At 68.9% G+C, this 112,155-nt stretch carries 105 protein-coding genes, 1 tRNA gene, 3 pseudogenes, 1 CRISPR repeat array and 1 riboswitch (1 of these 111 only partly in view); of the genes and pseudogenes, 41 read left to right on the forward strand and 68 right to left on the reverse strand.

Annotated elements, in window-relative coordinates; genetic code table 11:
• Window positions 1–262, reverse strand: a pseudogene (locus ACFQRI_RS17665) (phosphotransferase); the annotation flags it as partial.
• 4 nt (window positions 263–266) lie between these two features.
• On the opposite strand from ACFQRI_RS17665, the gene ACFQRI_RS17670 reads away from it, so the two are divergent.
• Complete coding sequence (locus ACFQRI_RS17670; protein WP_380669935.1) at window positions 267–593, forward strand: MarR family winged helix-turn-helix transcriptional regulator; 327 nt, start codon at window positions 267–269, stop codon at window positions 591–593.
• A 46-nt stretch (window positions 594–639) separates the two neighbouring features.
• Here ACFQRI_RS17670 and ACFQRI_RS17675 read toward each other — a convergent pair whose 3' ends face one another.
• A complete protein-coding gene (locus ACFQRI_RS17675) occupies window positions 640–999 on the reverse strand; it encodes a MerR family transcriptional regulator (RefSeq protein ID WP_380669937.1) in 360 nt (119 codons plus the stop codon).
• 112 nt (window positions 1,000–1,111) lie between these two features.
• Between ACFQRI_RS17675 and ACFQRI_RS17680 the strand changes: the two genes are divergently transcribed.
• The 4 genes from ACFQRI_RS17680 (at window position 1,112) to ACFQRI_RS17695 (ending at window position 3,004) form a co-directional block, all read left to right on the forward strand.
• Entirely contained in the window at window positions 1,112–1,708 is a 597-nt protein-coding gene (locus tag ACFQRI_RS17680) for a DsbA family oxidoreductase (RefSeq protein ID WP_380669939.1), read from the forward strand.
• Complete coding sequence (locus ACFQRI_RS17685) at window positions 1,705–2,184, forward strand: deaminase (RefSeq protein ID WP_380669941.1); 480 nt, start codon at window positions 1,705–1,707, stop codon at window positions 2,182–2,184. Before ACFQRI_RS17680 ends, ACFQRI_RS17685 begins: the two co-directional genes overlap by 4 nt.
• A gap of 23 nt (window positions 2,185–2,207) precedes the next feature.
• Window positions 2,208–2,528: a DMT family transporter gene (locus ACFQRI_RS17690; RefSeq protein ID WP_380669943.1), complete on the forward strand. Its 321-nt coding sequence runs from the start codon at window positions 2,208–2,210 to the stop codon at window positions 2,526–2,528.
• A gap of 65 nt (window positions 2,529–2,593) precedes the next feature.
• Complete coding sequence (locus ACFQRI_RS17695; protein ID WP_380669945.1) at window positions 2,594–3,004, forward strand: DMT family transporter; 411 nt, start codon at window positions 2,594–2,596, stop codon at window positions 3,002–3,004.
• 223 nt (window positions 3,005–3,227) lie between these two features.
• Here ACFQRI_RS17695 and ilvD read toward each other — a convergent pair whose 3' ends face one another.
• A complete protein-coding gene (gene ilvD, locus ACFQRI_RS17700) occupies window positions 3,228–4,901 on the reverse strand; it encodes a dihydroxy-acid dehydratase (RefSeq protein ID WP_380669947.1) in 1,674 nt (557 codons plus the stop codon).
• A 230-nt stretch (window positions 4,902–5,131) separates the two neighbouring features.
• Between ilvD and ACFQRI_RS17705 the strand changes: the two are divergent.
• Together ACFQRI_RS17705 and ACFQRI_RS17710 are read left to right on the forward strand one after the other, a co-directional pair.
• Window positions 5,132–5,248: pseudogene (locus ACFQRI_RS17705) on the forward strand (thioredoxin-disulfide reductase); the annotation flags it as partial.
• Between the two features lie 86 nt (window positions 5,249–5,334).
• Complete coding sequence (locus ACFQRI_RS17710) at window positions 5,335–5,496, forward strand: hypothetical protein (RefSeq protein WP_380669949.1); 162 nt, start codon at window positions 5,335–5,337, stop codon at window positions 5,494–5,496.
• Between the two features lie 1,184 nt (window positions 5,497–6,680).
• Here ACFQRI_RS17710 and ACFQRI_RS17715 read toward each other — a convergent pair.
• The 10 genes from ACFQRI_RS17715 to ACFQRI_RS17760 all read right to left on the reverse strand — a co-directional run bounded on the left by ACFQRI_RS17715 (window position 6,681) and on the right by ACFQRI_RS17760 (window position 19,487).
• Window positions 6,681–8,420, reverse strand: a complete 1,740-nt coding sequence (locus ACFQRI_RS17715; RefSeq protein ID WP_380669951.1) for a DEAD/DEAH box helicase family protein — start codon at window positions 8,418–8,420, stop codon at window positions 6,681–6,683.
• Window positions 8,421–8,446: 26 nt separating this feature from the next.
• Entirely contained in the window at window positions 8,447–9,187 is a 741-nt protein-coding gene (locus ACFQRI_RS17720; protein ID WP_380669953.1) for a hypothetical protein, read from the reverse strand.
• A gap of 33 nt (window positions 9,188–9,220) precedes the next feature.
• Window positions 9,221–9,505, reverse strand: a complete 285-nt coding sequence (gene cas2, locus ACFQRI_RS17725) for a CRISPR-associated endonuclease Cas2 (RefSeq protein ID WP_380670307.1) — start codon at window positions 9,503–9,505, stop codon at window positions 9,221–9,223.
• A 5-nt stretch (window positions 9,506–9,510) separates the two neighbouring features.
• Window positions 9,511–11,160: a CRISPR-associated endonuclease Cas4g/Cas1g gene (gene cas4g/cas1g, locus ACFQRI_RS17730; RefSeq protein WP_380669955.1), complete on the reverse strand. Its 1,650-nt coding sequence runs from the start codon at window positions 11,158–11,160 to the stop codon at window positions 9,511–9,513.
• A 475-nt stretch (window positions 11,161–11,635) separates the two neighbouring features.
• Window positions 11,636–12,616: direct repeats of the CRISPR family, unit length 36 nt; unit sequence GTCAGGACAACCTCGCCCGGCTACGGGCATAGAAAC.
• A gap of 144 nt (window positions 12,617–12,760) precedes the next feature.
• Window positions 12,761–13,237, reverse strand: coding sequence for a hypothetical protein (locus ACFQRI_RS17735; protein ID WP_380669957.1), 477 nt, complete (start codon window positions 13,235–13,237; stop codon window positions 12,761–12,763).
• On the reverse strand, window positions 13,234–14,571 hold the full coding sequence (locus ACFQRI_RS17740) for an RAMP superfamily CRISPR-associated protein (protein WP_380669959.1): 1,338 nt from the start codon (window positions 14,569–14,571) through the stop codon (window positions 13,234–13,236). Before ACFQRI_RS17740 ends, ACFQRI_RS17735 begins: the two co-directional genes overlap by 4 nt.
• Window positions 14,556–15,560 carry a type III-B CRISPR module-associated Cmr3 family protein gene (locus ACFQRI_RS17745; RefSeq protein ID WP_380669961.1) on the reverse strand — a complete coding sequence of 335 codons (1,005 nt, stop codon included), beginning with the start codon at window positions 15,558–15,560 and terminating at the stop codon, window positions 14,556–14,558. The genes ACFQRI_RS17740 and ACFQRI_RS17745 overlap by 16 nt, the downstream gene beginning before the upstream one ends.
• Window positions 15,557–16,102: an RAMP superfamily CRISPR-associated protein gene (locus ACFQRI_RS17750; protein WP_380670309.1), complete on the reverse strand. Its 546-nt coding sequence runs from the start codon at window positions 16,100–16,102 to the stop codon at window positions 15,557–15,559. The genes ACFQRI_RS17745 and ACFQRI_RS17750 overlap by 4 nt, the downstream gene beginning before the upstream one ends.
• Entirely contained in the window at window positions 16,099–17,502 is a 1,404-nt protein-coding gene (locus tag ACFQRI_RS17755) for a Cas10/Cmr2 second palm domain-containing protein (protein ID WP_380669963.1), read from the reverse strand. Before ACFQRI_RS17755 ends, ACFQRI_RS17750 begins: the two co-directional genes overlap by 4 nt.
• The gene (locus ACFQRI_RS17760; protein ID WP_380669965.1) at window positions 17,499–19,487 is read right to left on the reverse strand and encodes a TIGR03986 family type III CRISPR-associated RAMP protein; all 1,989 of its coding nucleotides are present in this window, start codon (window positions 19,485–19,487) and stop codon (window positions 17,499–17,501) included. Before ACFQRI_RS17760 ends, ACFQRI_RS17755 begins: the two co-directional genes overlap by 4 nt.
• Before the next feature lie 77 nt (window positions 19,488–19,564).
• Here ACFQRI_RS17760 and ACFQRI_RS17765 point away from each other — a divergent pair, with 77 nt between their 5' ends.
• Both ACFQRI_RS17765 and cas6 read left to right on the forward strand, forming a co-directional pair.
• Window positions 19,565–20,686 (forward strand): hypothetical protein, encoded by a 1,122-nt coding sequence (locus tag ACFQRI_RS17765; protein WP_380669967.1) that lies wholly within the window; start codon window positions 19,565–19,567, stop codon window positions 20,684–20,686.
• Window positions 20,658–21,362, forward strand: coding sequence for a CRISPR system precrRNA processing endoribonuclease RAMP protein Cas6 (gene cas6, locus ACFQRI_RS17770; RefSeq protein WP_380669969.1), 705 nt, complete (start codon window positions 20,658–20,660; stop codon window positions 21,360–21,362). Before ACFQRI_RS17765 ends, cas6 begins: the two co-directional genes overlap by 29 nt.
• Window positions 21,363–22,472: 1,110 nt before the next feature.
• Here the strand turns inward: cas6 and ACFQRI_RS17775 are convergent.
• Window positions 22,473–23,591, reverse strand: coding sequence for a hypothetical protein (locus tag ACFQRI_RS17775; protein ID WP_380669971.1), 1,119 nt, complete (start codon window positions 23,589–23,591; stop codon window positions 22,473–22,475).
• Window positions 23,592–23,869: 278 nt separating this feature from the next.
• Between ACFQRI_RS17775 and ACFQRI_RS17780 the strand changes: the two genes are divergently transcribed.
• Complete coding sequence (locus ACFQRI_RS17780; protein ID WP_380669973.1) at window positions 23,870–24,085, forward strand: HC3 family zinc finger protein; 216 nt, start codon at window positions 23,870–23,872, stop codon at window positions 24,083–24,085.
• On the forward strand, window positions 24,082–24,501 hold the full coding sequence (locus ACFQRI_RS17785; protein WP_380669975.1) for a hypothetical protein: 420 nt from the start codon (window positions 24,082–24,084) through the stop codon (window positions 24,499–24,501). The genes ACFQRI_RS17780 and ACFQRI_RS17785 overlap by 4 nt, the downstream gene beginning before the upstream one ends.
• 373 nt (window positions 24,502–24,874) lie before the next feature.
• On the opposite strand, the gene ACFQRI_RS17790 is transcribed toward ACFQRI_RS17785, so the two are convergent.
• The 11 genes from ACFQRI_RS17790 to ACFQRI_RS17840 form a co-directional block, all read right to left on the reverse strand.
• Window positions 24,875–25,237: a hypothetical protein gene (locus ACFQRI_RS17790; RefSeq protein WP_380669977.1), complete on the reverse strand. Its 363-nt coding sequence runs from the start codon at window positions 25,235–25,237 to the stop codon at window positions 24,875–24,877.
• Between the two features lie 22 nt (window positions 25,238–25,259).
• Complete coding sequence (locus ACFQRI_RS17795) at window positions 25,260–25,910, reverse strand: hypothetical protein (protein ID WP_380669979.1); 651 nt, start codon at window positions 25,908–25,910, stop codon at window positions 25,260–25,262.
• 17 nt (window positions 25,911–25,927) lie between these two features.
• Entirely contained in the window at window positions 25,928–27,115 is a 1,188-nt protein-coding gene (locus ACFQRI_RS17800) for a hypothetical protein (protein WP_380669981.1), read from the reverse strand.
• 40 nt (window positions 27,116–27,155) lie between these two features.
• Entirely contained in the window at window positions 27,156–27,452 is a 297-nt protein-coding gene (locus tag ACFQRI_RS17805) for a hypothetical protein (RefSeq protein ID WP_380669983.1), read from the reverse strand.
• Between the two features lie 3 nt (window positions 27,453–27,455).
• Complete coding sequence (locus tag ACFQRI_RS17810) at window positions 27,456–28,067, reverse strand: SAV_915 family protein (protein WP_380669985.1); 612 nt, start codon at window positions 28,065–28,067, stop codon at window positions 27,456–27,458.
• 348 nt (window positions 28,068–28,415) lie between these two features.
• On the reverse strand, window positions 28,416–29,063 hold the full coding sequence (locus ACFQRI_RS17815) for an AAA family ATPase (protein ID WP_380669987.1): 648 nt from the start codon (window positions 29,061–29,063) through the stop codon (window positions 28,416–28,418).
• Window positions 29,064–29,548: 485 nt separating this feature from the next.
• On the reverse strand, window positions 29,549–31,669 hold the full coding sequence (locus tag ACFQRI_RS17820) for a cell division protein FtsK (RefSeq protein ID WP_380669989.1): 2,121 nt from the start codon (window positions 31,667–31,669) through the stop codon (window positions 29,549–29,551).
• A complete protein-coding gene (locus ACFQRI_RS17825; protein ID WP_380669991.1) occupies window positions 31,666–32,340 on the reverse strand; it encodes a hypothetical protein in 675 nt (224 codons plus the stop codon). The genes ACFQRI_RS17820 and ACFQRI_RS17825 overlap by 4 nt, the downstream gene beginning before the upstream one ends.
• A 38-nt stretch (window positions 32,341–32,378) precedes the next feature.
• Window positions 32,379–32,708 (reverse strand): hypothetical protein, encoded by a 330-nt coding sequence (locus ACFQRI_RS17830; RefSeq protein ID WP_380669993.1) that lies wholly within the window; start codon window positions 32,706–32,708, stop codon window positions 32,379–32,381.
• Complete coding sequence (locus ACFQRI_RS17835; RefSeq protein WP_380669995.1) at window positions 32,683–33,054, reverse strand: WhiB family transcriptional regulator; 372 nt, start codon at window positions 33,052–33,054, stop codon at window positions 32,683–32,685. Before ACFQRI_RS17835 ends, ACFQRI_RS17830 begins: the two co-directional genes overlap by 26 nt.
• Window positions 33,051–33,326 (reverse strand): helix-turn-helix domain-containing protein, encoded by a 276-nt coding sequence (locus ACFQRI_RS17840; RefSeq protein WP_380669997.1) that lies wholly within the window; start codon window positions 33,324–33,326, stop codon window positions 33,051–33,053. The genes ACFQRI_RS17835 and ACFQRI_RS17840 overlap by 4 nt, the downstream gene beginning before the upstream one ends.
• A gap of 172 nt (window positions 33,327–33,498) precedes the next feature.
• Between ACFQRI_RS17840 and ACFQRI_RS17845 the strand changes: the two genes are divergently transcribed.
• Window positions 33,499–33,882: a helix-turn-helix domain-containing protein gene (locus ACFQRI_RS17845; RefSeq protein WP_465269728.1), complete on the forward strand. Its 384-nt coding sequence runs from the start codon at window positions 33,499–33,501 to the stop codon at window positions 33,880–33,882.
• A gap of 177 nt (window positions 33,883–34,059) precedes the next feature.
• Window positions 34,060–35,193 (forward strand): tetratricopeptide repeat protein, encoded by a 1,134-nt coding sequence (locus ACFQRI_RS17850; RefSeq protein ID WP_380670001.1) that lies wholly within the window; start codon window positions 34,060–34,062, stop codon window positions 35,191–35,193.
• On the opposite strand, the gene ACFQRI_RS17855 is transcribed toward ACFQRI_RS17850, so the two are convergent.
• The 4 genes from ACFQRI_RS17855 to ACFQRI_RS17870 all read right to left on the reverse strand — a co-directional run bounded on the left by ACFQRI_RS17855 (window position 35,140) and on the right by ACFQRI_RS17870 (window position 37,960).
• Entirely contained in the window at window positions 35,140–35,727 is a 588-nt protein-coding gene (locus tag ACFQRI_RS17855) for an NUDIX domain-containing protein (protein WP_380670002.1), read from the reverse strand. The two genes, ACFQRI_RS17850 and ACFQRI_RS17855, sit on opposite strands and share 54 nt — an antisense overlap.
• Window positions 35,728–35,788: 61 nt before the next feature.
• Window positions 35,789–36,526: a hypothetical protein gene (locus tag ACFQRI_RS17860; RefSeq protein ID WP_380670004.1), complete on the reverse strand. Its 738-nt coding sequence runs from the start codon at window positions 36,524–36,526 to the stop codon at window positions 35,789–35,791.
• A gap of 6 nt (window positions 36,527–36,532) precedes the next feature.
• Window positions 36,533–37,801: a site-specific integrase gene (locus tag ACFQRI_RS17865; protein WP_380670006.1), complete on the reverse strand. Its 1,269-nt coding sequence runs from the start codon at window positions 37,799–37,801 to the stop codon at window positions 36,533–36,535.
• Between the two features lie 83 nt (window positions 37,802–37,884).
• A tRNA-Leu gene (locus ACFQRI_RS17870) sits at window positions 37,885–37,960 on the reverse strand.
• Window positions 37,961–38,477: 517 nt separating this feature from the next.
• Between ACFQRI_RS17870 and ACFQRI_RS17875 the strand changes: the two genes are divergently transcribed.
• Complete coding sequence (locus tag ACFQRI_RS17875; protein WP_380670008.1) at window positions 38,478–39,089, forward strand: ANTAR domain-containing response regulator; 612 nt, start codon at window positions 38,478–38,480, stop codon at window positions 39,087–39,089.
• Window positions 39,090–39,179: 90 nt separating this feature from the next.
• Here ACFQRI_RS17875 and ACFQRI_RS17880 read toward each other — a convergent pair whose 3' ends face one another.
• On the reverse strand, window positions 39,180–39,599 hold the full coding sequence (locus ACFQRI_RS17880) for a PaaI family thioesterase (RefSeq protein WP_380670311.1): 420 nt from the start codon (window positions 39,597–39,599) through the stop codon (window positions 39,180–39,182).
• An 88-nt stretch (window positions 39,600–39,687) separates the two neighbouring features.
• On the opposite strand from ACFQRI_RS17880, the gene polA reads away from it, so the two are divergent.
• Complete coding sequence (gene polA / locus ACFQRI_RS17885) at window positions 39,688–42,381, forward strand: DNA polymerase I (protein WP_380670010.1); 2,694 nt, start codon at window positions 39,688–39,690, stop codon at window positions 42,379–42,381.
• 229 nt (window positions 42,382–42,610) lie between these two features.
• The gene (locus ACFQRI_RS17890) at window positions 42,611–43,006 is read left to right on the forward strand and encodes a VOC family protein (protein ID WP_380670012.1); all 396 of its coding nucleotides are present in this window, start codon (window positions 42,611–42,613) and stop codon (window positions 43,004–43,006) included.
• A 69-nt stretch (window positions 43,007–43,075) separates the two neighbouring features.
• On the opposite strand, the gene ACFQRI_RS17895 is transcribed toward ACFQRI_RS17890, so the two are convergent.
• Genes ACFQRI_RS17895 through ACFQRI_RS17910 form a run of 4 tightly spaced genes read right to left on the reverse strand, consistent with a single transcriptional unit; the run spans window position 43,076 to window position 47,598 of the window.
• A complete protein-coding gene (locus ACFQRI_RS17895) occupies window positions 43,076–45,097 on the reverse strand; it encodes a YhgE/Pip family protein (protein ID WP_380670014.1) in 2,022 nt (673 codons plus the stop codon).
• A complete protein-coding gene (locus ACFQRI_RS17900; RefSeq protein WP_380670016.1) occupies window positions 45,094–45,732 on the reverse strand; it encodes a P-loop NTPase family protein in 639 nt (212 codons plus the stop codon). Before ACFQRI_RS17900 ends, ACFQRI_RS17895 begins: the two co-directional genes overlap by 4 nt.
• 46 nt (window positions 45,733–45,778) lie before the next feature.
• Window positions 45,779–46,726 carry a GNAT family N-acetyltransferase gene (locus ACFQRI_RS17905; RefSeq protein WP_380670018.1) on the reverse strand — a complete coding sequence of 316 codons (948 nt, stop codon included), beginning with the start codon at window positions 46,724–46,726 and terminating at the stop codon, window positions 45,779–45,781.
• Window positions 46,727–46,743: 17 nt separating this feature from the next.
• The gene (locus tag ACFQRI_RS17910; protein WP_380670020.1) at window positions 46,744–47,598 is read right to left on the reverse strand and encodes a class I SAM-dependent methyltransferase; all 855 of its coding nucleotides are present in this window, start codon (window positions 47,596–47,598) and stop codon (window positions 46,744–46,746) included.
• Window positions 47,599–47,905: 307 nt separating this feature from the next.
• On the opposite strand from ACFQRI_RS17910, the gene rpsA reads away from it, so the two are divergent.
• Together rpsA and coaE are read left to right on the forward strand one after the other, a co-directional pair.
• The gene (rpsA, locus tag ACFQRI_RS17915) at window positions 47,906–49,426 is read left to right on the forward strand and encodes a 30S ribosomal protein S1 (protein ID WP_380670022.1); all 1,521 of its coding nucleotides are present in this window, start codon (window positions 47,906–47,908) and stop codon (window positions 49,424–49,426) included.
• A gap of 115 nt (window positions 49,427–49,541) precedes the next feature.
• A complete protein-coding gene (gene coaE, locus ACFQRI_RS17920) occupies window positions 49,542–50,732 on the forward strand; it encodes a dephospho-CoA kinase (protein ID WP_380670024.1) in 1,191 nt (396 codons plus the stop codon).
• 256 nt (window positions 50,733–50,988) lie between these two features.
• Here coaE and ACFQRI_RS17925 read toward each other — a convergent pair.
• The 3 genes and pseudogenes from ACFQRI_RS17925 to ACFQRI_RS17935 all read right to left on the reverse strand — a co-directional run.
• Window positions 50,989–51,555, reverse strand: a pseudogene (locus ACFQRI_RS17925) (ankyrin repeat domain-containing protein); the annotation flags it as partial.
• A gap of 37 nt (window positions 51,556–51,592) precedes the next feature.
• The gene (locus ACFQRI_RS17930; RefSeq protein WP_380670026.1) at window positions 51,593–52,099 is read right to left on the reverse strand and encodes a ribonuclease FAU-1 family protein; all 507 of its coding nucleotides are present in this window, start codon (window positions 52,097–52,099) and stop codon (window positions 51,593–51,595) included.
• A gap of 104 nt (window positions 52,100–52,203) precedes the next feature.
• Entirely contained in the window at window positions 52,204–52,800 is a 597-nt protein-coding gene (locus tag ACFQRI_RS17935) for a ribonuclease FAU-1 family protein (protein WP_380670028.1), read from the reverse strand.
• 276 nt (window positions 52,801–53,076) lie between these two features.
• On the opposite strand from ACFQRI_RS17935, the gene uvrB reads away from it, so the two are divergent.
• Window positions 53,077–55,248: an excinuclease ABC subunit UvrB gene (gene uvrB, locus ACFQRI_RS17940; protein WP_380670030.1), complete on the forward strand. Its 2,172-nt coding sequence runs from the start codon at window positions 53,077–53,079 to the stop codon at window positions 55,246–55,248.
• Between the two features lie 700 nt (window positions 55,249–55,948).
• On the forward strand, window positions 55,949–57,511 hold the full coding sequence (locus tag ACFQRI_RS17945; protein ID WP_380670032.1) for an acyl-CoA dehydrogenase family protein: 1,563 nt from the start codon (window positions 55,949–55,951) through the stop codon (window positions 57,509–57,511).
• Window positions 57,512–57,577: 66 nt separating this feature from the next.
• On the opposite strand, the gene ACFQRI_RS17950 is transcribed toward ACFQRI_RS17945, so the two are convergent.
• The 13 genes from ACFQRI_RS17950 to ACFQRI_RS18010 all read right to left on the reverse strand — a co-directional run bounded on the left by ACFQRI_RS17950 (window position 57,578) and on the right by ACFQRI_RS18010 (window position 71,404).
• Window positions 57,578–58,135: a GAF domain-containing protein gene (locus ACFQRI_RS17950; protein WP_380670034.1), complete on the reverse strand. Its 558-nt coding sequence runs from the start codon at window positions 58,133–58,135 to the stop codon at window positions 57,578–57,580.
• 25 nt (window positions 58,136–58,160) lie between these two features.
• A complete protein-coding gene (locus ACFQRI_RS17955; RefSeq protein ID WP_380670036.1) occupies window positions 58,161–58,730 on the reverse strand; it encodes a GTP-binding protein in 570 nt (189 codons plus the stop codon).
• Entirely contained in the window at window positions 58,711–59,070 is a 360-nt protein-coding gene (locus ACFQRI_RS17960) for a DUF742 domain-containing protein (protein WP_380670038.1), read from the reverse strand. Before ACFQRI_RS17960 ends, ACFQRI_RS17955 begins: the two co-directional genes overlap by 20 nt.
• 3 nt (window positions 59,071–59,073) lie before the next feature.
• Window positions 59,074–59,514, reverse strand: coding sequence for a roadblock/LC7 domain-containing protein (locus ACFQRI_RS17965; protein WP_380670039.1), 441 nt, complete (start codon window positions 59,512–59,514; stop codon window positions 59,074–59,076).
• Between the two features lie 56 nt (window positions 59,515–59,570).
• The gene (locus ACFQRI_RS17970) at window positions 59,571–61,217 is read right to left on the reverse strand and encodes a sensor histidine kinase (RefSeq protein ID WP_380670041.1); all 1,647 of its coding nucleotides are present in this window, start codon (window positions 61,215–61,217) and stop codon (window positions 59,571–59,573) included.
• A gap of 406 nt (window positions 61,218–61,623) precedes the next feature.
• Window positions 61,624–62,808, reverse strand: coding sequence for an acyl-CoA dehydrogenase family protein (locus tag ACFQRI_RS17975; RefSeq protein ID WP_380670043.1), 1,185 nt, complete (start codon window positions 62,806–62,808; stop codon window positions 61,624–61,626).
• Window positions 62,808–63,749 carry a 3-hydroxyacyl-CoA dehydrogenase NAD-binding domain-containing protein gene (locus ACFQRI_RS17980; RefSeq protein ID WP_380670045.1) on the reverse strand — a complete coding sequence of 314 codons (942 nt, stop codon included), beginning with the start codon at window positions 63,747–63,749 and terminating at the stop codon, window positions 62,808–62,810. The genes ACFQRI_RS17975 and ACFQRI_RS17980 overlap by 1 nt, the downstream gene beginning before the upstream one ends.
• Window positions 63,746–64,486: an acetoacetate decarboxylase gene (locus ACFQRI_RS17985; RefSeq protein WP_380670047.1), complete on the reverse strand. Its 741-nt coding sequence runs from the start codon at window positions 64,484–64,486 to the stop codon at window positions 63,746–63,748. The genes ACFQRI_RS17980 and ACFQRI_RS17985 overlap by 4 nt, the downstream gene beginning before the upstream one ends.
• Window positions 64,483–65,256, reverse strand: coding sequence for a crotonase/enoyl-CoA hydratase family protein (locus ACFQRI_RS17990; protein WP_380670049.1), 774 nt, complete (start codon window positions 65,254–65,256; stop codon window positions 64,483–64,485). Before ACFQRI_RS17990 ends, ACFQRI_RS17985 begins: the two co-directional genes overlap by 4 nt.
• The gene (locus tag ACFQRI_RS17995) at window positions 65,253–66,437 is read right to left on the reverse strand and encodes a CaiB/BaiF CoA transferase family protein (RefSeq protein WP_380670051.1); all 1,185 of its coding nucleotides are present in this window, start codon (window positions 66,435–66,437) and stop codon (window positions 65,253–65,255) included. The genes ACFQRI_RS17990 and ACFQRI_RS17995 overlap by 4 nt, the downstream gene beginning before the upstream one ends.
• Window positions 66,438–66,569: 132 nt before the next feature.
• Window positions 66,570–67,478, reverse strand: coding sequence for a LysR family transcriptional regulator (locus tag ACFQRI_RS18000; protein ID WP_380670053.1), 909 nt, complete (start codon window positions 67,476–67,478; stop codon window positions 66,570–66,572).
• A 39-nt stretch (window positions 67,479–67,517) separates the two neighbouring features.
• Window positions 67,518–68,414, reverse strand: coding sequence for an ABC transporter permease (locus ACFQRI_RS18005; RefSeq protein WP_380670313.1), 897 nt, complete (start codon window positions 68,412–68,414; stop codon window positions 67,518–67,520).
• Window positions 68,415–68,740: 326 nt separating this feature from the next.
• A complete protein-coding gene (locus tag ACFQRI_RS18010) occupies window positions 68,741–71,404 on the reverse strand; it encodes an alpha/beta fold hydrolase (RefSeq protein ID WP_380670315.1) in 2,664 nt (887 codons plus the stop codon).
• Between the two features lie 681 nt (window positions 71,405–72,085).
• Here ACFQRI_RS18010 and ACFQRI_RS18015 point away from each other — a divergent pair.
• Window positions 72,086–73,078 (forward strand): TerC family protein, encoded by a 993-nt coding sequence (locus tag ACFQRI_RS18015; RefSeq protein WP_380670317.1) that lies wholly within the window; start codon window positions 72,086–72,088, stop codon window positions 73,076–73,078.
• Window positions 73,079–73,188: 110 nt separating this feature from the next.
• Here the strand turns inward: ACFQRI_RS18015 and ACFQRI_RS18020 are convergent, their stop codons facing one another.
• Both ACFQRI_RS18020 and ACFQRI_RS18025 read right to left on the reverse strand, forming a co-directional pair.
• Window positions 73,189–73,845: an RES family NAD+ phosphorylase gene (locus ACFQRI_RS18020; RefSeq protein ID WP_380670055.1), complete on the reverse strand. Its 657-nt coding sequence runs from the start codon at window positions 73,843–73,845 to the stop codon at window positions 73,189–73,191.
• Between the two features lie 34 nt (window positions 73,846–73,879).
• Window positions 73,880–74,467 (reverse strand): DNA-binding protein, encoded by a 588-nt coding sequence (locus tag ACFQRI_RS18025; RefSeq protein ID WP_380670057.1) that lies wholly within the window; start codon window positions 74,465–74,467, stop codon window positions 73,880–73,882.
• 161 nt (window positions 74,468–74,628) lie between these two features.
• Between ACFQRI_RS18025 and ACFQRI_RS18030 the strand changes: the two genes are divergently transcribed.
• From ACFQRI_RS18030 to ACFQRI_RS18050, 5 genes are all read left to right on the forward strand, one after another.
• Complete coding sequence (locus tag ACFQRI_RS18030) at window positions 74,629–76,287, forward strand: AMP-binding protein (protein WP_380670319.1); 1,659 nt, start codon at window positions 74,629–74,631, stop codon at window positions 76,285–76,287.
• Between the two features lie 28 nt (window positions 76,288–76,315).
• Window positions 76,316–77,068, forward strand: coding sequence for an SDR family oxidoreductase (locus ACFQRI_RS18035; RefSeq protein WP_380670059.1), 753 nt, complete (start codon window positions 76,316–76,318; stop codon window positions 77,066–77,068).
• The gene (locus ACFQRI_RS18040; RefSeq protein ID WP_380670061.1) at window positions 77,061–77,831 is read left to right on the forward strand and encodes an SDR family oxidoreductase; all 771 of its coding nucleotides are present in this window, start codon (window positions 77,061–77,063) and stop codon (window positions 77,829–77,831) included. The genes ACFQRI_RS18035 and ACFQRI_RS18040 overlap by 8 nt, the downstream gene beginning before the upstream one ends.
• 42 nt (window positions 77,832–77,873) lie before the next feature.
• Entirely contained in the window at window positions 77,874–78,461 is a 588-nt protein-coding gene (locus tag ACFQRI_RS18045) for a TetR/AcrR family transcriptional regulator (RefSeq protein ID WP_380670063.1), read from the forward strand.
• A gap of 103 nt (window positions 78,462–78,564) precedes the next feature.
• The gene (locus ACFQRI_RS18050; protein ID WP_380670065.1) at window positions 78,565–80,121 is read left to right on the forward strand and encodes an AbgT family transporter; all 1,557 of its coding nucleotides are present in this window, start codon (window positions 78,565–78,567) and stop codon (window positions 80,119–80,121) included.
• A 54-nt stretch (window positions 80,122–80,175) separates the two neighbouring features.
• On the opposite strand, the gene ACFQRI_RS18055 is transcribed toward ACFQRI_RS18050, so the two are convergent.
• From ACFQRI_RS18055 to ACFQRI_RS18075, 5 genes are all read right to left on the reverse strand, one after another.
• The gene (locus tag ACFQRI_RS18055) at window positions 80,176–80,628 is read right to left on the reverse strand and encodes a MaoC family dehydratase (protein WP_380670067.1); all 453 of its coding nucleotides are present in this window, start codon (window positions 80,626–80,628) and stop codon (window positions 80,176–80,178) included.
• Between the two features lie 76 nt (window positions 80,629–80,704).
• Window positions 80,705–81,460 carry a 3-oxoacyl-ACP reductase FabG gene (gene fabG, locus ACFQRI_RS18060; protein WP_380670069.1) on the reverse strand — a complete coding sequence of 252 codons (756 nt, stop codon included), beginning with the start codon at window positions 81,458–81,460 and terminating at the stop codon, window positions 80,705–80,707.
• A gap of 147 nt (window positions 81,461–81,607) precedes the next feature.
• A complete protein-coding gene (locus ACFQRI_RS18065) occupies window positions 81,608–82,816 on the reverse strand; it encodes an acyl-CoA dehydrogenase family protein (protein WP_380670071.1) in 1,209 nt (402 codons plus the stop codon).
• On the reverse strand, window positions 82,816–83,841 hold the full coding sequence (locus tag ACFQRI_RS18070; RefSeq protein ID WP_380670073.1) for a phosphotransferase family protein: 1,026 nt from the start codon (window positions 83,839–83,841) through the stop codon (window positions 82,816–82,818). The genes ACFQRI_RS18065 and ACFQRI_RS18070 overlap by 1 nt, the downstream gene beginning before the upstream one ends.
• Entirely contained in the window at window positions 83,838–84,512 is a 675-nt protein-coding gene (locus ACFQRI_RS18075) for an HAD family hydrolase (RefSeq protein WP_380670075.1), read from the reverse strand. Before ACFQRI_RS18075 ends, ACFQRI_RS18070 begins: the two co-directional genes overlap by 4 nt.
• Before the next feature lie 332 nt (window positions 84,513–84,844).
• Here ACFQRI_RS18075 and ACFQRI_RS18080 point away from each other — a divergent pair, with 332 nt between their 5' ends.
• Window positions 84,845–85,480 carry a cyclase gene (locus ACFQRI_RS18080; protein ID WP_380670077.1) on the forward strand — a complete coding sequence of 212 codons (636 nt, stop codon included), beginning with the start codon at window positions 84,845–84,847 and terminating at the stop codon, window positions 85,478–85,480.
• A gap of 143 nt (window positions 85,481–85,623) precedes the next feature.
• On the opposite strand, the gene ACFQRI_RS18085 is transcribed toward ACFQRI_RS18080, so the two are convergent.
• Window positions 85,624–86,514, reverse strand: a complete 891-nt coding sequence (locus ACFQRI_RS18085) for a TIGR03619 family F420-dependent LLM class oxidoreductase (RefSeq protein ID WP_380670079.1) — start codon at window positions 86,512–86,514, stop codon at window positions 85,624–85,626.
• A 37-nt stretch (window positions 86,515–86,551) separates the two neighbouring features.
• On the reverse strand, window positions 86,552–87,715 hold the full coding sequence (locus tag ACFQRI_RS18090) for a benzoate/H(+) symporter BenE family transporter (protein WP_380670081.1): 1,164 nt from the start codon (window positions 87,713–87,715) through the stop codon (window positions 86,552–86,554).
• A 55-nt stretch (window positions 87,716–87,770) separates the two neighbouring features.
• On the opposite strand from ACFQRI_RS18090, the gene ACFQRI_RS18095 reads away from it, so the two are divergent.
• A complete protein-coding gene (locus tag ACFQRI_RS18095) occupies window positions 87,771–88,322 on the forward strand; it encodes a helix-turn-helix domain-containing protein (protein WP_380670083.1) in 552 nt (183 codons plus the stop codon).
• 171 nt (window positions 88,323–88,493) lie between these two features.
• Here ACFQRI_RS18095 and ACFQRI_RS18100 read toward each other — a convergent pair whose 3' ends face one another.
• From ACFQRI_RS18100 to ACFQRI_RS18110, 3 genes are all read right to left on the reverse strand, one after another.
• Window positions 88,494–90,047, reverse strand: coding sequence for a GMC family oxidoreductase (locus ACFQRI_RS18100; protein ID WP_380670085.1), 1,554 nt, complete (start codon window positions 90,045–90,047; stop codon window positions 88,494–88,496).
• Window positions 90,048–90,068: 21 nt separating this feature from the next.
• Window positions 90,069–91,619, reverse strand: coding sequence for an APC family permease (locus ACFQRI_RS18105; RefSeq protein ID WP_380670087.1), 1,551 nt, complete (start codon window positions 91,617–91,619; stop codon window positions 90,069–90,071).
• A 151-nt stretch (window positions 91,620–91,770) separates the two neighbouring features.
• A complete protein-coding gene (locus ACFQRI_RS18110) occupies window positions 91,771–93,264 on the reverse strand; it encodes an aldehyde dehydrogenase family protein (protein WP_380670089.1) in 1,494 nt (497 codons plus the stop codon).
• Between the two features lie 447 nt (window positions 93,265–93,711).
• On the opposite strand from ACFQRI_RS18110, the gene ACFQRI_RS18115 reads away from it, so the two are divergent.
• From ACFQRI_RS18115 to ACFQRI_RS18150, 8 genes are all read left to right on the forward strand, one after another.
• Window positions 93,712–94,287: a TetR/AcrR family transcriptional regulator gene (locus ACFQRI_RS18115; protein WP_380670091.1), complete on the forward strand. Its 576-nt coding sequence runs from the start codon at window positions 93,712–93,714 to the stop codon at window positions 94,285–94,287.
• Between the two features lie 271 nt (window positions 94,288–94,558).
• The gene (locus ACFQRI_RS18120; protein ID WP_380670093.1) at window positions 94,559–95,497 is read left to right on the forward strand and encodes a coiled-coil domain-containing protein; all 939 of its coding nucleotides are present in this window, start codon (window positions 94,559–94,561) and stop codon (window positions 95,495–95,497) included.
• A 146-nt stretch (window positions 95,498–95,643) separates the two neighbouring features.
• A complete protein-coding gene (locus ACFQRI_RS18125) occupies window positions 95,644–97,011 on the forward strand; it encodes a S28 family serine protease (RefSeq protein WP_380670095.1) in 1,368 nt (455 codons plus the stop codon).
• Between the two features lie 424 nt (window positions 97,012–97,435).
• A complete protein-coding gene (locus ACFQRI_RS18130) occupies window positions 97,436–98,782 on the forward strand; it encodes a sensor histidine kinase (protein ID WP_380670097.1) in 1,347 nt (448 codons plus the stop codon).
• Between the two features lie 64 nt (window positions 98,783–98,846).
• Window positions 98,847–99,248, forward strand: coding sequence for a roadblock/LC7 domain-containing protein (locus ACFQRI_RS18135; RefSeq protein ID WP_380670099.1), 402 nt, complete (start codon window positions 98,847–98,849; stop codon window positions 99,246–99,248).
• The gene (locus ACFQRI_RS18140) at window positions 99,245–99,604 is read left to right on the forward strand and encodes a DUF742 domain-containing protein (protein ID WP_380670101.1); all 360 of its coding nucleotides are present in this window, start codon (window positions 99,245–99,247) and stop codon (window positions 99,602–99,604) included. Before ACFQRI_RS18135 ends, ACFQRI_RS18140 begins: the two co-directional genes overlap by 4 nt.
• Window positions 99,585–100,184, forward strand: a complete 600-nt coding sequence (locus tag ACFQRI_RS18145; RefSeq protein WP_380670102.1) for a GTP-binding protein — start codon at window positions 99,585–99,587, stop codon at window positions 100,182–100,184. The genes ACFQRI_RS18140 and ACFQRI_RS18145 overlap by 20 nt, the downstream gene beginning before the upstream one ends.
• Window positions 100,181–101,383 carry a cytochrome P450 gene (locus ACFQRI_RS18150; protein ID WP_380670104.1) on the forward strand — a complete coding sequence of 401 codons (1,203 nt, stop codon included), beginning with the start codon at window positions 100,181–100,183 and terminating at the stop codon, window positions 101,381–101,383. The genes ACFQRI_RS18145 and ACFQRI_RS18150 overlap by 4 nt, the downstream gene beginning before the upstream one ends.
• A 314-nt stretch (window positions 101,384–101,697) precedes the next feature.
• Here ACFQRI_RS18150 and ACFQRI_RS18155 read toward each other — a convergent pair whose 3' ends face one another.
• Window positions 101,698–102,375 (reverse strand): response regulator, encoded by a 678-nt coding sequence (locus tag ACFQRI_RS18155; protein WP_380670106.1) that lies wholly within the window; start codon window positions 102,373–102,375, stop codon window positions 101,698–101,700.
• Complete coding sequence (locus ACFQRI_RS18160) at window positions 102,372–103,943, reverse strand: sensor histidine kinase (protein WP_380670108.1); 1,572 nt, start codon at window positions 103,941–103,943, stop codon at window positions 102,372–102,374. The genes ACFQRI_RS18155 and ACFQRI_RS18160 overlap by 4 nt, the downstream gene beginning before the upstream one ends.
• Before the next feature lie 268 nt (window positions 103,944–104,211).
• On the opposite strand from ACFQRI_RS18160, the gene ACFQRI_RS18165 reads away from it, so the two are divergent.
• The 4 genes from ACFQRI_RS18165 to ACFQRI_RS18180 all read left to right on the forward strand — a co-directional run bounded on the left by ACFQRI_RS18165 (window position 104,212) and on the right by ACFQRI_RS18180 (window position 108,098).
• The gene (locus tag ACFQRI_RS18165; RefSeq protein ID WP_380670110.1) at window positions 104,212–105,198 is read left to right on the forward strand and encodes a Bug family tripartite tricarboxylate transporter substrate binding protein; all 987 of its coding nucleotides are present in this window, start codon (window positions 104,212–104,214) and stop codon (window positions 105,196–105,198) included.
• Entirely contained in the window at window positions 105,195–105,725 is a 531-nt protein-coding gene (locus tag ACFQRI_RS18170; protein WP_380670112.1) for a tripartite tricarboxylate transporter TctB family protein, read from the forward strand. Before ACFQRI_RS18165 ends, ACFQRI_RS18170 begins: the two co-directional genes overlap by 4 nt.
• Before the next feature lie 2 nt (window positions 105,726–105,727).
• Window positions 105,728–107,245, forward strand: coding sequence for a tripartite tricarboxylate transporter permease (locus tag ACFQRI_RS18175; protein ID WP_380670114.1), 1,518 nt, complete (start codon window positions 105,728–105,730; stop codon window positions 107,243–107,245).
• A gap of 103 nt (window positions 107,246–107,348) precedes the next feature.
• Entirely contained in the window at window positions 107,349–108,098 is a 750-nt protein-coding gene (locus ACFQRI_RS18180; RefSeq protein WP_380670116.1) for a MerR family transcriptional regulator, read from the forward strand.
• A 55-nt stretch (window positions 108,099–108,153) separates the two neighbouring features.
• On the opposite strand, the gene ACFQRI_RS18185 is transcribed toward ACFQRI_RS18180, so the two are convergent.
• The 3 genes from ACFQRI_RS18185 to ACFQRI_RS18195 all read right to left on the reverse strand — a co-directional run bounded on the left by ACFQRI_RS18185 (window position 108,154) and on the right by ACFQRI_RS18195 (window position 109,539).
• On the reverse strand, window positions 108,154–108,993 hold the full coding sequence (locus tag ACFQRI_RS18185; protein ID WP_380670118.1) for a bifunctional 5,10-methylenetetrahydrofolate dehydrogenase/5,10-methenyltetrahydrofolate cyclohydrolase: 840 nt from the start codon (window positions 108,991–108,993) through the stop codon (window positions 108,154–108,156).
• Window positions 108,994–109,023: 30 nt separating this feature from the next.
• Window positions 109,024–109,105, reverse strand: a riboswitch (ZMP/ZTP riboswitch).
• A 39-nt stretch (window positions 109,106–109,144) separates the two neighbouring features.
• Window positions 109,145–109,330 (reverse strand): hypothetical protein, encoded by a 186-nt coding sequence (locus ACFQRI_RS18190; protein ID WP_380670119.1) that lies wholly within the window; start codon window positions 109,328–109,330, stop codon window positions 109,145–109,147.
• Window positions 109,327–109,539, reverse strand: a complete 213-nt coding sequence (locus ACFQRI_RS18195) for an HC3 family zinc finger protein (protein ID WP_380670121.1) — start codon at window positions 109,537–109,539, stop codon at window positions 109,327–109,329. The genes ACFQRI_RS18190 and ACFQRI_RS18195 overlap by 4 nt, the downstream gene beginning before the upstream one ends.
• A 126-nt stretch (window positions 109,540–109,665) precedes the next feature.
• On the opposite strand from ACFQRI_RS18195, the gene ACFQRI_RS18200 reads away from it, so the two are divergent.
• Entirely contained in the window at window positions 109,666–110,697 is a 1,032-nt protein-coding gene (locus ACFQRI_RS18200; RefSeq protein ID WP_380670123.1) for a Scr1 family TA system antitoxin-like transcriptional regulator, read from the forward strand.
• A gap of 98 nt (window positions 110,698–110,795) precedes the next feature.
• Here the strand turns inward: ACFQRI_RS18200 and ACFQRI_RS18205 are convergent, their stop codons facing one another.
• Window positions 110,796–112,155 carry the 3' portion of a Tex family protein gene (locus tag ACFQRI_RS18205; protein WP_380670125.1) on the reverse strand. The gene runs 1,055 nt beyond the window's last position, so only the last 1,360 of its 2,415 coding nucleotides appear in the window; its start codon lies beyond the right edge, outside the window — the gene reads right to left on this strand; the stop codon is at window positions 110,796–110,798.

A 112,155-nucleotide genomic window follows, 5' to 3' on the forward strand; every position in this document is an offset into this window, starting at 1 on the left:
CGACCACCAGCACTCGGTGGGAGTCGGCGTGCACCAGCCGCGGTACCCGTACCGGTGGTGGATGCTCGGAGAACGCCTTGCAGGTGCGGATCTCGTGGGCGAATCTCGCAGCCCAGAAGTCCTCGTCGCCCCGCAGGACCTTGACGATGACCGGCAGGTCGCCGTGGTGGCCGGTGGCCAGAATTTTCTTGCTGGTGCGCAGGACCTCATCGACGGTGACGTCGCCGAGATCGAGCGCGGTGAGCTCAGGCGGCCTGCTCATGGGCGTGTCCTTTCGCGACCTCGGTGATCTCCTCGAGCATGAGACCGTCACCGCGAGTCGTCTCGCCGAGCTCCTCGGCACGACCCGTGCCGGGGTGGGCAAGACGCTCGCGAAACTGGAACGGCGCGGACTCATCACTCGCACTCCGAGCCCCTCGGATCGTCGAGCGGCGGTGATCGCCATGACCCCGTCGGGGTGCAGCGTTATCGACGAGCTGTTCCCGCGTGAACTCGCTGCTCACGGCGAACTGCTGGCGGGGCTTGGTCGCGACCGCGTCCTGCGCGCACTCGAACGGCTCGCCGCGGTGATGGAGGAGCGACTCGAGCGCTAGGTGTTGCGGGGCAAGACGTTGGTGGGTGCTGGGGTCACGTCGTTGATCACGGGAGTTCGCCGAACACGGCTGTTTCGTCGCGGAGCGCGTGCAGGGTATCGAGCTCGCGATCGATGTCGCGTCGCTTGGCCTCGAGACGCTCGACTTCCCGGACGAGCAACTGCTCCATGACGCCCGTGCGCTCTTCGGGTGGGGCTTCAAGACAGGGGAGCAGTTCGTTGATGGTGGCGCTGCACAGTCCGGCAGCGAACAGGTGCTGGATCATGATGACCCGCTCGATCATGGAGCTGTCGAAGTCGCGCCACCCGCCGGGGGTGCGCTCGGAGCGGATGAGCCCGTGTTCCTCGTAGTACCGCAGGGACCGAGTGCTGACGCCACTGGCATCCGCTAGCTCACCGATGCGCATGAGACCTCCCGAGGTGTCCGCTGCCTCCCATTCTTGCAGTTGACACCGGTGTGAACTTCCACGATCCAAGGGCTGCGCCCACCAGGGGTGCCCCGTGGAACCGGAGGTCGCCATGACCGACCAGATCCATGTGTGGTCGGACTACGTCTGCCCGTTCTGCCTGATCGCCGACGAGGTGATCGAGCGCGCGATCGCTGACCGGCCCGACGTCGAGGTCGTCCACCACGCTCACGAGCTTCGTCCTCATCCGACGCCCACTCTTCGACCGGAGGACTCGTACCTACCTGACATCTGGCGCCGTGCCGTGTACCCGATGGCACGTCGCCACCAGGTGTCGGTGCGGTTGCCGACCATCTCGCCGCAGCCCTGCACCGAGCTGGCCTTCCGCGGCGCCCAGTACGCCTCGGAGCAGAACCGAGCTGACGTCTACCACCGTCGCGTCATGACGGCGTTCTTCCGCGAGGGCCTCGACATCGATGACCCCGTGGTCCTGGCCCGTGTGGCCGAGGAGGCCGGCCTCGACCCGGCCGCCTACGCCGCGGCCCTCGACGATCAGGAGTACGCCGAGCGCCACCGCAAGGCGCTGGCCCTGTCGGCGCGGATGGGCATCACCGTCGTACCCACGATCCTCGTTGGCGCCCGACGCGTCGAGGGCATCGCCACCGAAGGTGTGATCCGCCGAGCCCTGCGCGAAGCGTCCGCCGCATGACCGCGGACATGAACCGACTCGAGTCCCTGATGGCCGACGCCGTCGAGGTCGGCGTCCGCCATGTCGAGTCCGGCGGGCTTCCCTTCGTCGGGCGTCTCGTCGCCGACGACGGGTGGGTTTCCGAGCCCGGCGTGAACCTCGTCCGCGAGACCGGCGACCTCACCGCCCACGCGGAGATCGTCGCCATACGCGAGGCCGTCGAGACCCGAGGCCCCTCCAGCCTGGAGGGGGCCACGCTGCTCGCGACGGGCGAGCCATGCGCCCTGTGCTACCGCTTCGCCGCCGCGCACAGCATCGCCGCCGTCTGCTTCGCCGTGGATCGCGATACCGCCGCCGAATGGGGATTCGACTACAGGGCTGGCTACGAAATGACCCGACTCCCCCTCGCGGCGACCGCCGAGCACCTCGCCGTGCCACGGGGTCTGGTCCCGTTCACCCGATACGTCGACCTGCACCGCTCCGACTTCACCTCGTAGCTCACCTCCACAGAAGGACATCCATGCACTGGCTCTACCTCGGCGTCGCCGTCGTTTTCGAGATCACCGTCGCCATCGCCGCCGGCAAGGCCCAGGGCTTCACCCGACCTGCTTGGACCGCGGCCACACTGCTCAGCGGCGGTATCGCGACCTACCTCCTCAGCCTGGCGCTGCTGACCTTCGACGTCGGCGTCGGCTACGCGATCTGGACCTCCGTCGCCGGAGTCGGAATCGCCGTCCTCGGCGCCCTCCTCTTCGGCCAGCGTCTCGACTGGCGCAAGCACCTCGGCATCGCCGCCGTCATCGCCGGAGTCGTCGGCCTCCAACTCAGCGGAGCAGCGTGAAGTCTCAGAGCACCGAACCCGCACCACGCCAGCCCGCCGACAACGCGCACGAGGAAGGAACTCGCATGTCCGGCAACACCGACACCGTCCACGAGAACATCACCGCCCGCAGCGACCGGGCACGAGCATGGCTCGCGCTCCTGCTCGCCGGCATCTTCGAGGTCGGCTACGCCCTCTCCGTGGGCGGAAGCCAAGGCTTCACCGTGCTCGCCTGGTCGCTCGTCGCGGTCGTCTTCTTCCTCCTGACGCTCTTCGCCCTGAGCCTCGCGCTGCGCACCGTCGACGTGGGCATCGGATACGCCGTCTGGGCCGGCATCGGGGCTGTCGGAGCAGCACTGCTCGGACCGGTCTTCTTCGACGAGACCCTCAGCCCCATCAAATCCCTCTGGCTCGCCGTGATCATCGGTGGCGTCGTCTGGCTCAAGCTCTCCGACAGCCCCGAGCGAACACGGACCGGAGAGCCTTCCCGCCCGTGACAACCACGGTGCAGCTGACCGCTGGCATAGCTCAGACGCAGCGGGAGAACAGGCCGAGGTCGCTACGCGACGGCGCACGTTCGAGAGCAGGCGGCGTCTGGTGGATCGATACAAGAACCGCCCTCTCGCCCTCGTGCTCGGCACCTCGAAGTAGCTGCTGCTGCGGAGGTCGACGTTTAGGAGGTCCGTGCTGAGGAGGAAAGGATGCGCTAGAGACGCGTGCTCAGGAGCAGACCGCTCCAGTTGCCGCGGAGCCGACGAGCTTCGAGTACTTCGCCAGCACGCCCGTGCGGTGCTCCGGGGTGCGCGGGGTCCAGTCGTTCCGCCGCTGTTCCAGCTCTTCCAGCGGGACGTCGAGGTCTAGGGTCTTGGTGGCCATGTTGAGCACGATCGGGTCGCCGTCCTGAACCAGCGCGATGGTGCCGCCGTCGGTCGCTTCCGGCGCGACGTGTCCGATGCACAAGCCGGTCGTCGCTCCGGAGAAGCGGCCGTCGGTGACCAGCAGGACCTCTTTGCCCAGCCCGGCTCCTTTGATCATCCCGGTCACGGCGAGCATCTCCCGCATTCCGGGGCCACCGCGCGGGCCCTCGTACCGGATCACCACGACGTCGCCGGCGACGACGGTCCCGTCGGCGACGGCGTCGAGGGCGCCTTGCTCGCCGTCGAACACCCTGGCGCGCCCGCGGAATTCGGCGGCATCGAAGCCCGCGGACTTGACCACGGCACCGTCCGGGGCCAGCGAGCCGCGCAGGATGGTGATTCCGCCCGTCGGATGGATGGGGTCGCTCATCGCGTGGATCACGGTCCCGTCGAGGTCCGGCGGGTCGATCTCGGCGAGGTTCTCCGCGACGGTGCGGCCTGTGCAGGTCAGGGCGTCGCCGTGCAGGAGATCGGCGTCGAGCAGGGCCTTCATCACCACGGGCACCCCGCCGACCTGGTCGACGGTGCTCATCACGTGCGCGCCGAAGGGCTTGACGTCGGCCAGGTGCGGGACGCGGTCGCCGATGCGGTTGAAATCGTCGAGGCTCAGCGGCACCTGCGCCTCGTTGGCGATCGCGAGCAGGTGCAGCACGGCGTTGGTCGAGCCGCCGAAGGCCAGGACGACGGCGATCGCGTTCTCGAACGCCTCCCGGGTGAGGATGTGCCGGGCGGTGATGCCCTGCTCCAGCATCCCGATCACCGCCTCGCCGGAGGCGCGAGCGATGCCGTCGCGCCGCCGGTCGACGGCGGGCGGGCTGGCCGAACCCGGCAGGGCCATGCCCAGCGCCTCGGCCGCGCTGGCCATCGTGTTCGCCGTGTACATGCCGGCGCAGGCACCTTCGCCTGGGCAGATGGCGCGCTCGATCTCGGTGAGCTCCTCGCGGGTGATCAGCCCGCGGGCGCAGGCCCCCACGGCCTCGAACGCATCGGCGATGTTGACCTCGCGGCCGTCGACGTGCCCGGGCAGGATCGTCCCGGCGTAGACGAAGGCGGCGGCCAGGTCGAGCCGGGCGGCGGCCATCAGCATGCCGGGCAGGGACTTGTCGCAGCCGGCGAGCAGGACGGTGCCGTCGAGCCGCTCGGCCTCGACGACCGTCTCCACGGAATCGGCGATGACTTCGCGGCTGACCAGCGAGTAGTGCATGCCGACATGGCCCATCGAGATGCCGTCGGAGACCGAGATCGTGCCGAACTCCATCGGGAAGCCACCTGCGTGGTGCACGCCTTCCTTGGCCGCCTGCGCCAGGCGCTGCAGGGACAGGTTGCAGGGGGTGATCTCGTTCCAGCTCGACGCGATGCCGATCTGCGGCTTGGCCAGGTCTGCATCGCGCATCCCGACGGCGCGGAGCATGCCGCGTGCCGCCGTGCGCTCGATGCCGTCGGTGACCTGGCGGGAGCGAAGCTCGAGATCGGACATCATGCCTCCTCGGCAAGGAGTGAACGGACGACAGAGCTCACGATGGCAGTCCCCAGGCGCGCGGGCACGCCTCCCTCGCCGAGTTCCACCTGATTACCGGCCGAGCTCTTGGAACGGATCCCGGGGCCCAAGCGGGGATCGCTCATTGAGCGCGCTCCCCGCACCAGGAGCTCGGAATGTGATCCTCGACTCCCAGTAGCTGCCTGAACAGCGGAAACATCGGCGCCGGAGTACCCGGCGACGCCATGGTGAGCGGGCTGAAGCTGCAGGACACGGTCACCGATGCGGAGCTCGAGCTGTTCGTCGCGATCGGCCACGACCCGCGCAGCGGGTTCGTGCAGGAGCAGCGCCGCTTGCCGTGTCCTCGCAGCGCCGTTTGGGTGGTCCGTTGAGCAGTTCGACCGATTAGCAGGGGCGGGCAGCGGCGCCGGCGATGGAGAAGGCGTTCGGCTCGGGTGCGGAGGTGATGTTGGCGCACAACGACGAGCCGATCCCGAGGGCGAACGACACCGTGCCTTCCAACCGCCCGGTGGTGCTGCGGGTGGCTGGCCTTCCAGAATTCGATGTGGCATCGTCAGCAAGCCGTCGACGATGAGCGGCCAGAGGGTCGCGGTGGTGGCGTCGGCACCGGACCGCAGGGCGAACTCGCGGGCGCCGGTAGGAGACGCAGGCCGCGCCGACGGCTACGAGCGGCGTGCACGCGCATTGCAGATGCAGTGATCGATCGCGGACGCTGGGGAAGATGCGTTGGTCACCGGGCTTCACCCGCCTGGTAACGGCGCGCTGGAACGAGCTTGATCCGCCCCGATATCCGCAGCTCACGACCAGAACAATGTCGTGAGGATGCAGTACGTGCCCCCGGCGCGATTCGAACGCACACTGGACGGATTTTGAGTCGGCAAGGGCGCGTGGCTAGGGTGGACTGCTGGGCAAACGGGGCGAATCGTCGTCGAGAATGATGCTTCAGGGGCCTCGGCTGCCGTAGCTCGCACCCAGGTTCGCACCCAGCGCTGTGGGGCCGCCTGACTTCGGCCTCCGCGGAGCACCTCGTAGGTGCGTCTTGTAACGCGGTCGGATCGCGGTGCGAGCGGCGCGGCAAGAAGTTGCTTCCGCGGGGTTGCTCGCGCCAGTATTGTCGCAGGTCAAACAGGATCGGAAGGTCAACCAGGCCTACCGGTAGGCAAGATGTCGATCTCCGTTGCTGTGTCGCTCGAAACCGGCTACAGTTCCGCAGGTCACCGGCGGTGTCAGTCGGGAGCCGTCGGAACAACCTCGCCCGAGCATGGGCATAGAAAACCCGTAAGCCTGCTGCTGGCGCTGCTCGGGCTCGGGACGTCGGAACAACCTCGCCCGAGCATGGGCATAGAAACCGGCCGCGGTTGGCTCGAATCGACATGGGTTACTCCGTCGGAACAACCTCGCCCGAGCATGGGCATAGAAAACCCGTAAGCCTGCTGCTGGCGCTGCTCGGGCTCGGGACGTCGGAACAACCTCGCCCGAGCATGGGCATAGAAACCCAGGTGAGGTCGTCGGCGGTGCGCTCGGGCGCCGAGGTCGGAACAACCTCGCCCGAGCATGGGCATAGAAACCCGGGTCGACGACGCCGCCCGGCACCGCACCGACCGTCGGAACAACCTCGCCCGAGCACGGGCGTAGAAACGACAGGATACTGCCGCGCTCGGTGACCTCGGCACGTAGCGTACGTAACTTGCTCGAGCGCGCGGGCATGAGGAGCGGGGGCGCCATGAGGGCCGGATTTTTAGCCGTTTCGAGCGCGATTTACATTCTGCGCGAAGTGCCGCCATTCGTCGCGGCAGCTTTCCGTCGGAGACGGATTCCAATTGCTAGGCGCGGGGCGTAGGACGTTGGGATACGGAGCTCTTCGCATAGCGCGCCAGCATCCGCTAGTTCTTCCGTAGATACCGCTATGTTCTGGTCCAGCACGTCGACGCCATTCAGCTGCGGGTTGTCCAGACCGACGAGGTCGTAGCGATCGGAGCGGGTCACCTCGTCGGTGGCGCCGCGTCCGTCAGCTTGAGTTTCATCCGCGGGAGGGGTGGCATCGCGGATGGTGTCGGTGAAGACATCGCGCAACGCCGGGTGATCGGGTATGAGGATCTTCGCGGGCAAGTGGTTGCCGGTGTTGCGTTCGGTGGGTGTGAGGCGCATTGCGCGCGCCATCATCTGTGCCACGAACAGTGGAGCGACGATGTTGGTGGCGTAGGCGATGGTGGCGATTTGAGGACAGTCGAAGCCTTCGGTGACCATGCGCACGGTGACGATGCCGCAAGAGCGGGGTTCGTCGCGGGCTATGCGCAGGGTGTTGAGAGCGTCGGGTTCGTCGTAGACGACCAGGCGCGCGAAGTCTGTCCCGGTTGCCTTGTCGAGGGCACGTGCAGCGTGCCGTGCCGCGACGACGGTCGGGGCGACGAACAGCAGCTTGAGATGCTCGGGGTGGTCGAGGGCTTCACGTTGCTCTGTGAGCATCCGAACGGCCTCCGCGGCGAACCCGTCGATCCATTCCGGTGACGAGAACACCTGAGGCAGGACGCCGACTCGTTCTCGTTCGTCGAGGTCAGCGATTTGTTTGTGGGAAATCGAGTTTCGGTTGGCGATGTGGAGAAACTCGGCGTGCCCGCCGTACCTGTAGAGGTCGGGGGCGCGGAGGTCGCTGCCGATGAGTTCGCGGGTGGGCACCGACCAGTCGGTGACGGCCTGGAGCTTGGGGTTGCCATCAACGATGTGCCGTCGGTAGCGAACAGTGGAGATGCGGCGTCGCGGGTCGGAGCGAAACAGAGTTCCGGTCATGTTGAGAACGGCAGCGGTGTGGATGTCTCCTGATGCGACGTCGCCGACCATCCGTCGCACGGCTCGTCCCCAGGACGCGTCGTCGGCGACGTGGTGGATCTCGTCGAATACGAGCAAGGTGGCTCGCTGTCGCATGCGGGTCGCGTGCACGCCGGCATAGGTGGGCAGGGACTGATAGGTGGCGATGACGCCGACCAGCCCGTCGTCCTCGATTGCGCCTTCGGTGGGGTGTGGGTCTAGGTGAATGCGGAGTTGAGCGAGTTGCGACCGCCATTGGCGCACCAGCGCGGTGCTGGGAACGACGACGACCATGCGCTCGACCAGGCCGGCGTCGTACAGGACGCGGAACAGCGCGGCGCTGACGATCGTCTTGCCGGCGCCGGGCGCGGCGTGGAGGGTGGCAGTGCCGTGACGGAAGATCTGCTCGGCGATCACCGGCAGTGCTTCCGCCTGCCACGGGCGTAGAACGAGCTCGTCGTCGAACGTTTTGACGTTGCGGTTTCCAAGCCCGAGGTTGCAACGTGGGCACCAGGCTTGAAGGTTCGCGAGCGTGGTGGGACCGCCGTTGGACCAGGCAATGAGGTGTGCGGCTTGGTAATCGGAGCCCAGTTCGACGCCACAGCGTTGGCATCGGCCGCCCGATTGCTCGTAGAGCTGGGCGCGTTGCCACCGATCAGCGCGGCGTTTCGGGTCGCGGCCATAGGCGGACATGGTCATTCTCGTTCTGGTGCGTAGGATCAGTTTTTCGTGTCGTCCGGTTCGTCGGAAGCGCGGCTGGGAATGTTCTTGGCATGCGCGTCCTGGTATTTGCGGATGCTGTCGACGATGTCAAATACGAAATCCCGGTCTTCCTCGGTCAGCTTAAGCGGGTCGATTTCGACGCTGATGCTTAGGCTTCCCGCGTCGTTGTCGAGGTCGACTGTTTCGGCTGGGCGGGCGGTTGACTCGCGTGGGCCGGCTTGTTTCGGAATTCGTGGTTGGCGCGGTCGGTCGCGGCGAGCCGGTGGCGCTTGCCTGCTGATCTTGGCAACGTCGCGTTCCCAGTTGTGACCAATTTGGACCCCTGAGAACTTCGCGGCGTGCATGAAAAATGTGGTTGCTTTGCGGCGGGTTTCGCCGCTCTGGTTGTAGGTGTCCTTCCAAAGTCCAAGGAGTTGTTGTGCCGTGGAGTTCGGATTGAGTTCGAGGATGGGTGCGTAATGTTCGTGAATGAGTTGTGCGATGACCGTTGGCCGGGAGTCGTTGTGGTAGACGATGTTGCGCATCAGCGCCGTGGGGGCATCGCCCGAGTCGACGAGACCGAATTGCCGGCACAGGGCCAGGTAGTTGGTCTGAACGTTGCCCGGCATCCAGTTCAGGTAGCTGCGGTCGATGACGGAGGGAAGGTCTTCATCGGCAGCCATCCGGTCGAGGCTGGACAAGAACGCTCGCCATGTGAGGTTGTACGGCGGAACGAAGGAGTTGGTGGTCGTGGTCATGTCGTGGCCGTCCTTGCTTGTGGTTTGGCTGCTTCACAGCACGCGAGGGCCGATCGTGGGCAACTTGTGTCGGCGACCGAGGAACTCGAACTTCTGATCGCCTGGGTATCCGAGGTCCACGATGAGAATCCGGTCCATGGCCGAGTCGATGAGGTCGTGCAGAGCGTGCTTCATGTCGCCGACATCGGCTCGGGTGAGATCGCACAGGAATATCGAGTACTGGGTGCGGTCGCCGAAGCCCTCCATCTTCTTCGAGACCCGTCGGAGTCGTTGTGGATGGCGTACGTCGTAGGCGACCAGATAGCGGCGCCGGAGCATGGTGATCACCTCGTGGTGAACGCGGTGTAGTGCGGGATTTCGTGAAGGAGCCAGGCGGCGAACAGGCGAGCCTGGATCTCGATCGCGCGTCGGTAGGTGACCTGATAACCGAAAACGGGATGATGGATCTCGGTGGCCAGGCGGTGTTCGTAAGCGCTGATGACGTCGCGCCGCCCGGTCGAGGTGAGTGCGACGGACACGGGATGGACGTGGAACGTCGCTGGCCGGGCTTGTCGAGTGTTGATCATGTTCAAGGCTGTTGAGTCGGCGACCAACGGCCGGAACTCTTCCGCGAGGTCCAGGACGAGTGCTGGGCGGCCGCGCACGGGTTGGTGATAGCAGCCGAAGAACGGGTCCAAACCAAGGGCGTAGCAAGCAGTGGTGACATCCTTGACCAGCAGGCTGTAGAGGTATGAGAGCAGGCAGCTCACGGCGTCCTGTGGTGGTCGGCGGGTGCGCCCGGTCATCTCGAATGTTGGCCCGGGAAGGCGGTGATCGGGACGGAGCGCTCGGGCGAATCCCGCGAAGTAGGTGCGGGCGGCAGCGCCCTCGACACCGAGGAGAGTGCTGCGGGTTGGTGCTCGGTCGGCCCGGGCGGCATCGGCATCGAGCCTGGCCAGGATCTTTTCGTCGTCTAGATGGGGGTTGCGGCGGAGCAGGGTTCGGCAGTTGCGGATCTTGCCGCCGACGAGGCGGCAGGAGAAGTCGAGCGCTGCATTCGGTGGCATGGTGAACTGACAGCGCCGTAGCGCGACGTGATTGCCGATGGTTGGAACGCTGACTGCTTTGAGCCAACCGGTCGTCGAGGTCCAGACAACCGGACTGCCTTGGTCGGCGAGAGCGTGCACAGCTTGGCTGGTGACCTGGACGGGACCTGCGGCAACCAGATGTTGAACGTCGTGGAGTCGGACGGACAACAACGCTTCGTGGTCCTTGCTGACCGAGATCCGCTCGCTGCGGACACCGACAGTGGAGCCCGGTTCGGTGACGTATACGGGGTCGCGAGCAGGCGCCCGTGCGAGAAGCCGCCGCGGCCTCGCGGTGTCCCGATCGGTGAGCTCGTTGATTTCATCAGGCATGCAAATCGGTAATAACGAGCATGCGGGGCATTTCGGACTGTGCCGCAGTGGCGGTGGCCGCTTCGCCTGGCGCAGGAGTTTTCGCGCGTTGTGGAGAACGTGCCGGAGTTCGGCCTCTGCATCGGCAGTCCACTGCACACGAACACGTCGACGAACCGAGTCGTACCAGAGATAGCCGTGAGTGCAGTGGTAGCCGTGGTGTCGGAGCAGCACGAGTTGTGCCATGAGCTGGATGCGGTCGTCCGGCCACGGCTGTTCGTCGCGCTGCGGCGCGCCCCGTCGAAACTCCACAGGATGTACGTCTCCGTCGACTGCTTCCACGATGTCGCAGGTGGCAGTTAGCCCGAGCTTCTCGTGGGAAAGCCTGAACGACCGGATCTTCCAGTTGGTCGGCTTGATGCGCAGGTCCGGGCGCCCTGGGCTGGATGGGACGTCAACGGTGGTGTGGACCTGTCGGCCGAGTCGCATTTCCTCGCTGTCGACGCGATAGCCCTGCGCGCTTCCCAGGTGGAACAATCGGGAGCAGTAAACGTACTCGCGGAGCGCGTGGGCACCGATTGGCAGTGGCGGTTCCATGGAACTCATCCCCTGTGGCAGTTGCCGTGGATACCTCAGAGGATGCGCTCCGAGGCAAGGACCGAGGATTCGCCCGATGGTTGCGCGTTCTGTAACAGCACGTGCCCACGGGGACTCCGTTTGTTGCCCGTGGTGGTACAGGGGTTCCTGCTGTGCATGTCGGTGATGCCCGCTAGTTAGCGGTGGCGGCGTCGTTCTGGTTGACGGGCTGGCGATCAATGTCGCAACGCGGGGCCAGCTCAGCGCGTCTCGACTTGTGCCCTGGGCTTAGCGAGGTCCGAGCCATGTGCCTGGTGCTGCGAGCAGCCTGGTAGCCGATTGGCATCGGGGAGCTGCTCGCAGCGCAGTTTTCGCAGGTCAGCACCCATTTCTTGATCCGGGACGCCGCATCGGAGGCCTCAAGTCGATCTCCATTGCCGTGCTGCTCGAAAACGGCTACAGTTCCGCAGGTCACTGGCCGCGCGAGCTAGGAGCAGTCAGGACAACCTCGCCCGGCTACGGGCATAGAAACACGGGGGAGCCCTTACCGCCTTCCTTGCGGTGCTCGAAGTCAGGACAACCTCGCCCGGCTACGGGCATAGAAACCTGGTCCAGCAGGCGCAGCGATTCGGCCGGCGAGTCGTCAGGACAACCTCGCCCGGCTACGGGCATAGAAACCACCGAACAGGACTTCGCGCTGTCAGTGACTACTGGTCAGGACAACCTCGCCCGGCTACGGGCATAGAAACGTGAGCACTGAGGTTGAGGAGACCCACGACACCAGGTCAGGACAACCTCGCCCGGCTACGGGCATAGAAACCGCGAGTTGGGGTTGTGGGGTACTTCGGTGGCGTCGTCGTCAGGACAACCTCGCCCGGCTACGGGCATAGAAACTCGCGGCGAAGTGCTCGCGTACCTCGCGCCACTTGCCGTCAGGACAACCTCGCCCGGCTACGGGCATAGAAACCCACGGCGACGGTTTACCTACGCCTCCTGGTTCGTTGCTTGTCAGGACAACCTCGCCCGGCTACGGGCATAGAAACGCCAGCTCCTCGGAGGAGAACAGCGACAGCTGCTCGGTCAGGACAACCTCGCCCGGCTACGGGCATAGAAACGGGACCGCACTCGGTCAATCCCACTCGTCATCGCCGTCAGGACAACCTCGCCCGGCTACGGGCATAGAAACTTGCTCCAACGCTCCTCCGTTCGGTTGTGGTTGTGCGGGTCAGGACAACCTCGCCCGGCTACGGGCATAGAAACGCCAGCTCCTCGGAGGAGAACAGCGACAGCTGCTCGGTCAGGACAACCTCGCCCGGCTACGGGCATAGAAACGCCAGCTCCTCGGAGGAGAACAGCGACAGCTGCTCGGTCAGGACAACCTCGCCCGGCTACGGGCATAGAAACGGGTTGTAGGCCACGAAGGCGGTCTCGGCGAGCTGCTGTCAGGACAACCTCGCCCGGCTGCGGGCATAGAAGGATTCCCGAATTTCCTCTCCGTTCCCTTACTGAGGGGGAGGAGCGAAATTCGTCTGGCTGATTCTCGGTGGTCAGCCCATTGCTCTCGTAGCCCGCTGAAAATGATTCGCGATCCGTCCAGCTGGCGGCCTGCGAGGTTATCTGTTTAGTCTCCGGAGTCTTTTTCGAGCATTTTTCGCGCCTGCTCCGGTAGTGATTCCTCGTTTCCGATGAAGGTAACCGGCGTGCGTTGGTGCGGGGTGAGTTGGAACGCTCTCCGGTTCGGGAACGTCGAACTGGTGTCCTCGCGGTAGCGGACGCGTCGGTCGTCCTGTGCCCAGTTGAGGACGGGGACGATGGTGGGGTTGCCGATGTCGTCCTTGCGGCGCCAGGTGAGCTCGCGGTCATGGGTGGTGAGGATCGCCGCCCACCAGTGGTTTCCGTCGGCTCGGACGCGCAGCCACGATCCCATGCTCCAGGCCCAAAGGTGGGTGGTGGTGGGTTTTTCGGTGGGCATGGGCGCGATGTGGAAGCCGCTGGTGTCGGCCCAGGCGGCGGTCCAGTCGTGGGTGTGCTGGTGAAGTTCGGACCATTCGGCAGCGGGACGTTTCCCGCTGCCGTGCAGGGTCCAATTGAGGTTCATGGTGTGGCTTCCGCTTCCGGTGCGAGTCGGTGCGCTAGTGAGCTCAGGTCGGGACGGTTTTCCGGCAGATCGAGGTCCGGTTTGATGACGCGGACGGTGCCGAGGCCGGATGTGGTGCGTGCGCCGATGCCGACGAATCCGTCGTTAAGGTCGGTGAGCACGGCTTGGATGAGGAGCCACTCGTGGTCGTCGAGCGTGCGGAGTTCGTGGATCTGGAAGAGGAAGTGGCCCTTGACCAGTACTTCGTCGGTGTAGAGGAGTTGGTCGCGCGCGCCTCCGGTGAAGCGATCGATGGCAACGTGTTGACGCTCGCGACGCTCGGCGTCCCGGACGACGGCGTCCTGGATGGCGATCTTGGCGCGACGCCCGCTCGATCCGTTGCCGTTTGACGATCCGTCGTTAGCGTTCGGAGAGTATCCGAAGATGTTGCACGGCATGCACTCCCCGCATGATTGGTCCTTGCAGGCGCTAGCCCTGATCGCGTGGCAGATGTACTCGGCACGTGATCGAAGAACGCCTTTGAGCGTCGAGGCGGGGACGACGTAGTCCTTACCGCGTTTGACCACGCGGTTGATCCTGGGCTGGCCGTTGGCGTCACCGGATTCGTCCCCCGCGCCGCAGTGCAGTCCGTCGACGATGCGGCACTCGTACGTACGCACCTGTCGTGTAGGACTGGTGACCTCGTCGGTCGGATCTGGGTAGAGCCCGCTTTCGGCCCCGATGCGCAGCCAGTCGTGCAGGCCCCGTGGCGTGGTGAGGTCGTAGTCGCAGGAGCCGAGGGCGAGGACGCGGCACCGTCCGGCGTCCAGCGAGGTGCCCCGCCCCAGCCTGGGGTGCCAGGTCCGCAGGAGATCGAGGAATTGCTGACGCTGCGTTGGATCCGCGTTGTCCCATCGAATCACGACGTCGAAGCAGGTCCCGGCAGGCAGCATGGTGACGCCGTGCAGCGCGTGGATGCGGGGACCTTCGCGAACTCGGTCGATGGCGGTGCGTCGGTGAGTCAGCTGTCCCACGGTTGGCTTTGCCGCGTGTTCTTCGCCCGCAGCGTCAGAATCGGGCGGTAGCCACCGCGTTCCTTGTACCTGGATCTTGGATGGAACGCGGGTGGGCTTCTCGCCGTCTCCGATGTAGCCGAACAGCTCTTTCGCCGAGTTGCTGTCGAGGCCATTCCAGAGCGCCCGGAGACTGCCCGCCACCGTCGTACCTGGCAGATGCGGGTTTCCGCGGGTATCGGTGCGGATCGGGATGAGATTGTCGTCGTCGGCGGCTTCCGGGGCGGTGACGCCGCCCGGTGTTTCCATGCGAAGCCGGACAGTGATCACGAGGACTCGCACGCGGCCTCCGCAACAGGTTCGGGGGCGGTGTACAGGGCGCCGAAACCTTCTCGTCTGCGCAGCCCGATCCCGCGGGCGTGCAGCAGCCGTAGTGCGTCATCGGTGGGCGCGCGGTCGCAGCGGAGCAGATAGGTCGAGCCGGCGGCGACGGCTCGTTCGGTAGGTTTCGGCAGGCCGCTCGCGGCATGCCAACCACCGGCTTCGTCCCAGCGGACCCACTTGTCCGTGATGGGCTCGACTTCGACATCGAGGAGATTGGCCAGCTCGGTGAGGTCCGGGGTGTCCACGGGAAAGCCGAACTCATCGCAGAACACGGCGGGCGACGCCAGCCGCAGGACGACGTCCGTGTCGTTCCGTCGTTCGAGGGGCTCGGGAACTTCTTCGGCAGTCGTGAGACGGACCTGACCGCGCAGGCTTCGTCGGGACCCGAGTGAAACCGTGATGATCGGCTCATCGCCGACCGCGAGCCCATGCACGGCGTCACCGAACACCCAGCCGCTCAACCGGGTCTTGGCGGCGATGGCGCTCTGGCTGAACAGTTGCCCGTCTTTTGCGACTCCCCCTGCGTCGAGTTCACTCATAGTTCGCTTGATGAGCTCGACCGACTCCTGCGGCTTGCCCTTGCTGGCCTCCAGCGGTGCTGAGCACTGCTCGCAGTGCGTTGCGTTCTCGCCGCGTGCGCGGTCCCACCACCGACGCTGGCAGTCGTCTCCGGGGGCGTACTTGTGCACCGCAACGGATAGCGGGACGGGGTATCCGGTCCGGGAATACAGCGGGCCGAAGCTGCCATCGCCCTCGAAAGCGGACAGGAACGACTGCGAGCTGGTGATCTCGGTGCCGCGCTCTCGGATCCAGACAGCCGCGAGAGCGCCGCGCAACACCGACCCGGGAATGTGCTGATAGGTGTCCTGCCGGAAGTCTGCGCGCGCATTGCGCCCGGCCACGACCTCGTGGTCGAGAGTGACGGTGACGCGGGTGCAATCAGTCATGCCAGTTCCAAGAAGGCTGCGGCCGACGAGTCGTCGAGCTTGGGGGATTCGCTGGTGATCGTGACCCAGCCGAGGCCGCGTCGACGGTTGCCGCCCAGCGACCGGGTCGCCTGACCTGCAACCGCCAGCACAAGACGATGCTTGGCGAAGTCTTGTTCGTCCAGCCGATGGCGTTGCGTGATCGTGAAGCGGGCCGAGTCAGTGCCGATCTGCTCCTGCACGACCAACATGTCTTTCGCGGCCGCGTGGGTTTCCGCGTCGAGGCTGACGCGCGTTGCAGGTTTGGGCTGATCCCAGTTGCCGACAGCGTCCCGCCACAACCACGGCGATTCCTGCTCCGGTGATCCGAAGACCTCATCCACGAGGCGGACCTCGCCGAGCAGTTGGGAGGCGGTGGCTCGCATGACTCCCTTGAGACTGCTCGCCGGGAGCGGGTTTGCCCCGTCCACGCCAGTATCCAGGCCAGGGGCCGCATGACCGGTCGAGACGCGGAACGGAGAGTGGAAGGTGATCGAGAACTCCAAAGTGGATAGAGCGGTCATGCCCACCACCGCACCATGCCGAGCGCGTCGCCCAAATTCGGTCCATCGCCTTTCAAGAAGGGTTCCACCGTTGGTCTGATCGCCAGGCGATCCGCGTGGTCGAGCAAATGGCCTGGTTCCGGGTCACGGCGGAACAGTCTGCCCAACGTCGTCTTCGCAGAGCCGCTGAGCTTCGCCAGCGCATCGAGGTGGCATCGGAAGTCCTTGAGCGTCGCCAGAGCCATGCTCGGCCGCTGGATCGGATGGGGACCGTCGTGCGTGATGTCCTGCCACGCGAGCGCGGCTCGCTCACCTCGGTGCTGCTTCTTCGACGTGTCGAGAAGCTCGCCGGCCAGATCCACGGCCGCCGACAGCTGACTCGTGCGGTGGTGGAACACGACCGCCGCCGACAGCGTTGGTGACTTCTTCGCGAGCCCGACCGGCCCGAGTTGATCGGACATGGTCGCCGCGAAGGTGGCCTGCATGGACAGCAGGAACCTCCATGCCGCGTGCGCGGGGACGCTGACGAGGATGTCGTCGCCCCCGACGAAATGGGCGGTGATCGGCAGAGCCTTGACGCCGTTCTCATCGGCCCCGGAGCGGTCCATGTTCAACACCGCGGTAAGCAGGCTCGACCAGGTGGCGTTCTCGATCGCGCTGGGGAGGTCGAAATCCATGGCAACCCCTTGCCGTTGCAGCGCGCGGAGTTCGGTGGTGAGCAAGCCGACCGCATTGCCGTCCGCATGGATCGTCGCGAGATGAGTGTTGTCCCCGGTCTTGCCCAGCTTGGCGAGTTCGTCGAAGGTGTCGGGAACACGGGCCCAGGCATCCGGCTGGAGTTCCCAGAGATAGATGAGGTCTCGTTCGGTTCCCGGCTGCCTGGGGCCGCGGGGCAGCGCAGTGGCGAATCCGGCGCCGGCGGTGTCGGTGTGGCGCTTGAGGCAGTCCGTGCACAGCTCGACGCGCTTCTGATCCGTGTCTGACCGCCGCGCACTAGCGGGCCATGACCGGCACCAATCGCACTGCTTGCCCAGCACCCACTCCGGGCTCAACGGTGGCCAGTCGGTTTCGCAGCACGGCTCGGTGGCGTGGGCTGCGATGGTGCTCTCGCCTTCGAAGAGCTTGGTGGCGAATGATGCCGCCGGCAGGACTTCGCGGAGCTGACGGACTACGTGATTTTCCACCTGCGCAGCGTCGGCCAGGTCGGCGGTGGCGAGTTTGAGCGGAACGACTCCGTCGATGTGCCCGGCCTCGTCGTTGCGCTCGGCGAGGCCGCCGAGCTCGTCGAGGATCTTCTTGACAGCCTGGGGATCGGTGGCGCGGCGGATCATCGTCGAAGCACCACGGCGGCCGCGCAGGTGTGGAGCTCGCACCAGCCACGACTGAATTCGCACGACCGCGACATCGAGGTAGAAGGTCACGACTGGCCCTTCCGTTTGCTGGCTCCGCCCTGGTTTCCCTGCTGATTTTTTGGCTTGCGGACCGTCATGGTCTGGTCATCAGCGTCAATGTGCGGAAGGGAGCGGAGCGGTTTCCGGGGTCGCAGTGAAGAACCGGACGTTTCGTCCCAGAAGGCGAACCCTTCCTCCGCTTCCTTAGATGGCGTTGCATTCGGTTGCCAGCCGGGCCCGGGTGGATACCACACGCGGTCGCGGTCCACCGTCTCTGATCCGAGAGCCTTGGCCAGCGACCCCCAGGTGTCGCAGACATGGCGGCGCTCGGTTCGCATCGTCTCGCGGAACTTGTCGATCAGCGGCTTGACCTGGATCGGCGTTGCCGGCGTTGGATGCCCGTAGCGCGAGCCGACCCGCTCGATCCAGCTCGTGTCCTCGTCAACGGTGAGGCTGCATGCGCCGAGGCCAAGTGGTTTTCCTCCGCCGATGTGCTGCCAGATCTTGCCCTTCTCCGGGGTCAATAGCTCATTGGGTTGCAGTGCTGCCAGGAGGCCGCCGAGCTGGAATTCCGTGAGGTTGTCCAACACGAGGGTGGTTGTGAGCACTGTTCCTCGTGGGATCGTCCGGATCTCTGCGGACAGCTCGCTGCTCTGGTGTTTCCGCTTGCTCGCGCGCCTGGGCTGGGGTGCGCTCTCGGGGGAGGGGGTGTGCCAGTAGAACTTGCGGCCGCGCAGCCGGCGCGGTCCGCCTGCGGTCCGATCGGCGCGCGATCCCCATTCCCGCAACGGCGGGTCACCGACTTCGCCTTCCACCCCTTTGCCGTTGACCAGGTAGAACTGGCCGGCCCCGGGACGTGGAGAGCCCATCGGTGCGCGGCGCAACTTGATGGGTTTGACTTCTCCCTCGGCGACCGCGTCAAGGAAGCGAACATGTCCCCGGTACGAGTTCTGCCTCGCGGTCGGTGTGTTATTCGACGAGGTGTCGGCGGACCCGAACACCTGGCAGCTCGGGCACAAGTGTGTCCAGTCGGTGCAGGCGAGAAAGCCTTCAGCAACACGGTCCTTGGCCGATCCCTGTCGTTCAGGATCCGGGTGTGCGCCGGAGTGCCGCCAGACCATCGCCAGCCGCACAGATTTGATCTCGTTGTCGGGGCCGAGCTCGACCCACACAGGCTGGCCTTCGACGAGCGTCTCGTTGGCGAGGTGCCGCCGACCGATTTCTTCCTCGGTTTTCCGGAGTACGACGGTTGCGTAGTCGTCCCGGGCTTGTTCGGTCCCGGAGGTATCGCGGGAACCGCGCAGAGCGTGCAAGTACCGCTCCCACGTGCTCTCGGGCACTTGGAGAGGCGGGGTGTCTTTCGGCGGGTACCGGCGGACCTGGGCGTAGTAGGCGTGCCCCTTGCGCGTACCGGCATCGCTGATGAAGACGACCCATTCGCCATCCGCGGCGTAGCAGGCCGAACGGGCTTGGCCGGTGCCGTGATCGATGTCCAGGTCTAGCCGGTCGCCGGATTTCACGAGCCTGTTCCGCTGCGTGACTTCGAAGAGCCGCTCTTTGGGAAGCTTGCGCGGCTCGTTTCCCTTCGGCTCCGGGCACAAGCGCACGGTCGGTGGGGTTGATTTGGCCGGGTCCGCAGGAGTTTCGACGATCGCCATCCGCAGCCTGGCGATGGACTTCTCTTCGACCGGGTCACGGTAGCCGGGGACGAAGTCGCCGTCGAACACGCGCAGACAACTTCCCGTGATGGTTTCATGCAAGGATCGAATCGCGCCCTTCAGGGATGAGCCCGGGATGATCACCTTGCCGTCACCGTTGACCGGGAGGTCATGGACTTGCCCGGTCATGAAACCGTGGACCGCAACTGCGGTCTCGACCTTGACGTCGACCGTGAGTTTGCCGCACAACAGCTCCGGGTTGGCGATGTGCGTGGTGGGTCTCGTCCGCGCTGGAGCGGACTCTGGAAACGGTACGAACGTGTAGGGGTTGACGAACTTCTGCCCGGCTTCGGACACCCCAGCCTCCTGCGACCCGTTGCTGTCTCGATCATCTCCGATGATCTTCGCGCTAGGTTAGCGTACGGTAGCTGATCGTGAGCGAGATTCGAGTGAGAAGCTTCTTGCGCAGGAGTTTTCCGTCAGGTGGTCAGTGGTGGAGCGCGCTCGCGAACGTCGCGGTCGTGGTCCTCGCGGCGGCTGTTACGGCGTTGCTGGCACTGATCGTGGAGGACCTGCTACCGATGTCCCCGCCATCTGCGAACGGGGTCGTGTGGCAGCGACGGTGGTGGCTGATCGGCGTGCTCGTTGCGCTGGTCGCTGGTGTTGTCGGGCGGACCGTGCACAAGTCCGCGCGTGGCACGTTGTTCTACGTTCAGTTCCTCGAAGAGGGCATGAAGAACTGGCACACGCGGCCGCTGGGGGTGGCGAAGGAGCGGCACCTGGCGGTGAAGTGGGTGCTTAGGTGGGTATCGCTGGCACGCCGGACCGATAACGGCGTGATAGACCTTGTCGAGCCGTGCGCCGAGCTTGCGCACACGGTACAGAGCGAGGTCAACGCTGACACGGATGACAGCGGCTTCACTCTCGCCACCAACACTCTGTGGCCGGTATCGCTCGCGCTTGGCTGGTCACTTTCGAAACCCGATCGACTCACCTTGCTGGACTTCGCTGACAAGGCGAAGGGAGGCAAGGACCCTGAGTACCCCCTGATGTTGAGCAAAGCGAAGGTTTCCCATCTGCGGCACGAGTGTCTCGAGATGAAACCTCCGACGGGCGATCGCGTCGGTGTGTGGGTCGCATTGACGCAAATGGCGGCGCACTGCGACGAACGGAATTTCAGGAAGTTCGGCGTGGGCTGTCTTCACCGCATCACGTTTCACGGGTACATGCCGGGCGATCCCGACTATGAGCCCACGTTCGGCAAGGAGGAACTCGAGCAGTTCGGTTGGGACGTTGCGCAGTACCTCCACGACATCAAGAAGCAAGCGGGATCACGCGAGCTGGTCGTGATCGCGATGATGCCGAAGACGACTGCACTGGTCACGGGATGGCACCTATCCCGGATGCCGTTGGCGTTCTTCCAAGGCACGCACCTGATGCATTACGACATGGTTTCCAAGCATTACATCCCGATGCGTGTCTTCGAATCTCAACCGACCGTTGCACCAAGCACAGGGGAGGCCGGGAGTGCCCGCGACGATCACGTTCACGCTTGACATGAGCGAACGTCCCTGGATTTACCCTGCGCGGCTGCACGGCGCTGTGTGCGCGCTGTTGGAGGAACCAGGTGCCGACCACAGGAGACAACACAAGCCCTTCGCTGCCGGCCCGTTGCGCGACACCGAGGACGGCACGCGATGGCGGATCGGTTGGCTCGGCGAAGAGCACCCGCCGCAGGTGCCGGAAACCGTGCGATTCGGTGACGTGTCGTGCCCCGTGCGCGGCGTACAACACGAAGGAACGGGTTATGCGGGGTTGGCACAGGCGAAGCCCGCCGCGCACGCGCAAATCGAGACGCTCAGCCCGCTGTACTTCTCCCGAAACGGTCGGGATCACCCGCTACCTGACCCGGTCCTCATCGTCCGCAACCTCACGCAGCGCTGGAACGTCCACGCTCCAGCGGACCTCGCCATCTCGGATGAAGCGCTGCGGGAACTCACCGACACCGTGATCCTCCACGACATGGCGGGCGAGACCGTCCGCACACCGGTCTCGGCGACCATGAAGCAGATCGGCTTTTTCGGCACGATCCGCCTCGGCCTCAGCAAGAAGGCTGGTCGCGGCACGCAGACCTTGTTCGCCGCGCTGATGCGGTACGCGACGATGGCCGGGGTCGGGGCCCAGACCCCACACGGCTTCGGCGCGGTGGAGCTGACGGAAATGACGCCGTGACGCCATCGGTGTGGCAGCGCGTGGGACCTCGAGACCCGATCGCCTGTCGACTGGTCACCGACTGCGACTGTTCCGTCCTGACCTTGTACGGCGGAAGTTGGGTTGTCGGCGCTGCGAGCGGTCTGGTGTCCGGTTGGCAGCGAGATGGCACTCGAAGTGTAGTTTCCGCAGGTCAATCCTAATTTCCTGATCGGGGATGTCAGGTCAGGGGTGGCAAGTCGATCTCCATTGCGATGGCGCTCGCGAACGGCTAAAGTTTCGCAGGTCACTGGCCGCCTCAAACGGGAGCGGTCGGAACCACCTCGCCCGGCTACGGGCATAGAAACTGGCGATCCTCTCGCAGAGTGGTGGTGGTCAGGCTGGTCGGAACCACCTCGCCCGGCTACGGGCATAGAAACGCTTGGGTAACAACGACCTTCTTTGCCATGGTGTGCTCGTCGGAACCACCTCGCCCGGCTACGGGCATAGAAACGCCAGGCGTAGTCCGTCGTCATCGCGATGGCGACCACGTCGGAACCACCTCGCCCGGCTACGGGCATAGAAACAACTTAGTGTCCGCAATGATGATGCCGTTCGTCGCAGCGTCGGAATCACCGTGCCCGGCCTTGACCGTCTGCGGATATAGAAGTTGCTTGTTGGGATTTTCAACCCGGTCGCACTCTAGGTGCGGCGTAGGAGCAATCCAGCAAACTGACCGCAGCCTTAGCGGTTCGCGGACCTCCTGGCGGCGTTGGCAGTGGTTCGGCGAGCGCATCCTTCCTGGTACAGATCGCGCACGGCCAACAACTAGGGGCAGCGAGGTTCACGCCAGCTGCTTCAGCGAGCCCCTGTCAGAGGTTTGTGAACGGTCGACGGCGCTTCCTCGCACTCAAGGTTGCGCCTGAGATTAAAGTGCAATCCACATAGTCACTTGTTTTGTCTGGTGAAGGCCATGCGAAGTGGTAGTGGTGAACTCGCCAAGACATTTTTCAAGTCTCAGAGAGCGGCAAGTGGGCGCCCTGTGCTGTCGTCGGCGGCGCCCTGACGGTTGCTGATGAAAAATAGCGGCAGTCCGCTGTGCGGCGTCGCGAAAAGTCGTCATGAAATGCACCTAGAGCAGGCGAGGGGTTGCTAATTCTGCAGTGCGGCAATTCGGCGCTGTTGGCGTTTGGAGCCGATGCTGCGTGCAAGTTCATTTGCTTTATTCATCTCGTGCGCTGCATTTTCGCGGTCGCCGGCAGTACTATGGGCGGTCGCAAGATCGACTCGCAGAGCGGTTGTTGCACGGACGAAAGAGGGATCAAGATCACGCAGCGAGCTCGAGAGGACATCGAGTGCTCCTGGAACCCTGAGTTGGGCGAGGGCGTGTCCGCGCCAGCGCGCCAGGTGTGTGTGGTTAAGAGCAATGTACGGGCCGCCGACGCTGTAGGACGATTGGCTCAGCAGGGAGTCAGCCGTGTCAAACGCTTGCAAGCTCTTGACTAGTTGACCGTCGGACGCAAGGGCTTCTCCGCGGGCTGCTTCCAGCCATGCCCTCAAAACCTTCGGCACCTTAGTAGCTGCGCGGCTGCGGGCGGCTGCGAGGAGTTCGACGGCCTGTGTCGTTTCGCCGATATCGAGAAGGACGAATGACTGTTCCCCAGTGGTGTGGATTTCGAACGCTTCGTTCTCCGATTCGCGTGCTGCGCGTTTGGCCGTTTCGTAGTGCTGCCATGACTTTACGGGGCAACCTAGGTCGAGCGCTTGCCAGCCAGCGAGGGTGCGCAGTTCGGAGAGCAGGGTTGCGAGCTGTGCGCGGACCTCTCCTGGAGGGCTGTGGCTGAGGAAGGCGCTGACCTGTTCTGCCTTCATGCAGACTTCCTCGTGAGCGATGACCGCGCCGAGCTGCCGGTCGAGGTGCCGGATTGCGGTCAGCTGATCACGGAGAAGGCGCACGACCCCCTCGTCGACCTTGCGAGAGAGGTGCAGCATCTGCAGGAGCTCGCTGGTCGAATCGCCGCCGGGTTCCGCTGGTGTGGTCGGGGCGAGCAGTTCTTCGACGCTCGTGTCCAGCATGTGCTCGAGCAGTCGTGCTGTGGCAGGCCGGACCGGGCCGAGCGGTCGTCCGTTGGGCCCGCGGCCGGACACGAGACGCTGCAGGTGGCGCATGCCGAGGGTGCCCGCTTCGCCGTTCTCGCGCGCGAACTGCTCGGCTGACGCGACGAACTCCTCCAGCGTCTGACGACGCTCCCGGATCTTCTGCTCTAGCACTGTGCGAGGTGGCCGCACGGTTTCCTCCCGTCCGCGCGCGGGTGGTCGTCCGCAAGTCGTCCTTATGTCATGTTCACGACATGGCGCTGATATCGCTCAACGGCGAAGCTTATTTCAGTGTGACATGAGTTGACTACTCGCGGTCGCACTTCGGCCCAGCGGCGGCTCCGTGCTCTCGTGTTGCCACTGGGCTCCGAGTAGCAGGGGCTGGAGCTCGACGGTCCCGGCCTGTCGACTCCAGCCCCTGCGCACCGTGGATTTGGAGTGGAGGTGTCGGGATGCACCCGTTCCGCTGGGTGCCTGCGGACGGCGGACGTCATGCCACCGCGGATGTTCGTCTCGCCGGTGCGTATGCCGCAGGAGAGGTCATCGGTTCGTTGTGCGGTCGCTCGGTCATGGTTGCCGAGGGCACGGAGATCGCCTGGTTGTGGCCCACCTGCCCCCAGTGCAACCACGAGGCCCGATCGTTGGTCGCGGCTGGAGCGGGCACATGACCAGTGATGCTGCCGCGATCGCAGTGCTCCTGCGGAAGGCTCAGTGGCTGCTCGACGACGTGGCGTACGAGGTCGCGGCAGGACGTTCGAAGGCGATCGACCTGTCGGAGGTGGCCGGCGTTCTCGAAGGCGTGGCGACTGTGCTGCGGAGTTGCGAGGATGCAGCACCAGCATCTCCTATAGCTGACAGTGATCTATCCGCGACGCCGCTTGATTCGGTTGACTCGGGGGAGAGGCAACGCGTGGTCCGACTGGAACGGGGTGAGGTTGGCGAGAAACCACAGCTCCCAGGACGAACCACGCCCGGAGCCATCGACAGCGCGCTGGTGGCTTCCTTCCCGGATGCACATGGGGAGTCCAACAAGACGACCCGTACGGATTCGGCATACCCGTCCGCCGAGGATTCGAGCCCGTGACGTGGGATGTCTAGGGTGCTGTGCAGGCGACCGCGGAGTGCATGATGGCGTTGTAGATGAGGGCTCACAGTTCGCGGCCCTCGCGCTGGTCTGTACGACGTCGGCGCGGTGCTTCTCGGTGCCGATTGTGAGCGCGGTGAAACGTGTCCCGCCAACCTGCCATTTCTGTACGACGCTGCGCTTGTGCCACTCAAGTCCCGGTCCTTGGCCTCTGGCGGGACCGGGGCTCTAGCAGGATCGCTGACCCTGCTTTTGCCCCGATGCTTCGGGCAATTCCCGGTCGTCGGGTCCTGTTTCGGTGGCAGCTCAGGCGCGGAAAGCACGGACCTCTCATGTGGTACGTGTATTGGTCCTGCTGGTTCGATAAAAGCGGTTAGGGGAGGTTGGCTGCGGTGCGGATCTCATCGATGACGGCGTCGAGCTTGTTGACCACGAAGAGCTCGGCAGATCCATCGACCAGCGTGATCTTCAAGCGCGTCCGGAGGCCACCGCTGTAGATCTGGCGAAGGTTTCGCTTCTCCTTGCCGACGTCGGTGACCTCGCTGAGCGGAGTCCACCAGTACTCGCCGGCCAGCGCGGCGTCCACGGCGTGCGGGCAGAACACGATGCGGAGGTTGGTCACGTAGAAGCGGCCTCCGACGGCTCGTGCCTTGTGCTGGTTCCGGTTCGCCCAGCGACGGGACACGACCACTTCGCCCTCGACCGGCGGCACGTTCGTGGGCAGCTCGATGCTCATTGGGATACCTCAGCTGGTTGGATTACTGGGTCGGTGCGGGCCGCGGGACGCTCAGCGCGCTGTGCACCATTCCGTTGGTCTCGGCGCCACCGGCGATCACCGAGTGCAGGATGCCGTTGTAGACCAGATCCCAGATGTCGCGATCTTCCTGCAGGGTGCTGGTGCTGACCTTGACCTCCCGGCCTGCGCCGTCCTTCAAGTCGAGATGGATGGCGTTGCTGCGCACGCGCGCTTTGATCGACGTGAGTTCGTAGAGCAGGACCCAGGTCTTGCCGACCTTCAGCCACTCAGCTCCTGCAGCGCATTCCGTGGCGCGGGATGACGCGTAGACGCCGAAGGAGGCAAGCACGAGGACTGCCCAGATGAACCAGAACTGCATCCAAGCGGTTTCACCGCCGCGGATCAGCGTCAGACCCACAAGCATGATCACGAAGGCGACGAACCCCGTGATCACCGCGTTTCGGTGGGAGCTCTTGTACCACTCCAGCACTGGCCCTTGGCCTGCCGGCGGTGACGGTGCCTTGGCCTGATCTCGCACGCGGTCGCGGTCTTGCTCCTTCGGGGGCTTGTCCTCCTTGTGGTAGCCAGGAGCGCGAGGAGGCCGCGGATGCCCGGTCGTCGCATCAGGCTTGGGCGGCAACTCAGCCGCCGAGAGAAACAAGTCCGTATCCATCCGTATCCCCGTCGCTGTCAGTCGCCCTGGAGCCAGTCAACAACTCCGGTAGCAATGAGCCCTCCAGCGACTCCGCCCACTACACCACCGACGACGTTTCCTGCACCGGGAAAGACGCTACCAACGGCGGCGCCAGTGGCCATGCCACCGGCGATACTGCCGCCCAAGCTCGCTGCGGTGTCCGCTGCGGCGTTCCAGGGGTCCTTACCCATCGCGACGTCGGCTCCACCGGAAGCGATGGTCAACCCCGTACCGATGTACGGCATACCTCGGAGGACGTTCTTGCTCACCTTGGCCGCCGTGGATCCGCTCTTGATCAGGTTGCCAGGGTTCTGCTCGATCGCGTTGCGAGCTTTCGCGGGGATCGCGCTGTTCATGCGCTGAACTTGCGTGTACTGAGATTTGAGGTCGTCAGACAGCTCGGCGCCTCGCGCGGCAGCTTTCTCCGCGAGTTCCCGCATGGCAGGAGACCCGGTCATGGTCGCCGCTCGCGCCTGCATCGTCTTCGTGGCGCTTTTCATCTCGGAGTGGGATTCGAGGAGGTCGTTGGCCGTGGTCTGGGTCGTCTTGATCCAGCTCAAGCCGTTGCCCACCGCGTACATGGCGTAGGTCTTGAGCTTCTTGACCCCTTCGAGCGGGTCCTTCATCGCCTTGTCCAGGGCCACGTGGGCGTCGGCCTGCTGGTTCCGGGCACGCTCGACGATGCCGGATGCCTCTTCGAACGCCTTCCGCTTGCGCTCGAACGCCGCAACAGCCGAGGAGTGGGCCTGGCTGGCAGCGTCGTGTTTGGCCTGCGCTTGCGGGGATACGGGCCCTGCCGGCAGGGGTTGCGGTCCTGGCCCTGGCGCGGGGCCAGGCGGCAGGATCGCCGTGGCCGTGACGATGAGGCCCCCGGAACGTCCGACGTCGCGTGCTCGATCGAACTGCGATCTCACCGAGTCGACCTCGCCAGCGAACTCCAGCAATGCGCGGCGGACCTGCGTGATGAGCTCTTCGAGGGTGTCGCCGTCCTTGCCCTGCCGCGTCAGCTCGGCCCGGCAGGCCTGGCCAGCGGTTCCTTCCCAGAAGGACTCCGATTCTCCCCGCTGTCGGTAGACGGCGTCGCCGAGTTCTTCAACCGCTGGAGCCAGCTTGCTCAGCCAATCCGCCATTCCCCGGCACGACGCCGGGTCGTCGCGGACCTCGGTGTTCAGCTCTCCTGCCACGAGCTCGTTCCTCCTCAACCAAGGTGCTCACGCGTTGTCGTCAGCGTGGAAACTTGGGCACCCCGTACAGATCCTCGGCGTTGCGGTTGTCGACTTCGGCGTAGCTGCCGTCGCTCGCATCGATCTTGCGCGCGATGTCCTCGACACCAGCGGCGAGTGCTGCAGCCGTCTTGGTGATCTCGGAGATGGTGTGGCCGACGTTCTGGTTGGAAATCGTCACTTCGGGCATTTCCGGCGCAGATTTGGCGGGGCCTTCCAGCCCCGACGTGCCAGCGCGCAGCTTGTTGGACATCTGGCGGAGGCTGTCCGGATCGGCTTTGACGTGGTCGTTCGTCATTCCTCACTCCTCTGCGGTGTCGTGGCGCAAGTGGTCCGGCAGCGGCGTGTCCAAGGCGATCGTGTCCGCACCCGATTGGCGACGTGCTTCTCCTACGAGTCCGGCGGGAATCCCCACCCAGTGCTGATGCGGCCCGCACGCGTCCTGGAGAGACCGCACCGAGCTGTACGCCATGACGGCCAGCCGATCACCAGGCATGGGCTGCAGTTCCAGAGCAGCCTGCTCGTGCCCAGGCCGGAACGGGCGCGAGGCGATGTAGGTCATCGCCCAGTCCGGGGAATCGGGGTTGTTCCACGCCGGCTCCTCCTCGGCCATGCCGCCAGCGGTGCCGCGAAGATCAGCTGAGAGAGGCACGTCGAGCAGCACGCTGAACTTGAAGCCCGCGCCGCTGCTCTCGCTCGTTGCGAGTTCGGCGAGGCGTGAGGCCGACAGCAAGACCCAAGGCTGGTCTGCACCGCATCCGTCGAGGAAGCGGTCGATGGACGAGTAGGCCAGCACGACGGGCTGGTCATTCCACTCGCGAAGCTCGAACATCAAGCTGCCGGAGGCGCTGTCCGGCCGGGCCGCCAGGTACACCTGGGCCGGCATGTGCCAGGTCTCGTCCGGATCGAGCACGCTCGGGCGGTCGCCTCCGCCGCTCACTCGCAGTCCCTCCCCTTGGCTACGGCACGTGGAGTGAGGAAACCGTATCGAAGACCCCGCGGAAGGTGGGCGCCGTTTAGACCCATTACCCAGATGGCTCGATATGACGTATCGCACGACGCATCAACATCGGTGCATTACGTATGGAAATGTCGGAATTTCAGTCTCGGTTCAGGCTTGCCTGCCAAGTGCGGTGTTGGCGCCCTATTGCTGGAGCCGCAAGCACAGGCCGCTGGGCGCGACCTTCCACCCGTCGGTGACGTGCTGAAACAGCTGTGCAGTCCGATATTGAGACCTGCCTACCCGGCAGAAGTCGTGCCGTCAGTGGCTGCTGGCTATCCGATCGACCAGGAACTCGATGCGAGTTGCTACATCAGCCCGCGGAAGGTCGACGATCTCGTATCCGAGCTCGGAGTAGACCTCGGCCATTGCGTCGTAGGTGCGCTTGGCCTCGGCGAAGTCCTGTTTGCGTTCGCTGTCTTGGCTGAAGATCTCCGGCCAAGGCGGGGCGATCAGCACCTGCCGGCGATAGCGAAACGACTCGGCCGCCGCGAACACGTGGTCCGGAACAGGAAGCCCTGACAAGCGCAGGTAACCCACTACGTCGGGAACGCCCCGGTCGAAGAGGACCACCCCGGTTTGCTGCTGGGCCCATCGGTAGGAGCGCATCTCCCACGACAGCATCAGCTCCGCGAACAACGCCGGGTCAGCCCAGGGCAGCGCCGAGCCACCAATGGCAGTCTGATCTTGGATCACGCCTCGCCCGGCTTCGGCCGTGCTGGCCCATCCCTGGCGGCCGAGCCCTTCCAACAGCGTGGTCTTACCCGACCCCGGTCCGCCGGTCACCACCACAAACCGATGGCAGTCCGTATTGATCACAGCGTGATACCCCAGGATTTCCTTGAACGTCTCGGTTGGCACGTCGTCACTGGCCGGGCTCAACGATGCCCACTGGAGTTGGGCGGCCACATCGCAACGAGATCGCTGGCGCTCAACGGGGTCCTCCCTCAGAAACCAGGCGGAAGTGGCTCAGCACAGCGGTGGCGCCGACCGAGCCGACGTAGGGTTTCGACGATTGCGACGAGCAGCGCGCCGCCCACAACGGCGACGGTGGCCCAGGTGAACCCGGTCGGTACGACGTGAACCGGCATCGGAGCGAGCACCCCGTGCGGGTCGATGAACATGTCCAGAAGCTGCCCGCGATGCCCTTCGGGTTCGCCGCGTGAAGCGTAGTGCAGGTCGCTGTGTCCGCAGCCCGAACAGTTCCTGCTCGACTTCGACAATGCGCCGCACCTGCCATTTCGTGACGACTGAGACAGGTACTCGTAACCGTGTCCCACCTGTCCCGAGCAGCATTCATGCAGGTCATCACTCTCCGGGCCCGTCGCGCGGGGTGGGACAGGTGGGCACCTACCTGTCCCAGATGGGACGGGTAAGCACAGTAGATGGGACACCTACTCGTCGTCCGTTTCTTCACCTCCGCGGGCCTCCTCAACTGCTGCTCGGAGGTCGGCCGTGTAGTAACCGCGGACCTGCCGCACGGTGCCGTCGTCGGACGGCATCCGAGCCCGGCGAGGTTGGCAACCGAACTCGCCCATCTGCCGGCCGAACATCGTTGGCTCCACGTCGAGTGCATCGACGAGCTCAGCGGTCGGCACGAAGTCGCGGTCCTGGAGGTCATCGCCGAGGTAATCGACGACGGCCGCCAAGGGTTCGGGCAAGGCCGCCAGCCCCTCCGGGACACCTGCCCCGAGCGCCTTGACGACCGCGGCCGGGTCCACGGCGCGTTGGTCGTCGTCGCCCGCTGCGTGGCCGGTCAGCGTTCCGGCCGCCTCGCGCAGCGCTCGGCCGCGTTCGCACACCGCGCGCCACTCCGGGTTCGGCATGAAGAACGTCCGAACGGTCAGGGCCAGGGCGTCTGCGCCGGTCTCGCTGTCCGGGCGGAGGATGCCGACGCCCTTGTGGCTCGGGAGCAGCGCGGAGGCGTCGAAGCCCCTGGTGTTCATCTGCTCGCCGAGCACGATGTTGGAGTCGCGCCAGTCCATGACCCGCAGCGCGAACCGCGAGCCGAGGACGGCGCGCAGGCGGGACGGGATCGTGTTCGAGTCCGGGCGTTGGGTGGCGAGGATGACCACGATGCCGACCGCCGGCCCCTTCCGGGTGAGGTAGGTGAGCAGGTCAGCGATGTAGGCGCCGATGGTGCTCTTCTTGCCTCCGACGTCCTCGCGCGTGGAGTTCTCGAGGTAGACCTGCACCTCATCGATGATCACGGCCGTGATCGGCATGCCCAGGTCGGTGTCGCGGGAGATGACCGGGGTGATCTTCGATTCGGGGCAGGTGTCGTCGTCGAGCGTGGCCATCCGCGTGTAGCGGGCCTGCACTTCGGCCACCAGCTCGACGAGGTGGTCCCGAACGGCCTCGACGTGCTCGATCTCGTCCCCGCAGACGAACCGGTGCGCCACCGCCTCCGCGGCGTCCCAATCCTTGCCTCCCTTGCCGTCGAAGACGTACAGCCGCGCGTGGGGGTCGAGGATTAGCCCGGCGGCTGGGATCCTGGTCGAGAAGGTCTTGCCCTGCCGCGGGATAGCTCCGACCAGCAGCGATGTCCAGACGAGCTGCAGGTCGATGCGGCGGTTGCGCGCATCGCGACCGAACGGGATCGCTCGCCACGCGTCCCACTGCTCGACGTCGAGGAGCGGGAACCGCATAGGAGGCCTTGCGTACGGGTCGTCGTCGGCGACCCACAGGAAGACTCGTCCGGCGTGCCCACCGCGGCCTCGAACTCGCTCGACGAGGAGCTGCAGCTCGTCGACCGCCAACGCCGAGGCGAGCGCTTCGCGGTGCTTGATCACGTCAGCGGCCTTGCGCGTGGCCGGCAGGTCCACGGTGACCGCCCAACCGGAACCGTCGTGCGCTGCCCGCTCGACCAGGCGCAACGACTCGTCCTTGCCAAGCAGCTTCGCGTCCCGGAACGCTTCGACGAGAATGTTCGGGTCCATCGTCCAAGTCAGGTTCCGCGGTCCGGACAGCACGGGCTTGCGACCTGGCGAGCCCTCCTTGCGCCTGCCGAAGATGGCCAGCGCTGCGGAGACGAGGCCGCCTACCGCCCACAGCGCGGGCACGCCGTACAGAACGTAGGCGACCACCGTCAGCGCTGCGGATGCCAACGCGACCGCTCCGGTGACCTTCCAGCGGAACAGCGTCAGCTCCCGGATCTCGACGAACTTGTCCGCGAGCTTCTCGGACTGCTCCGCAGCGTCCCTGTAGTCGTGAACCCGGACCCATTGCCGCCACGCCCGCACCGCGGCGACCGTCCCGCGCCCGACCGCGCCGATGAACCGCCACGGCAACCGCACGACGAAGGCGAGGAAGTCCAGCACCGCCAGCTTCGCGGCCTTCCACGACTTCACCGCGGCGGGCACACGCGGTGAACGCTGCCACCAGTTCATGAACCGCTGCCACCGGGACCGCCCCTGGGACGACGGTGCGCCGTCCACGATCTCCGCCTCGAAGACGGCGGACTCAACTTCACTCGATGGCCGCGGAATCGGAAGCGGTTCGCCCTGTTCCGTCATCGCCGGCCACCTCCCTCGTCCAGTTCGGAGGCGAGCGCGGCCGCCAGCCGCGACGAGAGTCCACGTGAGCAACCCGTTGCCTCCCGAATCCACGAGGGCGACACGGTCACGCCTGGTCTCCATGCCTTCCGCGCCCGCTCCAGGTATTCGTCGAACGACGTCCTCCGCTTGCTGCTCGCCGCCGGAGCCGACGGCTCGCGTTTCTCGACCGGGCCGGACTCGGTGTTCGTGAACGCAGCTCGGACGGCCTCGCTCAACTTGTCCCGCAGGTCGGTCACCGCCTCGGCGGCGACGAACACCACGAGCGGCGGTACGGAATGCAGCACCACGGAGTCGGCTTGTCCGGCCGCGTACGCCGCCCAGGTGTTCATGACGTACGTGGCCGCGAGCGTGAACCACTTCGCGGCGCGCACCCAGCCGCCGGTGCGGATCCCGTACCTGGCGGTGACCTGTTCGGCGCGCAGGATCGCCAGCAGCACCACCGACACCATCGGGTCGAGCAGCCACGCCGCCAACCACGGCAGCGACCAGGTCGGGGATCCCGCGGCGGCGAACTGCTGGACGTTCGTCATCGTGAACGCCAGGCCGAGGAGGATCCCCGTCCAGCACAACCGGTCGACCTGTTTGCGGACCCCGTCCACCTGCTCGGCCTCGGCCCGGGTGGGCGGCAAGCGCCGCCCACCCTTCGCCGGAGACGTGATCTGCCCGGTCATCGCCGACGCCCCCTTCGCTGCGGGGCGTCCAGCGTCGTGACGGTCAGAGCCCTGGTGAGCGTGTACGAGGCGAACAGCGCTGGAACTACGAGTACCGAAAGCAGCAGCCACGTGTTCCCCGGGTTCGCGACGACGATCCACTGGACGCCGACGATGCCCGCCGCGGTCATACCCACCCGTCCAGCCAAGGACATCAGCCTGGCGCTGGTGCGAGCAGCTTCAGAAGCCCGACGCGCGGTCCGGGAACTCGCTCGCCACATGGCGAACAGGGCAATGACGAGGCCCAGACCGATCAGGACTTCAAGGGGTGTCAGGTGCAGCGCCATCACCGGTCACCTCCCCGAAATCGTCTCGGAGATCTCGCCAGATCGGGTAGAGAGCGCGTCGGTCCTGATCGGACAGGGCGCCCCAGACGCCGATCGTGTCCCTGCCGTGCAGCCGGAACTCGAGCTCCAGGCAGACGTCCTGCACCGTGCAGCCCGAGCACAGGTCGGCTGCCAGTTGACGGTCGGGATCGCGGGTGTTGGCGGACGCCGGCAGTTCGGTGCTCGTAGTGATCTGCATGCACTTGCCGTCTCGCATGACGATCTCGGCCAGCACGTCGGTAGGAACGTGGCGGAGCCGGTCCAACCGCTCGGCGATGCGCTGGAGGCGCTCGACGTCGTGGTTCATCGCGCACCACCCGTCAACCGAGCGACTTCCTGAGCGGTGCGGTGCTCGGCGGCCATCTGCGCGATGTCCACGCACCCACCGGACGAGCTGGCCTCGGCGGCGAGCTTGTCCACCGCCGCGGAGGGGACGACGTAGCGGGTGCGCACCCGGACGGCCGGGAACGCGCCTTCGCGGATGGCTCGGTAGAGGGTCGAAGGATTGCATCGCATGATCTGCGCGGCTTCCCGAACCGTGTAGAAGGTCGGCCGCGCGTTTTCAGCGCTTGAGTCCATGGTGGTGTGCCCTTCGAAAAGTCAAAACAGCTTTTTTCAGCGCATAAAGACGCCAGTTTTGGCGGTCGATTGCGCGGATTGGTCGAATCCCGGCGATTTGCGCGCCGGGGCGGTCACTCGGATTTGCTATTCCGCGCTAATCTCGGCGCCGAGGCGGAGCGCGGAGGAATACGTGACGGAGGACTGGGCTGCGGTCGCTCGTGCGATCAATCAGCGCACGGACGAGCTGGGCATGCGCCAACGCGAGTTGGCGCGGCGCTCGCACGTCTCGCAGGCGACCGTGCGCGAGCTGCAGCGCAACACGGTGCATCGGCGGAGGAGCGCGCGAACCCTGGAGGCCCTCTCGCTCGCGCTCGGCTGGCACCCGGAACACCTGCTGGCCGTGCTGGAGGGGCGCGAGCCGCCCGCGGTCGGTGAGCCCGTGCTCCGCGAGGACGACGTGCCCTCCAGGCTGACGGCCATCGAACGGCAGCTCCGCCAGATCACCCGCCAGCTCGACGAGATGAACGCTCGACTGTCCGCAGGGGCCGGCCGTGACGGCGAGCAGGCCGGGTAGCCGACTCCGGTCCTCGACGTCCCGCCGAAGCGGCGGGGCGGTGGTGGCGTCTGTGCTGCGCATGCCACCAAGAAACGGCATCCGGGGAAGTTTTTGCAGATGGCGCGAGTTGACCTCGAAGCCATTAACCGCAATTAACTCCGCAGGTCAGAGCCGTTATTGGGAGCGGGAACGCTGATGGGGGAGAAGCGACTTCAGGCGGTGCGCAAGCAGCTCGGCTACTCGGCCGAGGCGGTCATCCGAATGCTGCTCAAGCGCGCCCACGCCCTCGACATCCCGGTGATGACGGCGGCAAGCCTGAAGACCAAGCTCTCCCGCTGGGAGAACGGCCACGAAGCCGTCAGCGAGACCTACCAGCGCCTGTTCCGCGACGTCTACGGCCGCACCAACGAGGAACTCGGCTTCCCTCCCGACATCGAGGACGACGACGCGGAAGAGCTCCGCTCGCGCTTGGCGTTGGCGAAGACCGTCGACGCGGAAACGGTCGAGGTGTTCAGGCGCCAGATCAACGACGCCAGGCAGGTCGACCGCCGCTTCGGCGGTATCACCCTGCTCGAACAGCTCCGCTGCACCATCAAGCAGGTCGAGGACCTGCTGAGCTACAACACCGTTGGCACGCAACGGGAACGGCTCGCCGGTGCGCTCACCGAGGCATCCACATTGGCCGGCTGGGAAGCGCTCGACCGCAACGCGCTCGGACAGGCGTGGGAGCACTACGAGCGCGCGAAATCAGCCGCGCGCGAGGCGATGGCCCCAGCACTGCTCGCGCACGCTGCCGCGGAGCAGGCATTCGTCCTGATCGACGTGGGCGAAACTGCAGCCGCAGTCGAACAGTTCGCCTACGCCTGCGAGGTCGCCGAGGGTACCGGCCCACCGCTGTTGCGAGCTTGGCTCGCCGCGGCACACGGTGAAGGGCTCGCAGCTATCGGCGACCGCGATGGTGCCCTGCGCGCCTTCGACGCGGCCGAAACGCTGCTGCCACCAGAGCCGGTCGATGCCGCCCTGCCGTTCCTGTTCCTCGGCGGAGCGCATCTCGACCGCTGGCGGGGCAACGCCCTGAGCAAGCTCGGCGAGCCCGAGGCGATAAACCAGCTGAGCGAAGCACTACCGCGGGTTCCCGAGCAGTTCGTCCGGGCGCGTACGGGCCTGCTGGTCGACCTGGCCCTGGCGTTCGCCGCGGCCGGGGACCGCGACGCCGCGCTCGATCACTCCCGGCAAGCGCGGCGCCTGGCCTCCCAGATCAAATCAGACCGCCACCTACGACGTCTCGGTGGGCTGATCCTGCCCGGTACCACCAACGGCGCCGCGTGAGGTCAGGAAGTACAGCAGCGCCACGAGCGTCCCCGAGCCGAGCAGCTCCTGCCGCTGCGCCAGCTCGGTAACCCGCGACAGCGGCACCCACTCGACCAGACCGACCTCCTCGGTGTCCGTCGGATCGCCGATGTGCTTCGCCCCGCGCCAGAGGTAGATGTCCACCGGCGCGGTGACCTGCCCAGGCAGTGGCTCGAAGGTCACCAAGTGCTCACCCTCGCCGATCGGCTCCCAGCCGCTCTCCTCAGCGGCCTCCCGGGCAGCCGTGCCAGCCGCGTCATCCCCGTCGTCGACCAAGCCGCCCAGCAGTTCATAGCCCCACTGCTGCGTCGGGAACCGGTAGCGCCACAGCATCAGCGCCCGATCCTGATCGTCCACGATCAGAGCGATCGCGATCCGCGCCAGGTGAACGACGTGGTACTCCCACCGCTCACCGTTCGGCGCCTCCACGTCGGCCAACCCCAACCGAACCCACCGGTTGTCGTAGACCAGCCGCTCCCCGTATGTCTTCCAAGCTCCGCGCTCCGTGCTCACAGGTGCAGCCTACGGGGCATCAAGTTCAAGGGCAGCAATCCTGCTGACAAACTGTTTCAATTCAGCGTGCACGCCCGAAGTAGTCGCGCCAAACTCTCAGGGCGCCATCTTTGAGAAGAAGTGTTCCGGAAACTTTGACAAAGTCGGAGAGAACTCTCGGGGGGATGTCGACCTTCAAAGGTGCCCACTCCTCATTCCTGCTCTCTGAAACTAGCCCTACCGGGAATGATCCTGAATCCACTTGGATTGCTGGTGGGTCGAAGCAGAATGAAAGATCAGCATACCCCACTGGTTCCGGCCCGGGGTTTTGGCTGAGTAGTTCAGAATCGTAGACCCTGCTCAGGGAGAGCGAGTCTGTAGTGCGCAGGAAGTACCAGACGAGTTCAACCAGCTCATTGCACCGATGGCTGGCGGGTGGGTCGGCATCTTCGTGCTCAACCGAGTTCCTAAGGTCCGTCAGTGTATTCAACATTAGCGGTTGGACGACCCCGAGTCGAGCAAGGATTTTTGGTGGACGCCCCTTACCTATGCCGAGGCGTGAAGCGACAGCTTTTATGTTGTATTCCTTGAAGATCACCTTGTATCGTTGATTGACAGCTCTATTGAGCCACGTTACAAGTTCGGAGCGATCGAACGCCCCCATAGAGGTGTCCAATTTTTGCTTCGCATGATTCCAGATTTCGTGCGAGCGCTCCATTAGAGCGGGAGGAATGGGGTCCGCGGCGTATGATTCACGCTGCCATCCCAAGAAATCTGGGGAGATCCAGATGGTTTGACCCTGCCCGACGTTCTCCAGCATAACTACTCATGGTAGATCATCATCGCGTCGCAGTCTTGGCATCCTTGAGCCGAGAATTTCTGCTGCCTTACGGTCGGAGGCTGCGACCCATGCTGCGTAGACACGCAGGGTTGTCGCGCCTCCGCCGCCGTGTCCCAGCCGACCTGAGACTGTAGGCAAGTCGATGCCCGCCGTGAGGAGTTCCGTGGCTGAGTAGTGGCGCAGGGCGTGGAGGTGGGTGCTGATGCTGAGGCGGTCGGCCATGTCTTTGTAGCGCTGAGTTATGGCGTTGGGGGAGTAGGGCTCGGTGTGGTCTGGGTGTTGGGTGCCGGCGAAGACGAAGAGGTCGTCGGTGAATTTGGCGCCGAGGTTGCGGACGCGTTCGGCTACGCGGTCGCGGTGTTCGCGGAGCAGGGTGACGGTTTCGGAGTCGAGGGCGATGCGGCGGTTTTGGTGGGTCTTCGTGCCTTTTTCCTTGCCGCGGACCCAGTTACGACGTAGGTCGATGACTTCTTCTTCGAGGTCGATGCGGGAGAAGCGCAGGCCGACGAGTTCGCCGCGGCGCATGCCTGTGGTCATGGCGAGCCAGACGAGGGTGCCCCAGTCGTCGTCCATCCGGAAAGCCTCTTCGGAGAGCCGCGCCGCTTCGGCCGGTGTGGGCGGGTCGGGTTCGGGGCGCTTCTGTCGGGGCTTGCGGGCGACGCGGGCTGGGTTGGAGCTGATCCAGTCCCAGCGCTCGGCGGCGTCGAGCGTGCCGCTGATGATGGCGTGGACCTGGCGGACTGTTGAAGCCGCCATCGGCTTGCAGACGTGCGGTCGGCATTCCTCGGCGACGCAGTCGTGGTCGCCCGTCTTCTTGTGCTTCTCGACGAAAGGCTTGCCGTCGCAGCGGGAGCGGCAGCGTCGAAGCTCGGTGTAGAAGCCCTCGAGCATCCTCGCCGAAATCTTGTTCACCGGGGCCTCGCCGAGCGCCGGCTTGATCGAGCGGTCGATGTAGCCCTGGTAGGTGTGCCTGGTGCTGTCCTCGATCTCGCTGGTGCGCATCCACTCGTTCAGGGCGAAGGACAGGTTCACCGTGGACGGGGCGGAGCGCTGACTGTCGACCTGCGCCAGCAGCTTGGTGAGCGCCTTCTCGGCGCGCTTGTAGGCGGCCTTGTCCGTGCCTTTGATCGTCTCGCGAAGGTAGGTGCGGCGACCGGTCACCGGGTCGTTGCCCGCGAAGACGACCACCCGGAGCGTCTTGCTGCGCTCCTCGATGCGACCGCGCTGACGTTCATCGGGGTGTGAACGACTCATAGCCTTGAGTGTACTCGCACCCAAGGCCGCACCCAGGACCATTCCCATGATCCACATATTCGGTTGTTTTGCCTGGTAAAGGCTGGTGCCCCCGGTGCGATTCGAACGCACACTGGACGGATTTTGAGTCCGCTGCCTCTGCCGTTGGGCTACGGGGGCTGGTGTGGTCAGCATACGGGACGGCTGATCAGGCTCCCTTGGGTGGGTGTGGGGCGGGGTGTCGCTGGGCGGCTCGGGGAAGGGTGTGCTTCGTTCGCGGTGTCGAGCGGTGGTCGGTGGGTCGAACGGTGGGACGGCTGAGGACGCAGTTCGCGTGGTGGTGACTGCGCGTGTGCGGGGCGCGGTTCGGGGTTGGGTGTCCACACAGGTGGGTTATGGGGTGGTGGCTGCGCGTTGTGCGGCGGTTCGGCGGTGGGGTGCCGCTGCGTGCGCGGTGGGTGTGGATCTCGGTGGGTGTGATTCTCTTCGTGATCGGCATCGTGGGTTCGGCGGTTGGGCTTCTTCGCAGGGCACGACGGGTTCGATCAGGGGTGGTCGGGGGTGCGCGGGCTCGCGCTCGCGGATGTCGCAATGGTCACGTCGTGTATTAACCTCGGCGTGAAGTCGCTACCGGTAAGCTGCGGTTTCCGATGCAAACCGCATCGGCGGACCCCGAGTTTTTTACTGGAGGATCCCGGTGACGACGCCGGCTGCCGAGGACACACGCGAGGCCAAGCCCGTCGAACGTCGCGTACTCGTGGCCGAGGACGAGGCGTTGATCAGGCTGGATCTCGTGGAGATGCTCCGCGAGGAGGGCTACGAGGTCGTCGGCGAGGCCGGTGATGGCCAGGAGGCCGTCCGGCTCGCCGAGGAGCTGCGACCCGATCTGGTGATTCTGGACATCAAGATGCCGAAGATGGACGGCATCGAGGCCGCTTCGAACATCGCCGGTGAGCGGATCGCGCCGGTGGTCATCCTGACCGCCTTCAGCCAGCGCGATCTGGTGGAGCGGGCGCGCGACGCCGGGGCGATGGCCTACCTGGTCAAGCCCTTCGCCAAGCGCGACCTGGTGCCGGCCATCGAGCTGGCGGTGTCCCGGTTCACCGAGGTGCAGGCGCTCGAGGCCGAGGTCGCCGACCTCTCCGAGCGCCTCGAGGCGCGCAAGACCATCGAGCGCGCCAAGGGCCTGCTGATGAGCAAGCACAACCTCTCCGAGCCCGAGTCCTTCCGGTGGTTGCAGCGGACTGCGATGGACCGCCGCACGACCATGAAGGCGGTGGCTCAGGCGGTGCTCGACAACCTGTCGTGACGGTCTGATCGACGAGAACCGAGGCGGGCGCCCAGCAGGGCACCCGCCTTGTTTTCTTCGCGGCCCGGCCTCACCTGGTCGGACGGGTTCTCACTTCGGGGGAGCGTCGCGGATCACGCAGGTCAGCCGGGCCGAGCAGGTGCGGCGGTCCTGGTCGTCGGTGATCGCGATGTCGTAGGTCGCGGTGCTGCGGCTGCGGTGCAGCGGGCTGGCGACCGCGGTGACCTCTCCCTCGGTGGCCGCGCGGTGGTGGGTGCACAGCAGCTCCAGACCGACCGCGACCCTGCCCTCGCCCGCGGACAGCGCCGCGGCGATCGAGCCGACCTGCTCGGCCAGCGCCGCGTTCGCGCCGCCGTGCAGCAACCCGTAGGGCTGCCGGTTGCCCGCCACCGGCATGGTGGCCACCACACGATCGGGGCCGTATTCGACGAGGTGGATGCCCAGCTTGGCGGCCAGCTGCTCCGGTGCGGACTCGATCAGCTTCGCGATCTCGCTGTAATCGCTGGTCACGGCGTTGTCGTTCTCTGCTGTCGGCACTGCGGGTCCTCCCCGTCGCCTGCGGTCAGGTCTGTCGGGGGGAAAGCCTAAACTCGCGACCGTGACGCACTCCGAGGACCGACGCCTGCTGTTGATCGACGGCCACTCGATGGCCTACCGCGCCTTCTACGCCCTGCCCAAGGAGAACTTCCAGACCGGCACCGGGCAGCACACCAACGCGGTCTACGGCTTCACCTCGATGCTGATCAACCTGTTGCGCGACGAGCAGCCCACCCACCTCGCGGTCGCCTTCGACGTCTCGCGCAAGACCTTCCGCAGCGAGGCGTTCGCCGACTACAAGGCGAACCGCAGCACGACCCCGGACGAGTTCAAGGGCCAGGTCAGCCTCATCCAGGAGATCCTGGCCGCGCTGAACGTGCCGGTCCTGAGCAAGGACAACTACGAGGCCGACGACGTCATCGCGACCCTGGCCACCCAGGCCACCGAGCGCGGCTACCAGGTGTCGATCTGCACCGGCGACCGCGACTCGCTGCAGCTGGTCACCGACGACGTCACCGTGCTCTACCCGACCAAGGGCGTCTCCGAGCTGACCCGGTTCACCCCGCAGGCCGTGCAGGACAAGTACGGGCTCGGTCCGCAGCAGTACCCCGACTTCGCGGCGCTGCGCGGCGACCCCTCGGACAACCTGCCGAAGATCCCCGGGGTGGGGGAGAAGACGGTCACCAAGTGGATCCAGCAGTTCGGCTCGCTGGCCGAGCTGGTCGACCGGGTCGACGAGGTCAAGGGCAAGGCCGGCGAGAACCTGCGCGCGCACCTGGCTTCGGTGCTGCGCAACCGCGAGCTCACCGAGCTGGTGCGCGACGTCGAGCTGGAGTCCGGTCCGGATGACCTGACCGTGCAGTCCTGGGACCGCGACGCGGTGCACCGGCTGTTCGACGACCTGGAGTTCCGGGTGCTGCGCGACCGGCTCTTCGCCACGCTCTCCAGCGCCGAGCCCGAGGTCGAGGAGGGCTTCGAGATCACCGGCGGGCTCGTCGCCCCCGGCGAGCTGGCGGCCTGGCTGGACCGGCACGCGCGCGGCGGATCCCGGGTGGGGCTGGCCTTCAGCGGGCAGTGGGCGCGCGGCGCGGGCGACCTGACCGGTCTCGCGCTGGCCACCGCCGACGGGGCCGGGGCGTTCGTGGACGTCGCCGAGCTCACCGACGCCGACGAGCGGGCGCTGTCGAGCTGGTTGGCCGACCCCGCGGCGCCCAAGGCCGCCCACGACGTGAAGGGCCCGCTGCACGCCATCCGCGACCGCGGTTGGCGCGTCGAGGGCCTGACCAGCGACACCGCGCTGGCCGCCTACCTGGTGCGCCCGGGGCAGCGCTCCTTCGAGCTGCCCGACCTGGTGGTGCGCTACCTGCAGCGCGAGCTGCGCGCCGAGACCGGCGAGGACGACGGTCAGCTCTCGCTGCTGGAGGACGCCGCCGAGACCAAGCAGAAGGCCGCGGCCGCGGAGCTGGTCAAGGCCCGCGCCGTCGCCGAGCTGGCCGATGCGCTGGACACCGAGCTGGAGCGCATCGACAGCAAGGGGCTGCTGACCGACCTGGAGCTGCCGCTGCTGCTGGTGCTCGCCGACCTGGAGGCCGCGGGCATCGCGGTCGACTCCGAGCAGCTGGCCGAGCTGGGCGCGCACTTCGCGGGCCGGGTCAAGCAGGCGGCGCAGGAGGCCTACGAGGTCATCGGCAAGGAGATCAACCTCGGTTCGCCGAAGCAGCTGCAAGTGGTGCTCTTCGACGAGCTGAACATGCCCAAGACCAAGCGCACCAAGACCGGCTACACCACCGACGCCGAGGCGTTGCAGACGCTGTTCGAGAAGACCGAGCACCCGTTCCTGCAGCACCTGCTGGAGCACCGCGACGCCACGCGGTTGAAGACCACTGTGGAGGGTCTGGAGAAGTCCATTTCGGACGACGGCCGGATCCACACCACGTTCAACCAGACCATCGCGGCCACCGGCCGGCTGTCCTCCACCGAGCCGAACCTGCAGAACATCCCGATCCGCACCGAGGAGGGACGCCGGATCCGCGAGGTGTTCGTCGTCGGCGAGGGCTACCAGGAGCTGATGACCGCCGACTACAGCCAGATCGAGATGCGCATCATGGCGCACCTCTCCGGCGACGAGGGGCTCATCGAGGCGTTCAACACCGGTGAGGACCTGCACAACTACGTCGCCTCCCGGGCCTTCGGCGTGCCCATCGACGAGGTCGACCACGAGCTGCGCAGGCGCGTCAAGGCGATGTCCTACGGCCTGGCCTACGGGCTGTCGGCCTACGGGCTGGCCCAGCAGCTGCGCATCTCGGCCGAGGAGGCCAAGGCGCAGATGGACGCCTACTTCGCTCGGTTCGGCCGGGTGCGCGACTACCTGCACGAGGTCGTCGACCGGGCCCGCAAGGACGGCTACACCTCGACCGTCCTCGGCCGCCGGCGCTACTTGCCCGACCTGCTCAGCGACAACCGGCAGCGCCGCGAGATGGCCGAGCGGATGGCGCTCAACGCGCCGATCCAGGGCAGCGCCGCCGACATCATCAAGGTCGCGATGCTCGGCGTGCACAACGCCCTGACCAGCGAGGGTCTGCGCTCGCGGACGCTGCTGCAGGTCCACGACGAGCTGATCGTCGAGGTCGCGGAGGGCGAGCGGGACGTGGTGGAGAAGCTGGTGCGCGAGCACATGGGCTCGGCCTACTCGCTCGACGTGCCCCTGGAGGTCTCGGTCGGCGTGGGCCGCTCCTGGGACTCCGCGGCGCACTGATCGTCTCGGGTCGGTCACGAAGCCGCTGAATCGCTCCTGGCCAACGCCGGGTCTTGCGATGGTGAACATCACCGTCGGCAGGACCCGGCGTTTCGCGGCGAACACAGGTGCGGATAGCCTGCGCTACGCGCTCCGGCCGAGCGTGCTCGTCCGAGCGGCGGGCCTGGTCAGGCGGGGCGCACGAAGGGCGCGGGCCCCGAACTGCCCGTGCCGATCCCCGAGGAGGAGCATGATCAGCATCGACCGAGTCGACCATTTGGTCCTCACCGTCGCCGATGTCGATCGGGCAGTCGAGTTCTACGCGCAGGTCCTCGGTATGGAGCCGGTGACGTTCCCCGGAGAGCGCCGCGCCGTGCGCTTCGGCGACAAGACCATCAAGCTGCACCAGGCCAGCGAGCTCGTCGGGCCCACCGCGACCCATCCGGTGCCCGGTTCGGCGAACCTGTGCTTCGTCACGAACAACGCGCTGTCGGAGGTCCAGGACCACCTGCGCAACAACGAGATCTGGATCGAGGAGGGCCCGGTGGTGCGGACCGGGTCGCAGGGCCCGATCACCTCGCTGTACCTGCGCGACCCGGACGGCAACCTGATCGAGATCGCCAAGTACGACGACCCCGCGGAGTAGCCCCTTCGAACGAAGGTCCCCGCGAGCCGAGCCCGCGGGGACCTTTCGCTCGAAGGACGTCGGCGCCGGCTACAGCGCCAGCTCCGGCTTGAGCCGGGCCGGGGTCCAGATCCGCTGGCGCCATGCGGCGATGGTGCTCAGCAGCAGCGAGGCCACCAGGTAGGCGGCCAGCACCGCCACCGCCTGCAGCACCGGCTCCGCGGTCCCGCCGTAGATCAGGTGGCGCAGGCCGGTGACCACGTAGCCCAACGGCAGCACCTGGTGCAGCGGGTGCAGCGGTTCCGGGATGGTCTGCCACGGGAAGGTGCCTCCCGCGGTGACCAGCTGCAGGATCAGCACCACCAGCGCGATGAACTTCCCGCGCGCCCCGAACGCCGCGTTGAGCGCGTGCACCAGCGCGGTGAAGGCGAACGAGGTCAGCACCAGGAACCCGAGCGTGCGCCACATGTGCGCCGGGTGGACCCCGATGGCGAACACCACCACCGCGAACAGCAGCACGGCCTGGGCCAGGCCCACGATCGCCGCGGGCAGCCACCCGCCGAGCGCCACCCGCCACGGCGCGACGCCGTTGGCCAGCGCGCGGCTGGACAGCGGGCGCATCAGCAGGAACAGCACGAAGCCGCCGACCCACAGCGCCAGGCCCATGAAGAACGGGGCCAGCCCCGCGCCGTAGGTGCCGGCCTCGACCTGGGCCTTGGTGTCCACGGCCACCGGGTCGCCGATGGTCTTCGCGGTGGCCTCCCTGGTGGGGTCGTCCGGGTTGGGGATCTGCCCGACGCCCTCGTCGAGCTTGCCCGCCAGGGTGTCCGAGCCGCTGGCCAGCTCGCCGGAGCCGGCGTAGAGCTGCTGCGTGCCGCCGGCCAGCCGGTCGGCGCCGTCGGCCAGCCGCTGGGTCCCGCCGAGCGCCTGCTGCTGTCCGTCGCGCAGCTGCTGCGCGCCGTCGTCGACCTGCGCTGCTCCGTCGGCGAGCCGGTCGATGCCGTCGGTCATCTGCGGGGTGGCGTTGGCCAGCCGGCGGTTGCCGTCGGCGACCTGGCGGGAGCCGTCGGCGAGCTTGCGCAGCTGCCCGACCTGGGACTGCACCTTGCCGTTGGCCTCGGTGATCGGGCTGTTGAGCTGGTCGAGGTTGTGCACGACGGTCTGCACGGTCTGCTCGTCGAGGCCCGCGGCGCGCAGCTGGTCGGCGGTCTTGGCCTTGGCCTCGTCCAGGTTGTCCACGACCTCCTGGGAGTGGCCGCCGAGCAGCTCGGCGCGCCGGGCCAGCTCCTCGTTGCCCTGCGCGACCTGCTCGGCCCCGTCGGCCAGCCGTTCGGTCTGCTCGGGCAGCTGGGCGGTGGAGCCGCGCAGCTGGTCCAGCCCGGTGCGCAGCTGCCCGGTGCCGTCGGAGAGCCGGTTGGCCCCGGAGGCGAGCTCGGTCTGCCCGTCGACGAGCTGGTGCGCGCCGTCGGCCAGCTCGGTGCCGCCCTGCTTGGCCTCGCCCAGCCCGCTGTGCAGCCGGTCGGCTCCGTCGGCCAGCTGGCCCGCGCCGTCGGCGGCCTGCTCGGTGCGATCGTGCACCGTGGAGAAGCCCAGCAGGAACTGCTCGGCCGCGGTGGTCCCGGCGTTCTTCGCGACCCCGGCTTCGACCTCGCCCGCGAGCTTGTCGGCGATCGTGCCGACCAGGTAGTTGTTCGCGTCGTTGGTGACCAGGCGCAGCTTGGCCTGCCGCGGGTCGAAGTCGGACGGCGAGATCAGCGCGGCGGAGAAGTCGCGGGGCACCACCAGCGCGAAGGTGTAGTCGCCGTTGGCCACGCCCTCCTGCGCGCGGTGCAGGTCGGTGCGGGTCCAGGAGAACGTGCCCGAGTCGCGCAGCTCGTCGTAGACGTCCTGGCCGGCTTCGAGCCGGGTTCCGTCGTCCTGCTGCGCGCCCGCGTCGTCGACGACCACCGCGGCGGGCACCGACTCCAGCTTCCCGTACGGGTCCCAGTTGGCGTAGATGTACATCGCGCCGTAGAGCAGGGGGACCAGCGTCACCGCCAGCAGCGCGAGTTTGGGCAGCTTGCCCGAGGTGAGCCGCCGCAGCTCGGTGGCGGCCAGCCGGAGACTAGTCATCGAACACCTTCAGCAACCTGAGTTTCGTCGTCGGCGCCGATGCGGACGGCGGGAACGCCCAGCGCATCGGCGGAGTGCGGGGAGCAGAGCACGACCACCGCGAGACCGCGCTCGGCCTGCGCGGCGGCCAGTTCGTACCAGCCGTGCGGGTTTCCGCCGTGCCGGTCGGGGGAGTCGAGCACCAGCGCGCGGGTCGCCCTGGCCGCGCGGGCGAGCTCGACGAGCAGCCGGGTGCGCTGCGGGGCGGGGAGGTTCTCGATCCGCTCGGCGGCGGGCAGCTCGCGCTCGTCGATCCAGGAGCGGACCTTGCGGCGGCCCGACCTCCTGCCGGCGATGGACAGCCCTTCGGCGACGACGTCGCGCACCTGCAACGCCTCGTCCGGGGCGGTGATCTGCGGGGCGTCGACGATCGCGGTCGAGCGGCGCAGCGCGGCCGCGTCGGCCCGCTCGTCGAGCAGCACCCGGCCGTTGGAGGGCTTGACGCGTCCGGTCAGCGCGAGCGCCAGCGCGGTGCGGGCGGTGTCGGAATCCCCGGTCACCAGCCGGGTTTGCCCGCTTTCGACGCGCAGCGACGTCGGGGCGAGCAGGGGGCCGTGCGCGCCGATGACCTCGACGCCGGTGGCGGCGATCTCCACGCCTTCTCCTCGATCCTCGCGGCACCCGGCCGCCCGACCGGGAGCCTCAGCGCAGTGCGGTGGCCGGGCGCACCTCCCACGTCGTCCACAGTGGCCGGTACCCCTGCCGGGGCCAGAACACCGAGGACAGCGGGTTGGGCGGGTTGTAGTACAGGAAGGTCCCGACGGCACCCGCGCGCACCAGCTCGTTGTGCGCCGTTGCCATCAGCCGCTGGCCGACACCGGTGCCGCGCCACCGCTCGCGGACCGACACGCAGTTGACGTATCCCCACGAGCCGGCGCGCAGCCGGTAGGTCCGCGGTGACCTGCCGGTGTCGATCCAGCCGCATTCCGCGACCGCCACCGGGGTGCCGTCCTGCTCCGCCAGCCACACCGGGTCACCGGAGCTCAACCGAGCTCCGGCCGCGGCCCGCTTCAGCTTGGCGGCGTCGGGGCGGTACGTGGCCGTGCCCACCAGGGCGGCGTACTCGAGCTCGGCGAGGGTGAGCTCGACGACGGCGTCCAGGTCGGCCGGTCCGGCGCGACGCACCTTTACGGTACCAGACAGTTCCGTATTGTTCGGTGCCTCCTCCGCCACGCGAGTCGGCGGGCGCACCGCCAGCACCGACAGCGGGACGAATCCGTGGTCCAGCAGCGCCCGGGTGGCCTGCACGTCCCGGCTCGGCCACACGACCAGGGAGGCCGAGTCCTGGCCCGGGTCGTCCCGCTCGGCCATCCAGCGCCGCCACTCCGCGAGCACCGCGTCCATGCCCGCGCGCGGGTGCGCGCCCAGGATCGGGAAGAGCTCGAAGACCTCGTCGGCCTGCCACAGCCCGCGCGGGGACCCGGTCGGGTTGGACTCGTGCGCGATCAGCGCGACCACCGCGTGCCCGTCGGCGGTGCGCGCGGCCAGCGGTTCGGCGCCCGCGGGCGCGTGGACGTCGTCGGGCAGCAGCGGGTCCAGCGCGGTTAACCGCGCGGCCTGGGCCCGCACGAGTTCCTGGGCGGTGCTCACCGCGGCGCCTCCTTCGCTCAGCGGTCGCAGACGAAGATCGCCGTTCCGGGGAACAGCCGCCCGCGCAGCGGGCTCCACTGGCCCCAGACCTGGGTGTGGCCGGCCGGCCACTCGGGCTCGACCAGGTCCGTCAGGTGCAGGCCCGCGGCGTCGATCGCGCGGACGAAGTCGCCCAGGGTGCGGTGGTGCTCGACGTAGGTCGCGCGGTCGTCCTCGTCGACCTCGAGGTAGGGCGTGCGGTCGAAGTAGGAGTTGGTCGCGGTCAGGCCGGTCGGCCCCGGGTCGTCCGGGAAGATCCACCGCATCGGGTGAGTCACGGCGAACACCCAGCGACCGCCGGGCCGCAGCACGCGGGCCACCTCGCCGAAGGTCCGGCCCACGTCGGCGACGAAGGGCACCCCGCCGAAGGCCGAGCAGGCCAGGTCGAAGCTGCCGGTGGCGAACGGCAGCTGGTCCGCGCTGGCCTGCACCAGCGGGACCGAGACCCCGGAGCGCTCGGCTGCGCGGGTGGCGTGCCGCAGCATCCCGGCCGAGATGTCCAGGCCCACCGCCTCGGCGCCCCGCGCGGCCAGCCAGCGCGCGCAGGACGCCGCGCCGCAGCCGATCTCGAGCACGCGCCGGCCGCGCACCTCGCCGAGCAGTCCGGCCCGCTCCTCGCGCAGGCCCTCCGGGCACCACACGAAGTCCGCGTCGCCCAGGAACTCGCCGTGCTCGGCCTGGTACTCGTCGGCGTCGGCGTCCCACCACAGCCGATTCGCCGAGCGGGATTCGGCGGCGCCGGCCGAGCGCTTGGCCACACCCGCGGTGCCCAGCGCGCGTTCAGCGGCGCTATCCTGGTAGGAGGCGCTCTCCGGGTCGTCGGTACGGGTCACGGGATCCCCCAGTCGCTGGTGGGCACTGCACGGACGTGAACAGATTGTGTCCTCCGCGCACGACTCGCCTGAAGTTGAGGGGTACCGCGGTTTGCCCGACGATCGAGAGAGCGCGTACGATACCGCCCGCGCCGTGGGTCTTTTTTCTCGTCGGCTTCAGGCATCGGGTTTCGCCCCGGTGATCGAGGCCGTTCGGCAAAACGGAATCCCCAGGTCCGCCTGTCCAGGTGGTCCGGGCTGCCGGGGCCAGGGCGCGCGAGAACTGTAGAACCACCGACCAACAATCCGTACCGGAGCAACCCACCTGATGTCCACCGACACCACCACCGTCCCGACTGAGGCCGCCACCAAGCCGCAGGTCGCAGTGAACGACGTCGGGACGGAGGAGGACTTCCTCGCCGCCGTCGACCAGACCATCAAGTACTTCAACGATGGCGACATTGTTGAGGGCACCATCGTCAAGGTCGACCGTGACGAGGTGCTGCTTGACATCGGCTACAAGACCGAGGGCGTCATCCCGTCCCGCGAGCTGTCGATCAAGCACGACGTCGACCCCGCCGAGGTCGTTACCGTCGGCGACTTCGTCGAGGCCCTCGTCCTCCAGAAGGAGGACAAGGAAGGCCGGCTGATCCTCTCCAAGAAGCGCGCGCAGTACGAGCGCGCCTGGGGCACCATCGAGGAGCTCAAGGAGAAGGACGAGCCCGTGCGCGGCTCCGTCATCGAGGTCGTCAAGGGCGGCCTCATCCTCGACATCGGGCTGCGCGGCTTCCTGCCGGCCTCCCTGGTCGAGATGCGCCGCGTCCGCGACCTGCAGCCCTACGTGGGCCGCGAGCTCGAGGCCAAGATCATCGAGCTGGACAAGAACCGCAACAACGTGGTCCTGTCCCGTCGCGCCTGGCTGGAGCAGACCCAGTCCGAGGTCCGCAGCGAGTTCCTCAACCAGCTGCAGAAGGGCCAGGTCCGCAAGGGCGTCGTGTCCTCCATCGTCAACTTCGGTGCGTTCGTCGACCTCGGTGGTGTCGACGGTCTGGTGCACGTCTCCGAGCTGTCCTGGAAGCACATCGACCACCCCTCCGAGGTCGTCGAGGTCGGCCAGGAGGTCACCGTCGAGGTGCTCGACGTGGACATGGACCGCGAGCGCGTCTCGCTGTCGCTCAAGGCCACCCAGGAAGACCCGTGGCGCCAGTTCGCCCGGACCCACGCGATCGGCCAGATCGTGCCGGGCAAGGTCACCAAGCTGGTTCCGTTCGGTGCGTTCGTCCGCGTCGACGAGGGCATCGAGGGCCTGGTCCACATCTCCGAGCTGGCCGAGCGCCACGTGGAGATCCCGGAGCAGGTCGTCCAGGTCGGCGACGAGGTCATGATCAAGGTCATCGACATCGACCTGGAGCGCCGCCGGATCTCGCTGTCGCTCAAGCAGGCCAACGAGGGCTTCAGCCCGGACTCCGAGTTCGACCCGACTCAGTACGGCATGGCCGCCGAGTACGACAACGAGGGCAACTACATCTACCCCGAGGGCTTCGACCCGGAGACCCAGGAGTGGCAGGAGGGCTACGAGAAGCAGCGCGAGGAGTGGGAGCGGCAGTACGCCGAGGCCCACGCGCGCTACGAGAAGCACCTCGTGCAGATCACCAAGGCTCGCCAGGCCGACGCCGAGGCCGCCGCTGCGGCCGCGACCGGTGGTGGCGCCGCCGAGGAGCAGCCGGCCTCCGGCAACTACTCGTCGGCTTCCTCGACGAGCAACAACGAGGAGCAGGAGGACAGCGGCTCGCTCGCCAGCGACGCGCAGCTGGCCGCGCTCCGCGAGAAGCTGTCGGGCGGCGCGTGAGCGCCTGAAGGCTGACGACCGGCCCCGCACCCCGCTCGGGTGCGGGGCCGGTTTCTTCGTTCCGGCCCGACCGCGGGGATCCCGGTTCTTCGGCCTGCCTGGCAGGATGGGGCGCATGTTGCGGGTTGGGCTCAGCGGTGGCATCGGATCCGGGAAGTCGACGGTGGCCAACCGGCTGCGCGAGCTGGGCGCGGTGATCGTCGACGCCGACGCGCTCGCGCGCGAGGTGGTGCAGCCCGGCAGCCGAGGGCTGGCCGAGCTGGTCGACCGCTTCGGCGAGGACGTCCTGGCCCCCGACGGGACGCTGGACCGGCCGGCGCTGGCGGCCAAGGCGTTCGTCGACGACCGGTCGCGGGCCGACCTCAACGCGATCACCCACCCGAAGATCGCCGAGCTCACCGCGCAGCGGATGGCCGAGGCGCCCGAGGACGCGGTGCTGGTGCACGACATCCCGCTGCTGGTGGAGGCGGGTTACGCTCCGGGCTACCACCTGGTGATCGTCGTGCACGCCCCGGAGGACGTCCGGGTGGCCCGGCTGGTCGAGCGGGGGTTGGGCGAAACCGACGCGCGCGCCAGGATCGCCGCGCAGGCGACCGAGGAGCAGCGGCGCGAGGTCGCCGACGTGTGGCTGGACAACTCCGGTGACGTCGAAGGGCTGCTGGCCGACGTCGACCGGCTGTGGCAGGAGCGGCTCGTGCCGTTCGAGGAGAACCTGCGGCTCGGGCGCGCTCCGGTGAGCGGTCCGCCGCGCGTCGTCGATCCCGACCCGGACTGGCCGGCCCACGCCCGCAGGTTGATCGCGCGCGTCGAGCGCGCGGCGGGGGAGCGGGCGGTGCGGGTGGACCACGTCGGGTCCACCTCGGTGCCCGGGCTGCCCGCCAAGGACGTCGTCGACCTGCAGCTGACCGTCCGGACCCTGGCCGACGCCGACGCGCTGGCCGGTCCGCTCGCCGAGGCCGGGTTCGCGCCGCTGCCGCACATCACCGGCGACGTGCCGCTGGAGTTCGCCCCGGAACCGCAGCTGTGGTCCAAGCGCCTGCACACCTCGGCCGATCCGGGGCGCCCGGCCAACCTGCACCTGCGCGTCGAGGGCTCCCCGGGCTGGCGGACCGCCCTGGTCTTCCCCGCCTGGCTGCGCGTCGACGACGCGGCCCGCGCCGACTACCTCGCCACCAAGCGCAGGCTGGAAGCCGCCCACGCCGACGACCCGGACACCGAGGGCTACGCCGAGGCCAAGGACTTCTGGTTCGCCGAGAACCTGCCCAAGGCTCTGGCCTGGGCCGACCGCACCGGTTGGGCGCTCTAGGGGCTGTTTGGGAATGCGGCGGAGCCGCTGTTCCAGGTGTGGAACTCAGCCCGCACCGCCGCTGGAGGTTCTGCCGCCCGCACCGCCGAGCAAAGCAATCCCTGAACAATCCCCAGGCCGCGAGGAGGATCCGCGCGAGCTCGGCGTGCCCCTGGCGCTCGGCGTGCTGCAGGGCCGTCACGCCGTCGCGGTCGCCGATGGTCGCGTCCGCGCCGCTGTCGACGAGCAGCCGAACGATCTGCTGGTGGCGCGGGCCCCCGTCGCCGAGCACCACCGCCTCCAGCAACGCCGTCCAGCCGAGGTCGTCGACGTGGTCGACGTCGATGCCGGTGCGCAGCACCGCGCGCACGAACTCGACATGACCGCGCTCGGCGGCGGGGATCAGCGCGGTTCCGCCGAACCGGTTGGTCGACCCGAGAGCCGGCCGGGCGGGCAGCAGCACGTCGAGCATGGCGACGCTGCCGGTCACCCGGTCGGCCAGGAAGGGGCTGTCGCGGCGGTCGTCCCGGGCGTCCGGATCGGCGCCCGCTCGCACCAGCTCGCGGGCGACGTCCACGCGGTCGCCGAGCACGGCCAGCAGCAGCGGGGTGCGCCGGTGCTCGTCGCGGGCCTCGACATCGGCTCCCGCGGCGAGCGCGGCGCGCACCGCCTCGAGGTCGTCGCGCTCGACGGCGTCGAGGAGTTGGCGGTTGGCCATGGCGTCCTCCCGGACCTCGGTGGTCGGCGCCGCAGGCGTCGGGCGAGCCGGCGGCGGTGCGGTCGCCGCGCAACCGGTCAGCGCGGGGTGGACCGCCGGACGGCCGCGGTCAACGCGGCGGCTCATCCGCCTCGACGGCGGCCCGGAGCAGGCCTGAGCGCGCTCACCAGGGCTCGAAGATGCCCCGGTGGGCGAGCCACTGGTTGATCGAGCGGTGGCGGGTGATCTCGTCGAGCGTGCGGTGCACCGTGGCGAAGGCGTAGTCGGCTTCGCTCTGCCGGATCGCGCCGTGGGCCACCGCCGAGGCGAACTCCGCGGCGCGGGTGACGCGCGGGCGGCCGCGCTCGGGCAGCTCCAGCCCCAGCATCAGGTCGGTGGTCGCCCACGAGCGGGTGTCGCGCTGGATGGAGACCGCCGTCAGCGCGCTGGGGCCGCCCGGGGCGTGCTGGTCGCGCGGCCGGAGGCGGGTCATCCGCAGCCCGAGATCGGTGAGCAGCCAGGTGATCTCCATGTCGTGGTGCGGGTCGTGCGGCAGCAGGCACACGACCATCAGGCCCCACGGCTCGACCTCGCAGATCTCGAGCTGATCGACTTGCCCGGACGGGTGCGTGCGGCGTGCGCTGAACATGTCGATGACTTCGACCAGGCGAGGGGAAACCGCAGCGCTCACAGCACCGGAGGATAGCGGGAGAACTGCCTCGCGGAGATCATCAGTAGCGATTTTTAAGCCAATTCTTATCCGCGATTCTCCGCGGTGGAAATCGCGCGGGAGGATCACACCGTTGGCGGTAGCGAGCGCGGCTCGGGTACGGGACGCTCGGCGGGCCGCCCGTGCCACCTGAGCTCGATGTCGTTGGCGCGCAACCACTTAGCCAGGTCGAAGCCGGTGGCCTCCAGTCCGGACAGCGCCGCGCAGGCGCTCCGCATCGCGCGTTCGGCGGTGGCCGGATCGAGCAGTTCGGCTCGCACGGCGAGCAGGAATTCGTCCACGTCGTGCAGTTCTGCCGCCCGCTTGTCGCGCACTTCCAGATCGAGGTAGTGGTCGACGGTCCGCCACCGTCGCTCGTCCTGTTCCACGTCGACGACGTCGAGGTAGAAGTCCAGGTCGCGCTCGAATCCGGGATGCCAGTACCAGCGCGTCGCGCGCAGCCCCAGCGAGGGCAGGATCCAGGACTCCAGGGCCGCCAGCCTCGGGTGCCCGTCCAGCGGGCGCGCGAGGTAGAGCCCGAACGGCTCGCGGTGGTAGTGGCTGACGGGCCGCACGTGGCCCTTGGGGTCGGTGTTGGTGCGCGCCTGCAGGTCGAAGACCTCGACCTTGGGCGGGTGCACGGGCAGGTCCAGCCGCTCGGCGATCTCGCGCTGCGTGCTCACGGGACCACTCTAGGTGCGCGCGTGCGGCGGGCGCGACGTCCGAAGGTCCGCCGCGCCCGCGATATTTTCTGCCACTTGTACAGCGTCACCTCCGATTCGGTCGGGGTCAGGGCCGTGCGCAGGAGAAATCGTCTCCTGCGAGCCTGCGCCCGCCGCGTCGCGCGGAGGCGTCCGCGCGGGCCTGACCGGGTGACGCAAACCATTGTCCACCCTGATGGCCGCGAAAGCATCCCGTGACGCGACATGATGTCGGGGTGGCCTCGTACGCTGGGGGTCGTGGCATTCGCGACTGAGTACCCCTCCGAGGACAACCGCGTCCGGGCGCACTCCGAGTTCCGGCCGGTCGGCGAGATCGAGCGCACCGGCAAGCCCTTCCGCGTGGAGAGCGAGTACGAGCCGGCGGGCGACCAGCCCGAGGCCATCGCCGAGCTGGAGCGGCGGGTGAACAGCGGGGAGAAGGACGTGGTGCTGCTCGGCGCCACGGGTACCGGCAAGTCGGCGACCACGGCCTGGCTGATCGAGCGGGTGCAGCGGCCCACGCTCGTGCTGGAGCCGAACAAGACCCTGGCCGCTCAGATGGCCAACGAGCTGCGCGGGTTCTTCCCGGACAACGCCGTGGAGTACTTCGTCAGCTACTACGACTACTACCAGCCCGAGGCCTACGTCCCGCAGACCGACACCTACATCGAGAAGGACTCCTCGATCAACGAGGACGTCGAGCGGCTGCGCCACTCGGCGACCTCGAACCTGCTGTCCCGCCGCGATTGCGTGGTGGTCTCCTCGGTGTCGTGCATCTACGGCCTGGGCACGCCGCAGTCGTACCTGGACCGCTCGATCTCGCTGGAGGTCGGCGGCGAGATCGACCGGGACGTGTTCCTGCGCGCGCTGGTCGACGTGCAGTACACCCGCAACGACATCGCCTTCGCCCGCGGCACCTTCCGGGTGCGCGGCGACACCGTCGAGATCATCCCCGCCTACGAGGAGCTGGCGGTGCGGGTGGAGTTCTTCGGCGACGAGATCGACCGGTTGCACTACCTGCACCCGCTCACCGGCGACGTGGTCCGCGAGGTCCAGGACGTGCGGATCTTCCCGGCCACGCACTACGTGGCCGGTCCGGAGCGCATGGAGAAGGCCATCCGCGGCATCGAGAACGAGCTCGACGAGCAGCTGGCCAAGCTGGAGAACCAGAACAAGCTGCTGGAGGCCCAGCGGCTGCGGATGCGCACCCAGTACGACATCGAGATGATGCGCCAGGTCGGCTTCTGCTCGGGCATCGAGAACTACTCGCGGCACATCGACGCCCGCGAGGCGGGCTCGGCGCCGGCGACGCTGATCGACTACTTCCCGGACGACTTCCTGCTGATCATCGACGAGTCGCACGTGACCGTCCCGCAGATCGGCGGCATGTACGAGGGCGACGCCTCGCGCAAGCGGACCCTGGTCGAGCACGGCTTCCGGCTGCCCAGCGCGATGGACAACCGGCCGCTGACCTTCGAGGAGTTCAGCGACCGCATCGGCCAGTCGGTCTACCTCTCGGCGACCCCGGGCGACTACGAGATCGCCCAGGCCGGAGGCGAGTTCGTCGAGCAGGTCATCCGCCCGACCGGTTTGGTCGACCCCGAGGTGGTGGTCAAGCCGACCGAGGGGCAGATCGACGACCTGGTGCACGAGATCCGCGAGCGAGCCGAGCGCGACGAGCGGGTGCTGGTGACCACGCTGACCAAGAAGATGGCCGAGGACCTCACCGACTACTTCCTGGAACTGGGCATCCGGGTGCGCTACCTGCACTCCGAGGTGGACACGCTGCGCCGGGTCGAGCTGCTGCGCCAGCTGCGGCTGGGGGAGTACGACGTGCTGGTGGGCATCAACCTGCTGCGCGAGGGCCTGGACCTGCCCGAGGTGTCGCTGGTGTCCATCCTGGACGCCGACAAGGAGGGCTTCCTGCGCTCGGACCGGTCCCTGGTGCAGACCATCGGGCGCGCTGCGCGCAACGTCTCCGGTCAGGTGCACATGTACGCCGACCGGATCACCGACTCGATGCAGTACGCCATCGACGAGACCAACCGGCGCCGCGCCAAGCAGATCGCCTACAACGAAGAGCACGGCATCGACCCGCAGCCGTTGCGCAAGAAGATCGCCGACATCCTCGACCGGGTCTACACCGAGGCCGACGACACCGAGGAGGCCGTCGAGGTCGGCGGGTCCGGGCGGAACACCTCGCGGGGCAAGAAGCCGTCGGGCGAGGCGGTGGCCAGTCCCGGGCTGCTGGAGGACCGCGACATCTCGTCGATGCCGCGCGCGGAGCTGGCCGACCTGGTCCAGCAGCTCAACGACCAGATGATGAACGCGGCGCGCGAGCTGCAGTTCGAGCTGGCCGCGCGGCTGCGCGACGAGATCGCCGACCTCAAGAAGGAGATCCGGGGCATGGACGCCGCGGGCATCGAGTGAGTTCGGCGCGAATCGCCGGGTCCGGGCGGTGTTACGCCCGGACCCGGTGAGCAACATCTCGGTTTTTCCGGATCCGCGAAGGCGTGGAAATTGCGCGCGCAACTACCGTTCGGTAATTCGATCCGGCGGGGTATCTGACCTCGGGCAATTCTGATTCACGTCCAATGTGGACACTTGCTTCGAATGCTGCTGGTCGGTTGCTCGTCCATTTCGAGAAAGGATTCACCAGCGATGATTACGTTCTGTCGTTCGTCTCACCGGGAAGGCGGTACGCGGGTAAGCTGGTTTCCGGTATTTTAGCTCTCCTGACGTGAGCGTGCGGATGTATCGGGCGGCGACGAAACGGAGCATTCAGATGGATCCCGGCTGGCCGTTGACACTCTGCTCCCCCAGAGGTACCGGCACGTCGAGGTTCGTCGGCACCGTCCGGTCCGGCCGGAAGCAGCTCTCGCTCGCGCCATGTTGAGCGAATCGCCCTTTCCTTTCCCCGACGGTGCGGCGGCGCGGCCGCACCTGCCGGAAATCGTGAGCGTGCGATGCGTCGCCTTCTCCCCCTCGGCGACGCGTCCGACGGCGAGCGCGAAATCTCGGAAGTAACCATTCCCGCGACCCGCCGATGGTTCGGGTGAACCTCCTCCCACACCCAGGCACGCCCACGACGCATCCCCGCGACCCCTTTTCGAGGAAGGAACCGATCGGAATGGAGTTTGCCGACAGCGGTCCCGCACAACATCCCGGTGCGGCGTCGGAAATGCTCGACTTCCTGCGCAGCTACAGCAGAGAGCAGCTCGACTCGTGGCGCATGGACGAGCGCCGCAGCTTCCCGACCTCCCTGATCCCCGACCTGGCGAACGCCGGCCTGCTCGGCCTGCAGATCCCCGAGAGCCACGCCGGGCAGGCGCTCTCGCACGCCGACACCCTCCGGGTCTTCCGGCAGGTCGGCGCGATCGACTGCAACCTCATGGTCTTCCTGGCGGTGCACAACACCCTCGGTGTCCCGCCGATCCAGCACTTCGCGCGGCCCGAGGTGCGCGATGCCGTGCTTCCCGAGCTGGCCAGCGGCAGGAAGCTGGTCACCAGCGCCATCACCGAGCCCGGCATGGGCTCGCACGTGCGCGCGATCTCGACTCGGGCCAGCCGGTTGCCCGACGGCAGCTACGTGATCAACGGCGGCAAGCAGTGGATCTCGCTGGGCGCCGATGCGAATCACGTCAACGTCTTCGCTCGCCTGATCGGCGAGGACGGCCAGGACGCGGGCATCACCGGCTTCCTCGTCGATTCCCGAACGCCGGGCTTCGTGCGCGGCCCGGAGATGATGACCATGGGGCTCAAGGCGGTCCCGCAGAACGTGCTGACCTTCGAGAACCTGCGCGTGCCGGGGGAGGCCCTGCTGGGTGCCGAGGGCGGGGGTCTGGCCGCGGCCAAGACCGCGTTCACCCGCGGTCGCCTGGTGCTGCCCACCGGCGCGATGGGCGCGGCCATGCGCGCCCTGGAGCTGGCCCAGCGCTTCGCGCGCCGCCGCGAGGTGGCCACCGGCAACCTCGCCGACAACGGGCGCATCCAGCAGATCCTGGCCGACGCGGTGGCCGCGATCCAGTCGGTGGACGCCCTGGTGCACCACATCGCCGACCGGCTCGACGCGGGGCGGCAGGTCCACGAGCTGTGGTTCTTCGTGGCCAAGATCCTCGGTTGCGAGCTGATGTGGAAGGTCGTCGACGACTGCGTGCAGCTGCTCGGCGCGCGCGGGTTCGTCGACACCAACGTGGTCGCCCAGTTCTACCGGGACTACCGGCTGTTCCGGATCTTCGAGGGCACCACCGAAGCGATCACCGTCTACCTGGGCAGCGTGATCATGAAGGACTCGCAGCGGCTGCTCGACGCGTTCGACGACCTGGACTCCGACCCGGTCGTGGCCGAGCACGTCGCCCGGGTGGTCAAGCTGACCACGGTGCCCATCGGCGATGAGCAGCACAAGCACGTGCTGGCCGCCCAGATCGGCGAGCTGGCCTGCTGGTCGCTGCTGGCCGGGCTGACCGGGCAGGGCGGGCGCCGCTCCAAGATGCACGCGCGCACGGCGAGCTGGTGCGAGCAGCGGTTCCTGGAGAGGCTGCGCCGGGCCGAGGACTCCGCGCCGGTCGCCGACCTGCCCACCGGCGACGAGATCGCCCGCTGCATCGACGGTTTCGAGGAGCTCATCGGCAACGTCGAGCAGCGCCGCCCGGGCGACTACCGGGAGCTGGACCTGCTGCTGCGGCGAGGCTGAGCCGAGCTTTTGACGAAAGAGTCCCCCGAGCCGGCTCGGGGGACTCTTTCATCAAAAGGCCAGCCGTCAGCCCTGCAGCTCGCGCTCGCGCCGGTGCAGGAGCTCGACGCCCTCCCCGGCCAGCGACTTGATGGCGTTGAGGCCCTCCCGGCCCCACGGGCGGGGTTCGCTGTCGATGACGCAGACCGTGCCCAGGGCCAGGCCCGAGCGGTCGATCAGCGGCGCTCCCAGGTAGGAGCGCACGTTCATCTTGTCCACCACGTCGTTGCCCGCGAAGCGCGGGTAGTCGCAGACGTCCTCCAGCACCAGCGCCATCCGGCGCGCGATGACGTGCGGGCAGTACCCGGTCTCCATCGGCGCCGAGCGCGGGTCGTGGTCGGCGTTCGGGTCGTCCATCGCGGCCACCCGCGTGAACAGCCCGCCCAGGTACTGGTGGGTGTCGGTGATGAAGTTGACCATCGCGTTGGGCACGCCGAGGGCCTGCGCGACGCGCTGGGCGAACGCGTCGAACTCGGCCTCGGCCTTGTCGCCGAGTCCGAGCTGGCGCAGCCGCGCGGCGCGTTCCTGCGCGCTGCTGTCGACGGGGGAGAAGTGCCGGTGTCCGGACGCGTCGAAGGTCGTCACGAGAGGGCTCCGTTTCCGGGGATCGCTACGGGCGGGTCGTTAACACGTGTTCCATGAGCTGGACGAGCACGGAGGCGGCCGAGCGCCGCTCGCGCGCGTCGCAGAGCACGACGGGGGTGTGCGGTTTGATGTCGAGGGCCTGCCGCACCTCGTCGGGCTGGTATCGGAAGCCGTCGTCGAACTGGTTGACCGCGACCAGGAAGTCGATGCCGCGGCTCTCGAAGAACTCCACGGCCGCGAAGCAGTCCTGCAGGCGGCGGGTGTCGGCCAGCACCACCGCGCCCAGCGCGCCGTCGACCAGGTCGTCCCACATGAACCAGAACCTGTCCTGCCCGGGCGTGCCGAACAGGAACAGCACGATGTTCTGCGGGTCGAAGGTGATTCGGCCGAAGTCCATCGCCACCGTGGTGGTCGACTTGTCCCCGACGCCGGTCAGGTCGTCGTGGCCGACCGAGGCGACGGTGAGCGTCTCCTCGGTGGTCAGCGGTTCGATTTCGCTGATCGAACGGACGAACGTGGTCTTCCCGACTCCGAATCCACCCGCGATCAGGAACTTGAACGAGGTCGGGAATGGCTCAGAGCTGTTGGAGCCCATTGAGCAGTGCCTCCAGTTGTTCTCTTCTCGGCGCGTGGGCCGGGGCGTGGGTGGTGATCGCCCCCCAGTCGATGAGGTCCGACAGCAGGACCTTGGTGACCACCGCGGGCTGCTTGAGGTGCGCGGCGACCTCGGCGACCGAGGTGGCGTGCCGGCACATCGTGAGCATCCTGGCGTGCACTGGCTCGATCCGCTCCGGCGACATCCGGCCCGTGGAGCGCACCAGCGACTGCAGCGACAGCGCGGCGCTGGGCTCGGTGCGGCCGTTGGTCAGCGAATACGGGCGCAGCAGTGGTCCGGCCTCGTTGTCCAGCCAGGGCTTGTCCGGCGGTGACATCATGGGTCACCGCCCCATTTCACCGGCGCTCCGCGCGGCGGTTGGCTGCCGCATGGGCGTCGCCAGGTGGGCCGGGACCCGCTTGACCAGCTGGGCGATCTCGTAGCCCAGCACGGCGGCGTCGGCATCGGGCGAGGCCAGCACCACCAGGACCGCGCCGGTCCCGGCGGCGGAGACGAACACGACCAGGTCGTCGAACTCCACGACGACCTGGCGCACGCCGCTGCTGTTGCCGAACCGCTGCCCGCCGTTGCGGGCCAGCGAGCACTGGGCGGCCGCCCACGCGGCCAGCGCGTCGGCCTCGTCGTTGTCCAATCCGCGGTGGTACCGCTTGATCCCGTCCGTGGAGGCCAGCAGGGCACAGCGGGTGTGCGGGACTCGCCGGAGCAGGTCGGCCAGCAGCCAACTCAGATCGGACGACGAGCCCGCGGTCACGTCATTGGCCATGAGAAAAGTGTCTCCTTGAGATCGTGCGGGGAGGAAGGGGTGATGAGGCGGGCGGGTCAGTTCTCACGACCACCCGGTTCCTGGTCCTTGGTGCCGCCTTCGACGCCGGAGCGGTAGGAGGCCCACAGCCCCGGGTTCGGCCCGCCTCGCGGTTTCTCCTCGGCGGGCGCGGCTCCGCTGGCCAGTTGCGGCACCAGGTAGCTGCGGGTGCGGTCGCGCCTGGGCAGCGCGGGCCGCTCCTCGTTGCTGACCGCCGGCCCGCCGTGCGCGGGTTCGGCGGCCGGTGCCTGCTGGGGCGGCTCGGTGGGCAGCAGGTCGCCGGAGTGCCTGCCGTAGCCGGTGGGGTTGTCGGCGGGCTGCGGCGCGGGCGCGGCGGGCACCTGCTGGGCGGTGCCGTTGCTGCGCTGCGGTTCGCGATCGGCCACCGGCGCCCGGTAGGTGCCCTCGGCACCGGTGAGCTGCGTCGTGGCCGGGTCCGGTGCGCCGTTTGTTCCGGTGGGCTCGACCGTGGTCAGCACGCTCTCGGCGTTGTTGGCCGCGGCCTGCTCGTGGGCCTCGTCCTCGGTCGCGCCGAGCAGGCTCGCCGGGATCACCACGTGCGCGTCGGTGCCGCCGTACATGTTGTTGGCCAGCTCCACGCCGATCTGGTGCCGGTGCGCGAGCTGGGCGACCACGTAGAGCCCGATGCGGCCGTCGCGCAGCTGGGCCTCGCGGTCGGCCTCCTCGGGGTTGCTCAGCAGCTTGTTCAGCGTCATCCGGTCCTGCTGGGGCATCCCGAGGCCGCGGTCGCGGATGTCGATGGCCAGCCCGGCGGTGACCCGCTGGGTGTTGAGCGTGACCTGGGTGTCGGGCTCGGAGAACGAGGTGGCGTTCTCCACCAGCTCGGCGATGAGGTGGATGACGTCGGCGACGGCGTGCCCGTGCAGCGTGCCGTCGACCGGCGGGATCACCTTCACCCGCGCGTAGTGCTCGACCTCGGCCACCGCCGAGCGCAGCACGGTGTACATGGCCACCGGCTTGCTCCACTGCCGCCGCGGCATCGAACCGCCCAGCACGGCGAGGCTCTCGGCCTGCCTGCGCACACCGGTGACCAGGTGGTCCACCGCGAACAGGCCCTTGAGCAGGTCCGGGTCCTCGACCATCTGCTCCAGCTCGTCGAGCCGCTGGATCGCGCGGTGCGCCAGCGACTGCACGCGGCGGGCCAGGTTGGCGAACACCGCCACGCCCGGGTCCGTGCGCGAGCTGGGGTCCTGCTGCATGCGCACCAGGGTGAACTCGACGGCCGACTGGGCCTGGCGCAGCTCGTGGGCGAGCAGCTCGAACGGGTTGGTGGTGGCGGGCTCGGTGGTGGGCCAGCGCGGAGCGGGCTGGTGCCCCGAGCGGAGCTGCTCGACGAGGTCGGGCAGCTCCTTGTTGTTCTGCTCGATGTTTCGCCGCAGGGCGTCGATCCACTGCTGGGTCTGGCGGGCGTTCTCGGCCAGCTGCGCGCGGGCCTGGCTCCCGGCCTCGTCGACCTTGCGGTCCACCTCGTCGGCCAGCTTGCCGGCGCGCACGCACGCGATCACCGCGATGGCGATGCAGGCGGCCGCGGCAGTGCCGAGCACGGTGTAGCGGATCGTCTCCGGTGGCACGAAGGCCAGCGCGGCGGTCGCGGCGATGCCGATGAGCGTCACGGCGACCAGGGACAGCACGACCAGACGCAACAGTCGTTCCCGGAGCTGGTCGGGTTCCGCTCCGGGAGGTTGTTCGTTCTGCGTCGCGGGTAAGGGACTTTCAGACATCAGCGTCCTTGGTACGGGGGTGTCGGTGACGGGCACGAGTGCCGGGATCGGGGACGTCACCGGGGACTACTGGTGCTCGACTCGTGATCAAAGTATCACTCGGCGTGATGATAGTGCGTCCGGATGGAGAATTGGCCCTTTCCGGCTAGTAATGCGTCCGATAGGGGGATCATGGATCCGGCCGAACAGCCGAAAACGGCCGCTCACCTCGAAATTCGAGGAGAGCGGCCGTTACTGGAACGTTCCCGTCCCCCTACGGGCGCATTGACGACTTGCCCCTGATGGGGATAGTTCGCGCGCGCGGTTGGTTACTGAGCGGTGCGGCAGCTCACGCGAAGGCGCTCAGGCCGGTGATGGACTTGCCGACGATCAGGGTGTTCATCTCGCGGGAGCCCTCGAAGGAGTAGACCGCTTCGGCGTCGGCGAAGAACTTGGCCACCTCGTAGTCGAGCACGATGCCGTTGCCGCCGAAGAGCTCCCGGGCCCAGCCGACGACCTCGCGCATCTTGGTGGTGGTGAACGCCTTGGCCATCGCGGCCTGCTCGGCGCTGCCCTCGCCCTGGGCGACCAGCTCGTTGAGCCGCACCACGACGCCGAACATCGCGGTGACGTTGCCTAGCATCTTGACCAGCAGGTCCTGGATCATCTGGAAACCGCCGATGGGCTTGCCGAACTGCACGCGCTGGGTGGCGTACTCGCGCGCCAGCTCGTATGCGCGCACCGCGACGCCCAGCGCCTGCCAGGCCACGCCGCCCCGGGTGGAGGCCAGGACCTCGGCGGTGTCCCGGAAGCTGTTGACGTTCTGCAGCCGGTCGGCCTCCGGCACCCGGACGTCGGTCAGCACGATGTCGGCGTTCTGCACGGTGCGCAGCGCGATCTTGCCCTCGATCTTGGTGGCCCGGAAGCCCTCGGCCGGCGTCTCCACGACGAAGCCCTTGACCTGGCCGTCGGCCTCGTCGCGCGCCCACACCACGACCAGGTCGGCGAAGGTGCCGTTGCCGATCCAGCGCTTGGCCCCGTTGAGCACCCACTCGTCGCCCTCGCGGCGAGCGGTGGTGCGCATGCCGCCGGCGACGTCGGAGCCGCCCTCGGGCTCGGTGAGCGCGAACGCGCCGATCTTGCTCATGTCGACCATGTCGGGCACCCAGCGGTCCCGCTGCTCCTGGTTCCCGCCGTTGTAGATCGAGCCCATCGCCAGCCCGGTGTGCACGCCGGAGAACACCGCCAGCGACGGGTCGACGCGGTTGAGCTCCAGGCTGAGGAAACCGGTGAACAGCGGGCTGCGCCGGTTGCCGTCGCCGTACTCGGGGAACTGGTAACCGGCCAGCCGCAGCTTGGCGAACTTCTCGACGACCTCGAAGGGGAACTCGGTGGTGTCCCAGGCCTGGTTGGCCAGCGGCTTGACCTCGCGTTCCAGGTACTCGCGGATCTCGGCGAGCTCGGTGCGCTCGGATTCGGGCAGCTTGTCGGCGAATCCGAAGAAGTCCGGATCGGTGTTGACCTTCTTGGGCATTACTGCTCCTCGGAGTTCAGCGCGTCGTTGATGGCGTTGTGCTTGCGGTCGCGCGCCCGCGCCCGCTGCTGGTAGTCGGATTCGCCGCTGCCGTAGGCGGACTCGGTCTGGGCGACGACGTCCGCGATGGCCTCATCGGTGAGCTCGGGATCGCCCAGGTCCTGCCAGCGCTGGGCCATGCCCACGCCGAGGTGGGCCATCATGTGCCGGATGCCCCCGGGGCCGCCGCCGAGGTGGAAGCTCTCGAACGGGCCGACCGTGGCGTAGCGGCCGCCCAGCGAGGCCTTCATCACCGTGTCGAGCTCCTCGGCGGAGACCACGCCCTGGCGCACCAGCGAGATGGACTCGCGCATGATCGCGCTCTGCAGCCGGTTGGCGGCGAAGCCGGAGATCTCCTTGCGCAGCCGGACCGGGGTCTTGCCCAGCGCGCGGTAGAACTCGAAGGCCTCGTCGACGACCCGCCCGTCGGTGCGCGCACCGGGCACGATCTCGACCAGCGGCACGACCTGCGGCGGGTTGAACGGGTGCGCGATCAGCAGCCGCGCGGCCGCCGCCGCGGGCAGCTCGGCGGCGATGTCGCTGGCCACGATGCCCGAGCTGGAGGAGGCCAGCACCGCCTCGGCGGGTGCGTGCTCGGCGATCTCGGCGAACAGCTGCCGCTTGAACTCCAGCCGCTCGGGGCCGTTCTCCTGCACCAGTTCCGCGTTCTCCACGGCCTTGGCCAGGTCGGGAGTGGTGCTGATCCGGGAGCGCAGCTGCTCGACGCGGGCGCCGGGGATGCTCTCGGCGAGCATCGGCAGCGCGGCGTCGACGGCTTCGTCCAGGTCCTCGCGCGGGTCGGTGATGCGGACCTCGACGCCGTTGGCGGCGAACAGCGCCGCCCAGGCCAGCCCGATCGTGCCCGCGCCGACCACGGCCGCGTCGTTCCACTTCGGACTCATGATTCCTCCAGGTAGTCGTGCACGGGCTCGATCCCGGCCAGGGTGAGGTCGGTGAGGATGTGGCTGGCCGAGACGACCTCGCGCACCGGCAGGTCGGCCAGCGGAGCCAGCGCGTGCTCGAACAGCTGCAGCCGCGCGGGGCCGGTGTGGGCCTCCTTGACCGCGATGTCGGTGATGCGGGTGCGCACCAGCTCGGCGACCCGCGGCCGGTGGTCGTGGCCGGGGACGAGCTTGAGCATGAAGGTGGGCACGGTGATCTGGGCCTTCGCCTCGGCGAGGTCCATCGGGAAGTGCTTGTAGCCCATGGTCGCCGTGGCCACCCGCTCGGCGCCGTGGTCGAGCGTGCCCACCAGCGCGGCGTGGTCGACCCGGAGCGCCGGCTCGCCCATCACCTTCGGGTAGGCGCTGGCCTCGCGTCCGGCCGCGGTGGCCGGGAAGTTGTTCAGGTACATCGCGTGCAGGTACTCGCCGCGCTCCTCGCCGAAGCGCACCGGGATCGCCTGGCCGGCCTCGACGTAGGGGCCGAAGGAGGTGACCTCGCCCATCTTCATGACCTCGAAGCGGACCAGCGGCTCGTCGAAGGTCAGCGGCTCGGGCACCACCGCGCGCAGCGCCTCGGCGTCGGTGCGGTAGACGATGTTGAGGTACTCGCGGTCGGTGAACCGCGCGACGGTCGGCGCGTAGGCCGGAGCGCCCAGGGGAGTGGCGACGTTGCGCAGGATCTGCTCTCGGTTCATCGTCCGCTCCACTTCGGTGCGCGCTTCTCGGTGAAGGCGCGGACGCCCTCGGCGAAGTCCGCGGAGTCCCGCAGCGCGGCGTTGACCTCGCGCTGCGCGGCGAAGGCCTCGGGCTCGGGCGAGCGGTCGGACTGCCGCGCGACCTGCTTGACCGCGGCCAGCGCCAGCGGCGCGTTGGCGGCCAGCTCGCCGGCCAGCTCCAGGGCCGCGGCCAGCGCCTGGCCGTCGGAGGAGACCTGGTTGACCAGGCCGAGCTCGCGGGCGCGACCCGCCTCGACGCTGCGCCCGGTCAGCAGCAGCTCCATGGCCAGGTGGTGCGGGATCCGCTTGGGCAGCCGGATCGCGCCGCCACCGCCGGCGATGATGCCGCGCTTGACCTCGGGCAGCGCGAACTTCGCGCCGGAGGCGGCCACGATCAGGTCGCAGGCCAGCGCCAGCTCGAACCCGCCGCCCATGGCGAAGCCCTCGACCGCGGCGATCAGCGGCTTGGTGGTGTCGGCCTCGGTCAGCCCGCCGAAGCCGCGGTCGCCCGCGGTCGGGGACTCGCCGCGCGCGGCGGCCTTGAGGTCCATGCCCGCGCTGAAGGTTCCCGCCGCGCCGGTGAGCACGCCGACCCGCAGCTCGGGGTTGGCGTCGAGCTCGTCGACGGCCGCGGCGATGCCGTGCGCCACGTCGGCGTTGACCGCGTTGCGCGACTCCGGCCGGTTGATGGTGATGATCAGGGTGTGACCGGTGACCTCGGTCTGCACCGCGGTGTTCGGGGCGGTCATGCCGCTTCTCCCTTCCCGTCGTCGGAGAGCTCGCCCAGCACGGCCTCGGTGTCCTGACCGGGCACCGGCGGGTGCAGTCGGATCGAGGCGGGCGTGGCGGAGAAGCTCATCGGAACGCCGACCTGCCGGTAGCTGCCCTCGGTGGGGTGCTCGGCGAGGTCGAGCAGGTGGCCGTTCTGGACGTAGGCGTCCTCGGCGGCCTCGTCGAGCTTGAGCACCGGGCCGACCGGGACCGACTTCTCGGCGCAGACCTGGAACCACTCCTCGGTGGTCAGGTTCGGGGTGATCGATTCGAGCAGCTCGGCCAGCGCGGCGCCGTCGGCGCGCGAGTCGATGTGGTCCCCGGCGATGCGCGGGTCCTCGGCCAGGTCGGGACGGCCGGCGGCGTTGAACAGGTCGCGGAAGTTCTGCGGCGAGTACGGCATGATCATCGCCTGCCCGTCCTTGGTGGGGCGGGCGCGGTGCCCCGCGTTCATCGACAGCGCGAAGCCGGTCTCGCTCATCGCGGGCTCGTAGATCTTGCCCTGCAAGTGCTCGACGAGGTTGAACGCCAGCATCGTGTCGGCCATCGGGACCTCGACCAGCTGGCCCTGCCCGGTGGCGCGCTGGTGCACCAGGGCCGCCAGCGCCGAGTAGACGATGGTCAGCGCGGTGACCTTGTCGCCGAGGATGGTCGGCAGCACCACCGGCTTCCCGATGTCGCCCGCGCGCTGGGCCAGGTCCAGCAGCCCGGAGGCGGCCTGCACGGTCTCGTCGTAGGCGGCGAGGTCGGCCCGGTCCGAGTCGGGCCGGAAGCCCTGCGCGTGCGCGTAGATCAGGTGCGGGTTGTCCGCGGCGAGGCTGTCGTGGTCCATGCCCAGCCTGCGCAGCGCGTTGATGCGCATGTTGGTGATCAGGATGTCGGCGCTGCCGATGAGCTCTCGGGCGCGCTGGGCGTCGGTCTCGTCCTTGAGGTTGAGCGAGACGCTCCGCTTGTTGCGGTTGACGTTCATCGCCAGCGGGGTCATCCCCGGGGTGCGGTGCAGCGTGCCGTACCGCGCCGTGTCCTTCGGCGACTCGATCTTGATCACGTCGGCGCCCAGGTCGCCGAGGATCTGGGCCGCGTACGGGCCCATGACCACGGTGGCCATGTCGATCACGCGCACACCGGCCAGCGGACCGGATTTCTCGGAGGAAGTCATCACCGCTCCTGGTGGAATCGGGATCCTTTCCCGATCCATTAATTCGCTTCGCTAACTACGTTAGGGGCGTGCGGTGGTGCAGGGCAATCGATCAGTGCAACCGAATCGCGAACAATGGCGTGACCGCAGCGGTCACGCCGCCGGCCCGGCCAGCGCCGATTTGGCCGATTCGATGAGTTTCTGCAGGTCAGGCTGCTCCTGCGTGCGGTCGTGGCGCCAGATCAGGCCGGTCGACAAGATCGGCGAGAAATCCTCGATCGGCAGGACCACGACGTCGTTCTCGCGCAGCTTCTGCATTCCGCTTTTCGGGTCGAGCATGGAAATGGCGAAGGCCTCGCCGTTGGCCACGACTTCCGAGGTGCTGGCGTAATCGGCGGTGTCCAAGGTCGTCCTGCGATGAATTCCGGCGGCCGACAACCGAGCCTCCAGCTCGTCCCAGTAGTCCGGGAGCATCCGCGCCGCCGGGCGCACGTAGGTGAACTCGGTCAGCTCGTGCAGCGAGACCGAGCGCCGCCCGGCGAACTCCGCCGCGGGCAGCACCGCCCCCAGCGGCTCGCCCATCAGCTCGAAGGTCTCGATGCCCTCGGCGTGCACCGGCAGGTGCACCAGGGCCATCGCCAGCTCACCGCGCTGCACCCCGCCGAGCAGCTCGCGACTGCCGCCCGGCCAGCGCTTCAGGTCCAACGTCGGTGCGCAGGCGCGGGCGAACTCGGCCAGCCGCTCGCGCAGGTCGGAGTGCAGGCCGGGCGGAACGCCGAGGTAGACCACCGGGCGGTGCGGGCTGATCGCCTCGCGCAGCCGCCAAGGGATGTCGTCGAAGCGGTTGATCACGTCGCGGGCGATCGGCAGCAGCGCCGAGCCGGCCTCGGTGAGCGCGACGTGGTGCGAATCCCGCTCGAACAGCGCCGTTCCGAGCTCGCGCTCCAGGTCGCGCACCCGCTGGCTCAGCGGCGAGGTGGCCATGTGCAACTTGCGCGCCGCGCCGGAGAAGCTCAGGTTCTCGGCGACGGCCACGAAGTACCGCAGGTGGAAGATCTCCATCGCCCACCGAGATTACGCCGGGCCCCGCAGCGCCACCCCTCAGCTGGTGATGTCCTTGCGGCGGAACCGCCACGCGGTCAGCGCGGCGAAGGCGGTCGCGTACGCCAGCGCCGAGAAGCACCCGTTGGCCATGCCGCTCCAGTCGATGTCCCTGGCGAACAGGTCGGCGTAGGAGGTGGCGAAGTGCGTGGGAAGGTAGGCGCGCAGGTCGCCGAGCGCCCCGATCTGGTCGAGGATCTGCGACAGGATCGACACCAGCACCGCGCCCCCGACGGCGCCCAGCGGCGCGTCGGTGCTCACGCTCAACCACAGCGCGAGCCCGGCGACCCAGGACAGGTGCACCGCCAGGTAGACCGCCGCGGCCACGACCATCACCAGCCCGCGCGGGAAGGACAGCGACTCGCCGGTGGGCGAGACCAGCGACCCGGTGCCGAACCAGACGATCCCCGCCGCGAGCGCGACGCCGGTCACCAGCATCAGCGCGAACACCGACAGCAGCGCGGCGACCTTGGTCTTCTGCCGCAGCAGCCGCAACCGCGGGACCGGTGCGGCCAGCAGGTACTTCAGGCTCGACCAGGCGGCCTCGCTGGCCACCGTGTCGCCGAAGAACAGCGCCACCACCACGACCAGCAGGAAGCTCGTCGAGGCGTAGAGGGTGAACACCGCGAAGTTCAGCCCGCTGGAGGTGGCGATGTCGGCGTAGCTGCGGCCACCGCCGGAGCCGTCGTCGCCCAGCTCGAACGCCCCCACCAGCAGCAGGGGGAGCAGCAGCAGGAAGCCGAGGGTCAGCCAGCTGCGCCGCCTGCGCAGCTGGCGGGCCAGCTCCACGCGCAGCGGCAGCGTCTTGCCGGGGCGGTAGCCCTCCACGCTGCCGTCGGGCTGGGCCAGCCCGTAGCCGGGCGTGCGGACCACGGCGGAATCCGCGGTGGGCACCACCGCGATCTCGGCTCCGGCTCCCGGCTCGTCCGCCGGGTCGGGTTCGCCCACCGCGGTGGGCTCGTCGGGCTCTCGCGCCGCGGACTCCGGCCCGGTGGTCTCCGGCTCGGTGGTCTCCGGCCCGGTGGTCTCCGGCTCGGGCTCCTCGGGCTCCGCCGACGCCTCGTCGGCCGGCTTCGGCGTGCTGTCGAGGATCTCCAGCCCCGCGACGTCCTCGGGGTCCGGCCCGTCGACGTCGTCGAGGTCCGGGTCCTCGTAGTCCTTGAGGTCGATGCCTTCGAGGTCGAGGTCCTCGGGGGCGTGCCGAGCCCGTCCGCTGGGTTCGTTCACCGCTTGTCCTCCCCGACGAGCTGCAAGAAAGCGTCCTCCAAACGTCGTCGCGGCCCCACCTGGTGCACCGCGACGCCGGCGTCGACCAGCACGGCCACCAGCACGGCGGCCTGGTGCCCGGCGAGGTCGACGTGCACCTGGGTGCCCTCGACCTCCACCCTGCCGAGCCCCTCGACGGTGTTCAGCGCCGTGGCCGCCGCCCGCGGCTGGTCGACCACGAAGGTCACCTCGCCGTCGATCGCGGTGATCTCCTCGACCGTGCCCGCCGCGGCCACCGTCCCGCTGTGCATCACGACCACGTGCGTGCAGGTCTGCTCGACCTCGCTGAGCAGGTGGCTGGAGACCAGCACCGAACGCCCGGTGGAGGCGTAGCGCCGCAGCATCTCGCGCATCCGGTGGATCTGCGGCGGGTCGAGACCGTTGGTGGGTTCGTCGAGCACCAGCAGCTCCGGCAGGCCCAGCATGGCCTGGGCGATGGCCAACCGCTGCTTCATGCCCTGGCTGTAGGTGCGCACCTTGCGCTTGGCCGCGGTGTCCAGGCCGGCGATCTGGAGCACCTCGTCGAGGTGGGACTGCAGCATCGGGCGGCCGGTGGCGGCCCAGTAGTAGCGCAGGTTGTCCAGGCCGGACAGGTGCGGCAAGAAGCCGGGCGCCTCCACCAGCGCGCCGACGCGCGACAGCGCGGGCGAACCGGCGCCGAGACGGTGCCCGAACAGCCGGATCTCGCCCTTGCTCGGGCGCAGCAGGCCCAGCATCATCCGCAGCGCGGTGGTCTTGCCCGCGCCGTTGGGGCCGAGCAGCCCGACGATCTGGCCGCGCTCGACCCGCATCGACAGGTCGGCCACCGCGGCCTTCTTGCCCGGGTAGGACTTGTGCAGGCCGGTGATGGCCAGGGGCGTGTCGGCCAGCTGCGGGTCGACCTGGTCGTGGAAGCGCCGCCGGATCAGCGAGAGCAACCACACCAGCAGCACCAGCGCGAGCACCAGCCCGATGCCGACCAGCGGCGCCACCGGCAGGCCGCTGGCACTGGAGGCGGTGGCGTGCACCGAGGGCACCGACAGCTGCCGGTCGCCGGCCAGCGCGACGCGGTGCACCGAGGCCTGGTCCGGCAGCGCGAAGGCCTGGTCGGTGGTCGAGACCGCCAGTTCCAGGCGGTGCCCGGTCTCCACCGGGTGCACCAGGCCCGGCAGCGAGACGTTGACCTCGACCGGTCGGCCGTTGGCGGGCAGCCCGTCGACCCGCATCGGGGAGACCGCGTTGCCCAGCAACCTGCGCTGGCCGTCCGGGGCGACGTCGTAGAGCTTGGCGAACAGCACCGCTTCCGAGGTCGTGGGCTGCCCCGGCACCGTCGAGACGGCCAGCGTCGTGCGCGGGGTGCCCGAGATCGTCAGCGGGGAGTCCAGCGGCTCGGTGCTGAACGTGGCGACCTGGCCGGGCAGGTCCCGCGGCAGGGTCTGGCCGAGGCTGCCCGCCGCGTCGAGCACCTCGCCCGCGCCGGGCAGCGAGGTGGTCGCCGCCGGGGACCCGCCCGGCGGGTTGATCACCGGGGTCGGGGCGCCGCCGAGGTCCAGCTGGTAGCGCGGGGTGCGGGTGGAGGCCACGCCCGGGTAGCTGGGCGAGGTCATGGTGCGCACCGGCACGTCGCCGTCGCGCTGCGGGCGGCCGGCGATGTCGAACTGGAACCCGGTGCCGGGGTCGGGCACCGGGGCGACGCCGCCGAGGTGGAAGGCGAACCAGTCGGCGACGCGCCCGTGCACCTCGGGGCCGGGTGGGCCCGCGTCGTGACCGCCGGCGAACCACACGGTCTTGACCTTGTCGCCGTCGGCTCCGATCTGGCGGGCGTTGGCATCGGCCTGGTCCAGGCCGAACAAGGTGTCCTTCTCGCCCTGCACCAGCAGCGTCGGCACGTTGACGTCGTCGTTGTAGGACTTCGGCGAGACCCGGTCCAGCAGCGCGCGGGTGCGCTGGTCGGCCTTGCCGTCCTGGGCGATGTCGGAGTAGGCCGCGCACACCTGCGCGGTGAAGTTCCCGCAGGTCAACGACTGCTGCGCGGGAGCCGGTCCGGGGCCGAACCGCTGCGGTCGCTCGGCGGGCTCGCGCGGCGCGCCGCCCGCGGCGAACAGCATGCCCGCCCAGGTCTGCTTGAACACCCCGCCCGAGCTCTGCGCGCTGTCGGCCGGGGTCGTCCCGCGGAAGGGCTGCCGCGAGGCGTTGTTGGGCAGCAGGGCCTGGCCGAGGTCGTTGTAGGTCATCACCGGCGCGATCGCGTCCACCCGCGGATCCTCGCCGGCCAGCATCAGCGCCAGCGCGCCGCCGTAGGAGGCACCGGTGACGCCGATCCGCGGGTCGCCGTCGGAATCGCGCTGCACCTCCGGCTGCCGGGCGAGCCAGTCCAGCAGCTGGCTGGCGTCGGAGACCTCGTAGTCCGGGTCGTTGAGCGCGATCTCGCCGGTGCTGCGGCCGAATCCGCGCGCGGAGTAGGTCAGCACCGCGAACCCGCGGCCGACCAGCTCGCGGGCCTGCGCGGCGGTGTCGGCCTTGCTGCCGCCGAAGCCGTGCGCCAGCAGGATCGTCGGGGCCGGGGTCTCCACCGGTGCGTAGAGCGTGACGTCGATCTGCACCCGCTGCTGGTGGTTCGGCCCGTCGAGCACGTCGACCATCGCTTCTCGCGGCTTCGGCGCCGAAGGCGTCTCGGGCTGCGAGCGCACCTGGCCGGTCCACAGCAGCGCCCCGAGCGCGACGAGCGCCACGCAGATCAGGGCGAGCAGGACCAGGCCGGTGCGGCGACGGGGGGAGGTGGACACGCCTCCGACAGTAGGTGACCGAGGCGGTCCGGGTCGGCCGCAACCGCGCGGGAAGACGAGAAGCTTATGAAGCAGAGACCAAAGTGCAATCCGGCAAGTGATGATGTGCTTTCGCTCACCGTGCGTAGTCGGTCGGCCGGTGATGTGCGCCACGCCGGAACGGGTGCTGTTGCCCAGCATCGAGCCGCGTCGGCCGTGTCGCAATCGGCCGGACGGGCTAGTCGGGAGTGTCGAGATTGCTGTGATCGGGGATGCCGCATAGGTTCGATCCGTGCACGGCGGTGCCGGTGGTCACCCCTGCCTGGCTTTTGCGCCTGGGCATAAGTGACAATCTTGGCGTGGTGGAGGGGAGTATTCCTTCGCGGCGGTGTCGTCATCACGGAACTTGCATCAGCGAGCCCGGTACTGCCGGTCGATCGGACTGATCGGCGGAAGAGACCTCCGGTCCCGGACGTGTACGCCCTGAACCGGAGGTGATCCATGGGTGCCGACCAGATGCTGCGCGCAGCACAACCCGCGCAGTCCGCCGTCGACACGATGCACGTGCCGCTGTGGGTGTGGTTCGCCACGCTCGGCGGTCTGGCCGTTCTGCTCCTTCTCGACCTGGTCATCGTTGACCGCAAACCGCACGAGGTGACCACCGGCGAGGCCGCCAAGTGGGTCACCTTCTACATCGGCTGCGCGATCCTGTTCGGCCTCGGTGTTTGGCTGTTCGGCGATGCGCACTTCGCCATCGAGTACTTCACCGGTTACATCACCGAGTACTCGCTGAGCGTGGACAACTTGTTCATCTTCATGGTGATCATGTCCAGCTTCGCGGTGCCCACGATCCACCAGCACCGCGTGCTGCTGATCGGGATCCTGCTGGCGCTGGTGATGCGCGGCATCTTCATCGCGGTCGGCGCCGCGCTGATCGCGAAGTTCGTGTGGATCTTCTTCGTCTTCGGCGGCTTCCTGATCTGGACCGCGATCAGCATGGTCCGCAAGAAGGACGAGGACGAGGAGTACCACGAGAACGCCGTGGTCCGCTGGGTGCGCAAGTTCTTCCCGGTGACCGACGACTACCACGGCTCGAAGTCCACGACCAAGATCGACGGCAAGCGCTACCTGACGCCGATGTTCGTGGTCATCGTGGCCATCGGCAGCGCCGACCTGCTGTTCGCGGTGGACTCGATCCCGGCGATCTTCGGCATCACCCAGGACCCCTTCCTGGTCTTCGCCGCCAACGCCTTCGCCCTGATGGGCCTGCGACAGCTGTACTTCCTGCTCGGCGGTCTGGTCGACAAGCTGGTCTACCTGTCGGTGGGTCTGGCGGTCATCCTCGGCTTCATCGGCATCAAGCTGGTCATCCACGCGCTGCACGAGTACCACGCGGTTCCGGAGTGGCTGGACATCAACAACTGGATGTCGCTGGGCGTGATCGTGGTCGTGCTGGCCATCACCACCTGGGCGAGCCTCGCCAAGTCCAAGAAGGACGCGGCCATCGCCGCGGCCGAGAACGACGCGGACTCGGAGCCGAACAAGGCCTGAGCCCTCGCGATTCGCAGCGCGCCCTCCCGGGTCGTCCGGGAGGGCGCGCTCGCGTTCGGGACCGACGGCTGCGGGCGGGTCGCGACCCGAGAGCGCCTGAAGGGCTCCCCTCAGTCCAGCAGGGTGTAGCTGAGCTCCTGGCACACGCGTCCCAGCGGGACGTCGAGGCCGGGGTGGTTCAGCGGCAGCAGCACGTCCGGCTCGGCAGGCAGCGCCGTGGTTCCCGGCGGGTCCCACAGGCACAGCGAGGGATTGCCCGCGTCCATCGACGAGCGGTACCAGAGCCCGTCGAGCTCGGGGTAGGCCGCGCGGATGCCGCGCGCCCACGCCTGCGAGCGGGTCTTCGGGCCGCTGCTGATCGCCTGCGAGGCGCCGGCCCTGGTGGGCCACAGCCCGGTCAGGTCGAGCAGGCGCAGGGTGCGGTGCGCCCGGAAGATCACCAGGTGCGGGCTGCGCGTGCTGCGGTCCACTGTGGAGGTGGCCTGGAAGACCTCGGCGATGCAGGTGCGCACCGACATCGAGAAGTACAGCACCCCGTGCTCGCGGGTCACCGTCGGGCCGCCCTGCGAATTGGGCAGGTGCGGGTCGAACCGCGCGTGCGGCAGCGGCCCGGCGTAGCGGAAGCTGTTCCACCGCTGCGGGTGGCTGCCGCCCGCGGTGAACACGCGCGCCAGCCTGGTGCCCGCGGGAACCGCGATGACGTCCTCGGTGCGGCGCAGGATGGCCTGCAGAGCAGCAGGTGCGGGCGGCTGGGGGAGCCGTGCCATGGAGGTCCTGTGGGCTCGGTGGGGTGCGGGGTCGTCAGGCGGGGGTGCCGATGGTGGCGGCGAGCTCGGCCACTCGCTGCGGATCGCCACCGGCCAGCAGCCACTCGCGAGGGCTCACCGGTTTCCCGCCGACCTCCAGGTCCTCCTGCGGCGTCGTCATGAAGTTCGCCAGGACCAGCGCGGGCTGGTCGCCGGGGAGCCAGGGCAGCACGGCCTCCAAGCCGGGCAGCACGTCGGACTCGCCGAACTGCCAGGCGGGCAGCCGCCAGCCGCCGCGGTCCTTCCAGCCCATCAGCCGGTGCTCGCCGATGCGGTGCCGGATGCGGCTGCTGTCCACGCCGATGTGCTCGGCGGCCTGCTGGACCGACAGCGCGGTGTCGCGCAGCACGGCCTGCTCGGCGACGGTGCGCGCGCGGGGATCGGCCTCGGTGCTGCCGAGCTCGGTCAGGTCCAGGCCGGTATCGCTGAGCGCCTGGCGCTCCTCGGCGGTGAAGTGCGCGGCCGGGTCGGCCTGGGGCGAGGTCAGCCGCTTGGCCGCGTCCTCGACCAGGGACAGGAACTCGCCTGCCGTGACCTTGAGCCCGGCGCGGGCCAGGACGTTCTCCAGCGCGGCTGACGACATGCGGGCATTCTAGCGCTTCACGTGCAGCAGGTGTGCGGATTCGTGCGCACGGGTGAGGCGCGAGTGACGGATGGGGCGAACGAGGCGGGGTCTTGACGTGGCCGGGCTCGGGCCGTTGACTGAACGTACCGACTGGTCGGTCTCAACGTGGAGGTGGCGTGTTGGGCAGCGTGTACGACGAGCGGCCGTGGAAGGCCCTCTACGACGACGATTCGCCCGCCGAGATCGAGCCGCGGTTCGACAACATGCTCGACGTGTTCGCCGCGACCGTGCGCGACGACCCGCGCGGGACGGCGCTGACCTACTTCGACGGCGGCCTGAGCTTCGCCGAGCTCGACGAGCTCAGCAGCGGGTTGGCGCGCTACCTCGTCGAGCGAGGGCTGTCCCGCGGCGACCGGATGGCGGTCTACCTGCAGAACGTGCCGCAGTTCTCGATCGCGGTGCTCGCGGGCTGGAAGGCCGGGGCGATCGTGGTGCCGCTCAACCCGATGTACCGCCTGCGCGAGCTGACCAAGATCCTCGGCGATGCCACCCCGGTCGCGGTGGTGTCCTCCGAGAAGGGCTGGCACGAGGTGCTCGGCGGCGTGGCCCGCGAACTCGGCATCGACATCGCCATCACCACCAGCGAGCTCGACCTGCAGAGCCGGCACGACCAGCGGCTGTTCGCCGGCTCCGAGCGCGCGCCCGCCGCGGGCTGCGCCGACCTGCTGTCGGTGGCGCGGGCGCACGGCGGTCCGGCACCGGCGGTGGCGATCTCCGGAGAGGACATCGCCCTGCTGGTCTACACCTCGGGCACCAGCGGAGTTCCCAAGGGCGCCACCAACACCCACGCCAACGTCGTGTTCAACGCCGAGGGCATGCGGGTGCGCCTGGAGGACCGGGGGCCCGGCGGGATCTTCGCGCTGGCACCGCTGTTCCACATCACCGGGCTGGTCCTGCAGTTCGCGGGCTCGCTGGCCGCGGGCAGGCAGCTGGACCTGGCCTACCGCTTCGAGCCCGGAGTGGTGCTCGACGCGCTGGCCGAGCACCGCCCCTGCTTCATGGTCGGCCCATCCACGGCCTACATGGCGCTGATGAACCACCCCGACGTCACGCGCGACCACTTCGCCTCGCTGGTGATGGTCAACTCCGGTGGTGCGCCGCTGCCCTCGGCGGTGGTCGAGGACTTCCGCCGGCGCTTCGGCCACTACATCCGCAACGGCTACGGGCTCACCGAGACCACGGCGACCGCGACGTCGGTCCCCATCGGCCAGGAGGCCCCGGTCGACGAGGACTCCGGCACGCTCAGCGTCGGCGTCCCCACGCACAACACGGTGCTGCGCATCGTCGACGAGAACGGGGCCGACCTGCCCGCGGGGGAGATCGGTGAGATCGTCATCGACGGGCCGATGGTCGTGCCGTCCTACTGGAACAAGCCCGAGGAGACCGCGCAGGGCATCCGCGACGGCGCGCTGCACACCGGCGACGTCGGTTTCATGGACCCCCGGGGCTGGTTCTACGTGGTCGACCGCAAGAAGGACATGATCAACGCCTCCGGCTTCAAGGTCTGGCCGCGCGAGGTCGAGGACGTGCTCTACGGCCACCCCGCGGTGCGCGAAGCGGCCGTGGTCGGCGTGCCGGACGCCTACCGGGGCGAGACCGTGAAGGCCTTCGTCAGCCTGGCGCGCGGGGCCAGCGCCACCGCCGAGGAGCTCGTCGAGCACTGCAAGGCGCAGCTGGCCGCCTACAAGTACCCGCGCAGCATCGACGTCCTCGACGAGCTGCCCAAGACCGCTACCGGAAAGATCCTGCGCCGCGAACTGCGCGACGCCGCGAAGTGAACCCCTCCCGAAAGGTTGCAGCGAACCCATGAGCAAGCGTTTCGACGGCCGAGTGGCGATCGTGACCGGTGCCAGCCGCGGCATCGGTCTGGCCATCGCCGAGCGCCTGGTGTCCGAGGGCGCCAAGGTCGTGCTGACCGCGCGCAAGCCCGAACCGCTGGCCGAGGCCGTCGAGGGCCTCGGCTCCGGCAACGCGCTGGGCGTGCCCGGCAAGGCCGACGACGAGGAGCACCAGGCCGAGGCGATCGCCAAGGCCGAGGAGGCCTTCGGCCGGGTGGACCTGCTGGTCAACAACACCGGGATCAACCCGGCCTACGGTCCGCTGGTCGAGCTCGACCACGGAATCGCGCGCAAGACCTTCGAGGTCAACGTGCTGGCCGCGCTGTCGTGGACCCAGAAGGTCTACCGCGCCGGGATGGCCGAGCACGGCGGCTCGGTGCTCAACGTCTGCTCGGTGGCCGGGCTGCGCCCCGCGCCGGGCATCGGCTTCTACGGCGCGACCAAGGCGATGCTGGCGCACATGACCCAGGAGCTCGCCGTCGAGCTGGGTCCGAAGGTGCGGGTCAACGCCATCGCCCCGGCGGTGGTCAAGACCCAGTTCGCCACCGCGCTCTACGAGGACAAGGAGGACGAGGTCGCCGCCGGGTACCCGATGCAACGGCTGGGCGTGCCCTCGGACATCTCCGGCGCCTCGGCGTTCCTGCTCTCCGAGGAGGCCTCCTGGATCACCGGCCAGATCCTCACCCTCGACGGCGGCGTCACGCTGAAGGGCGGTGTGTGAGGTGCGGCTGGAGAACGAGGTCGTGGTGATCACCGGTGCCGGGAACGGCATCGGTGCCGCGATGGCGCGCAACTTCGCCGAGCGCGGCGCGAAGCTCGTGCTCGGCGACGTCGACGCCGAGGGCGTGCGAGCGGTCGCCGGGGAGGTCGGCGGCCTCGCCGTGCCCGGTGACGCGGCCTCCGAGGCAGGCGTGGCCGGGCTGGTCGAGGCGGCGATGGGCGAGCACGGTCGCGTCGACGTCTACTGCGCCAACGCCGGCATCACCGGCGGCTCCGGCTGCGACGAGGGCGCGTGGGCCGACACCTGGGAGATCAACGTGATGGCGCACGTGCGGGCCGCCCGCGCGCTGCTGCCGCACTGGGTCGAGCGCGGTCGGGGGCACTTCCTGGCCACCGCCTCGGCCGCCGGTCTGCTCACCATGCTGCAGGCCGCCCCCTACTCGGTGACCAAGCACGCCGCGGTCGCGCACGCCGAGTGGCTGGCGATCACCTACCGGGACAAGGGCATCACCGCGCAGGCGCTGTGCCCGCAGGGCGTGCGCACCAACATGCTCGCCAGCAGCGGCGATGCCGGCAAGGCGCTGCTCGGGCCGGAGGCGATCGACCCCGAGCAGGTCGCCGAGCTGGTGGCCGGGAAGCTGGGGGGTGAGGAGTTCCTGATCCTGCCGCACCCCGAGGTCGCCGACTACTACGCGTTGCGCGCCGCGCACCCGGAGAAGTGGCAGGCCGGGATGCGCAAGTTGCAGCGCAAGATCGAGCAGTAGGCCCGATACCCTACGGGGATCCGGACAGGGAGGGGTTTGCGCATGGCTCGCTCGGCGGGCGAGGAATCGGTTCCGCAGCGGTTGCTGGCCGCGGCGACGCGGCTGTTCGCCGAGAACGGCTTCGAGACGACCTCGGTGCAGCAGATCGTCGACGCGGCGGGCGTCACCAAGGGCGCGATGTACCACTACTTCGGGTCCAAGGACGACCTGCTCTACGAGATCTACGCCAGGGTGCTGCGAGACCAGAAGTCCCGCTTGGACAAGGCCGCCGAGAGCCGCGAACCGGTCCAGGAACGGCTGCACGCGGTGGCCGCAGACGTGGTGGCCACCACCGCGGCCAACCTGGACGACACGGTGATCTTCTTCCGCTCGATGCACCTGCTGCACCCGGACAAGCAGGCCGAGGTGCGCGCCGAGCGCCGCCGCTACCACGAGAAGGTCTGCGCGCTGATCGAGGAAGGCCAGCGCGACGGGGTCTTCCGCACCGACAAGTCGCCCGATCTGGTGGTGGACTACTTCTTCGGCGCGGTGCACCACCTGGGGACCTGGTTCCGCCAGGACGGCAAGCTCACCGGTGCCGAGGTCGGCGAGCACTTCGCCGACCTGCTGCTGGACGCGTTGCGCAAGTAACCGCTGCTTTCGGTCGTGTTGCGTTCCGCGGCCGGTGCTTGTGCCCGCGGTGTCGAAAAGGTTTGCTGCGGCGAGCTCTTTCGTCGAAGCCGGGGAGTGAGCCATGAGCGAGATCCGAGCGGCGCGGCAGACCCGCCTCGACCGGGTGCTGAACCTGATCGAGCGCGCGGGCAACAAGCTGCCCGAACCGTTCCTGCTCTTCGGTCTGCTGTTCCTGGTCGTGGCCGTGCTCTCGACCGCGATCTCGTGGTTCGGCGTGTCGGTGACCATTCCGGGCGACGACGCCGCGACACCGGTGCGCGGCGCGTTCACCGGTGAGGGACTGGAGTTCCTGTTCACCGGGATGGCGGAGAACTTCATCGGTTTCCCGCCGCTGGAGACCGTCGTCACGATCATGCTCGCGGTCGGGCTGGCCGAGCGCTCGGGCCTGCTGACCGCGGTGATCAGGGGCAGCATCGGCGGGTCGCCGCGCTGGGTGCTGCCCTACGCCCTCGGGCTGGTCGGCGTGAGCGCCAGCGTGATGGCCGACTCCTCGATGATCATCCTGCCGCCGCTGGCCGCGCTGGTGTTCAAGGCCGCGGGAAGGCACCCGGTCGCGGGCCTGCTCGGCGGGTTCGCCGCGGCCGGTGCCGGGTACTCCACGTCGATCGTGGTGACCAGCTTGGACGCGCTGTTCTCCGGCATCAGCAACGAGGTCGCCGCGGTGCTGCCCGACCCGGGCACGGTGGTCAACCCGGTGTCGAACTACTACTTCAACGCGGTCTCGGCGGTGCTGCTGGGCCTGCTGGCCGGTGTGCTCATCGACCGGATCATCGAGCCGCGCCTGTGGCGCACCGGCGTGCCCAGCGAGGTCGTCGAGCCCGAGCAGGAACCGAGCACGGCGCTGGGCCTGGAGCCCGCCGAGCGGCGCGGGCTGATCTGGTCGGGCCTGGCCTTCCTGGTCACCGCCGCGCTGGTGCTGCTGCTGGCGCTGTGGCCGCACTCGCCGCTGCAGAACTCCAGCGGCGGGTTCCTCCCGGAGTCGCCGCTGCTGGACTCGGTGACCACGCTGATCTTCATCGGGTTCGCGGTGCCGGCCATCGTCTACGGCGCGCTGGTCGGCACGGTGCGGCGGGCCGGCGACGTGCCCCTGCTGATGGCGCAGGCGCTGCGCGAGCTGTCCGGGTTCCTGGTGCTGGCGTTCATGCTCGGGCAGTTCATCGCGCTGTTCAACTGGACCAACCTCGGTTCGCTGGTCGCGGTGTCGGGCGCGGACCTGCTGCGGGCGATGCACCTGGACGGCTACCCGGCGTTCCTCGGGTTCATGGTGCTCGCCTCGGTGCTCAACCTGTTCATCATCTCGGGTTCGAGCCTGTGGACCCTGATGGCCTCGGTGTTCGTGCCGATGTTCGTGCTGATCGGCTTCGAACCCGGTTTCGCGCAGGCGGTCTTCCGCGTGGGCGACTCGGCGACGCAGATCATGACGCCGCTGAACCCGTACATGATCGTGCTGCTGGGCTACGTGCGCCGCTACGAGCCGGGAGCCGGGATCGGGACCCTGGTCGCGCGGATGATGCCCTTCGTCGTGCCGTTCTGGCTGCTGTGGGCGCTGATCATGACGGTCTTCTACTTCGCCGACCTGCCGCTGGGGCCCGGGATGGGCATCCACGTCGGCCGATAGCGGTTCGGCCGGGAGCCGCGCGGTCGCGCGATTCCCGGCCGAACTTCCCGTGCCTCAGAACAGGACGCGGGAGAGGAACTCCGCGACGCAGGCCGGTTTGTCGGATCCCTCGATCTCGACGGTGGCCTTGACCGTCAGCTGCAGGCCGCCCTCGATCTCGGTGGCGTCGATCAGCTCGTTGGTGGCCCGCACCCGCGCGCCCACCGGCACCGGGCTGGGGAAGCGGACCTTGTTCAGGCCGTAGTTGATGCCCATCCTGGCGTTGTCGACCTTGTAGGTCTCCGAGTTGAGCTTGGGCAGCAGGCTCAGCGTCAGGAAGCCGTGCGCGATCGGTCCGCCGAACGGGCCCTCGGCGGCCTTGTCCAGGTCGACGTGGATCCACTGGTGGTCGTGGGTCGCGTCGGCGAACGTGTTGACCTGCTCTTGCGTGATCGTCAGCCAGTCGCTGGTGCCCAGGGTCTCGCCCTTGGCGTCCAGGATCTCCTGCTTGCTGGAGAAGACCTTCACCGAGTACCTCCGTTGGTCAGGGGGAGAAGGTGCCGCGGGGCGGCGGTTCGGTGGCACGCCGCCCCGCGGTCGGACGTCAGTCCTTCGGGCCGCCGGCGACGTAGAGGACCTGGCCGGAGACGAACCCGGAGCGCTCGTCGGCGAAGAACGACGCCGCGTTGGCGATGTCGTCGGGGTTGCCGGGCCGGGCGACCGGGATCTGGCTGACCGCGGCGTTGCTGAAGTCCTCGAAGCTCATCCCGACCCGCTCGGCGGTCGCCTTGGTCATGTCGGTCTGGATGAAGCCGGGGGCGATGGCGTTGGCGGTGATGCCGAACTTGCCCAGCTCGATCGACAGCGTCTTGGTCAGGCCCTGCAGGCCCGCCTTGGCCGTGGAGTAGTTGGCCTGGCCGCGGTTGCCCTGCGCGGAGGTCGACGACAGGTTGATGATCCGGCCGAACTTGGCCTCGACCATGTGCTTCTGCACCGCGCGCGCCATCAGGAACGAACCGCGCAGGTGCACGGTCATGACCGTGTCCCAGTCCTCCTCGGACATCTTGAACAGCAGGTTGTCCCGCAGCACGCCGGCGTTGTTGACCAGCACGGTCGGGCCGCCGAGCTCGGCGGCGACGCGGTCCACGGCGGCCTGCACCTGGTCGGCGTCGCCGACGTTGCAGCCCACCGCCAGGGCCTTGCCGCCGGCGGCCTCGATCGCCGAGACCGTGTCGGCGCAGGCGTTCTCGTCCAGGTCGACGACCGCGACGGCGTGGCCGTCGGCGGCGAGCCGCTTGGCGGTGGCCGCACCGATCCCTCGGGCGGCACCGGTGACGATCGCGACACGACTGTCTGCCATTGCTACTCCTTGCCAGGTTCTCGATGTGCGTCCCCCGACCCGGTGAGTTCTGGTCGAATTCCCTCGAATTCGTCCCGGCGATTTCGAGGGAATTCGACCGTCCCGGAGCGGGGGTCCGGTGGGTTCAACGGGCTCGCGCCCGCGGGGTTACTTGTGCTTGCGCAGCTCGCGGCGGGCCAGCGAGCGGCGGTGGACCTCGTCCGGCCCGTCGACGATGTGCAGCGTGCGGGCGTGGGCGTAGAGCTCGGCCAGCGGGAACTCCTGGCTCACCCCGCCACCGCCGTGCGCCTGGATGGCCCGGTCGATGACCCAGGTGGTCATCTCCGGCACCGCCACCTTGATCGCCTGGATCTCGGTGTGCGCGCCCTGGTTGCCGACGGTGTCCATCAGCCAGGCGGTCTTGAGCACCAGCAGCCGCGCCTGCTCGATCTTCACCCGCGACTCGGCGATCCAGTGCTGGACGACGCCCTGCTCGGCCAGCGGCTTGCCGAAGGCCTCCCGCTCGTTGGCCCGGCGGCACATCATCTCCAGCGCCCGCTCGGCCATGCCGATCGCGCGCATGCAGTGGTGGATGCGGCCGGGACCGAGCCGGGCCTGGGCGATGGCGAAGCCCTCGCCCTCGCCGGCGATGATGTTCTCCGCGGGCACCCGAACGTCGTTGAACACGATCTCGGCGTGCCCGCCGTGGTCGTTGTCGGTGTAGCCGAAGACGTGCATGCTGCGGCGGACCTCGACGCCCGGGGTGTCCTTGGGCACCAGGATCTGCGACTGCTGGCGGTGCCGCTCGGCGTCCGGGGCGGTCTTGCCCATCACGATCAGGATCTTCGCCCGCGGGCTCATGGCCCCGGAGGAGAACCACTTGCGCCCGTTGATCACGTAGTGGTCGCCGTCGCGCTCGATGCGGGTGCCGATGTTGGTGGCGTCCGAGGAGGCGACCTCGGGTTCGGTCATGCAGAAAGCGGAGCGGATCTCGCCGTCGAGCAGCGGCTGCAGCCACTGCTTGCGCTGCTGCTCGTTGCCGAACATGGCCAGCACTTCCATGTTGCCGGTGTCCGGCGCGGCGCAGTTGGTGGCCTCCGGCGCGAGCTTGCCGGACCGGCCCATGATCTCGGCCAGCGGCGCGTACTGCAGGTTGGTCAGCCCGGCGCCGTGCTCCCCGGGCAGGAAGAGGTTCCACAGCCCGCGCTCGCGGGCCTCGGCCTTGAGCTCCTCCATGATCGGCGTCTCGCCCGGCCAGTCGCCCGCGGCGGCCAGCTGCTCGGCGAACACCGGCTCGGCGGGGTAGATGTGCGAGTCCATGAACTCGAGCAGCCGCCCGCGCAGCTCCTCGGTCTTCGCGTCGAATTCGAACTCCATTACGCCTCCTCGAGTGTGGCCAGGCCTTGCGCGACCAGCGGCGCGACGAGAGCCCCCACGTGGTCGAAGCCCTCGCCGACGGTCTGGTTGTGGATGAAGCGGTAGTGGATGCCCTCCAGGATCACCGCGATCTTGAAGTAGCCGAAGGCGATGTACCAGTCCAGAGCGGACAGGTCGAGCTCGCTGCGCGCGCCGTAGCGCTCCAGCAGCTCGCGCGCCGACGGGAAGCCGTACTCCGGCCCGACGCCCTTGGCGATCGGGTTGTCCGAGATCCCGCTGAATCCCTCCCAGTAGACCGCGAGGATGCCCAGGTCGGTGAGCGGATCGCCGACGGTGGCCATCTCCCAGTCCAGCACCGCGACGATGTTCTGCGCGTCGTCGACGATGACGTTGTCCAGCCGGTAGTCGCCGTGCACGATGCCGTTGCGCCGGGTCTCGGGCACCGAGGAGGCGAGCCGCTCGGCCAGCTGCTCGATCCCGGGGACCTCGCGGCTGGTCGAGGCTTCCAGCTGCTTGCGCCAGCGCTTGACCTGGCGCTGCAGGAAGCCCTCCGGCCGGCCGAACTCGCCGAGCCCCACCGAGGCGGGGTCGATGGTGTGCAGGTCGGCCAGCACGTCCACGAGCTGCCCGGCCAGCTCGCCGCGCGCGGGCTCGCTGAGCCGCTCGGTCTGCTCGGGGCTGCGGTAGACGGTGCCGGGCACGTAGTCCATCACGTAGAAGGGTGCGCCGATGACCTCCTCGTCGCGGCAGAGCAGCTCGGTGCGCGGCACCGGGACGCTGCTGCCGGCCAGCGCGGAGAGCACGGTGTGCTCGCGGCTCATGTCGTGCGCGGTGGCCAGCACGTGCCCGAGCGGCGGGCGGCGCACCACCCACTGCGACGCGCCGTCGCCGACCAGGTAGGTCAGGTTCGACCGGCCGCCCTGCACCAGTTCACCGGTGAGCTGGCCGCGGACCAGCCCGGGCCGCTCCACGTCGAGGTGGGCGCGCAGCTTGCCCAGGTCGAGGCCGGGCAGTTCATCGGTCATCGGTTCTCCTCCTGCGGGACGGTCCCCGCGGGCAACAGCTCGGCGAGCTGCGCGCGGGTATCGGCCGGGTCGGTGTGCAGCACGGCGCGCATGCCCAGCTGCTGCGCCGCTTCGATGTTGGGAGCGCCGTCGTCGACGAACGCGGTCTGCTGGGCGGCCAGCCCGAGCCGCTCCAGAGCCAGCCGGTAGATGCGCGGGTCGGGCTTGCGCAGCGCGACCTCGCTGGAGATGACCGCGAACTCGAACAACCCGTCCAGGTCCTCCCACGGGTAGTTGTTCCCCCAGCTGTTGGACAGTAGCGCGGTGCGCACGCAGCTGCCGCGAAGTTGGCTGACCAGGTCCAGCATCGCCGGGTCCGGTCGCATCCGGGCGAAGAGCTTGCCCAGCAGGTCGGTGGGGTCCACGGGGGAGCCGTCGTGGGTGCGCAGGCGGGCGGCGAGCGTCTCGTTGAACTCCGCGGGGGTGATCTCACCGGTCTCCAGCTTGTGCACCGGGGTGCCCTGCGGGGCCTTGCGCGAGAGCCACTCCTTGAGGGCGGCGGAGAAGGTCTCCGGCCGGATCCCGTCCTCGGCCAGCCAGGCCTGGATGGATTCGCGCGTCGGCGTGGTCAGCACTCCGCCGTAGTCGAAGATGACCGCGCGGACGGTGGGAGCGGCGTCGCTGGAACCCATGACCCAGTACCGTACCGACTAGACGGTATGGAGCGCTAGACCCGAGCGTCCCCCGCGCGTGGGGGTGATGTCGGGGTTGCTCGCCCGCCGCGCAGCGCTCACCGCCCGTGGTCGTCGCAGGGCTGGGTCTGCCGGTCGGCGCGCGCGAGGAGCAAGCGGTCTCACCGGCCCGGCGGTTGCCCTCCGCTCGGCGCGGGATTTCCGCGACGCTGCGTCAAAGTTGGGAATGCCGGTAATGTCCGGTGTCGTTGACGCCAATTTTACTCGTCGGTAGTTTGCGAAATCGCCGCGCGGCCAGAACCTTTCATTTTCACCGATGTGAGGAGAGGCCAATGAAGTCCGTCCTTGGTGGGAAGCGCGCCGTGACCGCGACGGCCTTGGTCGCCGTCGCCGCGCTCGCCTTCACCCCGCAGGCGATGGCCGCCACGTTCGACATCAACTTCGACTGCCAGGGCGACAGCCCGCTCGGTGCGGAGCAGTTCAGCCTGCAGCAGACCACCGACGTCACCGCACCGGAGACCGTCGCGCCCGGCGCGGCCTTCGACATCGTGGTGGACCCGGCCGTCAACACCGTCCCGGGGGAGGTCAACGGCAACACCGTCGAGGAGGTCCGGGACTTCGACCTCAAGATCCCGGTCCCGGCCAACTCCACCTACGTCTCGGCCGACCTGGAGGGCGGCTCCAACCTGGGCGAGAACCCGCCGACGTTCACCGTGGACGGCGGCGTGGCCACGTTGCACTTCGACGGGCCGATCGCCGGCGGTAGCGAGTTCGAGCTGCCCACGGTCACCGTGCACCTCACCGCCGGCGATTCCGGCGCGATCGAGTCCAAGCTCGCCGGCACCAGCTACGACGACCCGGGTCTGACCTTCACCGCGGTCGTCTCCTCGCTGGTCGGCGACGTCGACGTCCCGAGCGCCTGCTACCCCAACCCCAACCCGGTGCTGACCACGACCACGATCAGCTGACCGCCGAGGGCGATCCGGCGAGGGCCACGTCCCGCCGGATCGCCCCCCGCCGTCCTCCATTCCCCCAGCAGCGCGACACCGGATCCGTCGAACTTCGAAAACCCTAGAATTCGGCCGTCCGAATTCCCTTGTTCTTCGAGGGGTCAGGGGAAGGCGGTGCGGATGTCCTCGGCGGTGCGCAGGAGGGAATCGGTGTCCTCGGTGGTGAGCTGCAGGTCGACGAAGGCGTCGGCGACGCCCAGGTCGGCCAGCGAGCGCAGGTAGGCCACCAGGTCGTCGATCGGGCCCACGCCGGGGATGCCGGTGGGCAGGTCCTGGATGGTCGGGTTGATCCGGATGGCGGTGGCGACCGGTCCGCGCCCGACCGCGCGAGCCTGGTCGTCGATGCTGGCCAGCACGTGCCGCAGCGCGTCGACGGGCATCGGTACGCCCAGCCAGCCGTCGGCGCGCCGGCCCGCGCGGCGCAGCGCAGCGGGGGAGGCGCCGCCGAGGTAGATCGGCACCGGCTGCTGCTGCGGTTTCGGCTGGAAGGTTCCCCTGCTGATGCTGCTGAACCGCCCGTCGAAGCACACCGGGTCCGGGCCCCACAGCTCGGCGAGCGCGTCGAGCGTCTCGTCCAGCCGCGCGCCGCGCTCGGTCCACGGAACCCCCGCGGCCTCGTACTCGTCGCGCAACCAGCTCAACCCGAAGCCGGCGATGAGCCTGCCTCCGCTGAGCCGGTCCAGCCCCGCCAGGCTGCGGGCCAGCTGGATCGGCGCCCGCAGCGGGGCGCTCAGCGTGCTGGTGCCCAGCAGCGCCGAGGATGTCGCGGTCGCGGCCACGGTCAGCACCAGCAGCGGATCGAGGCTGGTGCGCTGCTGCGACGGCATCCCCGCCGGGCCCGGGTACGAGGTCTTGGGCTCGTCGGCGGCGTGCAGCCGGTCGCCCACCCACAGGCTCTCGTAGCCGAGCGCCTCGGCTCTCGCCGCGACCTCCGCGATCCGCTCGGTGTTCGCGTGCGGTCCGATCTGCGGCAGTGCCAACCCGAGGCGCATGATCGCCATCCTCTCGGACGCCGTTCGACCCGGGCAACTACTCGCCGCGCAGCAGCAGGTGCGCGGCGACGCCGGCGACCAGCCCCCAGAACACCGAGGCGATCCCGAAGGCGGTGACGTCGGCGGCGGTGACCAGGAAGGCGATCAGCGCCGGTAATCGTCCGCTCGCGTTCTCGGTGGCGTTGGCCAGCGAGGACCCGATGGTGTCCAGCAGGCCGATCCCGGCCAGCGCGGCCACCAGAGCGACTGGGAAGGCCGCGATCAGGCTGGCCAGGGTCGCGCCGAACACGCCGAGCAGCAGCCACCAGCAGCCGGAGGTGATCGCCGCCTTGTAGCGCTGCGCCGGGTCCTCGTGGGCCTCGGGGCCCATCGCCAGCGCGGCGGTGATGGCCGCGAGGTTGATGCCGAAGCAGCCCAGCGGGGCGAGCGCGAAGTTCGCCGCTCCGGTCCAGGACAGCACCGGGGAGATCGGCGTGGTGTAGCCGTGGGCGCGCAGCGTCACCACCCCGGGCAGGTTCTGCGAGGTCGTGGTGATCACGAACAGCGGTACGGCCAGTCCGATCACCGAGTGCGCCGACCAGCTGGGCCAGGTCAGCACCGGGGTCGCCAGCGCCAGGTCGACCTGGCCCAGCCGCAGCGTTCCGGTCGCCGCGGTGCCCACCACCCCGATCACCAGCGCCAGCAGCACCGCGTAGCGCGGCTGGTAGCGCTTGCCCAGCAGGTACCCCAGCAGCATCAGCGCGACCAGCCAGAACCGCTCCCGCATGGTGGTGAACAGCTCCAGCCCGAAGCGCAGCAGCACGCCGCCGAGGAGCGCGGCCGCGATCGAGGCCGGGATCAGGTTGACCGCGCGCTCGAACCACCCGGTCGCCCCGACCAGCACGGTCAGCGCGGAGGCGAGCAGGAAGGCGCCCACCGCCTGCGAGAGCGAGATACCGTGGCCGCTGCTGGCCAGCAGCGCCGCACCGGGCGTTGACCAGGCCAGCACCACGGGCGCCCGGTAGCGCCAGGACAGCGCGATCGAGGTGACACCGATGCCCAGGCCCAGTGCGAAGATCCACGAGGCGATCTCGGCCGGACCGGCGCCGACCGCGCGGGCTGCCTGGAAGACGATGGCCGCCGAGCTCACGACTCCGACCAGCGTGGTGATCGATCCCGCTGCGATCGTCGAGGCCGAAGCGGTGCGGAGACGTGGGTGCATCCGAACCCGGACCATCCGTTCTGCATGTGGAACGGAAGGATGCTAGGAGGTACAGGTGGAGCTGGTCAAGGTCGTCGGGGACAACCTCAAGGCGGCGCGCTCGCAGCACGGCTTGTCGCTGTCCGAGGTGGCCCGCCGCGCGGGAATCGGCAAGGGCACCCTGTCCGAGCTGGAGGCCGGTCGCCGCAACCCGACGCTGGAGACGCTCTACGCGCTGGCCGGGGTCCTCGACGTACCGCTGGGCTGGCTGCTGATCGCCGAGACCACCGACATCGACCGGCCCGTGGTGGTCAGCAGAGCCGGCGCGGCCGACCTGTCCGGGCAGACCGTCGACGTCGAGCTGATGGACCGCGTCGAGGAGGGCGGGCAGCGCCTGGAGATCTACCGGCTGCACGTGCGAGCGGGCTCGCGCTACGTCTCAGGCGCGCACCGGCCGCGGGTGATCGAGCAGATCCTGGTGCACTCCGGAACGCTGGTGGTGGGTCCCGGATCGGAGCCGCGGACGCTCGGCGCCGGCGACTACATCCGCTTCGAGGGCACCGGCGAGCACGTGTACCAGGCACCCGAGGGCGACGTCGTCGCCACGCTGGTGATGCGCTACCCGTGAGCGGCAGCGCGAGGGCGAGATGCCGAAGAGGCCCTCCGGGACGGGGGACCGGAGGGCCTCTTCGCGGGGGACCGGCGCCGCGTCGCGTCGGGGTGCGCTGCGGTGCCGGGTGGGGGAGGTGAAGGGCGCGCGGCTGCGCCGGACGCGCTCTTCACCTGGTCGGGAACGCGCTCAGGCGTTGTCCTCCTTGAGCATGTCCGAGCACTTCTCGCCGATGGCCATCGTGGTGATGTTCGGGTTGACCGTCACCAGGAACGGCATCGCCGAGGCGTCGGCCACGCGCAGCCCCTGCACGCCCTTGACCCGCAGCCGCGCGTCCAGCGGCTTGATGCTGTCGTCGTCCGGGCCCATCGGGCAGGACGCCGCCGGGTGGTACACGGTGTTGTGCGTGCGCTTGATGTAGTCGGCGATCTCGTCGTCGGTCTGCACGTCCTTGCCGGGGAAGAGCTCCTCGCCGGCCCACTCCTGCATCGGCGACTGCGCGACGATCTTGCGGGCCAGCTTGATGCCCTCGGTCATCACCCGCATGTCGTGGCCGTCCGGGTCGGTGAAGTACTTCGGGTCGACCTTGGCCTTGTCCCGGAAGTCCCGGCTGCGCAGCCGCACGGTGCCGGTCGAGCGCGCGCGGGTGACGTTCGGCGTCAGGCAGAACGAGTTCTCCGAGGTCGGGTAGCCCTGGCGCACGGTGTGCATGTCGAAGGGCACCGAGCCGTAGTGGAACATCAGGTCCGGGCGGTCCAGGCCGTCCTCGGTCTGGGTGAAGATGCCGATCTCCCACCACTGGGTGGAGTCCTGCACCATCGGCTTCTTGGCCTCCCAGCTGATGACGCCCTCGGGGTGGTCCTCCAGCGTGGAGCCGACGCCGGGCGAGTCGACCAGCACGTCGATGCCGAACTCGCGCAGGTGCTCGGCCGGGCCGATGCCCGAGAGCATCAGCAGCTTCGGCGTGTCGATCGCGCCGGTGGACAGCACGACCTCCTTGCGCGCGGTGACCGAGCGGGTGTGGATCTGGTCCTCGTCGAGGTACTGCACGCCGGTCGCGCGATTGCCGTCGAAGTCGACCTTCTTGGCCCAGGCGTTGGTGCGGATCTCCAGGTTCGGCCGGTCCATGATCGGGTGCAGGTAGGACACCGACGAGGACGAGCGGGTGCCGTCCTCCTTGGCGTTGATCTGGAAGAAGTTGGCGCCGTTGGTGACCGTGCTGCCCGAGTTGAACTGGGTGGTCGGGATGCCCTGCGCCGCGCAGGCTTCCAGCAGCGCGCGGCCGGTCGGGTCGTTCGGCGGCACGGTGCGGATGTTCACCGGGCCGCTGCGGCCGTGGTGGTCGCCCTCGCCGTCGTTGGTCTCCAGCCGCTCGTACAGCGGGTAGACGTCCTTGCTGCCCCAACCCGGCAGGCCCATCGACTCCCACTCGTCGAGGTCCTCGGCTGGCGCCCAGAAGGCGATGCAGGAGTTGTGCGAGGAGCAGCCGCCGAGCACGCGGGCCCGGGCGTGCCGCATGAACGAGTTGCCGTTCTCCTGCGGCTCGATCAGGTAGTCCCAGTCGTAACCGGACTCCAGCAGCGCCATCCACTTCTTGAGCTCGAGGACGTTGCCGTCGCCCACATCGGACGGTCCCGCTTCGAGCAGGCAGACGGTGGTGTTCGGGTCTTCCGACAGCCGGGCCGCGACCGCGGCACCCGCGCTGCCGCCGCCCACCACGACGTAGTCGAACTGATCGGTCATGGTTCAACTAATCCTTTCGATTCAGACGAGGGCCTTGGCCTCGCTGTCGTTCGCGGTGTCGTCCGGAGCCGACGCCGCGTGCTCGGCGAGCACACCCACCTTGTGGCGCTGGACGAACCAGTAGTACGCGAAGCCCCCGAGGGCCGCGACTCCGACGAACAGCACCGAGCTGTACTGCAGGTACCAGTGGTACGGGGGTTCGGCGTTGTAGACCTCCGCGCGCGGCCACGCGAGGTTGGCGGTCATGCCCAGACCCCACAGCACGGCCAGGACGTTGATCGGCAGACCGAGCTTGCCCAGGCCGAACCGGCCCTTCTCCCGGACCGGCTTCCACTTGCCGCGCAACCGCGCGACCAGCATCGGCACGGTCACCAGGAGGTAGGAGATGTAGATCAGGATGATCGCGAGCGAGGTGACGGCGGTGAAGATCTGCGGCTGGCCGATGTTGACCAGCAGCAGCGCCACCGCGACCACGCCGATGACCACCGCGGGGACCACCGGGGTCTGGAACCGCGGGCTCACCCGGGCCAGCAGCTTGCCGGCGGGCAGCGCGTTGTCGCGGGCCATGGCGAACATGATGCGGATCGCGGCGGTGTGCACCGCCAGCACGCACACGGTGATCGCCACGAAGATGGTCAGCAGGAACAGGCGGCCGACGAACGGCCCCAGCGCGTCGTTGAGGACGTACTGCAGGCCGGAGTTGGCCAGTTCCGGGTCGTCGAAGTTGCGCGTGGCCATCATGCCGAACAGCAGGATCAGGCCGCCGAGCACGAACGACGCGATCAGCGCGCGCAGGATGGCCCGCGGGGCGTTGCGGTGCGGGTCCACCGATTCCTCGCCCAGCGAGGCCGCGGTGTCGAACCCGTACATCACGTACGACGAGGCGATGCCCGCGACCAGGAAGGCGCTGAGATAGCTGCCGCCGTAGGCGGATTCGGCTCCGTTGGTGTCCAGCACCACCGTCGGCGGGTTCACCACGACCAGCGCGAGCGCGATGATCAGCAGCACCGCGGCGGCCAGCTCGATGAACACGCCGGTCGAGTTGATCGAGGCCATCAGCTTGACGCCGTAGGCGTTGACCAGCGTGGTGAACAGGATCAGCACCATCGCCAGCAGCACGCCGTTGATCGCGCTGTCGGTGGCGTCGGCGCCGTCGCCGATGATCTGGAAGCCGGACCAGATCTGCGGCAGGGTGTTCTGGTAGGCCAGCGCGGTCGCCGCGATGGAGACGATCGAGGCCAGCAGCATCATCCAGCCGGCCATCCAGCCGACGTGCTGGCCCCCGAGCTTCTTGGCCCAGTTGTAGATCGAGCCCGCGATGGGGTACCGCGAGGCGAGCTCGGCGAAACTCAACGCCACCAGCAACTGCCCGATGAACACGATCGGCCAGGACCACACGTAGGCGGGGCCGCCGTGGCCGATTCCGAAGTAGGACAGTTGGAAGGCGCCGGTGAGCACCGAGATGTAGCTGATCCCCGCGGCGAAGGTGTGGAAGCCACCCAGCGTGCGTTTCAGCTTGTTGTCGTAGCCGAACTCGTTGAGCTCGGCGTCGTGATTGGTGGGCGCGCTCATGCCCCGAACTCCTTCCCCGGCCGCGTCGTCTCCGGAGGAGATGCGCGGCAGCGGGTTTGGTTTTGCTTGGCGCGAAATCCCGCATGCCCGCAGTGGTGCGGGCGGTGCGGCGGCGCGCATCGGCCGCCGCACCGAACACAAGATCCGACCCTTACTTCTCCGAGAACCAGTGCTGCGGACCCGGCCGCAGGTTCTGGTAGACGTGCTTGGCCTCCTGGTACTCACCGAGGCCCGCCCGGCCGAGCTCGCGCCCGATGCCGGACTGCTTGTGGCCACCCCACTCGGCCTGCGGCAGGTAGGGGTGGAAGTCGTTGATCCAGACGGTGCCGTGCCGCAGCCGGTTGGCCACCCGCTGGGCCTTGGCCGGGTCGCCGGTGAAGACCGCACCGGCCAGGCCGTAGTGCGTGTCGTTGGCGATGCGCACCGCGTCGTCCTCGTCGGTGAACCGCTCGACGGTCAGCACCGGGCCGAAGGACTCCTCGACGACCGCGTACGAGCGCTGCTGGACCTCGTCGAGCACGGTCGGCAGGTAGTAGTGGCCGCGGGCGAACTCCTCGCCCTCGGGCCGCTTGCCGCCGGTGCGCAGCACCGCGCCCTCGGCGACGGCCTTCTGCACGTAGTCGTCGACCTTGCGGAGGTGCTCGGCCGAGATCAGCGGACCGGTCTCGGCGTCCTCGTCGAACGGGCCGCCGATGCGGATCTGCTCGGCGCGGCGCACGATCTCGTCGACCAGCGCGTCGTGCATCTCGTCCTGCACGATCAGCCGGGCGCCCGCGGAGCAGACCTGGCCGGAGTGCAGGAAGATCGCGGTCAGCGCGAAGTCGACGGCGGTGTCGAAGTCGGAGTCGGCGAAGACCACGTTCGGGTTCTTGCCGCCGAGCTCCAGGGCGACCTTCTTGACCGTCGGCGCGGCCAGCGCGGAGATCTTGCGGCCGGTGTGCAGGCCGCCGGTGAACGACACCAGGTCGATGTCGGGGTGCTCGGCCAGCGGCTGGCCCGCTTCGGCGCCGGTGCCGGTGACCAGGTTGCCCACGCCTGCGGGCATGCCCGCCTCGGCCAGCGTGCGCATCAGCAGCATCGCGGTGCCCGGGGTGAGCTCGCTGGGCTTGAGCACGAAGGTGTTGCCCGCCGCCAGCGCCGGGGCGACCTTCCAGGCCACCTGCAGCAGCGGGAAGTTCCAGGGCGTGATCATGCCGCAGACGCCGACCGGCTCGTACTGCACGCGGCTGATCGCGTCCGGGGTGCCGGTGTCGACCAGGCGACCGGCTTCCTGGCCGGCGAGCTTGCCGAAGTAGCGGAAGCACGCGGCGATGTCGTCCATGTCGTACTCGCTCTCCACCAGGCGCTTGCCGGTGTCGAGCGATTCGGCGCGGGCGTACTCCGCCTTGTCGCGCACCAGGATGTCGGCGACGCGGAGCAGCAGGTCGCCACGCTCCCAGGCGGAGGTGTTGGACCAGGAGCCGTCCTCGTACGCGCGGCGCGCGGCGGCGATGGCCCGCTCGGTGTCCGCGGCACCGGCCTCGGAGACGGTGCTGACCAGCTGGCCGTCGGCGGGGCAGATGATCTGCCGGGTGCGGCCGTCTGCGGCCGGGACCCACTCGCCGTCGATGAACAGCGTGGACGCCGAATTCTCTGCTTGCGGCATGGCTGCTTCCCCGTTTAGTCGATCGAAGTTCTTCGGTCGGCGGCGTTCACTCCGGGAGTGCACGCTCACAATGCCGCCGACGTTGACGGGCCGCCACGCGAATCATCGGCGCCGCTGTCGGCGCGGAATTCGCCAAAAGGGGAATCCACCTCCAGTGCGTTCCATTCCGTGGCTGCCTGGCGCGTTTTTCACCCAATTCCGGACGGGTCGCATTCGCGAACCGCTTCCCGCATTGGCCGAGTGCCGAGAAGGACACTAACACCTGTCATGTACATCTGTACATCATCGGGGCGCGCGGCGCTTCTGGGAGCGTGCGAAAATGCGTGGTGAACTGGGACGACGCCGATCGGGTGACGTGGGCCGCATCGCTGACCGCGGGGCTCATGGCAGGCTGGAGCGGCGCCAGCAGCAGGTTACTCGCAGTGACACAGGAGGAACCCCGAACGCATGTCGACCACGCAGCCCGAGGCCCCGGCACGCCGCAAGGACCCCGATCGCCGGGAGCGCATCGCGCGCGCCGCGATCGACGTCGTCGCCGAGCGCGGCGTGGAGAAGCTCACGCACCGTAGCGTGGCGGCCGCGGCCGGTGTCCCGCTCGGGTCGACGACCTACTACTTCAGCACCCTCGACGACCTGCTGGGCAGCGCGCTGCGCCAGGCCGCCGAGGACGACGTGGACCACCTGCGGGAATGGGCCGAGGAGCTGGAGTCGGGCCGGGACTTCGCCGCGGCCCTGACCGACCTGGTGCTGTACTACCTGGGGCCGGCGCGCGACAAGACCGCGGTGGAGCACCAGCTCTACATCGCCGCACTGCACAGGCCTGCGCTGCGCGAGGCCAGCCAGGAGTGGGACACGGCGCTGGCCGAGCTGTTCGGGTCCTACACCGATCCCGAAACCGGACGCGCGCTGTCGGCGCTGTTCTGCGGTTGGCTGCTGCAGGGGATCGTCCGAGGATCGGTGCCGAGCCGAGACGAAATCGAGATGAGTTTCCAGCGGTTGGTCCAACCGGGTACGAAAACCTGAACTCATCAGGCGTTTTGCAGCGGGTGTCCGGTCGGTCAACATCGGATGTCCGTTGCATTGCACCAGAATCGGTGCTGTTGATCTCATTCGCTCCGACCTGGAAGATGGAGCCATAGCGATCCGTGGCACCCGTGGTCCGCGATGCGGCGAGATGTCGGATTTTCCCTCCGGCGGAGCACATCGACCGGCGTTTCCGCGGGTGTACAACGGACTTGCCGCGTCGGGGCGTGGCTCGCTCCCTGAAAATTGATCAACCAGGTGGGGTGAGACCGTGGGGCACAACGAAGACCGCGAACTCGTGCCGTTGAAGGCCGATTTCGACACCGTTTGGTACGGATTCCGCCGTTCGCAGGTGAAGTTCTACATCCAGCAGACCGAGGCCGAGCTGCAGCTGGTCACCGAGGACCGCGATTCGGCGTTAAGCCAGGTCAGCGAGCTCTCGGCGCAGCTGGAGGAAACGCGCGCGCAGGTCGAGGAGCTCAAGGCCGAGCTCGACGCGCAGGCGCGCGCGCCGATCGACATGGACGCGCTGTCGGACCGGATGCGCCGCATGGTGCGCCTGGCCCAGGACGAGGCCGAGGAGATCCGGACCAGCGCGCAGGCCGCCGCCGAGCACGAGTGGGCCCGCTCCGAGCAGGCCGCCGCCGAGCTGCGCGGCCGCTACGAGAAGCTGGTCGCCGAGGCCGACGAGTGGCGGCGGCAGTCCGAGCAGCAGCGCAACGACATGCTCGCCCGCACCCGGGACGAGGTGCAGGCCATGTCGCGCGAGGCCGAGCAGCACCGCCGCCGGCTCGACGCCGAGGCCGAGGAGCGCCGCACCCAGGTGGAGCGCGACTTCGAGGTGTCCATGGAGGCGCGCCGCGAGGAGGCCATGCGGGTGCTGGCCGAGCGCGAGCAGGCCAGTCGCGAGGAGGCGCAGCGCCGGGTGCGCGAGGCGACGCTGGAGGCCGAGCGCCGCATCACCCGCGCCGACGAGTACGCCGAGACCATGCTGCGGATGCGTCAGCAGCTGGCCGAGCAGGTGCGCGGCGCCCAGGCGGTGCTGGCCAACGCCGAGCCCTTCCTGGCCGCTACCGAGACCGGATCGGACAGCGAGGCCTCGGACGGCTACGTCAGCTCGACCGTCCACAGTGAGCAGTCCGAGGACGTCGAGGTGCCCAAGCAGCGCGCCGAGGAGCCGATCGCCGCGGAGGCCGAAGCGGCCGTGTGATCCGGTCGCCGGAGCGCCCGCCCGGAGATTCCGAGGCGGGCGCCCCGCGGGCCTCTCCCGAGCTCGGCGAGAACTCGCCGAGCGCTTCCAGCGGACCGCGCCACGTCGTTTACTCGGGCGGATCAACCGCTGCGCGGGGAGGCTCGATGAACTGGCGCCGTCTGTGCACGCTCGCGGCCGCTTGGGTGCTGCTGCTGGTCGGAACCCCGGCGGGAGCGGCCCCGCCGGAGGACGTCGCGGACCGGCTGGCCGAGGTCCCCGGCCTGACGGTGGTCGGGGAGCGCCCGACCGAACCGGGATTCCGGCTGTTCGACCTGACGTTCACCCAACCGGCCGACCACCGGGACCCGCGCTCGGGGACCTTCGAGCAGCGGATGACGCTGCTGCACCGCGAGACCGCCTCGCCCGCGGTGCTCCACACGACCGGCTACGGGCTGCCCTCGAAGGTCTCCCGCACCGAGCCCACCCGGCTGATCGACGGCAACCAGGTGACCCTGGAGCACCGGTTCTTCACCCCCTCGCGGCCCGACCCGGCCGACTGGAACGATCTGGACGTCTGGCAGTCGGCGACCGACGAGCACCGGGTCATCGAGGCGCTGAAGTCGGTCTACGACCAGGAGTGGATCACCACCGGGGCCAGCAAGGGCGGCATGACCGCCGTCTACCACCGGCACTTCTACCCGCGGGACGTCGACGGCACGGTGGCCTACGTGGCGCCCAACGACGTGGACAACGAGCGGGACGCCTACGACCGGTTCCTGGCCGACGTCGGGACCCCGGAGTGCCGGAGCGCGCTGACCGAGCTGCAGCGCGAAGCGCTGCGCCGCCGGGACGAGCTCACCGCCAGGTTCCATGCCCACACCGACTCCGAGGGCTTGACCTTCGACCGCATCATCGGCGACGTCGACCGCGGCCTGGAGATGGTGGTGCTCGACGCGCCGTGGGCCTTCTGGCAGTACCGCGGGCCGCAGGACTGCGGCCAGGTCCCGGCGTCGGACGCGAGCACCGAGGAGATCTACCGCTTCCTGGACGAAACGGTGCAGTTCTCCTTCTACACCGATCAAGGCATCGAGCCCTACGTGCCGTACTACTACCAGGCGGGCACGCAGCTGGGCTGGCCGGACGTCTCCGACGACCACCTGGCCGATCTGCTGCACCACCGCGAGCTGTCGCAGCCGCGCAACCTGGTGCCCCGGGAGATCCCGATGCGCTTCGAGCCGGGCGCCATGGAGCGGGTCGACGCGTGGGTGCGCGGCGCGGGCTCGCAGCTGATGTTCGTCAACGGCGGCGCCGACCCGTGGAGCGCCGAGCCCTTCGAGCTGGGGCCGGGCAGCCGCGACTCGCACTCCTACCTGGTGCCCGGCGCCAACCACGGGGCCGACATCGCAGGCCTTCCCGATGATCAGCGGAGCGAGGCCGAGGCGACCGTGCGCCGCTGGGCGGGGGTCCCGGATGCGCCGACGATGCGCTCGGCCGAGCTGGACCGGCAGCCGCTGGAGCGCAGGCCGCGCTGAGCCGGGCGAGTGGTTCCGCGGCGCGGGCGGGGCGGCTCGCTCGGCCGATCGGCCCAGCGAGGCCCCGCGCCGGCGGCGTTGCGGGGGAATTTTCCTCGGCTTTCCCGCCGGTGCAGGTGCGGGGCGTCGAGTCCGGATGGCGGATTGATGACTCTGCGTCACCTCGATGGAGTAGTGAGCCCCGCGCGCGGGATTGCTCAATCTCAGTGAATTTGCGCCCTTTCGCCCCCGCGCATGCCGAAATAACTGCGCGTGCAAGTGGTTGTCCTCGTTCCGCATCGCGATCACGAACAGATCGCGAGATCGGCTTGTGCTGATGATCACCCGAAAGGGGAACTGCGGATGTATGCTCTCCGTTACTATCTGGTTGCGGCCAGCTGCGCCCGCGGACTGCCCCGAACGACGTCCCGATTAGGAACCGTTGATGTCCACCGACACTCCTGTGCCCCATCGCGGAGCGTTCCCGTCCTGGCAACCGGTGCTGTTCGCGTTCTTCGTCGTTCTGGTGCTTTCCGGCATCGTCAGCCTCGCGGTGGTCACCATCGGGGGTTCTGATTCCGCGGTGGTGCCGGTGTTCGCCGCCGCCTTGTCCTCGGTGCTTTCCGGCACTTCGGCCGCATTGACCCGAGCGGTTCAGATGATGCGGCACTACCGGCGCGCCGCCGCGGCCATCAACAGCCAGATGGTCGGCCTCGCCGACGAAACGCTGCCGCAGCTGGCCGACCGGGTGCGCGCGGGGGAGAGCGCCGAAGCCGCCGCAGCGGAGATCACCAACCCGCTCAGCCCGCCGCACCGCCGGGTGATCAAGGCGATGAGCAAGGAGCTCGCCGCCGCCGAGCGGATGCGCGGAGCCGCGCTGGCCACCTGCGCCACCGCGGCCGGGCGAGTGCAGGCGCTGACCACCAGCATGCTCGCCGACCTGCGCAAGATGGAGGACCGGCACTCCGACGCCGACGTGCTCGCCGACCTGCTGACCCTCGACCACAGCACCGCCCAGGCGGGCAGGCTCGCCGACAGCATCGCGGTGCTCACCGGCGCCCGCTCGGGGCGGCGGTGGAGCAAGCCGATCTCGGTGGAGAGCGTGCTGCGCGGCGCGATGGCCCGCATCAGCGACTACCGGCGGCTGCGCGTCGAGCGCGCCGGGGACAAGGCCGTGGTCGGCTACGCCGCCGAGGGCGTGATCCACGCGCTGGCCGAGATCATGGACAACGCCACCAAGTTCTCCCCGCCCGCCGAGGACGTCCAGGTGCACGTCGACGAGTCCGAGGCCGGGCTGGTGATCACCGTCGAGGACGGCGGGCTGACCATGAGCGAGTCCGCGCTGGCCCGCGCCGAGCGCGCCGTCTCGGCCGAGCCCCTCGACCTGGCCGAGGTCTCCGGCAGCCGCCTCGGGCTCGCCGTGGTCGGCTGCCTGGCCCGCAAGCACGAACTGACCGTGGTCTTCCGCGGTTCCGCGCGCGGTGGAACCGCGGTGGTGCTGACCGTCCCGCCGAAGCTCGTCACCGAACCCCGACCCGATCCCGATCCCCGACCCGAGCCCAGCCCCGAATCCGACGAAGGCTCGCCCGACCCGGAACCGGCCGAGCCCGACGAGCAGCCGAGCGCGAGCGGGTCCGACGATCCGGACGCGCTGCCGAAGCGGCGCCGCGGCAAGACGCTGCGCGCGGCGCCGGCCAAGTCGAACCGCGACGACCGCCCCGGGGCCGGATCGCGGTTCGGCGCCTTCGTCGGCGGCCGTCGCTCCTCCAGTTCGGACGACCAGCCCCGATGACGTCCCCGAAGCCCCAGATTGGAGGTGCGGGCAGGTGCTCTCGCGGCATCGCCCCACAGCCGTGATGACCCAGACTCAAGAGCTCGACTGGTTGTTGGAGAACCTCCTGAAGCAGACCCCGGGTGCCAGGCACGCCGTGGTGCTGTCCAACGACGGGCTGCGGTTGTGCCACACCGCGCAGCTCACCCTGGACCAGGCCGACCAGCTCTCGGCGATCGCCTCCGGCATCCAGAGCCTGTCCTACGGGGCCTCGGTGGAGTTCGGCACCGGCGAAGGAGGTGTGCGGCAGTCGATGACCGACTTCTACGGCGGCGTGCTGTGCATCGTCGAGGCAGGTCGCGGCGCGCACCTGGCGGTGGTCGCCGGCGAGGAGTCCGACGTCGGCGTCATCGGGCACAACATGAACCAGCTCGTCGAGCAGATCGGCGAGTTCCTCAGCGCTCCGACGCGTGCCCAGGTGTTATGACCCGCGGGCTGCTCGACGACGAGAACCCCGACCGGCTGTTCATCGTCACCGGAGGTCGCAGCCGGGCCGCCGAGGACGTCTTCGACACGGTCACCCTCGTGGTCGGGGCGGGCGAGCCGGAGGCGGGGATGCAATCCGAGCACGCCCGGATCCTCCGGTTGTGCGCGCGGCCGATCTCGGTGGTGGAGCTCTCCGCCGAGCTGCGGCTGCCGGTCGCGGTGGTGCGCATCCTGCTCGGCGATCTGCTGGCGGAGGGCAAGATCACCACGCGCGATCCGTCGGCGCGCACCACGTCGGCGGACGCGCCGAGCCCCGAACTCCTGGAGCAGGTGCTCGTTGGACTTCGGAACCTCTGAGCGCGCACCGCTGGCGCCCACCGCCGCCGAGGGCGTCAAGATCGTCATCACCGGCGGGTTCGCGGTGGGCAAGACCACCATGGTGCGTTCGGTCAGCGAGATCCGGCCGCTGAGCACCGAGGAGGCGATGACCACCGCGGGCGCGGGTGTGGATTCCCTGGCGGGAACCCCGGAGAAGACCACCACCACGGTCGCCTTCGACTTCGGGCGGATCACGCTCAACGAGCGGGTCGTCCTCTACCTCTTCGGCGCGCCCGGCCAGGAGCGCTTCGGGCGCATCTGGCAGCAGTTGTTCGTCGGCTGCCTGGGCGCCGTGGTGCTGGTCGACCCGCGACGGCTGGCCGACTCCTGGTACGCCATCGACCGGCTGGAGCACGACGGGACGCCGTTCCTGGTGGCGCGGAACAACTTCGGCGTTCCGCGGCACGACCTGGCGCAGCTGCGCGACGCGCTGGACCTGCCCGGATCGGTGCCGCTGGTGGACTGCGACGCGCGAGATCGCGAGTCGAGCAAGCAGGTGCTGATCCGGCTGGTCGAGCACCTGCGCGAGCTGGTGCTCTCGCGCGAGGTGGGGGAGTGAGCGCGCCCGCGGACGCGCTCGCCCTGTTCGGCGCGAGGTTCCAGCGCGACCCGGCCGGGGTGTACCGCGAGCTGCGCGAGCGGCACGGCCCGGTCGCGCCGGTCCGGCTGGAGGGCGGGGTGCCGGCTTGGTGCGCGCTCGGATACCGGGAGGTCCACCAGGTCACCGGCGACCCCGAGCTGTTCAGCCGCGATCCGCGGTGGTGGAACCGCTGGCACCAGGTCCCGGAGAACTGGTCGCTGCGCCCCTTCGTCGAACCGCGGCCCTCGACGCTCCTGGTCGAGGCCGCCGGGCACCGCACCCGCGGGCACGCCGTGCACGAGGCGCTGGCCGGGGTGGACGCGGTCTGGCTGACCGCGCAGCTGCAGGACTGCTGCGACGTGCTCGTCGACCGCTTCGCCGGTCGCGGCTACGCCGACCTGGTCGTGGAGTACACCCACCGGATCCCGCTGTGGGCCGTGGTCCGCGTCTGCGGGCTGCCCGAGGGCGAGGTCCCGATGCTCACCCACGACGTGGCGCTGTCCGGGCAGGAGGGCGAGGAGGCGGTGCGCGCCTACGAGCGCACCATGGCGCGGATGCGCTGGCTGGTCGCCGAGCGCCGCACCGAACCGGTCGACGACCTGCCCTCCCGGCTCGTCGCGCACCCCGCCGCGCTCTCCGACGCCGAGATCGCGGCGGACCTGTTCCTGGTGCTGGCCGTGGCGCACCTGACCACCTCGGACTGGATGGCCAACGCGCTGCGCCTGATGCTGACCGATCCGCACTTCGCGGTGGGGCTGGCCGGGGGCAGGCACGACGTCGGCCACGTGCTCGACGAAGTGCTCTGGATCGACCCGCCGGTGCAGAACTTCGCGGGTCGCTGGGCCACCCGCGACACCGAGCTCGGCGGGAAGGCCGTTCGCGCAGGCGATCTCGTGGTGCTCGGGTTGGCGGCGGCCAACTCCGATCCCGCGGTGCGTCCGCGGGGCTGCCCGCAGGCCTCCGGCAACCGAGCCCACCTGGCCTTCAGCCACGGCGAGCACGGCTGCCCGGACCCGGCCCGCGAGCTCGCCAGGGCGATCGCGCGCACCGGCGTCGAGATCCTCCTCGACCACCTCCCGGACCTGGCCCTGGCGGTCCCGGAACCCGACCTCACCTGGCGCCCGTCCCTCTGGCTGCGCGGCCTCACCTCCCTCCCGGTCACCTTCACCCCGCACTGACCGCAAATCCCTCGGAACCCGGCCCCCGAATGGCATGGGAATCGGGGTGCGGAATCACCTCCCATTCGGTGTCGCGCTTCGGAGGGTTTTGGGGCCTGAGCTCACCGGGTCAGGCGGTTCGACGGGGGAGGAACGCGTCGGGGGAGACGCCGGGGAGGGAGTCGATCGCTCCGCGGTCGCGGTTCTCGCAGCGTCGCGTCCGGGGTCGTAGTTCGTTCCCCGCGGGGCACGCCGGGTCGCGGTCGGCCAGGTGGGCCATGTCGAGGGGTGTCGTTCGGCTGCAGCGTCGGGTCAGGTGGTTCGCCGAAGCGGCCCTAGGTCCAGCGGTAGCGGCGTTCGGGGCGACCGGTGCCGCCGTAGCGGAGGCGGACCTCCGCCCGGCCGGACTCGACGAAGTGCTCCAGGTACTTGCGGGCGCTGACCCGGGAGAGCTCGGTGGCCTCGGCGCACTCGGCGGCCGAGATGTCGCCGCCGGCCTCGCTGCGCTCGCGGAGGATGTCGGCGACGATGCCCGCGGTCTCGCCGGACAGCCCCTTCGGCGGGGTGACGTCGCGGGTGCGGGTGCCGAAGAGCCGGTCGACGTCGTGCTGCGCGGCGTCACCGGGCAGCTCGCCCAGCGCCCGGTGCATCGAGCGGAAGCTCTCCAACCGCTCGCGCAGCGCCTCGTAGCTGAACGGCTTGATCAGGTAGTGCAGCGCACCGCCGTGGATCGCCCCGCGCACCGTCTCCACGTCCCGAGCGGCCGTGATCACCAGGACGTCCGGATCGGCCGAGGGGTGCGCGCGCAGCTGGCGCAGCACCGCCAGCCCGTCCATGTCCGGCAGGTAGATGTCCAGCAGCACCAGGTCCGGCCGCAGCTCGTCGACCGCCACCACCGCGTCCGCCCCGGTGTGCGCGACCCCGACGACCTCGAAGCCCTCCAGCCGCGCCACGTATCCGCCGTGGACCTTGGCGACCATGAAGTCGTCGTCCACCACCAGCACCCTGATCACGATTCCTCCAACGGCAGCCGCGCGGTGAACACCGCGCCGTCGGCGTTGTGCACCCGTACCGACCCGCCGCGCCGGCGGCAGATCTGCCTGGTCAGGGCGAGTCCGAGGCCGCGCTCGCCGCCGCGGGCGGCCTTGGTGGTGAAGCCGTGGCTGAACACCTCCTCGACGATCTCCGGCGCCACGCCCGGGCCGGAATCGCGCACCACCACGGTCACCTCCTCGGCGCTGCGCAGCTCCACCTCGACCCACTGCTCGGCGTCGCCCGGCACCGCCTCCAGGGCGTCCAGCGCGTTGTCCACCAGGTTGCCCACCACCGTGACCAGGTCGGCCGAGAGCGTCTCGTCGATGTCGCCGAGGTAGGTCTCCTCGGACAGCCGCAGCCCCACGCCGCGCTCGGCGGCCAGGCTCGCCTTGGCGATCAGCAGCGCGGCGGTGGCCGGGTCGTGCACCCGGGCGGTGACCTCGGCGTGCCACCGCTCCCGGTTGTGGCTGATGCGCCGCACGTAGCCCTGCAGCTCGTCGTACTCGCCGAGCTCGATCAGCCCGGAGATGGTGTGCAGCCGGTTGCTGAACTCGTGCGCCTGGGCGCGCAGCGTGTCGGTGGTGTCGCGGTGCACCGCCAGCTGGCGCTTGAGGTCGACGAGCTCGGTGCGATCGCGCATGGTGACCACCGCGCCGACCGCCGAGATCGGCATCCGGTTGAGCACCACGACCCGACCCCGGCGCAGCACGATCTGGTCCACGCCGTCGGTGCGCCCGGTGAGCACGTCGCGGGCCCGCTCGCCGAGCTCCAGCGAGTCGATGTCGCGGCCGAGGCAGTCGGCGGGCAGCGACAGCAGGTCCCGCGCCTGCTCGTTGACCAGGGTGATCCGGTTCTGCTCGTCGACTCCCACGACCCCCTCGCGCACGCCGTGCAGCAACGCCTCGCGGTGCTCGACGAGCCGGGTGATCTCCTGCGGTTCGAGCCCGAGGGTCTGGCGCTTGACCCGCCGGGCCAGCAGCACCGATCCGGCGATGCCCAGGAACGCGGCGAAGGCGAGCAGCGCCAGCGGGTTCTCCGGCGCGTTGCGCAGCCCCTGCAGCAGGTCGGGCGTCTCGCGGCCCGCGGCGACCACGCCGACGATCCGCGCGTTCTCGCCGATCACCGGCACGTGCGCGGTCAGCGCGTCGGTGCCGTCCACGCCGACCTCGCCGACCCAGGACTTGCCCTGCAGCACCGTGCTCTCGCCCAGCGGCAGCCGCTGGCCGCGCTGTCCGGGATCCGGCGAGGTCAGCACGATGCCCCGGGCATCGGTGATGATCACGTGGTCGGCCCCGGAGAGGCTGCGCGCGCTCTCGGCGAAGATCGGCAGCGCATCGCGCTGGAACCGGTCCTCCAGGCTCGCCCGCACGCCGTCGGTGGCGGCCACGTCCTCGGCCACCGACAGCATCTTGCGCCCCTCGGTGGCCCGGAAGGCGCGGTCGGTCTGCGCGACCGAGTACACGGCCACGGTCGCCAGCAGCACGAGGATGATCACCAGCTGCCAACCCAGCAGCTGGCGGGACAACGATCCCTGCACCCGCAGCACCGCGCCACCTCCTTCGGGCCGAAACGCTAACCCGCCGTCCCCGCCCGTTTCGTCGGGCCCCGCCGAAACCGCAGCTCAGGCGCGCGCCCGCGCGGGTCGCCGGGTGGATCGAGAAAGCGGCGGCTGCTCTGCTCGAACGCCGGTTCGGTGTTCCGGGTTACACAACTTTCGGAAGTGCCTTTACCTGACTAAGGGAGACACGGGCCGAGGGCGCGGTGCAGCATGAGCCAGCTCACGTTCCGACCACAATGGAGAGGCGGGATAGCCCGTGCGGCTAAGCAGTGTGCTGGCGGTCGTCTCGGCCGCGCTGCTGGTGCTGCTGGTGCCACCGCTGGTCACGACGACCGGTGGCAGCGACGCCCAAGCGCAGATCCGAGGCATGCGGGTGATGGTGCCGAACTCGCCCGGCGGCGGGTACGACATCACGGCGCGCACCGCGGTCAAGGCCATGGACGACGCCGGCCTGCAGAGCAACGTCGAGGTGTTCAACCTGCCGGGCGCCGGTGGCACCGTCGGCCTGGGCCGGGTGGTCAACGAGCGCGGCAACGGCAAGCTCGCCATGCAGATGGGCCTGGGCGTCGTCGGCAGCGTCTACACCAACGACTCGCCGGTGTCGCTGCGCGACACCACCCCGATCGCCCGGCTGATCCAGGAATCCAACGTGATCGTGGTCGGCAAGGACTCCAAGTACCGCGACCTGCACCAGCTGCTGGCGGACTGGAAGGCCAACCCCGGCGAGGTCCCGGTCGGCGGCGGTTCGTCCCCGGGCGGTCCGGACCACCTGGCGCCGATGCAGATGGCCAAGGCCATCGGACTGCCGCCCAAGCAGGTCCGGTACGTCTCCTACGACGGCGGTGGCGAGCTGCTGGCCTCCATCCTCGGCGGCAAGGTCGGCTTCGGCGTCTCGGGCATCGGCGAGTACCGCGACCAGATCGAGGCCGGCGAACTGCGCGTGCTGGCCGTCACCGGCCCCAACCGGCTGCCCGGCATCGACGCGCCGACGCTCAAGGAGTCCGGTGTGGACGTCGAGTTCACCAACTGGCGCGGCGTCGTCGCTCCGCCCGGACTGTCCGAAGCGGACCGCCAGCGGTTGGTCGAGCTCTACGAGCGGCTGCACGAGACCCCGGAGTGGAAGGAAGCGATGAAGCGCAACGGCTGGGAGGACGCCTTCCAATCGGGTCCTGAGTTCGGCGCCTTCCTCAAGGAGCAGAACGACCGGGTGGAGTCGGTGCTCAAGGAGTTGGGGCTGGCATGACGCAGACGCAGACCGCTCCCGAGACCAAGACCGCGAAGAACTGGTTCAAGGGACGTTCCGAGCTGGGCCTGAGCGCCCTGCTGGCCGCGCTCGGCGTGCTGGTGCTCGTCGACACCGCGGCGATGACCACCGATTTCACCCAGCGCGGGCCGGTCGGCCCGAAGACCGTGCCGACCGTGGTCGGCGTCCTGCTCCTGGTGGTCGCGGCGCTGCTGGCCCGCGACGTGCTGCGCGGCGGCCGCGGTGAGTCCGAGACCGGCGAGGACGTCGACCCGTCCGCGCCGAGCGACTGGCGCACCGTGCTGCTGCTGTCGGCGGCCTTCCTGTCCAACGCGGTGCTGATCAAGATCATCGGGTTCCCGCTGTCCGGGATGATCCTGTTCTGGGGCTGCGCGTACGCGCTGGGCAGCCGCAACACCGTCCGCGACCCGCTGATCGCCGCGGTGCTGTCGGTGGTCACCTACGTGGCGTTCAACAACCTGCTCGGTGTCCCCCTGCCCGGCGGCCCGCTGATGGGGGTGCTGTAACCATGGATTCACTTCAGCTGCTGCTCAACGGTTTCGCCACCGCGCTGACCCCGATGCACCTGCTGTGGGCGGCGATCGGCGTGCTGCTGGGCACCGCGATCGGCGTGCTGCCGGGCATCGGCCCGGCGATGGCGGTGGCCCTGCTGCTGCCGGTCACCTACGCGCTGGAGCCCACCGGGGCGTTCATCATGTTCGCCGGCATCTACTTCGGCGGCATGTTCGGCGGGTCGACCACCTCGATCCTGCTCAACACCCCCGGTGAGAGCGCGGCGGTGGTGGCCGCCATGGAGGGGAACCCGATGGCCCGCAGGGGTCGTGGCGCCCAGGCGCTGGCGGCCGCGGCGATCGGGCACTTCATCGGCGCCATCGTGGGCCTGACCCTGCTGGTGCTGCTGGCCCCCACGGTCGCCTCGCTGGCGGTGGACATCGGCGCACCGGACTACCTGGCCATCATGGTGCTGGCCTTCATCGCGGTGACCTCGGTGCTGGGCAAGTCGCGGGTGCGCGGGTTCGCCTCGCTGCTCATCGGTCTGACCATCGGCCTGATCGGCCTGGACCAGATGACCGGCCAGCAGCGCCTGACCTTCGGACTGCTGCACCTCTCCGACGGCGTGGACGTGGTCATCGTGGCGGTCGGCCTGTTCGCCATCGGCGAGTCGCTGTGGGTCGCGGCGCACCTGCGCCGCAGCAACGCCGAGGCGATCCCGGTGGGGCAGCCGTGGCTGGCCGGCTCGGACCTGCGCCGCACCTGGAAGCCGTGGCTGCGCGGGCCGTTCATCGGTTTCCCGTTCGGCGCGATTCCGGCGGGTGGCGCGGAGATCCCGACGTTCCTGTCCTACGTGACCGAGCGCAAGCTCAGCCGGAACAAGGACGAGTTCGGCAAGGGCGCCATCGAGGGCGTCGCCGGTCCGGAGGCCACGGCCAGCGCCTCGGCCGCCGGGACGATGGTGTCGATGCTGACGCTGGGGCTGCCGACCACGGCCGTGGCCGCGGTGATGCTCGCGGCGTTCCAGCAGTACGGCATCCAGCCCGGTCCGCTGCTGTTCCAGCGCGAGGCCGACCTGGTGTGGGCGCTGATCGCGAGCATGTTCATCGGTTCGGTGATGCTGCTGGTGCTCAACCTGCCGCTGGCCCCGGTGTGGGCGAAGCTGCTGCGCATCCCGCGGCCGTACCTGTACGCGGGCATCCTGTTCTTCGCCAGCGTCGGTGCCTTCGCGGTGGGCGGCGAGCCGCTGGACATCGTGCTGCTGTTCATCATCGGCCTGATCGGCTTCGCGATGCGCCGCTACGGGCTGCCGGTGCTGCCGGCGATCATCGCGGTCATCCTCGGCCCGACCGCCGAGCTGGAGATGCGCCGCGCGCTGCAGCTCAGCGACGGCGAGGTGAGCGGCCTGGTCAACACCCCGTTCTCGGTCACCGTCTACTGCGTCATCGCGGTGATCCTGGCCTGGCCGCTGATCGCCCGACTGCTGCCCGCGCGCCGGACCGAGGCACCTGAGCAGGAGAAGATCGACGCCTGACGCGCGCACCTCGAACGCGGTCCCGGCCGAACTCCTGCGGCCGGGACCGCGTTTGGCGTCTTCCTCGCAGCGCAGGTTGCGGCTGGTCACTACACTGTCTGGGGTGGCGGACTACCGGATCGACGACCTGGCTCGCGCAGCGGGCACCACGGTGCGCAACGTGCGCGTGTACCAGGATCGCGACCTGCTGCCGCCGCCGCGCAAGGAGGGGCGCACCGCGATCTACTCGGACGCGCACCTGACCAGGCTCAAGCTGATCATCGGAATGCTCGACCGCGGCTACGCGTTCGCGCAGATCAAGGAGATGATCGGGGCTTGGGAATCCGGGCGCAGCCTGGGCGACGTCCTCGGGCTGGAGGAGGCGGTGGCCGAGCGCTCGTGGGCGCAGGAAGCCCCGCGCTCGATCGCCGCGGACGAGCTGGAGCAGCACTTCGGCGATCAGATGACCTCGAAGCTGTCCGAGCGCGCGATCGAGCTCGGCTTCATCGAGCGGCGCGGTCGCGGGCTCGTCGCGCCGCTCCCGGGGCTCTACGACGCGGCGGTGGAGCTGGTGGGCATGGGCATCCCGCTGGAGGACGTCCTCGACATCGCCGAGAGCATGCAGGCCAAGGTCGACCACCTCGGCGAGGAGCTCGCCAACCTGATCAGCGAGCACGTGCTCACCCGGGCCGAGACCGCGGACGAGGCCACCCCGTTCTACGGCGAGGTGATCGACCGGCTGCGCCCGGCGGTCTTCAAGGCCCTCAACGCCGCGGCCACCCGCTCCGCAGACCACTACATCCCAGCCGTGATCGGCGCCCGGATGGCCGAGCTGATGTCCACCGGCCACCAGCGCACCGAAGCGGGGGACTGAGCGGTTCGGCCTGGAACCGCACCCCGTGGGGGAGCGCGGTTCCAGGCCGGGGGACTCAGCCGCGGCTGCGGGCCGAGGTCAGCGTCTGCTCCAGCAGCACCGCGATGGTCATCGGGCCCACGCCGCCGGGCACCGGGGTGATGAGACCGGCGCGCTCGGCGGCGGTGGCGTACTCGACGTCGCCGATGTTGCCGGGGTTGTAGCCGGCGTCGAGGACCGCGGCCCCGGGCTTGATCCACTCGCCGCGGATGAGCTCCGGGCGTCCCACCGCGGCCACGACGATGTCGGCCTCGGCCACCTGCGCCGCGAGGTCGGCGGTCTTGGAGTGGCAGTAGGTGACCGTGGCGTCCCGGGCCAGCAGCAGCATCCCGACCGGCTTGCCCAGGATCGGGCTGCGCCCCACCACGACCGCGTGCGCGCCCGCGACCGGGATGTCGTAGGCGTCGATCAGCCGCATGATCCCGCCGGGGGTGCAGGAGTGGAAGCCGGGCTCGCCGAAGGCCATCGCGGCGAAGCTGTGCATCGTCACGCCGTCGACGTCCTTGGACGGGTCGATGGCCTCGAAGGCCGCGCGCTCGTCGACGTGCGCGGGAACCGGGTGCTGCAGCAGGATTCCGTCCACGGTCGGGTCGGCGGACAGCCCGGTGATCTCCGCGACCAGCTCATCGGTCGTGGTGGTGCCCGGCAGCTGCACGTAGCGGGACTCCATGCCGACCTTGGCCGAGCGGTTGCGCTTCATCTTCACGTAGGTGTGCGAGGCGGGGTCGTCGCCGACCAGCACGGTCGCCAGGCAGGGCTTGCGGCCTGCGGTGCTGGTGAACTCCGAGGTACCGGCGGCCACCTCGTCGAGCAGCTCGTTCGCGGTGGCCTTGCCGTCGATGATGTGCGCGCTCATCGCGCCCCCTTCGGCTCGTCGTTCCGAGTCGAGGGACACCCAGGCGGACGATGTCGGCTCTGCTTCGCACTCCCCGGTGGTTCCCCACCCAACGCCAGTCGTGCCCGCCCAGGATATCGGGCGGGGCAGCTGTCCGCGGGCGGGGGCGCGGTCACCGGTGGGACAGCGCGGTGCGGGTTTCCTCCAGCAGCTCGGCGAGCTCGGCCAGCGCCCTGGCGGTCTCGGCGAGCTCCCGCTCCTCCAAGCGGTGCGCGGCGGTGTGGTGGGCGACGTCGTCGATGAGCCACTGGGTCTCGCGCAGGCGCACCGCGAGCCGGACGTGGTCGATCACGCTCATGGCGCTGCGATCCCGGCGAGCCTGCGGGCCTCGGCGTAGCACTCGGGGCAGGTGTCCCAGAACCAGCCGAACTCCGAGCAGTCGGTGACCAGCTCCTGCCCGCAGAGCGTCGTCACCTCCGCGCCCGACGGGTAGGCGCGCCCCTGCGGGTGATCGTCGAGGCTGGCGTGACGACGCCCCGCGCAGGGCGCCCAGTGGAACGGGTACATGGCTCTCCTCGTGGTTCCGGCGGTACCGATTAACTGGTACCGACATTGAACTCGCGGCTCGGAGCGGCGTGCAATTAACCGATAGAGCTATTTCCACCTGCGCAAATAGCTCGTTAGGGTTGGTGCATGCGTGGTACCACCCCTAAAGCGAAAGCGCTCGGCGCGGAGCTTCGACGGACGCGGGAAGCCGCTGGCATCAGCGTCCGCGAGCTCGCCAGGCAGTTGGGCGCTTCCCATGCGGCCGTCTCCAGGTGGGAAACCGGAGCGCGTTCGCCGAAACCCGTGGACGTAGCCGCGTACTTGGCGAGGATCGACGCTCCTGCCGAGCTCCGCGCCGAGCTCGTCGAGCTGGCGCGAAATCCCGACGAATCCCGCTGGCTGTCGGTGGGAATACCGGACCGACAGCGCCAGGTCGCCGCGATGTTGGAGTTCGAGCACGAGGCTTCGAAGATCACCGCGGTTTCGCCGCTGTTGGTCCCGGGCCTCCTGCAGACCGCCGACTACGCCCGGGCGATCATGGCCGTGGGAGGCGTTCCCCGAGCGGAGATCGACACGCGGGTAGCGGTGCGGCTGGGACGCCGGGACGCGCTCACTCGCGAAGATCCGGTTGAGCTGTCCGCCTTCGTGGGAGAGCCGGTCTTGGACCAGTTGGTCGGCGGGGTGGCTGTGATGGCCGAGCAGCTTCGCGCGCTCCAGCGGTTCACCGCCATGGGCAACGTGGACGTTCGCGTCATCCCGACTCGCTCGGATTGGCACCCGGCCCTCGAAGGCCCGTTCTTCCTGACGGAGATGAAGAGCGGAGCCTCGGTGGTGCACCTGGAGAACCGCATATCGGGGCTGTTCCTGCACGAGCCCGATGAGGTGGCCGCATATCGCCAAGCTGTCGATAAGATCGAGGAAGTGGCGATGAGTTCTGATGACTCGGCCGAACTCATCGGGGATGCCGTCGGCAGGATGGAGCGGGCGATGAGCACTCGTATGAGCTGGCGAAAGTCCAGTCGCAGCACCAACACCGACACGTGCGTCGAGGTGGCCGGCACCGAATCCTGTGCTGTGGTGAGGGATTCGAAGGACCCGGACGGGGCTTGGTTACGGACGTCGTCGCGGCAGTGGCGGTCGTTCATCGCCGCGATCAAGGACGATCGCTTCGCGTGCTGACGTGCGGGAGTCCTCGCGCTTTTTTCATCAGAAGTCCCCTCGCGCACCGGAGTGCACGAGGGGACTTCTGATGAAAAAGGGAGTCGGCTCGCTGCCGGTCAGTTGCCGAAGCCCGCCTTGCGGAGGGCGTCGGCCATCGAGCCCGTGGGGGCCGGGCGCTGCTGGCGTCCGCCGCCACCACCGCCTCCGCCGTTGCGCTTGCCGCCGTTGCGACCGCCGCCGTTGCCGCCGGCGTTGCGCTTGCCGCCGCCCCGGTTGCCCGAGTCGCGTTCCGGCTTGCCGCCCGCGCCCGGTTCGTCGTCCAGGCGCAGGGTCAGCGAGATGCGCTTGCGCTGGGTGTCGACGTCGAGGACCTTGACCTTGACGATGTCACCGGACTTGACCACCTCGCGCGGGTCGTTGACGAAGTTCTTCGACATCGCCGAGACGTGCACCAGGCCGTCCTGGTGCACGCCCACGTCCACGAACGCGCCGAAGGCCGCCACGTTGGTGACCACGCCCTCCAGGACCATGCCCTGCTGGAGGTCGGCGATCTTCTCCACGCCCTCGGCGAACTCCGCGGTCTTGAACTCCGGTCGCGGGTCCCGGCCCGGCTTGTCCAGCTCGCTGAGGATGTCGGTGACCGTGGGCAGGCCGAACCGCTCGTCGACGTAGTCCTGCGGCGAGATCTGCTTGAGCAGCTTGCTGTTGCCGATCAGCCCGGTGATCTCGTTGCTCGTGCCGGACAGGATCCGGTGCACCACCGGGTAGGCCTCCGGGTGCACCGCCGAGGCGTCCAGCGGGTCGTCGCCGTCGGGGATGCGCAGGAAGCCCGCGCACTGCTCGAAGGCCTTCGGGCCCAGCCGGGCGACGTCCTTGAGCGCCGTGCGGTTCCGGAACGGGCCGTTGGTGTCGCGGTGCACCACGATGTTCTCGGCCACGCTGTCGCTGATGCCCGAGACCCGGGTCAGCAGCGGGGCCGAGGCGGTGTTGACATCGACGCCGACGCCGTTCACGCAGTCCTCGACCACCGCGTCCAGCGAGCGCGACAGCTTCGACTCCGAGACGTCGTGCTGGTACTGGCCCACGCCGATCGACTTCGGGTCGATCTTGACCAGCTCGGCCAGCGGGTCCTGCAGCCTGCGGGCGATCGACACCGCGCCGCGCAGCGAGACGTCCATGTCCGGCAGCTCGCGCGAGGCGTAGGCCGAGGCCGAGTAGACCGAGGCGCCCGCCTCGGAGACCGAGACCTTGCGCAGCTTGAGCTCCGGCCGCTTGCCGATCAGCTCACCGGCCAGCTTGTCGGTCTCCCGCGAAGCGGTTCCGTTGCCGATCGCGATCAGCTCGACGTCGTGCGCCGCGGCCAGCTCGGCCAGCTTGGCCTGCGCCTGCTCCCACTGGTTCTGCGGCTGGTGCGGGTAGATCGTGTCGGTGGCCACCACCTTGCCCGTGCCGTCGACCACCGCGACCTTCACGCCG

The sequence above is a fragment of the Saccharopolyspora griseoalba genome, from assembly GCF_042665275.1.
GTDB lineage: Bacteria > Actinomycetota > Actinomycetes > Mycobacteriales > Pseudonocardiaceae > Saccharopolyspora > Saccharopolyspora griseoalba.

What these genes read in the sequence shown, in the direction of transcription:
- ACFQRI_RS17850 (WP_380670001.1), top strand. Translation starts at nt 34,060, where the DNA reads ATGGGGGAGAAGCGACTTCAGGCGGTGCGCAAGCAGCTCGGCTACTCG.
- ACFQRI_RS17995 (WP_380670051.1), bottom strand. Translation starts at nt 66,437, where the DNA reads ATGACTTCCTCCGAGAAATCCGGTCCGCTGGCCGGTGTGCGCGTGATC.
- rpsA (WP_380670022.1), top strand. Translation starts at nt 47,906, where the DNA reads ATGTCCACCGACACCACCACCGTCCCGACTGAGGCCGCCACCAAGCCG.
- ACFQRI_RS18110 (WP_380670089.1), bottom strand. Translation starts at nt 93,264, where the DNA reads ATGCCGCAAGCAGAGAATTCGGCGTCCACGCTGTTCATCGACGGCGAG.
- ACFQRI_RS18020 (WP_380670055.1), bottom strand. Translation starts at nt 73,845, where the DNA reads ATGGCACGGCTCCCCCAGCCGCCCGCACCTGCTGCTCTGCAGGCCATC.
- ACFQRI_RS18130 (WP_380670097.1), top strand. Translation starts at nt 97,436, where the DNA reads ATGTCCACCGACACTCCTGTGCCCCATCGCGGAGCGTTCCCGTCCTGG.
- ACFQRI_RS17715 (WP_380669951.1), bottom strand. Translation starts at nt 8,420, where the DNA reads ATGTCCGCCTATGGCCGCGACCCGAAACGCCGCGCTGATCGGTGGCAA.
- ACFQRI_RS18140 (WP_380670101.1), top strand. Translation starts at nt 99,245, where the DNA reads ATGACCCGCGGGCTGCTCGACGACGAGAACCCCGACCGGCTGTTCATC.
- ACFQRI_RS17720 (WP_380669953.1), bottom strand. Translation starts at nt 9,187, where the DNA reads ATGACCACGACCACCAACTCCTTCGTTCCGCCGTACAACCTCACATGG.
- ACFQRI_RS18065 (WP_380670071.1), bottom strand. Translation starts at nt 82,816, where the DNA reads ATGGAGTTCGAATTCGACGCGAAGACCGAGGAGCTGCGCGGGCGGCTG.
- ACFQRI_RS18080 (WP_380670077.1), top strand. Translation starts at nt 84,845, where the DNA reads ATGAAGTCCGTCCTTGGTGGGAAGCGCGCCGTGACCGCGACGGCCTTG.
- ACFQRI_RS17685 (WP_380669941.1), top strand. Translation starts at nt 1,705, where the DNA reads ATGACCGCGGACATGAACCGACTCGAGTCCCTGATGGCCGACGCCGTC.
- ACFQRI_RS17795 (WP_380669979.1), bottom strand. Translation starts at nt 25,910, where the DNA reads ATGGATACGGACTTGTTTCTCTCGGCGGCTGAGTTGCCGCCCAAGCCT.
- ACFQRI_RS17955 (WP_380670036.1), bottom strand. Translation starts at nt 58,730, where the DNA reads ATGGGCTCCAACAGCTCTGAGCCATTCCCGACCTCGTTCAAGTTCCTG.
- ACFQRI_RS17830 (WP_380669993.1), bottom strand. Translation starts at nt 32,708, where the DNA reads ATGGCGCTGCACCTGACACCCCTTGAAGTCCTGATCGGTCTGGGCCTC.
- ACFQRI_RS18010 (WP_380670315.1), bottom strand. Translation starts at nt 71,404, where the DNA reads ATGGTCGACGTGCTCGACGGGCCGAACCACCAGCAGCGGGTGCAGATC.
- ACFQRI_RS18135 (WP_380670099.1), top strand. Translation starts at nt 98,847, where the DNA reads ATGACCCAGACTCAAGAGCTCGACTGGTTGTTGGAGAACCTCCTGAAG.
- cas2 (WP_380670307.1), bottom strand. Translation starts at nt 9,505, where the DNA reads ATGCTCCGGCGCCGCTATCTGGTCGCCTACGACGTACGCCATCCACAA.
- ACFQRI_RS17890 (WP_380670012.1), top strand. Translation starts at nt 42,611, where the DNA reads ATGATCAGCATCGACCGAGTCGACCATTTGGTCCTCACCGTCGCCGAT.
- ACFQRI_RS17680 (WP_380669939.1), top strand. Translation starts at nt 1,112, where the DNA reads ATGACCGACCAGATCCATGTGTGGTCGGACTACGTCTGCCCGTTCTGC.
- ACFQRI_RS17820 (WP_380669989.1), bottom strand. Translation starts at nt 31,669, where the DNA reads ATGACGGAACAGGGCGAACCGCTTCCGATTCCGCGGCCATCGAGTGAA.
- ACFQRI_RS17945 (WP_380670032.1), top strand. Translation starts at nt 55,949, where the DNA reads ATGGAGTTTGCCGACAGCGGTCCCGCACAACATCCCGGTGCGGCGTCG.
- ACFQRI_RS17990 (WP_380670049.1), bottom strand. Translation starts at nt 65,256, where the DNA reads ATGACCGCCCCGAACACCGCGGTGCAGACCGAGGTCACCGGTCACACC.
- ACFQRI_RS17745 (WP_380669961.1), bottom strand. Translation starts at nt 15,560, where the DNA reads ATGACTGATTGCACCCGCGTCACCGTCACTCTCGACCACGAGGTCGTG.
- ACFQRI_RS18025 (WP_380670057.1), bottom strand. Translation starts at nt 74,467, where the DNA reads ATGTCGTCAGCCGCGCTGGAGAACGTCCTGGCCCGCGCCGGGCTCAAG.
- ACFQRI_RS17690 (WP_380669943.1), top strand. Translation starts at nt 2,208, where the DNA reads ATGCACTGGCTCTACCTCGGCGTCGCCGTCGTTTTCGAGATCACCGTC.
- ACFQRI_RS18190 (WP_380670119.1), bottom strand. Translation starts at nt 109,330, where the DNA reads ATGAGCGTGATCGACCACGTCCGGCTCGCGGTGCGCCTGCGCGAGACC.
- ACFQRI_RS18070 (WP_380670073.1), bottom strand. Translation starts at nt 83,841, where the DNA reads ATGACCGATGAACTGCCCGGCCTCGACCTGGGCAAGCTGCGCGCCCAC.
- ACFQRI_RS18000 (WP_380670053.1), bottom strand. Translation starts at nt 67,478, where the DNA reads ATGGAGATCTTCCACCTGCGGTACTTCGTGGCCGTCGCCGAGAACCTG.
- ACFQRI_RS18195 (WP_380670121.1), bottom strand. Translation starts at nt 109,539, where the DNA reads ATGTACCCGTTCCACTGGGCGCCCTGCGCGGGGCGTCGTCACGCCAGC.
- ACFQRI_RS17785 (WP_380669975.1), top strand. Translation starts at nt 24,082, where the DNA reads ATGACCAGTGATGCTGCCGCGATCGCAGTGCTCCTGCGGAAGGCTCAG.
- ACFQRI_RS17790 (WP_380669977.1), bottom strand. Translation starts at nt 25,237, where the DNA reads ATGAGCATCGAGCTGCCCACGAACGTGCCGCCGGTCGAGGGCGAAGTG.
- cas4g/cas1g (WP_380669955.1), bottom strand. Translation starts at nt 11,160, where the DNA reads ATGGAACCGCCACTGCCAATCGGTGCCCACGCGCTCCGCGAGTACGTT.
- ACFQRI_RS18100 (WP_380670085.1), bottom strand. Translation starts at nt 90,047, where the DNA reads ATGACCGATCAGTTCGACTACGTCGTGGTGGGCGGCGGCAGCGCGGGT.
- ACFQRI_RS18105 (WP_380670087.1), bottom strand. Translation starts at nt 91,619, where the DNA reads ATGAGCGCGCCCACCAATCACGACGCCGAGCTCAACGAGTTCGGCTAC.
- ilvD (WP_380669947.1), bottom strand. Translation starts at nt 4,901, where the DNA reads ATGTCCGATCTCGAGCTTCGCTCCCGCCAGGTCACCGACGGCATCGAG.
- ACFQRI_RS17735 (WP_380669957.1), bottom strand. Translation starts at nt 13,237, where the DNA reads ATGAACCTCAATTGGACCCTGCACGGCAGCGGGAAACGTCCCGCTGCC.
- ACFQRI_RS18035 (WP_380670059.1), top strand. Translation starts at nt 76,316, where the DNA reads ATGAGCAAGCGTTTCGACGGCCGAGTGGCGATCGTGACCGGTGCCAGC.
- ACFQRI_RS18125 (WP_380670095.1), top strand. Translation starts at nt 95,644, where the DNA reads ATGAACTGGCGCCGTCTGTGCACGCTCGCGGCCGCTTGGGTGCTGCTG.
- ACFQRI_RS18185 (WP_380670118.1), bottom strand. Translation starts at nt 108,993, where the DNA reads ATGAGCGCGCACATCATCGACGGCAAGGCCACCGCGAACGAGCTGCTC.
- ACFQRI_RS17695 (WP_380669945.1), top strand. Translation starts at nt 2,594, where the DNA reads ATGTCCGGCAACACCGACACCGTCCACGAGAACATCACCGCCCGCAGC.
- ACFQRI_RS17865 (WP_380670006.1), bottom strand. Translation starts at nt 37,801, where the DNA reads ATGAGTCGTTCACACCCCGATGAACGTCAGCGCGGTCGCATCGAGGAG.
- ACFQRI_RS18075 (WP_380670075.1), bottom strand. Translation starts at nt 84,512, where the DNA reads ATGGGTTCCAGCGACGCCGCTCCCACCGTCCGCGCGGTCATCTTCGAC.
- ACFQRI_RS18200 (WP_380670123.1), top strand. Translation starts at nt 109,666, where the DNA reads ATGCGTGGTACCACCCCTAAAGCGAAAGCGCTCGGCGCGGAGCTTCGA.
- ACFQRI_RS17840 (WP_380669997.1), bottom strand. Translation starts at nt 33,326, where the DNA reads ATGGACTCAAGCGCTGAAAACGCGCGGCCGACCTTCTACACGGTTCGG.
- ACFQRI_RS17980 (WP_380670045.1), bottom strand. Translation starts at nt 63,749, where the DNA reads ATGAGTCCGAAGTGGAACGACGCGGCCGTGGTCGGCGCGGGCACGATC.
- ACFQRI_RS17675 (WP_380669937.1), bottom strand. Translation starts at nt 999, where the DNA reads ATGCGCATCGGTGAGCTAGCGGATGCCAGTGGCGTCAGCACTCGGTCC.
- ACFQRI_RS17975 (WP_380670043.1), bottom strand. Translation starts at nt 62,808, where the DNA reads ATGCCCAAGAAGGTCAACACCGATCCGGACTTCTTCGGATTCGCCGAC.
- ACFQRI_RS17895 (WP_380670014.1), bottom strand. Translation starts at nt 45,097, where the DNA reads ATGACTAGTCTCCGGCTGGCCGCCACCGAGCTGCGGCGGCTCACCTCG.
- ACFQRI_RS18175 (WP_380670114.1), top strand. Translation starts at nt 105,728, where the DNA reads ATGGATTCACTTCAGCTGCTGCTCAACGGTTTCGCCACCGCGCTGACC.
- ACFQRI_RS18015 (WP_380670317.1), top strand. Translation starts at nt 72,086, where the DNA reads ATGCACGTGCCGCTGTGGGTGTGGTTCGCCACGCTCGGCGGTCTGGCC.
- ACFQRI_RS17780 (WP_380669973.1), top strand. Translation starts at nt 23,870, where the DNA reads ATGCACCCGTTCCGCTGGGTGCCTGCGGACGGCGGACGTCATGCCACC.
- ACFQRI_RS18045 (WP_380670063.1), top strand. Translation starts at nt 77,874, where the DNA reads ATGGCTCGCTCGGCGGGCGAGGAATCGGTTCCGCAGCGGTTGCTGGCC.
- ACFQRI_RS18115 (WP_380670091.1), top strand. Translation starts at nt 93,712, where the DNA reads ATGTCGACCACGCAGCCCGAGGCCCCGGCACGCCGCAAGGACCCCGAT.
- coaE (WP_380670024.1), top strand. Translation starts at nt 49,542, where the DNA reads ATGTTGCGGGTTGGGCTCAGCGGTGGCATCGGATCCGGGAAGTCGACG.
- ACFQRI_RS17710 (WP_380669949.1), top strand. Translation starts at nt 5,335, where the DNA reads ATGGAGAAGGCGTTCGGCTCGGGTGCGGAGGTGATGTTGGCGCACAAC.
- ACFQRI_RS18170 (WP_380670112.1), top strand. Translation starts at nt 105,195, where the DNA reads ATGACGCAGACGCAGACCGCTCCCGAGACCAAGACCGCGAAGAACTGG.
- ACFQRI_RS18050 (WP_380670065.1), top strand. Translation starts at nt 78,565, where the DNA reads ATGAGCGAGATCCGAGCGGCGCGGCAGACCCGCCTCGACCGGGTGCTG.
- ACFQRI_RS17985 (WP_380670047.1), bottom strand. Translation starts at nt 64,486, where the DNA reads ATGAACCGAGAGCAGATCCTGCGCAACGTCGCCACTCCCCTGGGCGCT.
- ACFQRI_RS17835 (WP_380669995.1), bottom strand. Translation starts at nt 33,054, where the DNA reads ATGAACCACGACGTCGAGCGCCTCCAGCGCATCGCCGAGCGGTTGGAC.
- ACFQRI_RS17960 (WP_380670038.1), bottom strand. Translation starts at nt 59,070, where the DNA reads ATGATGTCACCGCCGGACAAGCCCTGGCTGGACAACGAGGCCGGACCA.
- ACFQRI_RS18090 (WP_380670081.1), bottom strand. Translation starts at nt 87,715, where the DNA reads ATGCACCCACGTCTCCGCACCGCTTCGGCCTCGACGATCGCAGCGGGA.
- ACFQRI_RS17805 (WP_380669983.1), bottom strand. Translation starts at nt 27,452, where the DNA reads ATGACGAACGACCACGTCAAAGCCGATCCGGACAGCCTCCGCCAGATG.
- ACFQRI_RS17965 (WP_380670039.1), bottom strand. Translation starts at nt 59,514, where the DNA reads ATGGCCAATGACGTGACCGCGGGCTCGTCGTCCGATCTGAGTTGGCTG.
- fabG (WP_380670069.1), bottom strand. Translation starts at nt 81,460, where the DNA reads ATGGCAGACAGTCGTGTCGCGATCGTCACCGGTGCCGCCCGAGGGATC.
- ACFQRI_RS18085 (WP_380670079.1), bottom strand. Translation starts at nt 86,514, where the DNA reads ATGCGCCTCGGGTTGGCACTGCCGCAGATCGGACCGCACGCGAACACC.
- ACFQRI_RS17750 (WP_380670309.1), bottom strand. Translation starts at nt 16,102, where the DNA reads ATGACCGCTCTATCCACTTTGGAGTTCTCGATCACCTTCCACTCTCCG.
- ACFQRI_RS17860 (WP_380670004.1), bottom strand. Translation starts at nt 36,526, where the DNA reads ATGCTGGAGAACGTCGGGCAGGGTCAAACCATCTGGATCTCCCCAGAT.